Here is a 115,343-nt window from a genome sequence, read left to right on the forward strand (position 1 = left end):
TAGCTACCCGGTGTGCCGCCCTGGAAGTAGACGTTGAAGACGTAGCCGGTGATGAACCCGACGAAGCAGACGAACCCGCAGAGCAGGAAGCTGACCACCATGGTCGCGAGCAGTCGCGGTGAGATGAGCCGTTCGATCGGGTTGACACCCATGACGCGCATGGCGTCGATCTCGTCGCGGATCGTGCGCGAGCCCAGGTCGGCGGCGATGGCCGAGCCGACCGCGCCGGCCAGGAGCAACGACGTGACCAGCGGGGCGCCCTGCCGGATCACGCCCAGGCCCGTCGCGGCGCCGGAGAACGAGGTCGCACCGACCTGACCGGCGATGTTGGACACCTGGATCGACACGATGACGCCGATCGGGATCGCGACCAGGAGCGTCGGGAAGACCGAGGTGCTGGCCATGAAGGCGCACTGTCGGACGAACTCGCCGAACGGGAACCGCCGCTTGAAGAGGTCGACGAGAGGGTCCGGAACACCTCGACGAACATGCCGAGCTGACGTCCGAAGGTGTCGAACGAGGCGACGATGTGGCCGTCGTACCACGACCGAACCGCCCCCGGCCTCTTGCGGCCCACCTCCTAGTCGTCCGAGGTGACTGCGTTAGTGCTCAATCCCTACCCTTGCGTCTCGGCTTACCCGTTCACCGGCCGTCAGGTCGCGATGGCGCGTGTCGTCGCCGACGCGCGTCCTCGTTTCCGCAGAACCCCTCCGCGTGCCCCCCGAGGGCAGAAGCGGCGCGGGTAACATACCCCATTCCCCTCGTCCGAATGTGTCCGGCCTCACACTAGCGCCCGACTGCACCTGTCCGGGGTCCGACATACCTTGCATGATGTGACGAATCCCCCGACCGCTGCCGCTGCTGCCCAGAGCACGATAACTTGGTCGGACGACCAGCGGGAACAAAACCTACCACTTCGTTCCAATGTGGAGCCCTTCCGATCACCGCGATCACTGGGCGAACTCCGGGTCTGGGCGCCGAACGCGCAGGTCGTCGACCTCGTGACGACGAGCGCGACCGGTTCGGCGCAGGTGCGAACGCCCATGTCGACCGCGGCGGACGGTTGGTGGCAGGTCAATGCCATGCCGGCCGGCGGCACCGATGGCGATCTCCGCTACGGCTTCTCGATCGACGGCGGACCACCGCGTCCGGACCCGCGCGCCGTCCGTCTGCCGGGCGGGGTGCACGAACTGTCGGCGTTGTTCACCGTCGACGACGCCGGCTGGACCGACGCCGACTGGACCGGTCGCGACATCCGGGGAGCGGTGGTCTATGAGCTCCACCTCGGCACCTTCACCCCGGAGGGCACGCTCGACTCCGCCATCGGCCGGCTCGACCATCTCGTCGACCTGGGGGTCGACTTCGTCGAGCTGATGCCGGTCAACGCGTTCAACGGGGTTCACAACTGGGGCTACGACGGCGTCGGCTGGTTTGCGGTGCAGGAGACCTACGGCGGACCGGCAGCGCTGGCCCGGTTCGTCGACGCCTGTCACGCCCGGGGACTCGGTGTCGTCCTCGACGTCGTGTACAACCACCTCGGCCCCTCCGGCAATTACCTACCCGACTTCGGGCCCTACCTCAGCGCGGGGACCACATCGTGGGGGTCGTCGGTCAATCTGTCCGATCCGGACTCCGACGAGGTGCGGGCGTTCATCCTCGGCACCGCGCTGCGGTGGTTCAGCGAGTTCCACGTGGACGCACTGCGCCTCGACGCCGTGCACGCGCTGACCGATCACCGCGCCGTTCACCTCCTGGAGGAGCTCGCCGCCGCCACCGACGACCTCGCCGCCCGACTCGGGCGCCCACTGTCGCTGATCGCCGAGAGCGATCTCAACGATCCCCGGATGATCCTGCCGCGCACGGTCAACGGACTCGGGCTCGCGGCACAGTGGGACGACGACATCCACCACGCGATCCACACGCTGGTGTCCGGCGAACGGCAGGGTTACTACGGCGACTTCGGCAGCTACGAGTGCCTGGCGAAGGTCCTCACCGGCGGCTTCTTCCACGACGGCACCTATTCGTCGTTCCGCAGGCGGCACCACGGACGGCCGATCCCGACCGATACCGTGCCCGCGTCGGCGCTGCTCGGCTACACCTGCAACCACGACCAGATCGGCAACCGGGCGATCGGCGACCGTCCGAGCGCCTATCTCGACGGCGGTCAACTCGCGATCAAGGCGGCGTTGGTCCTGCTGTCCCCTTTCACCCCGATGCTGTTCATGGGTGAGGAATGGGCTGCCGCGACGCCCTTCCAGTTCTTCACCTCCCACCCGGAACCGGAACTGGGCCGAGCCACCGCCGAGGGGCGTAAGGCGGAGTTCGCCGAACACGGCTGGGACAGCGACGATGTGCCGGACCCGCAGGATCCGGCGACGTTCGAGCGGTCGAAGCTGGACTGGACCGAACTCGGCGATCCCGCACACGCGCGTGTGCTCGACTTCTACCGAACGCTGATCGCGTTACGGAAAGCCGAAGCGGCGCTGCACGATCCGACCTTCGCGTCGGTGTCCGTCGACTTCGACGAGGCGTCCGGATGGTTCGCGATGCACCGCGGGGACTGGTCCGTGGTGTGCGTGCCCGGGGACGAACCGGCCACCGTGCCCCTCGTACTCGACGTCGAGATGGCTTGGGAGCCGGCCCGTTCCGACGGCGCCGGATTCACCTCGCCGGGCCACAACGTGGTCATCGGCCGCCGCGGCAACGTCTCCTAGCCCGAAGCCGCGTGTACCGCGGCTTCGGGCCATGGATCGGGGGGTGGGGTCAGACGGCGTCACCGCCGTCGATGCTGCCGAAGTCGCCGACCTCGACGTTGCCCTCGTCGTCGACGGCGGTGTCGAAGGTGCCGTCACCGTCGGTGTCGGCCACCGCGATGTCGGTGTAGCCGTCGGCGTCGGTGTCGGCCTCGATGACGTCGATCTCGCCGTCGGCATCGGTGTCGTAGGCGATGGAGTCGGCCTGGCCGTCGCCGTCGGTGTCGAGGATGGCGTCGGTGGTGCCGTCACCGTCGACATCGGTGAGTGCGGCGTCGACGGCCCCGTCGCCATCGGTGTCGATCAGAACGGCGTCGGCGGGGATCTCGGTGCTCATGGGGTTGTCCTTCCAAGTGACGAGGCGCTGTGGTGGTGCACTGCCTCTGGGCGGTTCATGTACTTGGAGGCGGCACCGGATGCGAATGTTCCCGTGGTCTGGTGAGTCATCCGAATGGTCGACGCCGGAGTTTCGCGGCCCCGATTCTCAGGTCAGGTAGGCGTACGCCGGACTACCCGGCTCGAGCCGCTCACAGTGCAGCCGGGAATGGGCCATCCGGTCCATCAGGTCGCCGAGCCCGTCGCGGTGTCCCAGCTCGACGCCGACGAGGGCGGCGCCGGTCTCCCGATTGTTGCGTTTCACGTACTCGAACAGCGTGATGTCGTCGTCGGGTCCGAGAACCTCGTCGAGGAAACGCCGCAGCGCACCCGGCTCCTGTGGGAAGTCGACCAGGAAGTAGTGCTTGAGTCCCCGGTGCACCAGCGAGCGCTCGATGATCTCGCCGTACCGGGACACGTCGTTGTTGCCGCCGGAGACCAGGCACACCACGGTGGAGTCCGCGGGCAGCTGCAGTTTGTCGAGGATCGCGACGGCGAGCGCCCCCGCGGGTTCGGCGATGATGCCCTCGTTCTGGTAGAGCCCGAGCATCGCGGAGCAGATGGCGCCTTCATCGACGTGGGTGATGTGCGCGGTTCCCGGCACGGGGGCGTGGCGTTCGTCGGGTACCACGCGTGCGGAGGGGGCGTCGGTGATGCTCGCCAGCACCGGGTGATCGGTCACGGTCGCGCCCATCTCCGACAGCACCCGGTGCCCGATGGTCCCGATGCGCTTCACCGCTGCCCCGTCGACGAACGGGTCGATCTCGGCGAGGGTCACCGGTCCCCCGTTGACGAGGGCGGCGCTCAGCGACACCGCGCCGGTCGGTTCGACACCGACGATCGTGACGTCCTCGGACAGGCCGCGAAAATAGGTGGCCATCCCGGCCAGGCATCCCCCGCCGCCGACCGGTGCGACCACGACGTCGGGAACACGACCGAGCTGTTCGACGATCTCGTGCGCGATGGTCCCCTGACCGGCCGCGGTCCGCGGGTCGTCGAATGCGTGAATCCACGCGGACCCGGTACGCATCACGTCGTCCTGAGCAGCGGCCGCGGCGGCGTCGTAGGTGTCGCCGACGGCCCTGAGCTCGACGAAGTCACCACCGTGCCAACGGATTCGATCTCGTTTCTGCTTGGGCGTGGTGGTCGGGACATAGATGCGTCCGGGCACCTGCATGCTCCGGCATGCGAACGCGACCCCCTGGGCGTGATTGCCGGCGCTGGCCGCGACGACGCCACGCGACAGCTCCTCGGCGGACAGCTGCGCCATCACGTTGTAGGCACCGCGCAGTTTGTAGGAACGGACGGCCTGGAGGTCCTCGCGCTTGAGGAAGATCTCGGCCCCGGTGTCGGCGGACAGCCGCGGGCAGATCTCGAGCGGGGTACGCGCCACCGCGTCGGCGATACGGATCGATGCGGCTTCGATCGCGTCTACCGACAACGCCTGTTGATGGACCGGGACGTGGTGCGTACTCACGACAGCCATGTTCTCACTGTCTGCCGGTGATCCGATGTCGCGGGTTCCGACGCCCGTCCGCGACCGCGTCGTGGGTCGTGGCATGGCGGCGCCGGACGAATCAGCGTCGCGGCACATTCGCGCACCCGATGGCGTAACACTGGACGGGTGCGTTTGACAGCGGGCCGGACGGGAATCTTCCCGACGACCGTCTCGCCCAGCCATCGCCGACGGCGACCAGCCTCACCGACCAGGGAGCAGCCATGACAACTCGTCGAACCTTCCCACCCCGCACGCGACGCCTGTCGCGACTGGCCGCGCTCGGCGCGGCCGCCGCCCTGGCGGTCGGGCTCGCAGCCGCCGTCGACCCCGCCCCGGCCTCGGCCGCCCCCGTGTGTGCGGGTGCCGGACAGCCGGCGCGACTCGTCGGGTCGGTGCCCGGCGCGGCGCTCGAGGGCCTGACCGTCGACGCCGCCGGACGCCTCTACACCACCGACCTGATCACCGGTCGCGTGTATCGCCTGGCCGGACCGGGCGCACCTGCGGTTCCGATCGCACGCGTGCCGGGCGGGAGCGGAGCGGGCGCGCTGGCGTGGACCCCCGGCGGCACCCTGCTGGTCGGATACGGCGCCGACCCGCGTGTCTTCGTGGGCGACGCGCTGCGACACGCATCCATCGCCCGGCTCGACATCAACACCCGCGCACTGCGGCCCTGGGTGACGGGACTCTCGGCGGCCAACGGGATGGACGTGTCGGCGCGCGGAAATGTGTACGCCACCAACGACTTCGGCAATCTCATCGGTCGGGTGAGCCCCACCGGCGCCGTGCAGGCTGCCTGGGGAGCGCTGCCGAGCGCGAACGGAGCAGTTCTCGGACGCGGCGACGGGTGGCTGTACGTGTCGAGGACCTTCGTGAACCCGGGCGTCAGCCGGATCTCCACCGCGAATCCGCGCGTCGTGCAGAACCTGCTCAACGTCGGTGCGCCGTCGACGCCGGACGGACTGACCCTCGATTCACGCGACCGACCGGTGGTGCCGTTCAACGCGACGGGTGAGATCGTGCGCGTGACGGCGCCCGGAAGCTACTGCGTGCTCGCGACGGGCCTACCGACCTCGAGCGTCGTGTCCTACGGGCGAGGCGACCGCGGGTTCTCGGCCGGACGTCTCTTCCGCGCCGGATTCGACGGACGGATCTACGAGATCCCCGGCGGGTTCGATGCCGGCGCGACGGCCGCCGTCCCAGGCAGGTAGCGCTCGCCCCACCACACCGCGAGCAGCGTCAATCCGCTCGCCCAGGCGGTGACCGCGAGTGAGCCGAGGAGAACGAGGCTGACCAGTGCCACCACGACCGCGGCGGCGACGGCGTGCGCCTTGTGGACCGGACACTGCGCACCCAGGACATCGACGGTGCGGGGCTGTCGCGATGCCGGACGACCGGGGTCGACGTCGATCAGAGTCGCCATGTCGGATCACTCCCTCACTGGCCGGGTGCGCTGGACGTGCCGTCGAGTGTAGCGCAGAACGAACGAAAATGTTCGGCGACCCGAATCCTGGGTCACGGCCGGGTGAAGTCGGTCGAGCAGGCGACCCTCACTTCAGCCGCGTCAACTCAGACAGCTTGGTCCCAGGAGGGCTTTGAGGTCGCCCATCAGCGCCGAACTCGGGGCCACACGTAACGACTCGGTCAGTTTCAGCTGGGTCTGCCGCTTGTCGCTGACGAGCGTCACGTGCACGTCGGCCATGCCGGGATGCCGGGTCAGCACCTGCTTGAGCGCCGCCACGCGGTCGGGGGTGCAGAGTCGCGCCGACAGTGTCAGGGCCACCGGTTTGGTCGCCCCCGCGGTTTCCAGATCCGGCACCGCGAGATCGTTCGCGCTGATCATCATGCTGTCGTCGCGCAGGTTGACGCGCGCCTTGATCAGGACGATGTTGTCGGCGACGATGTCCATCCCGTACGCGACGTAGGCCCGCGGGAAGAAGTACACCTCGACTCCACCGACCATGTCCTCGAGGGTCATTGCGGCCCACGGCTCGCCCTTCTTGTTCACCCGCCGGGTCACCGAGGAGATGATGCCGCCGATGGTGATCTGGGCGCCGTCGGCGACGTTGCCCTCGAGGAGCGTCGAGATCGAGGTGTCGGTGTGCGCGGCGATCGCATGCTCGACGCCGCTGAGCGGATGGCCGGACACGTACAGCCCCAGCATCTCCCGCTCGATGGCGAGCTTGTGCTTGGTGTCCCATTCTTCTTCGGGCACCTTGACCGCGAACACCTCGGCCATCGAGTCGTCGGCACCGCCGGCGTCGCCGAAGAGGTCGAACTGTCCGATCGCCTCGGCCTTCTTGGTTCCGATGACCGATTCGACGGCCTCCCCGTGTACGAGGAACAGACCCTTGCGCGGGTGTCCGAGTGAGTCGAAGGCGCCGGCCTTGATCAGCGACTCGGTCACCTTCTTGCTGCAGGCGGTGACGTCGATCTTGCCGAGGTAGTCGGAGAAGTTGGTGAATTTTCCCTTCTCCTCGCGCGCGGCGATGATCGAACCGACGACGCCGGAGCCGACGTTGCGGATCGCGGCGAGACCGAATCGGATGTCCTTGCCAACCGCGGCGAAGTTCCGCTGCGACTCGTTGACGTCGGGCGGCAGCACGGTGATCCCGAGCTTGCGACAGTCGGCCAGGTAGATCGCGGCCTTGTCCTTGTCGTCGCCGACCGAGGTCAGGAGGCCGGCCATGTACTCGGCGGGATAGTTCGCCTTGAGGTACGCGGTCCAGAAGGACACCAGCCCGTAGCCGGCGGCGTGCGACTTGTTGAACGCGTAGCCGGCGAACGGCAGGACGGTGTCCCACAGCGCGGTGATCGCGGCCTGGGAGAAACCGTTGTTGCGCATGCCCTCCGCGAAACCGTCGTAGGCCTCGTCGAGGATCTCCTTCTTCTTCTTGCCCATCGCGCGACGCAGCAGGTCGGCCTGTCCGAGCGAGTACCCGGCGACCTTCTGCGCGATCTGCATGATCTGCTCTTGGTAGACGATGAGACCGTAGGTCTCCGACAGGATCTCCTTGAGCGGCTCCTCCAGCTCGGGATGGATCGGCCGGATCTCCTGCAGACCGTTCTTGCGCTTGGCGTAGTCGGTGTGGGCGTTCACACCCATCGGGCCGGGACGGTACAGCGCGAGCACGGCGACGATGTCCTCGAACCCGGTGGGCTGCATCATCTTCAGGAGTTCGCGCATGGCGGCGCCGTCGAGCTGGAACACCCCGAGGGTGTCACCACGGGCGAGCAGTTCGTAGGTCTTCTCGTCTTCGAGCGGCAGCGAGTCGAGGTCGAGATCGATTCCCCGGTTGAGCTTGATGTTCTCCAGGGCGTCACCGATGACGGTGAGGTTGCGCAGACCCAGGAAGTCCATCTTCAGCAGGCCGATCGCCTCACACGACGGGTAGTCCCAGCCGGTGATGATGGCGCCGTCCTGCGCGCGCTTCCACACCGGGATCGCGTCGGTCAGCGGCTCCGAGGACATGATCACCGCACACGCGTGCACACCGGCGTTGCGGATCAGACCCTCCAGTCCGATCGCGGTGTCGTAGATCTTCTTGACGTCCGGATCGGTCTCGATGAGCGTGCGGACCTCGGCGGCCTCGTTGTAGCGCTCGTGTTCGGGGTTGGTGATACCCCAGACCGGGATGTCCTTGGCCATGATGGGCGGCGGCAGCGCCTTGGTGATGCGGTCGGCGATCGCGAATCCCGGCTGACCGAACTGGACGCGCGCCGAGTCCTTGATCGCGGCCTTCGTCTTGATGGTGCCGAACGTGATGACCTGGGCCACCTTGTCGCTGCCCCACCGGTCGGTCGCGTACCGCACCATCTCGCCTCGACGACGGTCGTCGAAGTCGATGTCGATGTCGGGCATCGACACCCGCTCGGGGTTGAGGAACCGCTCGAAGAGCAGGCCGTGCGGGATCGGGTCGATGTTGGTGATGCCCAGCGCCCAGGCCACGAGCGAACCGGCCGCCGAGCCGCGGCCCGGGCCGACCCGGATGCCGACCTCGAGAGCGTGGCGGATGAGGTCGCCGACGACGAGGAAGTAGGCCGGGAACCCCATCTGGATGATGACGTCGAGTTCGTAGTTGGCGCGCTGCAGGTATTCCTCGGGCACCTCGGTGCCGGCGAAACGACGCTCCGCGAGTCCCTTCGCGACCTCTTTGCGCAGGAACGTCTGCTGCGTCTCGCCGTCGGGGACCGGGAAGACCGGCATCCGGTCGCGGTGGGTGAAGACCTCTTTGTAGGACTCGACGCGCTCGCCGATCTCCAGGGTGTTGTCACACGCCCCGGGGACGATCGAGTCCCACTGCTCGCGCATCTCGGCCGCGGACTTCAGGTAGTAACCGTCGCCGTCGAACTTGAACCGGGTCGGATCGGAGAGGGTCTTGCCGGTCTGCACGCACAGCAGCGCCTCGTGCGCCGCGGCGTGCTCCTTGGTCACGTAGTGGCAGTCGTTCGTGACGATCGGCTTGATGCCCAGCTTGCGACCGATCTCGAGCAGACCGTCGCGCACGCGCCGCTCGATCTCGAGCCCGTGCTCCATGAGTTCGAGGTAGAAGTTGTCCTTACCGAAGATCTCCTGCCACTTCGCCGCGGCCTCGAGCGCCTCGCGGTCGTGGCCGAGCCGGAGTCGGGTCTGCACCTCACCGGACGGGCACCCCGTCGTCGCGATGATCCCCTCGGCATGCTCGGCGATCAGGTCCACGTCCATCCGCGACCACTTGCCGAGCTGCCCCTCGATCGACGCAAGGGACGACAGCTTGAACAGGTTGCGCAGCCCGGTCGCGTTCTCGGCGACCATCGTCATGTGGGTGTACGCACCCGAGCCGGAGACGTCGTCGCTCTTCTGATCGCGGGTGCCCCACTGGATTCGTTTGGTGTCGAATCGCGAGCCGGGGGCGATGTAGGCCTCGATGCCGATGATCGGCTTGATGTCGTTCTTGACCGCCGTGTTGTAGAACTCGCTGGCGCCGAACATGTTTCCGTGGTCGGTCATGCCGATCGCGGTCATCCCCAGACGTTTTGCCTCGGCGAACAACGGGGACACCTTCGCCGCACCGTCGAGCATGGAGTACTCGGTGTGGTTGTGCAGGTGTACAAACGAGTCCGTCACGGCGCCTCTTCTGTCGAGATCAGTCGGTAGATGTCGGGTCAGTCGTCAGATGTCGGTTCGGTCGGCGGTCATCGGCACCCGGAGAGTGCGCCCGAAGGCGGTCGGGCGGGTCCGAGTCCGGGTCCACTCTAGGCGCGTGCACCGACACCGCCGGGCTCCCACTCCGCGTCGTGACGGATGGGACAGCTGTGGTAGCGGAGCCGGTTCGCTCACCGCGCTCACAGGGCCATGAACACGATGACGATCGCGACCAGCAACACCACGGCGACGATCGCCAGCACGATGGGCAACCGGTTCGACGACGACGGCGTCGATGAAGTCGGACCCGCCGGCCCGGCCCAGCCCCGGGCACCCTGACCGGGCAGCCCGCCGGGTCCCGCGGCATCCAGGCCGCGCGGCGGGGTGCCGGCCGGTGTCGGGCCGACGCCGCCCGGGCGGCTCCGGTCGGGCCGTAGGTGGTCGTTGCTCTGCCGGAACGGATTCGACGGCGGGTGCTGCCACACCGCCGGATCGGTACCGGTCGTCGGCCTCGATCTCGGGCCGCGCCCGGGCACCCGCGAGCCCGGCGCGGGGCCGGAGGGCGGCGTGGCCGCACCCGGTGGGGCGTTCGGAGGACCGCCGCGCGCCGGGGCCGCGCGCTGCGTCGCTTCATGTGCCGGGTCCACGTTCGCCGCGGGACGGCCGGGCCCGGGTCGGCGGGGCTCGGCCGGCCCCGGCCGTGATCGACGTTCCGCGGGTGGTCGGTCGGGGGTCGCGGCGCGACCGGCGGGCGGCGGTGTCGGCCGGTCGAACCGTCCGGGCATGTCCGGCGTGCGCGGACCCGGGACGGCGCCGCCGGCCATCCGACCGGGGAGGCCGCGGACCGTCTCCGCGTCGAGGTCGGCGGCCGACCTCGGCCGCACGTTCCGCAGACCCGTCGCCAGCGCATCGGCGAACTCCCGGCAGCTGGCGAAGCGCTCGTCCGGGGACTTCGCCATCGCACGCGCGATGACCGCGTCGGCGTCGGGCGAGAGTCCGGGCACGAGCTCGGAAACCCGCGGTACGGGTTCTTTCAGATGTGCTCCGATGACGGCGCCGTTGTCGCGGTCGTCGAAGGGCACGCGTCCGGTGAGCAGGTGGAAAGTGGTGGCCGCCAGCGAATACTGGTCGGTCCGGCCACCGAGTCGACGACCCGTCAGCTGCTCCGGCGACGCGTACGACAGCGTGGCGAGGACCGTGCCGACCGAGGTGAGCGCCTCGGTCTCGTCGGACAGTTTGGCGACCCCGAAGTCGGTCAGCAGGACCCGCTGCTCGTCGAACGACGAATCCTCGTCGACCTCGGCGAGCAAGATGTTGGCGGGTTTCACATCGCGGTGCAGCAGTCCGCGCCGGTTGGCGTGGTCGATCCCCCGCGCCACCTCCGACACGATGTGCACCACGCGACGCGGGGCGAGGCGGCCGCGTCCGGCGAGTTCGCGCGCACAGTCGGTTCCCGGGACGTACTGCATGGCGATCCAGAGCAGATCGGCCTCCGCCGACTTGTCCGGCCTCGACGCCACCGGCACACTCGCACGTCCGCGGTTGAACACGGTGACGATGTTCGGGTGGTCGAGCGTGGCCGCGACCTCCGCCTCACGCAGGAACCGCCGGCGAAAGTTGCTGTCCGTGAGCCCGGCCGAGGCCTTCAGCACCTTCAGGGCGTCGTACCGGGGCAGCTCCGGATGCCGGGCGAGGAAGACCGCACCCATGCCGCCGCTGCCGAGTACCCGTTCGACGCGGTACCCGGCGACGAGGGTTCCCGGCTCGAGCACTCCCCCAATCTAGCGGTGTGTCTCGGAAATAGTCGATCGAACGGCCTGGTCGCGGGAGGCCTCAGGCCCGCTCGCTCCGCTCCCGGCGCCTCGTGAGGTCAGGTCGCGCGCAGGACCTCGAGCGCGTGCTGCAGGTCCTCGGGGTATGACGAGGTGAACTCCACCTGTCGGCCGTCGGCCGGATGGGCGAACCCGAGCGACCGCGCGTGCAGCCATTGGCGTTCCAGACCCAGCTTCTTGCCCAGCACCGGATCGGCGCCGTACGTGGGATCACCGCAGCACGGATGGTGGAGGGCCGAGAAGTGAACCCGGATCTGGTGTGTGCGACCGGTTTCGAGGTGAACGTCCAGCAGCGACGCCGACGCGAACATCTCCAGGGTGTCGTAGTGGGTGACACTCGGTTTGCCGTTCGCGGTCACCGCGAACTTCCAGTCGTTGCCGCGGTGGCGGCCGATCGGCGCATCGATGGTCCCCGACGGCGGATCGAGGTGCCCCTGGACGAGCGCGTGGTAACCCTTGTGTACGGTCCGCTGTTTGAACGCCCGCTTGAGCAACGTGTACGCCCGTTCGGACACCGCGACCACCATGACCCCCGACGTGCCGACATCGAGACGGTGGACGATCCCTTGACGTTCGTGCGCTCCCGAGGTCGAGATCCGGAAACCCGCAGCCGCGAGGGCCCCGATGACCGTCGGGCCGCTCCAGCCCAGCGAGGGATGCGCGGCGACACCCACCGGCTTGTCGACGACGACGATGTCGGAGTCGTGGTAGATGACCTCGAGGTCCTCGACCGGGGTCGGCTCGACGCGCAGCGGCTCCTCCGGTTCGGGCAGCGTGACGTGCAGCATCGTGCCCGCGGCGAGTTTGTGCGACTTCCCCACCGCCACGCCGTCGACGACGACGTCGCCCTCCTCGGCCAGGGTGGCGACGACGGTGCGCGACAGCCCGAGCATCCGGGAGACACCGGCGTCCACGCGCATCCCGTCGAGGCCGTCGGGCACCGGCAGGAACCGCGATTCACGCATGCGCGCCGCCCTCGGTGCCGGCCGGGTCGCGCTGCTCGCGGCGGGCCGCCCAGCCCGTGCGGGTGCCGTCGTAGTCGAAACCGAGCGCGGAGAGGACGACCAGGAGGATCGCGCCGCACACCACGGCGGAGTCGGCGACGTTGAACACCGGCCACCACCCCACCGACACGAAGTCGACGACATGGCCCTGAAGTGGTTGCGGGGCACGGAAGATGCGGTCCGTCAGGTTGCCGATGGCGCCGCCGAGCACGAGGGCCAGACCCGCCACCCACCACCAGGAGCGCAGCCGGCTGCTGTAGCGGATGATCACGAGCACGACCACCAGGGCGATGATCGACAGCACCCAGGTGTATCCGGTGGCCATGGAGAAGGCCGCGCCGCTGTTGCGGACCAGACGCAGCGTGACGAAGTCGCCGATGATCTCCACCGGGCGCATCGGGTCGATCGCGGCGACCGCGATCGATTTCGTCAGCTGGTCGAGTCCCAGGACCACGAGCGCGACGCCGAGCACCACGATCGTCGCCGTCGGCACCCGACGGCCGGGACGTGCGGCGGCGTCGGTGTCATCGGGTCCGCGGTCGGCCCCGGGTTCGACACGGTCGGGCGGGTCCACGTGCTCTCGATCCGTCAGGGGTTGGTCATCCACAGCATCATTGTCCACGACACGTCGAATACGCTGGCTACCCGTGTCCCCGCATCCCCGTCGCCTCCGGTCCGTCGTCTCGTCGATCGGGGCGGTGACCGCGCTGTCCGTACTGGTCGCGGGATGCGCATCGGGTCCCGACGAGACGCCCGGCGCTCCTACGGCGAGCACATCGGCGGGCTGCAGCACCGACTCGCCGTCCCGCGCCGCCGGTGCGGCGCCGGTCCCGATCGCACCGGCAACGGTGACGATCGTCGACGCGGGAACCGGGGAGCGCCGCGTGCCGACGGCCGCGCCGGACGTCGCGACCGCCCAGTCGGTGACCCTGGTGACGACCTCGGAGGTTGCGTCGCCGGGCACCTCGGACGCGCAGACCGTCGAGATGCCGCTGACCGCGCGGTTCGAGTGCGCCGACCCCGCCGACCTCGAACTCGACCTCGGCACGGTCACGTCCCCCGACACGACGCTGAACGACGAACTGTCGGCGATGGCCGGCGCGAAAGCCGGTCTCACGCTCGGTCCGGGCCTGGCGCCGGTGTCGCTGCGGATCGCGCCGCCGGAGCCGGCCGGCGGCGAGGCGCGACTGGCGGTCGAGCAGGCGCTGGTGTCGGCGTTCAACGCCGCGGTCGTGCTCCCGACCGAACCGGTCGCGGTGGGTGCGACGTGGCGGAGCGAGCGGGTGATCGCGGCCGCGGCGACCGTCACCCAGACCATCGAGGCACGGCTCACCGCCTGGGACGGCAACCGATTGACCATCGAGTACACCGCCGACGAGACCCCGGTGAACTCGGTGTTCGCGATCCCCGGCGGCAGTGACAGCCTCACCATCAGCCGCTACAGCTACTCCGGTCAGGGGTCGGTGACCGTCGACCTGACCCGGGGGCTGCCCATCGCCGGCGAGGCCACCTATCGGGGCGCCCGCGAGTTGGTCGGCGCGGACCCGAACCGGCCGCTGGTGCAGCGGACCGGACTGGCCGTGGCCTGGCGCTGAACGCCGACGGCCCCGGGTCACCGACTTCGGTCGGCGACGCGGGGCCGCGGATCATGCTGTGCGGCGAGTGGTCAGCTCGCGGGAGCGCACATGGCGCTCTCGACCTGGTAGAGGCCGAGGAGGTTGCACACGGTCTCGTTCGAGAGCTTCCAGCGTCCGTCGTCGAAGACGATGGTCGACTCGGCGTTGGTCGGCGGGTTGCCCGCGGTCTCGATCCGGACCTTGACGCGGGCCTTGTTCGGGCCGGCGCTGATCACGGGGTTGACGAGGACCCAGTCGACGTCGGAGTTCTCGGCACGCGCCTTGACCAGCTCGTCGAAGATCGCCGGGTCCTTCTCCGAACCCTCGACCAGTTCGACCTTCTCGGCCCGCGGGATGTCGGGGTCGACGGCCTGATCCACCATCTCGTTGAGGGCGGCAATCGACGGCGGGTTACTGCCGTCGGTGATCTCGGAGCCATCGCCGCTCGCGGCGGCGGTGGTGCTGGTGAGTGTCGGTGCGGGCGGGGCGTCGCTGTCGTCACTCCCGCAGGCCGCGACGGTGGTCATCAACGCGGCCGCGATCATGGTCGCGCCCAGAAACTTCCGATACTTCAACGATCTCCCTCACTGTGTTCTCGGGCATGGGGTGCGCCGGCGGGCGCTCTCGTACCGCGATGCCGGACGTGTCTGCCGGGTTCGACCCGACCGGACGTGTCTGCCGGGGTGTACCCCCAGCCGGACGTGTGTGCCGGGTTCCCCCCGGCGACGGCCCACACCACTATGCCAAACGGCAGGCACCAGGGGTCCCCGGTGCCCGGCGACACGCGTCGACGATCCGTCCGGCCGGCGGCGCCGAGCAGGCAACGCTTGACGGGCCGACCTGGTTCCGGTGACCCTTGGGCACCATGACAGGCACCCCGCCCGCGGCCGCCGGAGTCACCGTGCTGATCAGCACCGGAGGCACGATCGCCGCCCAGACCACCGACGACGGCGCGGTCCCGGCGCTCGGCTCGGCCGCTCTCCTCTCCGCCGCCGGGAAAGTCACCATCGGGACCGACATCGGGGCCGGGGACGACGGGACGTCGCGCACTCCGTCGGCCACCCGCACCGTCGACCTCATGTCGGTGGACAGTTCCGCGATGACCGTCGCCGACCAGTTCGCGGTGGTCCGCGCAATCGCCGACGCCCTGACCGACCCCGCCGTCCGCGGCGTGGTGGTCACGCACGGGACCGACACGATGGAGGAGACGGCCTACCTCGCCGACCTGTACGCCGCCGACGAGCGGCCGGTCGTGTTCACCGGGGCCATGCTGCCGTCTGATTCTCCTCGCGCCGACGGGCCGTCGAATCTCGCCGCCGCGTTGGCCGCGATCGACGACCCGGCCGCTCGCGGTCGAGGAGTCCTCGTGGCCATGGGGGGCCGGCTCCTGCCGGCACGCGGGTTGTTCAAGGTCTCCACCACCGACCCGGCGGCCTTCGACACCGTGCAGGGCACCCGTCGGGCCGACGACCCGCCGGTGCCGCGACGAGTGCTCGCCGGACCGATACCGGTGGGCCGGCCGGCACGCGTCGATGCCTTCACCCTCTACCCGGGCGTGTCACCGGGACTGATCGCCGCGTCCGTCGCGCAGAACGCCGCCGGCGTGGTCCTCGCGGCGACCGGCTCCGGGAACACCCACCCGGACATCACCGCCGAGGTGGCACTCGCCGTCCAGCGCGGGGTGACCGTCGTCGTCACCAGCCGCGTCCCGTACGGCGAGGTGACCGCGACCTACGGCGGGGGCGGCGGCGCAGTCGATCTGCGGCGGGCCGGGGCGATCGTGTCACCCTGGCTGCGCGCACCGCAGGCGCGCATGGCGCTCATCGCACTGCTGACCTCGGGTCACGATCTCGAATTGATCACCGATTTCTTTGTCGCACAACAGGACTGATTGCTGCCACCGGCACCCGCCGGGTGGCGGTCACGGCCGGTCGATACCGTGCCCGATCGGTCAACCGTCGCCCGGAAGATCCCACTCGAGGCTGTCGAGCGGATCCGCCGGACGGAGGTTCGGATCGTCGACCGGAAACGTGCGCGTGCGCCCCGGCCCGCTCGTGCGGGTCTCGAATCGCACGGTCACGACCCCGTGTCCACTCCCCTGAACCCAGCCGTGCCCGTGGTCGGGGTGGGTCACGTCGGCGCCGGGGCCGAAGCGGCCGACCGGCATCGAACTTCCCCCCGGCGCGAACCGCGGGGATTCGGGCGCCGAGTCCGCCACCTGGACGATCGGCGCCTCGGCCCCGGCCGGGTCCGGTGACGTCGCCACCTCGGCGCGACCCCCCGCTTCCGCACCGTGGCCTGCGGCGGTGTCGTGGTGGGTGGTCTCGACATCGGCCGGCCCCTCGCTGCCCAGCTCGTCGAAGAGGGCGTACTGCTGCACCGCGGTCAACCCCGAGAAGCTGACGCCGACAAGGCGAATCGCCCCGATGGAACGCGGATCGAGCGCGAGCCGCTGCGCCGTCCGCTCGAGGTCGTCGAAGTCGGTGGTGGCCGCCGCGGTCGTCGCCGAGCGCGTCAGGATCGACATGTCGGATCTCTTCAGTTTCAGTACGACGGTGCGCGCTCCCCGGCCGTCGGTGAGCAGTCGGCGGTGAGCTCCGGCGGCGGCCTTGCGGATGGCGGGACGCAGCGCGTCGAGTTCGACGATGTCCTCGGCGAAGGTGGACTCGGCGCTGATCTGCTTCGAGGAGGCACGTTCGGCGACCGGCCGGTCGTCGATGCCGTGGGCAAGGCGATGCAACGCGGGACCGACGGTGGCGCCCAGCACGGAGGCCACCTCGACCGGCGACATCGCCGCGAGGTCACCGATGGTCGCGATCCCCAGCCGCGCCAGCCGATCGCCGGACACGGGCCCGATGCCCCACAGCTTGCGGACCGGGAGCGAATGCAGGAACTCCAGCTGGCCGGACGGTGGGATCACCATCACCCCATCGGGTTTGGCCATCCCCGAGGCGATCTTCGCGAGTTGTTTGCCGCTTCCGAGCCCGACCGACGCGGCGAGTCCGACCTCGCTCCGGATCCGGGATCGGAGCTCCTCGGCGAACTCGCCGGCCGCGTCGACGGTCGCCCCCGCGAGTTCTTCCGGCTCGCCGAACGCCTCGTCGAACGACAGCGTCTCGATGACCGGAACCGCTTCGCGCACAATGGCGAAGACACGTTTGCTGACCGTGCTGTACACCGATCCGCGCGGCGGGATGACCACGCCGCTCGGCCCGATGAGCCGACGCGCCTGGTGCATCGGCATCGCCGAGCCGGCACCGAACACGCGCGCCTCGTAGCTGGCGCCGGCGACCACCCCGCGCCCACCGGACCCGCCGACCAATACCGGGCGGCCACGCAGCGTCGGGCGGGTGAGCTGTTCAACGGAGGCGAAGAACGCGTCCATGTCGAGGTGCATCACCCAGCGCGGGCTGCGTTCGAACCCCCGCCCCGACACCGCACCGACCGGGCGCGACGGTTCGGGTTCGAGGCGTGACACCTCACCGAGTCTAGTGAGCAGCGGTGACGGCGAAGACGGGGATCAGCCCGGCGTGGGCGGCGAGATCTTCGTCCGACGACGCGAGCTCGAGGCCCGCGGGCAGGAACCGCCCGACCTCCCACCCCCAGCGGCGCAGGTACTCCCGGATGACCGGCGGCCGAAGGGCGGGGTCGATTTCGGTGAGGGTGACGACGGCTCGACGTCGGCCACGGCGAAGTTCCACCGTGCCGGCCACGCGCGCGTTGCGCACCCACTGCGTGTCGCCCCGGACGGCCACCAGGTACTCCGCCCCGTCGAGCCGCAGGACGTTGACCGGGACTCGCTGCGGCGTGCCGGTCTTCCGGCCGACGACGGTGAGCGTCTGCGCCCCGGCCAGGTTGACCCCGCGGTCGGCGAGCCAGCGCACCGCGCGGTTGAAGGCGGCGTCGAATCCGCTCGGGGCCTTGTAATGGGTGGTCGCGGTCATGACGGGCCTTTCGTCGAGGTGACACTTTCGAGAGCGGTGCTCTCGCAGTTGAGTATGCAGCCACGCCGCCAGAAAATCAAGAGCACCGCTCTCGGTTTGTGGCAGGATCGTCGCATGGCCACCGGACGAACGCGCGCGGAGAACCGCGCGATGATGACCGACGAGATCCGTCGACTGGGACGCGAACACCTGACCACCTACGGCGCCGCCGGGCTCTCGTTGCGCGCCATCGCCCGCGACTTGGGCGTCGTCTCCTCGGCGGTGTACCGGTACGTCCCGAGCCGCGACGAGTTGCTGACCATGTTGCTGGTGGAGGCCTACACCGATGTCGCGGACGCCGTCGATGCCGCGGCCGATTCCATCGCCACCTCCCGACGGCGCGATCGACTCGCGGCCGCGGCCGCGGCCGCGCGGACCTGGGCTCTCGCCGAGCCGTCCCGATGGGCGCTGATCTACGGAAGCCCGGTGCCCGGTTACTCCGCCCCCGGCGAGCGGACCATCGGGCCCGGCACACGCATTCCCGTGCGGCTGCTCCGCGAGTGCTCGGCCGCCCACGCCGAAGGCCTGCTACGCGCCGACCTCCCCTCTCCCACACCGGATGTCGCCGCGGACATGGACGCGATCCGCGATGAGTTCGACCTCGACACCCCCGCCGCGGTCCTGGCCGCGGCCACCACGTTGTGGGCCGTACTCGTCGGCGCGATCAGCCTGGAGACCTTCGGCCAGTACGGGACCGACACCTTCGCGCATCCCGAGCAGCTCTTCCGGCTCCAGATCGAGCAGACACTGTCGGGCCTGTTCGCCTGAGATCGGACAGAGTGCGGTATTCGTACCGGTTTCCGGTACAGATCCCGCACTCCGCGCGGTGGGTGGATCAGCGGGTGACCGGCCGACGGAGCTCGACCCCGACGAGCTTGTCGGGGTTGCGCATCACGTAGATGTCGACGATCAGGCCATCGACGACGCGGAGGGTGATCGCGGTCTGCAGCCGGCCGTCGAAGTAGAGGATCATCCCGGGCTGACCGTTGAAGACCACGAACTCGGCGCGGTAATCCTCGAGCACGGCACCGATCCGGGCGAACCCCGAGAGCACCCGCATCACCGCGGGCGCCCCGCGCATGGGCTGCCGTACCGCGGTGGTCTTGCCGTTGCTGTCCGAGGTCAGCACCACCTCCGGTGCCATGAGGGCGATGAGGGCGTCCGCGTCGCCCGACTCGGCCGCGTCGAGGAACGTCTCGACGACCTCCGCGGCGCGGGCACGGTCCATCGGATCGAACCGGGGGCGCCGACGCTCGACGAACGACCGGCCCCGTTCCGCGAGCATCCCCACCTCGTCGAGCGACCAGGACAGCATCGTGGCGATCGTGTCGTCGGCGAATCCGAAGACCTCACTCAGGACGTACACCGTCCGCTCAGCGGGCTCGAGTTCTTCCAGAACGAGCAGCATCGCGGTCGACGCGAACTCCGCGAGACCCGCGTCGGCGAGGACGTCGCCGTCGAACCGGATGGGATCGGGCAGCCAGGGTCCGACGTAGTCCCCGGCAACACGTCGACGCGCAGTGAGCGTCTCGAGCGCGCGCCGGGCGACCTGCGCGATGAGGTGCGCTCGGGCCGACCCGGGGCCGAACGCGTCCACCGGCGCGCTCGCCGGATGATCCCAGAGACAGTGTCGGACAACATGATCGGCGTCCACAGCCGAGCCCAGGATCTCGTAGGCCACCGTGAACAGCAGCGGTTCGAACGCGGCGGATCGCGCCGGGATCGGGTCCACGTCCATGCGGGTCATCGGGGTCTGCCCCCTCGTATATGGTTCGGCGGCGAACGACGCGCTCGGGTGTGTGCTCACCCCGCGGGGCCGGGTCGCGGCAGTCTCCACACCGTACGTGGCGCAGCACCACCAGGGTGCGACTGTTGCGAGTGGTGTCCCAGATCGTCTCGTCCGACCTCCCCGCGCGGCCGACGACGACACCGCGCGAACACCCGGCCGGGATGTCCGCGCGGTGCCCGGGTCAGCGGATCAGTTCGCCTTCGTCACGTCGGCGGTCACACCGTCGCCCAGTTCGATGCTGCCCGCGTCACCATCGCCGGTCACGTCGAACCGCACCGCGAGCACCTCGCCGGCGATCAGGTCGGCGTGCGTCCTCGCCCAGTCCAGACGTTCGGCCGGTACGACGAGTCGCACCGTGATCCGGTCGGAGACGTCCAGTCCCAGGGTGCGGCGCGCATCCTGTAGCTCGCGAACCCGGTCCTTCGCCCACCCCTCGGCCTCGAGTTCGGGCGTGACCTCCGTGTCGAGGACGACCAGGCCGTTCCCGCCCGGCAGCTCCGCGGTCGAGTCCGGTTCGACGGCCACCAGCCGTCGGGTGAACTCCCCGTCGTGGAGTTCGATGCCGTCGGCGACGACGATCTCGGACCCGTCGGCGCCCTCGCCCGCAGTCCAGTTGCCCGACTTCACCGCCTTGATCGCACGCTGCACGTCCTTACCCAGGCGGGGGCCGGCGGCACGCGCGTTGACCGCGATCTCGTAACGCCCGTACTCGCTGGCATCGGCCGCCAGAGTCACGTCCTTGACGTTCATCTCGTCCTTGATCAGGTCGACGAACGGCTCGAGCGCGGCCGCGGTCGGCGAGGCCACCGTCAGACCCGACAGGGGCAGCCGGACCCGCAGCTTGTTGGCCTTGCGGACGCTCGACGCTGTCGAGCACACCGCCTGGACCTGGTCCATCGCCATGACCAGGTCGGCATCGGCCGGCAGCTCATCGCTCGTCGGCCAGTCCGTCAGGTGCACCGACCGCTCCCCGGTGAGACCCCGCCAGATGGCCTCGGTCGCCAGCGGGAGCAGCGGCGAGGCCAGCCGGCAGGCGACCTCGAGCACGGTGTAGAGGGTGTCGAAGGCGTCGGTGTCCTCGTCCTGGCCGGCCCAGAAGCGTGCCCGGGAACGACGCACGTACCAGTTGGTGAGCGACTCGACGAACTCACGGAAGGCGTCGCACGCCCCCGCGATGTCGTAGGTGTCGAGCGCCGCGGTCATCGTGTCGCGGGTCGTCGCCAGCTTGGCCAGGATGTAGCGGTCGAGCACATGCTGCGAGTCGGTCCGCCAGGTCGCCGGGCGCTCGGCGTAGAGCTGCAGGAAGCTGTAGGCGTTCCACAGCGGCAGAAGCGCCTGACGCACCCCTTCCCGGATACCTCGCTCCGTCACGACGAGGTTGCCGCCGCGCAGGATCGGCGAGGCCATCAGGAACCACCGCATCGCGTCCGATCCGTCGCGATCGAAGACCTCGTTGACGTCGGGGTAGTTGCGCTTCGACTTCGACATCTTCTGCCCGTCGTCACCCAGCACGATCCCGTGCGCAGCAACGGTTTTGAAGGCCGGCCGGTCGAACAGCGCGGTGGCCAGCACGTGCAGCGTGTAGAACCAGCCACGGGTCTGCCCGTTGTACTCGACGATGAAGTCGCCCGGGTTGTGGGCCGGGGCGTGCGCGGAGTCACCACCGTCGAACCAGTCGCGGTTCTCGAACGGATAGTGCACCTGGGCGAACGGCATCGAACCCGACTCGAACCAGCAGTCGAGGACCTCGGGCACCCGACGCATGGTCGACTTCCCGCTCGGGTCATCGGGATTGGGCCGGGTGAGTTCGTCGATGAACGGCCGGTGCAGGTTGTCCGGACGCACCCCGAAGTCGGCCTCGAGGTCGTCGAGCGAACCGTAGACGTCGACGCGCGGGAACTCCGGGTCGTCGGACACCCAGACCGGCAGGGGCGCACCCCAGTACCTATTCCGGCTGATGTTCCAATCCCGGGCGCCTTCGAGCCACTTGCCGAACTGTCCGTCCCGGATGTGTTCGGGCACCCACGTGATCTGCTTGTTCAGTTCGACCATGCGGTCGCGGAACTGCGTCACCGCGACGAACCACGACGGCACCGCCATGTAGATCAGTGGCTGGCCCGACCGCCACGAGTGCGGGTAGGAGTGCTCGATGGTCTCGTGCCGCAGGATGCGCCCGATTTCCTTCAGGTCCTTGATGATCACCGGGTTTGCGTCGAAGACCATCAGGCCCTCGTACGGCGGGACCTGCGCGGTGAAGCGTCCGCCCGGGTCGAGCGGTTGCACCACCTCGATGCCGTTGGCGGTCGCGAGGTCCATGTCCTCCTCGCCGAAAGCCGGTGCGAGGTGCACGATCCCGGTGCCGCTGTCGGTGGTCACGTAGTCGCCCAGCAGCACCCGGTGCGAGTTCGGGTGACCGGCGAAGAAGTCGAAGGGAGGCGCGTACGACAGATCCGCCAGATCCGCTCCGCGGTGCGTGCCGAGCACCTCCGGATCGGCGACCTCCTTGGCGTACGCAGCGAGCAGCGCCTCGGCCAGCAGGTACTCCCGGCCGTCGGCGGCCTTCACGTGGGCGTAGGTGACTTCGGGGTTCACCGCGATCGCGAGGTTCGACGGCAGGGTCCACGGGGTCGTCGTCCAGATGAGCGCGTTGACACCGTCGAGGGAGGACAGCGGACCGTCGGGCACCGAGAGCGGCATCGTGACGGTGACCGCCGGGTCCTGGCGCATCCGATAGGCGTCGTCGAGTTTCGACTCCTGGTTGGACAACGGCGTCTGCTCGTACCAGCTGTAGGGCAGCACTCGATATCCCTGGTAGATGAGCCCCTTGTCGTAGAGCGCCTTGAACGCCCACATCACCGACTCCATGAAGTCGAGATCGAGTGTCTTGTAGTCGTTGTCGAAGTCGACCCAGCGGGCCTGGCGGGTCACGTAGTCACGCCACTCCCCCGTGTACCGCAGCACCGAGTCGCGGCAGTACTCGTTGAACTTCGCCATGCCCATCTTCTCGATCTCCGACTTGTCGGTGATCCCGAGCTGGCGTTCGGCCTCCAGCTCGGCAGGCAGACCGTGTGTGTCCCAGCCGAATCGGCGGTCCACCTTCTTGCCACGCATGGTCTGGTACCGGGGTACCAGATCCTTGACGTAACCGGTCAGCAGGTGACCGTAGTGCGGCAGGCCGTTCGCGAACGGCGGACCGTCGTAGAAGACGAACTCCTCGGCGTCGGCCCGGTTCTCGATCGACGCGGCGAAGGTCGAATCGGAGTCCCAGTACTGCAGGACCCGCTGTTCCACGGACGGGAAGTCGGGGGCGCTGCGCCCGGTGCCCCCGGTCATGTCGACCTTGGGATACACCCGCCCGGACTGAGTGGGGGCGGACTGGGTGGGGTCGGTCGCGTCGCTCACGGCTCGTCTCCTCGTGCCTGGTGATGTCTCATCGGCACGGGGACGCACACCGGAGGTCTGCGCGGTACCACCCCGCTTGCGTCGGAGATCCGACGCCACTCGACGAATCGCGACGGTCGGTGACCGTACGATCCTGTGGCTGTCACGGGCCACGCCCGCCCGGTTCTACTGGGAGTCACGCATTCGCACCGTCCACTGGACGCCGCACTCGATGACACCGTTCTTCCGGGTGCTCCCCGGTGATGGCCGGATCAACGCGTGAACCAGTGTAGCGACGACCGACCCGGTCGGGCCAATGGGTTCTCGACCGGTGCGCGGCCGTGCGGGTGCGCTCAGTCCGGCGGCGGATGCCAGTTCGGATCAAGCGGATCGAAATCCGCACGCCGACGACGCGGCGCGGACTCATCGGGACTTGTTGTCCAGTCGTCCGGGCCGGCGGCGTCGCCGCCCGGCACGTCGTCGGGGGCCCACCCCGAGGACTGCGGGTCGAACGGACGCGGAGCCGACGGCGGGCCGACCGGAGGCCGTTGGCCCGTCGGAGGCGGGCCGGCTTGCGGGGAACCGAATTGCCCCTGCTGCGGCCGGGCCTGCTGTTGTGTCCACGATAGTTGACCGACCCCGGGTTGTCGGCTCTGCGGTCCTACACCGGGCGGTCGGGAACCCGGCGGCGGGCCGGGGCGACCCTGGGCACCACCGGCGACATCGACACCGGTGGGCGGGGCCCCGCGGGGCGGCCCGTCACCACTCGGACTGTCGCCGCCGACCGAACGCAGATAGTCCTCGAGGTTGCCCTCACGACGCTCGGGAGCAGGACGATTCGGCGGGACCGCACCAGCGGGCGCGGCCATTCCGGGGTCGAAGGCCCCGGGCCGATAGCCGGCGGGCTCGGAATCGCCGACACCGGGGGCGTCGGCGTCGGGGTACCGACGCGTCGGTGTATCGTCGCCGCGATCGCCAGCCGGGTCGTGCCGGGTGACAGCGTCGTCATCGGCGTCGTGCGACGGATCGGTGTCGCGACCGGCGCCCGGGACCATGTCTTCCAGTGACCGGGCCGCTTCGCCCTTGCGACCGGCGAACACGTCCACCAGGAGGAAGCCGAGGCCCACCAAACAGACCACGATGCAGGCCACGGCCAGCCACACGGTCCCGGTGATGAGACCGAGGATGAGCAGCACGAACCCCAGAAGGGTCGCGGCCAGCGCCAAGGTCAGCACATCACCAGCCTAGTGCGCACCGATCCGCCCAGGTCAGCTGGGTGAGTAGCTGCTGAATCCACCGTTACCCGGATCGTTCGAGAACGACTGATCGGGTCGGCCGCCCTCGACAGGCGCCGCGCTGCCACGCTGCTGGAGTTCCTCGAGCTGGGATTCGAGGTAGGTCTTCAGACGCGTACGGTATTCACGCTCGAAGGTCTTGAGCTGCTCGATCCGGCCTTCCAGCACACCGCGCTGCTGGTTGATCGTGCCCATGATCTCGCTGTGCTTGCGCTCGGCGTCGCTCTGCAGGGCATCGGCACGTTCCTGTGCCTGCCGCAACTGCGCCTCCGACCGCGTCTGCGCGTCGGCGAGGATCGCCTCCGAGCGCTGCCGGGCATCGGCGAGCATGGCATCGGACTTGGTCTGCGCCTCGGAGACCAGCGTGTCGGCGCGCGTCTGGGCGTCGGACAGCATCGCGTCGGCGTCGGCGCGTGCGCTGCCGGTGAGCCGGTCCGCGGTGTCCTGGGCGAGCGCGAGAACGCGTGCGGCACGCACGTTGGCGTCGTCGTTGGTCGCCTGCGGGGCCGGCGTCGGCGCCGGGGCGGGCGGCTCGGGTGCCGCGGCGGGCTTGGCGAACATCTGGGTCCGGTCGTCCGCCTGGGCGCCACCACCGGAACGGGCATCGGCGAGCTCGCTCTCGAGCTCCTCGACGCGCTGCTTGAGGTCGGTGTTCTCTTCGATCAGCCGTGCGAGTTCGGCTTCGACGAAGTCGAGGAACTGATCGACCTCGTCCTCGTTGTAACCGCGCTTACCGATGGGCGGTTTGCTGAACGCGACGTTGTGCACATCAGCTGGAGTCAGCCGCATGTCGGTTCCCCTCATGTCTGGTGGTGAACTTGTGTTCAGTTGGCGGGCCGTCCAACCCGGATCGCGCGACGGTGAGTCGTTCGACCGATACAGGTTGTCACTAACTATTCATACCAGTCAAAAATTGTAACTGGCGTCCAATCCTGTCACACGCGAACCGTTGGTCGCATCTCTGCGATGCGCTGTTGAAATGAAACAGTCATCCGAAGATGACTTATAACGGTAGACCATCTGCCTAACGCGGGGTACCCGCCGCCCGATAGGGTGCGCCCGCAGGGGACGGGCCCTTCGTGACGCGCCCTCCGCAAGCTCGGGCGCTCCTCAGGGAGCAGGGGGATCAGGGGCGGACGAGGTGGCCGGCGATCGCGAGCGACTCGGCCAGGGCGTCGGCGCGCAGGCCGTTGACGATGTTCATGCCGATGATCACGACGAGCATCACGATCATGAGCGACAGGTCGAGCCGGATGGGACCGAGTGGGATCGGGGGGAGAACGCGACGCAGCGCCTTGATCGGGGGGTCGGTCACGGTGAAGACCATCTCGATGACGACCACCGCGATCCCGGTGGGGCGCCACTCACGGGCGAAGGTGCGGACCAGTTCGACCACCAGCCGGCCCAGGAGGAGCAACCAGAAGATCAGCAGGATGTAGTACAAGACGCTCAACAAAATCGCAGCCACGCGTCAAGAGTGCCTGAACATCTCGGACGACGGCGAACCGAGGTACCCGACGCCGGTCAGGAGTGGTTGTAGAAGCCCGTCTCGGCGATCTTGCGGCGGTCCTCGGGCGACACGTCGACGTCGGCGGGCGACAGCAGGAACACCTTCGTGGCCACCTTGTCGAACGAGCCGCGCAGCGCGAACGCAAGACCCGCGGCGAAGTCGACGAGGCGCTTGGCGTCGTCGTTGCTCATGTCGACGAGGTCCATGATGACCGGGTTGCCGTCGCGGAAACGCTCCCCGATGGTACGGGCTTCGCTGTAGTCCGACGGGCGCAGCGTGGTGATCTTCTGCAGCGGGCTGTCGGCGAAGACGCGCTCGAGTTCGCGGGGGTCGGCACCCATCGACCGCGGCGCGGTGGCGGCGCGCAGGGCCGCACTCGACGAACGCTGCAGCGGTTCGAGGCGGGCGGGTGCCCGCATCGGCCCCTCGCCCACCGCGCGACTGCCGGCGTAGGCGAACTCCGCCGCGTACTCCGGGGCCAGGTCGAAGCCGGTGTCGTAGTGACGGTCGGACAGCTCGTCGCGGTACGCGATCTCGTCGCGGTAGCCGGCGTCCCGGAACGACGGCTCGTATCCGGGATCGTAGGAGGAGTCGCCGTAGTAGTCGTCACGGTAGGCGCGCTCACGAGACCGCTCCCGCAGCGGCGGGGCCGACTCCTCGAGGTAGTCGTCCTCGTACTCGCTGGGCGGCACCATGCCGAAGTAAGCCTTGAACTTCTGCATCGTGGTCATTGACGGCCTCTCTGGTAGTGCGACGCCGGTTGCTGCCGTGCCGGATGGTGCATCTGTGGTCAGTGAGCTAACTGCGCTTCGTGTGTCACTTGGTTCTGGTGTTACCAATGTGATTACTGAGAGATTAGCGGCCGATCGCCCATGATCGCGGTTCCGACACGCACGCATGTCGAGCCCGCGGCGACCGCCTCCTCCATGTCCCCGGACATGCCCGCGGACAGTTCGACGGCGGCGTCGAATCGCCCGCGGAACGCCTCATGGATGCGTGCGGCCTCGGCCATCCAGTGTCCGGGTTCGCCGTCCAGCGGGGCGATGACCATGAGCCCGCGCAACCGCAGTGAATCGGCCTCGACGACCCGGTCGGCCAGAGCCGGGAGATCCTCTTCGACGACGCCGCCGCGTTGCGGATCGCCGTCGAGGCTGACCTGGAGCAGGATGCCGAGCGGATCGGCGCGCTCCCCCTCGTCGAGTGCCGCGACCGCGGCACGGTCCAGGGCGTCGACGACCTTCGGGCGGTCGACGGAGTGCACCGCGCGCGCCCACCGCGCCACCGACCGGGCCTTCTTGGACTGCACCGAACCGATCATGTCGAACACGGGGACGTCGCCGGGCTCCGGGGACTCCCAGTCCCTGAGCACCTCCGCCACCTTCCGGCCGGCCTCGGGTTCGCGCGACTCGCCGAACGCGCGCTCCCCCAGCTGCAGCAACCGACGGACGTCATCCGCGGGAAAGAACTTCGTGACCACGAGGAGCTGACAGGAGCCCGCCGGCCGATGGGCGGCCTCGACCGCGGCGTCGAGGCGCCGACGCACCGCCGCCAACCGTTTCCCCAGCTCGGCGGTGCGCGCATCAGATGACCCGGTCATGTCCCCATCCTTCTCGCCACCGGGTCACTCCCCGAGCGGGCGCCGCTCACCGGGTGCATCGTCGCCGTGTGCATCGCCATCGGGGTCCATCCAGATGACCGAGGCCAGGCGGCCCGTGGGTGCGCCCCGGCGATGGCTGAACAGGCTCGGGTCGGCGATGGTGTCCCGCGGGTCGACCGCGACTCCGGCGACGCCGGCCTCGAGCAACTGCCGCCGCAAGCCGGCACGCAGGTCGAGACCGGCCGTGCCCTTCTTGGTACGCACGGCGCTGCCCGGCAGATGCTTCTCTACGTCGGCCTGCATGTCGGCGGGCACCTCATAGTGGTCTCCGCTCGCGGCAGGACCGAGGAAGGCGCCGATGGACCCGATCCGGGCGCCGAGTTCGACCATTGCGCGCAGGGTGGCGGACACGATGCCGATCCGGGCGCCGACGCGGCCCGCATGGACCCCCGCGATCACACCGGCGTCGTCGTCGCTGAGGAGTACCGGGACGCAGTCGGCGGACAGCACGGCGAGGGCGAGACCGGGCGTGGTCGTGACCAGCGCGTCGGTGGCGGGCACCGGCTCGGGAACCGGTCCGTCGACCACGGTGACGTTGCGACTGTGGATCTGTTCCATCCAGACCACCGACCCGGCCGCCACCCCGATCTGCTCGGCCAGCCGAATCCTGTTCGCCGCCACGGCTTCCGGATCGTCTCCGACGTGATCACCGAGATTGAACGAATCGTACGGTGACACCGAGACCCCGCCGGCACGGGTGGTGATGACACGACGCACCCGCATGCGCGGGCTCAGCGCTTCATGAACGACGGCACGTCGACATCGTCGTCGTCGAGCCGAACGGTGTTGCGGCGGGGCGGCTCCGGCTCCTGCTCGAACGGATCGCCCGCACCCTTCGGCATGTCCCCGAAGAGCGGATCGTTCTTCGGCGGCGACGCCACGGCGCCGGCCTGGCCCTGACCGACCGCGGAACGCCCCGCGGCGGCCGGGACGTCGGTCCGCTTCTTGGGTGAGCCACCGTCGAAGCCGGCGGCGATGACCGTGACCCGGACCTCGTCACCGAGGTTGTCGTCGATCACCGTGCCGAAGATGATGTTGGCGTCCTCGTGCGCGGCCTCCTGCACCTGGGTCGCGGCGTTGTGGATCTCGAACAGACCCAGGTCGCTGCCACCGGCGATCGAGATCAGCACACCGCGGGCGCCTTCCATCGAGGCCTCGAGCAGCGGCGAGTTGATCGCGGACTCGGCGGCCTTGCGCGCACGCTCCTCGCCGCGGGCCGAACCGATGCCCATCAGCGCGCTGCCGGCATCGCTCATGACGCCCTTGACGTCGGCGAAGTCGACGTTGATCAGGCCCGGCGTCGTGATGAGGTCGGTGATGCCCTGCACGCCGTTGAGGAGCACCTCGTCGGCACTGCGGAACGCGTCCATCAGGCTGACCTGTGCGTCGCCGAGCTGCAGCAGACGGTCGTTCGGGATCACGATCAGCGTGTCGCAGGACTCGCGCAGAGCGGTGATGCCCGCCTCGGCCTGTCCGCCGCGCCGCTTGCCCTCGAAGGCGAACGGCCGGGTGACCACGCCGACGGTGAGCGCACCGAGCTTACGCGCGATCGACGCGACCACGGGTGCACCACCCGTTCCGGTCCCGCCGCCCTCGCCCGCGGTCACGAAGACCATGTCGGCGCCCTTGAGCAGTTCCTCGATCTCGTCGCGCGCGTCCTCGGCGGCGCGGCGACCGACCTCGGGATCGGCACCGGCGCCGAGACCCCGTGTCGAGTCGCGCCCGACATCGAGCTTGACGTCGGCGTCGCTCATCAACAACGCCTGGGCGTCGGTGTTGATCGCGATGAACTCGACTCCCTTGAGTCCCTGTTCGATCATGCGGTTGACGGCATTCACGCCGCCACCGCCGATGCCGACGACCTTGATGACGGCCAGGTAGTTGTGCGGTGGCGTCATGCGCTCGCCTTCCTTGTGTGGTCGATCTCGTTGTTCGAGTTCTGGTCTCGATATGTCCTGTGTGAACCGGCCGGTCCACGTCCCGCTCGCGACAAACCCTAAACCTGAACCATAGATTTAGAGTTATGTCAAGTAACTCGTTGTGGTGATGACGCTAGGCATCGCAGGCCCCGGTATCCAGATCCGCGCTCGGCGTGTCGGGAAGTCGTGGCGAAATCCGCCGGAACCCTCAGCTTTTCACCGCCCCACGGGGGTCGTCCGGTTCCGTCTCGCGGGTCCGCCTCACCCCGACCGGTGATTTCGGGGTCGGCCGGATCCGGCGTGCGTCACCGATAGGCCGGGAACTCGGGACTCGACACGTTGTACATCCGCGCCTCGCGGGTGAGCAGATGCGTCAGTGTGCGGGCCTTCTCGGCGCCGCGGTCGCTGTCCCCCCACACCACGGTGCGCTTCTCCGACAGCGTGAACTCGATGTCGACCGGCGAGGTCGCGGTCACCCGGATGACCTGCCGCGCCAACGATTCGGGCAAGCCCGCCACCGCCGCGATGGTCTCCCTGGTGGTCGGGTCCGCCGGCCCCGGGTTCGGGGTGTCGAGAACCGGGAGCTTGAGCACCTCGGGCGGGACGCCCTGCGTGCGGTCGTAGTCGAGGAACGCCACCCCGGACTTGTCGAGCACGTGGACGTCGTCGCCGTTGTTCACGATCACGACCGGGACCCGCTCGACGACGGTGATGGTCAGCGACGAGGGGTAACTCCGCTGCACGCGCGCCGATTCGACGGACGGGATGGTGGCGACACGCTGCGCGACCGCCCGGGTGTCGACCTGCAGCAGCGGGGTGCCCGACGGCACTGCCGCGACCCGCAGGATCTCGTCGGCCGGAATCGACCCGTTGTCGCGGACGTCGGTGCCGCGCACCGACATCAGCGGCGTGAGGTAGGCGATGAGCACCAACCCGACGCCGGCCGCGACCACCATGAGCGTGCCGAGGACCACGCGCGACCGGCGGCGCTGCGGCCAGCGGATCACGACACCCGCCCCGTCCGGCCGTCGGAGTCCGCCGGGCCGTCGGTCGGAGTCGCGCCCGAACCCGTCACGGTGGCGGTGTCGGCGGTCGTCGAGGTCGAGGCCAGGGCGTCGAGGATCTCCGGACCCTGCATGGTGATGTCGCCCGCCCCCAGGGTCAGCACGACATCCCCGGACCGCGCCAGTCGCGCGACCTGCGCGGCCAGCCGCGACAGGTCCGGGGCGAAAATCCCCGGCACGGTCAGCTTGTCGGAGATCGTGCGCCCGCTGACTCCCGGGATCGGGGCCTCACGGGCCCCGTACACATCGGCGACGACCACTGCGTCGGCGAGGTCGAGAGCAGCGGCGAACTCATCGGCGAACTCGACGGTGCGTGAGTAGAGGTGCGGCTGGAACACCGCGATCACGCGCCCGCGCAAACCGCTCGGCCCGCCGCGGGCGGACACCATGTCCTGCGCCGCCGAGAGCACGGCCCGCACCTCGGTCGGATGATGGGCGTAGTCGTCGATGACCTCGACGCCGCCGCGCCGGCCGCGGAACTCGAAGCGGCGGTGGACACCGCCGAACGCGCCGATCCCGGCCACGATGGCGTCGAGCCGTCCGGCCCCGGTCGATGGGTCGGATGTCGCGACGCCGGGCTGCGCACCCACCCGGGCGGCACCGATCACCGCGGCGATCGCGTTGAGCGCCATGTGCTCGCCCGGGAGCGGGAGGACGATCGGTCGATCCTCGACATCCGGGCAGAGCGGGGAGGTGAACCGGACCGTGGCGGCTCCGCCGCCTCCGCGCGGCTCCCAGGACGTCATGGTCGCGACGTTGCGGACGGTCGGCGCCAGCGCGGCGTGGGTCCCCCGTCCGTATCCAAGGACCTCCACCCCGCGCGCGGTGAGCGACTCGGCGACGCGGCCGGCCAGGGCGGCCGAGCCCGGGTCGTCGAGGCACACGACGAGCGACCCGCCGCCCGCGATGCGCGCGACGAACCGGTCGAACACCTCGACATAGGCCTCGATGGAACCGAAGAAGTCGAGGTGGTCGGCGTCGATGTTGGTGACGACGACGACGTCGGGTGTGTACTCCAGCAGCGAGCCGTCGCTCTCGTCGGCCTCGGCGACGAAGATCGGGTCGCCACCGTGGTGGGCGTTGGTCCCCGACTCGTTCAGCTCGCCGCCGATCGCGAACGACGGGTCGGTCCCGGCATGCTGCAGCGCGACGACCGCCATCGAGGTCGTGGAGGTCTTGCCGTGGGTGCCCGCGATCAGCAGGCTGCGCTGACCCGCCATCAGCTGGGCCAGGACGCGGGGCCGTAGGAGGATCGGGATGCCGCGCGACCGTGCCGCCACGAGTTCGGGATTGGTCTTGGGGATCGCGGCGTGAGTGGTCACCACGACAGACGGGCCACCGGGGATCTGGTCGAGCGCCGACGGATCGTGCCCGACCTGCACCCGGGCGCCGCGGGTCCGGAGTTCGAGGATGCCGCGACTGTTCTTGGCATCCGACCCCGACACCTGTCCCCCGCGGGCCAGCAGGATCCGGGCCAGTCCCGACATCCCGGCGCCGCCGATGCCGACCATGTGGACGCGGCTCAGCTCATCGGGCAGCGACCCCGGAGCCGATGCCGTCTCGTCCGTCTCCGTCGCTTCGCTCACGGCCTCATCGTTCACAGGCCGACCTCCCACTGCGACGACGTCCAGCCCGGAAATCCTGCGCGAGTTCGATGGCGGCGGTGGCCACCGCTGCCGCGGCGTCCCGATGCCCGGTGCCCGCAGCAGCGATCGACATCTCGTGCAGCCGAGTTGTATCCGTCAGCAGCGCAGGCACTTCGCGGGCAACCCAGTCGGCGTCCACCGTCGCATCGTCGACGAGCAGTCCCCCGCCCGCCTCCACGACCGGGAGCGCATTCAGTCGTTGTTCGCCGTTCCCGTGCGGCAGCGGGACATAGATCGCGGGCAACCCGGTCGCCGACACCTCGGCGACGGTCATCGCGCCGGACCGGCACATCACGAGATCCGCGGCGGCGTACGCGAGATCCATCCGTTTGAGATACCCGACGGCGCGGTAGGGCGGCGCGTCGTCGACGACGGCGGGGTCGATCGAGTTCTTGGGACCGTAGGCGTGCAGCACGCCGATGCCGGCCTCACCCAATGTCTTCGCCGCGCCCGACACGGCGTCGTTGAGTCGTTGCGCGCCCTGCGAGCCGCCGAAGACGAGCAGCGTCGGCGCATCGTCGTCGAGTCCGAAGTAGTGGCGCGCCTTCGCCCGCAGGGCGGGCCGGTCCAGTTCGGCGAGGACACCGCGCACCGGGATTCCGACGACCGTCGCATCGAGCCCGGAACCGTCGACCGCCGCCAGAACCCGATCGGCGAACCGGGCACCGACCTTGTTGGCGATGCCGGCCGAGGCATTGGCCTCATGGATGACGATCGGGATCCGATTGCGTCGGCGCAGGTGCATCTGCGCCGCGAGGTACGCCGGCACGGAGACGTAGCCACCGAAACCGATGACCACGTCGGCGTCCACCTCGTCGAGAACCTTGCGGGTGGCGGCCACCGAACCCAGCAGACGGCCGGGGGTGCGCGCCAGGTCGAGGCCGGGTTTGCGCGGCAACGGCACCGGCGGGATCAGCTGCAGGTCGTATCCGCGTTCCGGGACGAGATCGACTTCGAGGCCCCGACTGGTACCCAGCGCCGTGATACGGGCCGTCGGATCGATGCGACTGACCGCGTCGGCGACGGCGAGGGCGGGTTCGATGTGACCGGCCGTGCCGCCGCCTGCGACCACCACCGACAACGGCCGGCCGTTCGGCCGTCCGGTCGTATCAGCTTGTACCGCACCCGAACTCACCGGCGTCGTCACTCCATTTCAGCTTTCGATCACAATCGTCGCGGGCTTCTGGCCGGGAGATCTCCCGTCGCGGGCCCGCACCTCAGCCGCCCCGGCCGCCGGTCACCGACGGCCGGCGCCGCGTACATACGGCCCGCTCGCTCCGCTCCCGGCGCCGCGTACATACGGCCCGCTCGCTCCGCTCCCGGCGCCGCGTACATACGACCCGCTCCCCCGATACCCGACACCGTAGTCGACGCCGCTCCGCGAAGAAGTCCCCGGCCGGGCCCGCCCGCGCGGGACACCCGCCCGGCCGGAGGCCGCCGACCGGGCTCCTCGGGTGTCGCCGGCACCGGATCGCGTCGACGACCGACCCTGCCGCCGCTCGTCCCGCGCGGACTGCGACGGGGCGGCACGCCGCTGCGACGTCTCGGCGGCACGCCGCCAGGGCAACGGGAAGCGTCGACGGCCACGTCCGGCATCGGCCGACGGCGCGGGCCCGCTCGGCGGACGGCGACGCGACTGCGGTCCCCGGCCGCCGCGACCGGCACCGGCCGTCGGACGCGGACCGGCCGTGCGACGCTGGTCCAGTCGATCGCGCAGCGACTCCGCCCGTGTCTGCCGGTAGGCCACCGGCGTCGGCAGGCGCAGCCACCGTGCCACGCGGCTCGGCGACCCGCCGGTGAGCGTCGCGACCGCCTCGGGTTCGTGCCTCGCGGCGTTGGCGAGCAGACCGAGCATCGCAAGGACGGTCAGCGTCGACGTGCCACCGGCCGAGATCAGCGGCAGCTGGATTCCGGTGACCGGCAGCAATCCGATGACGTAGCCGATGTTGATGAACGCCTGCGCGGTGATCAGCACCGTGATGGTCGCCGACATCAGGCGCAGGAAGGGATCGGTCGACCGGGATGCGATCCGGAAGCCGATGTAGGCGAGGACGACGAACAGGAACACCACCATGAGCCCGCCGAGGAGCCCGAGCTCCTCGCCGATGATCGCGAAGATGAAGTCGTTGTGCGCGTTCGGAAGATAGTTCCACTTGGCACTCGACTGGCCGAGGCCCACGCCGAAGACCCCGCCGTTCGCGAGCGCGTAGGTCGCCTGGCGCGCCTGATAGCCGGCCCCCTGCGGGTCGTCGACGTTGCCGAGGAAGCTCATCACGCGCTGCGAGCGGTAGCCCTCGGCCAGGGCGAGGATCACGGCGAGCGCGATGCCGGACACCGCGAACGAGACGAAGACCTTGACCGGCAGTCCCGCGAACCACAACAGCGCACCGACGATGATCGCGATGGTGATCGTCGTCGACAGGTTCGGCTCGAGGATGATGAGCAGGCACACGAGCATGGCCACCGGGACGAGCGGGACCAGCAGCTCGCGCAGCGAGGCGTTGTCCCGTCGGCGCGAGGCCAGCAGGTGCGCACCCCAGATACACAACGCGACCTTCACCAGCTCCGACGGCTGCACCGACAAACCGTAGATGACGAACCAGCGGCGTGCGCCCTGACTCAGCGTGCCCACGCCGGGGATGAGGACCAGCGCCAGCAGCACCACCGCGACGAACATCGCGGGAGCGGCGAACCGTCGGAGCAGCCGCACCGGAATCCGCAGCATGAAGTAGAAGACCACCAGGCCGAGCAGGGCGAAGATCACCTGCGTGGCGAACAGCCCGTACGCCGAACCCTCTTTGGAATACCCCTCGACCGACGACGCCGAGAGCACCATCACCAGGCCGAATGTGGTGAGCAGGAACGACATCGTGAGAATCAGCTGATACGACGCCAGCGGACGTGCCAACAGGTTGCGGATGGCGTCGAGCACGATCGCCGGGATCGACGCGGCGGTCGCTGCTGCCGCACCCGCGGAGCGGCCCGAGGCGTCGTCCGGTGCCGACGTGCCACCGGTCCCGCGCTTCACGCTCTGCCGTTCGTTTTTCGTGCGCGTCCGGCCACCGGCGTCCCCGCCGGTCTCGACGTCAGCGCTCCCGTTGTCGGCAGGGACACCATCGTCTCCCACGCCGTCGAGACCGCTGCGGTCATCGGCATCGTCGACGGGGTCGTTGTCCGCGGCCGGGTTGCGGCTGCTCATCCGACTCAGCGTCCGGTGTCGGGCGAGCCGGCGATCCGACGCGCGGCGGCGGCGAACGCGTCACCGCGCGCGCCGTATCCGGCGAACATGTCCAGCGAGGCCGCCGCGGGTGCGAGCAGCACGGCGTCGGGCGCGGACGGGCTCGCCTCCGCGAGCACCCACGCCTCCTCGACGGCCCGGTCCATGACCGCCACCGATGTCGAGGAGCCCGTCCCCGGGAGATCAACTGCTGAGGCTTGGGGACCGGCCTGTCCCGGACGATGCACGTTCACCGTGCCATCGTCCCCTGTGAATACTGTGACTGTTGGGACTTCTGGGGCGTGTCGCGCGATCGCCTCGATCACCAGGTCTCGGTCACGGCCGATCGCGACCACCCCGGCCAGCCGATCGCCCACCGCGGTGAGCATCTCGTCCATCGACGCACCCTTGAGCAGACCGCCCGCGATCAGCACGACTCGGTCGAAGGCGGCGACCGCCGCCTGGGCGGCGTGGGGGTTGGTGGCCTTGGAGTCGTCGACGAAGTCGATCCCGTTCCGCGAGGCGACGACCTCGCCGCGATGACCGGCCGGCCGGAAGGACGCCAGCCCCGCCCGTATCGCCTCCGGCCCGATGCCGGCCGCGAGCGCGAGAGCCGACGCGGCCAGCGCATCGGCGACACCCGACGGTCCGGCCGGGCGCACCTCGTCGGCGTCGTACAACCGGCCCGCGTCGAAGGCGCGGTCGATCAGCACACCGTTCGCGACGCCGAGCTGTCCGGGCTGCGGATCGCGCAGCGTGAAACCGATGCGGCGGCCCGCGGCGGGCAGGCCGGACGCGACCGGGTCGTCCAGTCCGACGACACTCACCGCACCGCGCAGCGCTCCCGCCTTGGCAAGTGCGTACGCCTCGAACGTCCCATGCCAGTCGAGGTGATCCTCGGCCACGTTCAGCACGACTCCCGCTTGCGGACGGACCGACGGCGCCCAATACAGCTGGAATGACGACAGTTCCGCACACAGCACGTCCACCCGGGGCTCGGCCTGCATCGCGTCGAGCACCGGGAGCCCGATGTTGCCGCAGGCCGCACCCGTGCGGCCCGATGCCTCGACGATCACGGCGAGCATCGACGTGGTCGTCGTCTTGCCGTTGGTGCCGGTCACGACAAGCCAGGTGCGTGGTTCGCCCAGCAGTCCCGCGACGTCCACGCGCCAGGCCAGTTCGACCTCGCCCCAGACCGGTACGCCGGCGGTGGCCGCGGCCGCCACCAGGTGGTGGGTGGGCGCGAAGCCGGGTGACACGATCACGACCGTGGCCGTCGCCAGTCGCCCGGGACCGGTGAGCAGATCCGCGACGGCGACCGGTTCGACGCCGTGCGACATCAGCTCGGCGACCCCGGCGACCGCCGCGGCCGCGGCGTTCCGGTCGACGGGCGGCGCGTCAGCACCGGCGAACCGGTCGTCGGCGAGCAGGACATGCGCGCCGAGCGTCACCAGGAACCGGGTGGCGGACAACCCCGCGGTCCCGGCCCCGCCGACCACCACGGTCCGGCCGGCCAGTTCGCGCGGGTCGGGCCCCCCGGGGGTCGGGACCGCCGCCGGGCGATCAGCCATTGGTGGTCAGGAACTCGCCGTAGAACAGCGACAGGCCGAGCGCACAGGCGATGGCGGTGAGCAACCAGAATCTGATGATCACCGTGGTCTCCGCCCAGCCACCGAGTTCGAAGTGGTGATGGAACGGCGCCATCCGGAACACGCGACGACCGGTGGTCCGGAAGAAGGCGATCTGGATCACCACCGACATGATCTCGGCGACGAACAGCGCGCCGATGACGACCGCGAGCAACTCCGTTCGCGTGGTGATCGACAGACCGGCGAGCATGCCGCCGAGGGCGAGCGAGCCGGTGTCGCCCATGAAGATCTTGGCGGGCGCCGCATTCCACCAGAGGAAGCCGAGGCAGGCGCCGCCGCCGGCCACGGCGATGAGCGCGAGGTCGAGGGGGTCACGGACCTGGTAGCAGCCGGTGGGGATCTCGCTCGGTGGTTTCGCGCCGCCCGCACAGGCGTTGACGAACTGGAAGAAGGTGACCAGGACGTAGGAGCCCAGGACCATCGCCATCGAGCCGGCGGCCAGGCCGTCGAGTCCGTCGGTGAAGTTCACCGCATTCGACCAGGCCGCGACCACCAGCCAGCAGAACACCACGAACACGACCGACCCGAGCGTGATCGCATCGATGTCGCGGACGTAGGACAGGTTCGTGCTCGCCGGCGTGTAGCCGTAGTCGTTGCGGAACTGCAGCACCAGGATGCCGAAGAGGATGGCGGCGATGAACTGCCCGATGGACTTCGCGGTCTTGTTCAGACCGAGATTGCGATGCTTGCGGATCTTGATGATGTCGTCGAGGAACCCGACGACGCCCAACGCGGTCGCCAGCCCCAGAACGAGCAGTCCGGAGGCGGTCGGCCCGTTCCCGGCATCGGTGAAGACCCCGACGAGGTGGGCGCCGAAATAGCCGGCCCAGAGGGCGGCCAGGATCGCGACGCCGCCCATCGACGGGGTCCCGCGCTTGGTCTGGTGGCTCTGTGGGCCCTCGACCCGGATCTCCTGCCCGAAGCCCTGCCGGGAGAACACCTTGATGAGGACCGGCGTCAGCAGGATCGACACCGCGATCGCGATCGCCCCCGCGAGGAGTATCTGTGTCACCGCGTTGCCCCCGCATCCTCTCCGTACGCGACCGGTCTGTTCCCGACCGCGATCTTCCCGAACCTGCCTGACACCCCGCGGCGGAGCGGCATCGTCGGCCCACTCACGCCCGCGCGAGCGCTCACGGTGCCGCCTCGTCGCCGGCAGGGGCGTCGACGACCCGCCATCCGCCCCGCTCGGACCACGCGGTGATCACGGAGTCGAGATCGGCGCCGGCCGCGGCCAGCAGGATGACGTCGCCGGCGGTGGGCTGCCAGTCCGGTTCGGTGTCGGCGAGTCGGGCGGCGGCGTCGACGGACTCGACGATAAGCGCCTCGTCACCCCACGAACCCTCCATGACCGCGCCCTGGTGCAGCGCGTGCACCGATCGTGAATCCCCCACGCAGAGAGTCTTGTCGACGGCCAGTCGGACCGCCAGGCGACCCAGCAGATCGTGTTCGACGACGCGCTGGTTCTCGGTCAGGCCGGCCGGCGAGGCCAGCTCGGCGATGACCGCCCAGGTGCGGCCGGCGCCGGCGGACTCGGCGAGGCGCCGGATCAGCCGGCGGGCGTCGTCGACCGACACCGGCGCATCGCCGCGGATGACCGTCACCGCTCCGGTGGTCATCGTTCGCTCTCCGCGACCGCACCCGGAGCCTCGGCTGCGCGGGACTCGAGCGCACGGGCGACGACCTCCCGATCGTCGAACGGATGCTTCACGCCGTCGATCTCCTGTCCTGCCTCGTGTCCCTTGCCGGCGACCAGCACGACGTCGCCGGGCCGTGCCCAGGCGACGGCCGCCTCGATCGCGGCGGCGCGATCGCCGATCTCCCGGATCGGTTCCGCGCCGCGGGGGCGTTCGGTTCCGGGCACGGCCTGTGCACCGGCGAGCACCTCGGCCCGGATCGCACCCGGGTCCTCGGTACGCGGGTTGTCGTCGGTCACGACCACGAGTTCGGCACCGCGCGCGGCCGCTTCCCCCATCAGCGGCCGTTTGCCGGTGTCGCGATCGCCGCCGGCACCGACGACGATGGCCACCCGTCCGGTCGTCTGCCCGCGCAGTGTCGCCAGCACCGCCTCGATCGCGCCCGGCTTGTGCGCGTAGTCGACGAGGGCCAGGAACGGCTGTCCACGATCGATGCGCTGTAGGCGTCCCGGGACGCTCACCGACGCGACCGCCTCGAGTGCGGTGGGCACCGGCACCCCGGCGGCGTGTGCCACGGCGACGGCCAGGAGCCCGTTGGCCACGTTGTACCGGCCGGGCAATGGGATGAGGAGCTCGTGCTCACCTTCCGGCTCGGTGAACGGGGTGCGTGACGAGCCGTCGTCGGCGAGCGACGACTCACCCGCATGCCAGTGGGCCGACGTCGGCCCGGTGGACACCAGGACCGGTTGCAGATGGGCAGCTTCGCCCGGCCGCCGGGCGAGCTCGGCCATTCGCCGACCCCACTCGTCGTCGACGCACACGACCGCCCGGACCGCGTGCGTCGGGGCGGACGGGACGAACAACTGGGCCTTTGCGTCGAAGTAGGCGCGCATCGTGAGGTGGAAGTCGAGGTGGTCCTGCGAGAGGTTGGTGAACGCGCCGATCGCGAAATGCGCACCGTCGACGCGACCGAGCGCCAGCGCATGACTCGACACCTCCATGACGACGATGTCGACGCCGTCCTCGAGCATCGCTGCGAGCAGGGCCTGCAGGGTCGGCGCCTCCGGCGTGGTCAGCGAACTCGGTTGGGCGACGCCGTTCACGCGGGTCTCGACGGTGCCGATGAGCCCTACCGAGTGCCCGGCGGCCAGCAGGGCGGCCTCGACCAGATAGGACGTGGTGGTCTTGCCCGACGTGCCGGTGATGCCGATCAGCTTGAGTCGTTGGGACGGATTGCCGTACACGCGGGCGCTGACATTTCCGAGAACCGTGCGGGGAGCGGGATGGATGAGGACCGCGACGGCCGTCTCCGGCGGCAGGACGCGAGCCAGTTCGGCCCGGCCCGCGGGGTCGGTGAGGATGGCCGTCGCACCGGCCGCCACGGCCTGATCGGCGAACTTCGCGCCGTGCGTGCTGGCCCCGGGCAGTGCGGCGAACAGGTCACCGGGCCGGACGTCCTGCGCCCGCAGGACGACCCCGGTCACCTGGGTCTCGGCGTCGGCGCCGCCGACCAGGTCGAGTCGGGCCCCGGTGGCGGTGGACAACACGGACACCGGTGTCGGCGTGACATGACGCGGACGGATGGGTCCGCCACTCCGGTCGGGTGATGGTCGACGAGACGCCATCGGTGCTCCTCGCCTCCTCGGTTCTTCTCTCGGCGTTTCCCACGGGCGAGCGGACATGCTCGCTCCTCGGGACTGTGCTGGTCGTGCGGGACTGCTCGGTACGGGTGTCGATGTCAGGACGTCGGACCGGGCTGTGCCGCGAGGTGCGTCGGTGCCTCGTCGGGAGGCGCAGAATCGCACTCACGATACCGACCCGCCCCGACGCCACGGCACACGGTGCGCCCATGGCCGCACCTGTCCGGGTGCCCGGCTGATCGGCGACGGACGCCGCGGGCGCTACCGCGCGGTCAGGGTCAGCCGCGGCGTCGGCGCGGACAGCGGCACCTGGGCGCGCTGGAGCATCCACGACGTGATGGTGGAGAACAGCGGAGCCGCCGACTGACCGCCCGACCCGTCGGAACTGCGCCGTGGGTTGTCGAGCATGATCCCGACGACGTAGCGCGGGTTGTCGGCCGGGGCGATGCCCGCGAACGTGATGTTGTACCGCGAGTTCGAGTAGCACCCACAGGATGGATCGACCTGCTGCGCGGTGCCGGTCTTGCCGCTCACCTGGTAGCCGTCGACGGCCGCCTTGGTCCCGGTGCCCTGTTGCTCACCGGTCGGGTCGTCTTGCACCACCGACCGGAACATGTCCCGGACGGTCCGGGCGGTGGACTCGCTCACAACCCGGACGGGTTGGGGCCGCGCCCGGTCGTCGGGCGCCGACCCGTCCCGCTGCTCCGACGCCAGGATGCGCGGCGGAATGCGCAGGCCGTCGTTGGCGATCGCCTGGTACATCGCGGTCATCTGCAGCAGCGACATCGAAAGGCCCTGTCCGATGGGCAGGTTGGCGAACGAACCACCGGACCACTGACTCAGGGCGGGAACCTCTCCCGCGCTCTCCGCGGGCAGGCCGACCCCGGTTCGCTGACCGAGACCGAATTTCTTGACCATGTCGGCGAAGCGCTCTTCGCCGATCCGCTGCGCGAGCATCAGGGTGCCGACGTTCGACGACTTACCGAAGATGCCGGTGGTCGTGTACGGCTCGACCCCGTGCTCCCAGGCGTCGCGCACCGTCACCCCTGCCATCCGGATGCTGCCCGGAACACGGTGCACCGTCTCGGGCCGGGTGATGCCGTACTCGACGGCGGCCGCGGCGGCGATGAGCTTGTTGACCGAACCCGGCTCGAACGGCGAGGTGACGGCGGGGTTGCCCAGCTCGGCATCGGGCTGATCGGACAACGGGATGGATGCGTTGAACGTCCCGTCGTTCGCCATCGCCAGCACCTCACCGGTCTTGGCATCGAGCACCACGGCCGACGCGCCCTGCGCACCCGATGCCTGCTTGGCCTTCATGACCTGGCTCTGGACGAACCACTGGATGTCGGAGTCGAGGGTGAGGCGTACCGTCGCCCCGTTGAGAGCCGGGTGCACGTTGCGCATGCTGCCGGGGATGACGGCCCCGTCCGATCCCCGGTCGTAGGTCCGCGAGCCGTCCGTCCCTGACAGGATCGAGTCCAGCGATGCCTCGAGCCCGATGAGTCCATTGCCGTCGTAGTTCACGTCGCCGACCACGTTCGCCGCCAGCGACCCACCCGGGTACAGGCGGATGCTCTGCGGGTCGGCACCGACCTCCGGGAAGTCCTCGGTGATCCGGGACGCGACGTCGGGGCTCACGGACCGCGCGAGGTACACGAAAGTGTCCTCGCCGGTGACCTTCTCGAGGAGATCCTCCTCGCTGATCGAACCACCGAGGGCCACCGACACCCCCTTCGCGATCTCCTCGAGCCTGGTCTCGACGTCGGGAAGCGCGGGGTTCTTGCGGTGCTCTTCCTCGATCGTCTTGCGAACGGCCTTGGGCAGGAACGTCAACGACCGCGCTTCGTCGGTGTAGGCCAGCGGGCGCCCGTTGCGGTCGAGGATCGCACCGCGCTTGGCGGTGAGGACCTGCGTGTACTCGCGCTGCTGTGCGGCCTCGGCAGAGATCGAACTCGCCTGCACCGTGTGGACGACGATCATCTTGACCGCGACGGCGAGAACGACCAGCAGGACAACCACGCCGGCCGCGCGCGCACGGAAGACGAAACCCTGCGGCCCACGGCCGTTCCGCCCGCCGGCCCCCTTCCGATCCGATCCTCCCGACCCCGCTCCGGGTCCACGCCCGGGTCGGCGTCCCGGACGCGACGGGCCGGCGCCGAGCCGCTCGAAGGTCGCACGTGTCATGGTCGTCAATTGTTCACCGCTTCAACGTGGTTACCCCGGATTTGACCCCGGCGGGTTGGAGATGGCGCCGGAGATCCAGCGCACTTCGAAAGCGCGGATCGGGGCGAACTCACGGGGTGGGCACCACATTCGGCGCCGGAGTCGGGGTCGACGGCGCGGCCGGGGGCACGGCACCGGCCCCGGAGGGAGCCGGACTCGCACCGGACGGGAGCGGATTCGCGCCCGGCGGTGCGGTCTGCGACGGAGACGGTCCGCCGGCCGCCGGTTCGCCGGATGCCGGTTCGCCGGATGCCGGTTGCGACGATGTGGGTTGCGACGGTGCGGGTTGCGGTGTGGACGTCCCGCCCGCCTCGGGTCCCGCGGAACCCGATCCGCCGCCCAGCCCGATCGAGTCGTCGACCTCGCTCGGGTCGATCGATTCCGCGGGATCCGGTGCGGTATCGGGATTCAGGCTCCCCATCGGACGCCCGGACGCGGGCTCCGGCTTGCCCACCACGCGCGGACGTCGCGGGTCGTCGACGATCATCCGAGCGGGGTTGTCGGCGGGGATCATGCCGAGACGTGCTGCCTTGTCCGATAATTCAGGCGCCGAGTTGCCCGATTCGTACGTGCGCTTGAGCGCGTCGCGCTGATCGATGAGGGACTGGTTCTGCGTCCGCTCGATTCCCAGCTTGTAGGAGTCCTGCGCCGCCTTGGTCGACAACCACAGGCTGAGACCGAGTCCGAGGACGAGCAACGCGATCACCGGCACGACAAACGGGGTGTGCTGCAGTCGCTCTCGCAGGGACACCCCGGTCATGGACAGTCCGCCGCCGGTACGACGCGCAGGCGTGGCACGACCCGCCGCGGAGCGTCGGTGTCGACGGTCGAGTGCCCGCTGGGCGGCCCTCGATCGCGTCGCACGTTCGGACTCGATGCGGGTTCGGCGTGACCGTCGCGAATCGCGCTCGTCCCCGGCGGACCGCGACGGGGCCTCGTGCAGGATGGTCATGCTCAGCCCTTCTTCTCGACTCGTTCGATCGCGCGGACACGCACCGGCGCCGAGCGCGGGTTGGTGGCCAGTTCGTTCTCGTCCGGACGTTCGGCGCCCCGTGTGACGAGACGGAACTCCGGTGCCGTGCCGGGCAACTCGACCGGGAGGCCGGGAGGCGAGGTGGACGATGTGCGCGTCGCGAACTCGCGCTTGACGATCCGATCCTCGAGAGACTGGTAACTCATCACGGCGATCCGTCCGCCCACGGCGAGCGCGTCCAGCGCGGCCGGCAGAGCCTTACGCAGGACATCCAATTCGTGGTTGACCTCGATGCGCAGCGCCTGGAACGTCCGCTTCGCCGGGTGCCCGCCGGTCCGCCTGGTGGCGGCCGGGATGGCGTCGTAGAGCAGTTCGACGAGACGCGCGCTGGTCGAGAAGGGCTCCTTGTCCCGCTCCCGCAGGACCGCCGAGGCGATCCGGCCGGCGAAGCGCTCCTCCCCGTAATCGGAGAGCACGCGGGCCAATTCGCCGTGCGAGTACGTGTTGAGCACGTCGGCGGCGGTGAGCAGGTCGTCGGAGTTCATGCGCATGTCGAGCGGCGCATCCACCGCATAGGCGAAACCGCGTCCGGCCTGGTCCAGCTGCATCGACGACACCCCGAGATCGAACAGTGCGGCATCGATCACCGACTCCCCCGCTGCGTCCATCACGTCACGGATCTCGTGAAAGGTGGCCTGGTGCAGCGAGATCCGGTCGGAGTACGACGCCAGGCGCTCGCGGGCGATCTCGAGTGCCGAGGCGTCCCGATCGATGCCGACCACGCGGACGTTCGGGAACGACTCGAGAACCAGTTGACTGTGCCCGCCCGCGCCGAGCGTGGCGTCGAGGAAGACGCGCGGATCGTCGGAATCCAGTGCGGGGGTCAGCAGTTCGACGATGCGCGCACCCATGACGGGGATGTGACCGAACTCGCCGGACCGACGCGGTTCGTCCTCGGCATCGACCATGATGAAGACCCCCCATCGGCATGTATGCGGTATCGGCGGTGGGCGGATGCCTCGGGTCGGCGAGAGCAGGCGGTCGGATGGAGCGGGGTCCCGACCCGATCACGCACCTGGCGTTGGGGAAGTACGCCAGGGTCGCCACCGGGCCGGGGCCTCGTGCCACCCGAAGCCGCTGGGCACCGAACTCGCCCATCGGTTGCTGTCTCTTCGGTCGGTTTCTGGTCGGTTGCTGTCGTTGGTGTTGCTGTCTCGGCGGTGTGGCGGGCCGGTCCTCCGGCTACAGCACCGCGTTCAGCGCGGCGGAGTTGGCGGCCGAGAAGTTCTCCTCGTGCCGCGTCTGGTACTCGTTCCATGCGGCCGAGTCCCAGATCTCGAGGTGATCGAAGCTGCCGAACACCACGCACTCCTTGGACAACCCCGCGTACACGCGATGGTCGCCGGACAGACTGATCCTGCCCTGACCGTCCGGTCGCTGCTCTTCCGAACCGGCGAAGAACGTCCGCTGGAACGCGCGCAGATCAGGGTCGTTCCGAGACGCCTCGACGATCCGAGCGGCTATCGCGTCGAACTCTTCGGTCCGGTACACCGACAAGCTGTGATCTTGGCCTTTGGTGACCACTACCCCTCCTGCCAGTGCATCGCGGAACTTGGCGGGCAACGTGAGCCGCCCTTTGTCGTCCAATTTGGGCGTGTAGGTACCGACGAATCGCACGGACACGTCGACACCTCCTGCCCACCGGGTTCCGCGTCGTATCTCGCCTCACCCAGTGCTGCCACAGTACCCCACTTTCCACCACTTTCCACCCCCACCGCCCCCCGCATTCACTCACTGACAGCAAATTCCCAGTTCAGGGAGCTCAAGATGACGATGAACGCGCGTGTCGCCGGCGCGTCATGGGCGCAAAGAAGGGCAACAAGCGTGTGATCAGAGATACCGATGAGGTTCGAGAGGCGGGAAATCCAGGCATAGATCCTCTAGTGGGGCAAAGTGGGGCGTCCCGGTGGGGAGAAGTGGGGATCGCCGGTGGGGAGAAGTGGGGATGCCGGCAAAGAAGAGCGAGGACCGTCGACTGGGCGTCCGATCCCGTCGATCGTGCGCCCGAATCCGTCGGCCGTGCGCCCGAACCCGTTCAGCGTGCTCTGGAGAGCGATCGAGGACATGAAAGAGCCGCGTGCCCGAAGGCACGCGGCTCAGTCGTATGCGAAGTTGCGGGAGTCGGTCAGCCGATCGACGAACGCGGAGTCGGGATCAGCGGATCACTCCTGCTCGAACCGGCGATTGAATCGCTCCTCCATGCGCTCCGACAGCTTGCGCTTGGCGCCGGACGACCCCGGTTGCTTCTTGCCGGACCTGGTCGACGACGAGCCCGCCTCGGCGGTGTTGTTGTCTCCCCAGAGAGCGAAGAGGCCGGCCCCGAACATCACCAGGAAGCCCAGGAGGCTCACGATCGGGAATCCGCCGATGTTGATGTTGACGATGAGTCCGCCGACCAGCATCACCAGGCCGACGACGAAGACCGCTGCCGCCTGCAGGCGACGACGACCGCTCGACTTCCCAAGGCGCCGACGCTTGACACTGGACGCAAACTTGGGGTCTTCCGCGTACAGCGCGCTCTCGATCTGTTCGAGCATGCGTTGCTCGTGCTCCGAAAGTGGCACCGACCCTCCTTCTCACTGATCCGTGACGCCGACGAAGGTCACCCGCGACCGGAAAGGCGTCTGCGCCTATATCGTCCCATGATACGAGGTGAAATCGACCGCGACCACCATTACTCGCTGTTGCCGACGACCGGGCGGTGCCAGAAACCGCAAAGTGTGGCCGGATTCACGCCGTCGCGCCGATCTGCGGCGCTTCGGCACCGAGTTTTCCTTGCTCGTAGGCGATGACCATCGTCTCGACCCGACGCAGGAAGTCGAGGACGAGCAGCCGCATGCCGGCGACGCTGTCGGGGTCGATCGTGCGGATGATCCCGGACTCGATCTTCATCCGAACCGGCGACAGCGCGGCGAACCGGGCGGCGATCGGCGCCAGCTCGGGGGCGACCACACCGATGCGGGTCCAGGCGTTCGACGTCCTGCGCCGCACGGTCCCGACCGGTTCGTGCACGGCAAGGGCCGCGCCCGAGGCGCGGAGTGCGACGAGGTACAGCTGGCGGAACCGCTCGACGTCGTCGTCGACGCCGTCGGCATTGTCGAAGAGCACGTGTGCGCGCTCGAGGAGATCGCGCGCTCGACCGACCATCACCGGGTCGACGGGCGCCGCGTGGGTGAGAGCCGTGGCGCTGCGGTGTCTGGCCATGTCGTCCTCCTCGTGCGTATGGGCTGTGTCCGGCGGCAGACGCTTCCCTCGTCCGCCGCCGGACCGTGTCGTCGGATGAACGCGAACAGCTTGCGGAGGCACATTCATCGAACATCCGTTCGACACGTTCAATATAGCTATCCCGGCGTCGGCGTTCAAGACATCTGTGACCCGAAACCCCCGCCGGGGAGTACAACGCCACCACCTGCGGGCCGATTCCTGCCGAGTGTGCATCATCGATAGGACAATTCCCGGAAGTGGCCTGCGACGCGATGCCCCCGGCAGAGGGCGGCCCGCCCCAGCGGCAGCCGACCTCGTCCGCAGGTCGACGACGCAGGACGAACGATGCAGAGAACGGAAATCCGTTGACCATCCGCCTGGTGAGCCTGAGTGGCCAGGACGCCCGGGCCTGGCTCGAGCCGGCCCTGGAGATCTACGTGACCGCGATGAATTATCCGCGCGGTACGGAGATCCATCGGGCCGGGCTCTGGCGCGAACACATCGCGCGGCCCGGATGGCGTGCGGTGGGCGCGGTCGAGACGGTGACCCCATACGAGGCGCGGACCATGCCGGCCGCGCGGCGCCGGGTCGGTCCACCGGTCGGCTTCGGACCCGACGACCTGCTCGTCGGCATCGCCTACGGCTACACCGGCGCGACCGGTCAGTGGTGGAACCAGCAGCTGCGGCTCGGACTCCGCCAGACGGGCCGACCGCCCGAGACGGTCGAGGCGATCGCGCGCGATTACTTCGAGCTCACCGAGCTGCACGTCCACCCGACCGCCCAGGGCCGTGGGATCGGACAGGCGCTCCTCGCCCGGCTGCTGGCCGATCGGCCCGAACGCCATGTGCTGCTGTCGACCCCGGAGATCCCCGCCGAGGACAACCGCGCGTGGTCGTTGTACCGGCGGATGGGTTTCACCGACGTCCTGCGCCACTTCACCTTCACCGGCGATCCGCGTCCGTTCGCGTTCCTCGGCCGTCCGCTCCCCCTGAAACTGCAACCCCCGGCCGCCGCCCGCCGCGCCGGTACCGGGAGCTGACGATGCACGGCACCCGGCGTGACGCCGTCGTCATCGGCGCGGGCCACAACGGCCTGATCGCCGCGGCCTACCTGGCACAGGCCGGACGGGATGTGGAGGTACTCGAGCGGGACGACATCCCCGGCGGCGCGGTCTCCACCGTCGAACGGTTCCCCGGCCATCGGGTCGACCGGGGGTCGTCGTCGCATCTGATGATCCGTCACTCCCCCGTCCTCGACGACCTCGACCTCGCCGCGCACGGCCTGCGCTACGTCGACTGCGATCCGTGGGCGTTCGTCCCGGCCACCGCGACCGCCCCGCCGATCGTCTTCCGCACCGACCTCGACGCGACGTGTGCTTCCATCGAGAACGCCTGCGGTGCGGCCGATGCCGCCGCATATCGACGGTTCGTGGAGACGTGGACGCCGCGGGCGCGGGCGGTCATGGATGCGTTCTACCAACCCGCGACGATGGGGAAGTTCGGCCGGGCCTTCGGCGGGCTCGGCGGCACCGCCACCACGGCACGCACGGGGTTGTTCGGCCGGCGCGGCGGCCGGGTGCTGAACCTGACCGCCGAATTGATGGCCTCCGGCGATTCCCTCCTCGACGAGTATTTCGAGTCCGAACAGCTCAAGGCCGGACTCGCGTGGTTCGGCGCCCAGTCCGGACCGCCCATGAGCGCACCGGGCACGGCGCCGATGATCGGATTCGCCGCACTCATGCACCGAATCCCGCCCGGACGCGCGATCGGGGGCAGCGGCGCCCTCACCGAGGCCCTCGTGCACCGAATCCACCAGGACGGCGGCCGTGTCTCCTGCGGCGACCCCGCGGTCTCCGTCGCCCGCTGCGGCGACCACTGGCGGGTGCTCACCGGCACGGGTCAATCCCGTTGTGCCGCAACAGTCATCCACGCCTGCCACGTGCTCACCACGCTCGACCTCCTCGCCGCCGGCGGTTTCGACGCGGGCGTCATCGACCGCTGGCGACGCGCCATCGTCGTGGGCAGCGGGATCGGGATGGCGGTTCGCCTGGGGACGACCGGCCTGCCCGACTACCAGGGGCTGCCCGGCGACCTGCCCGAGCACGGCGTCCATTCGGCTCTCGGACTGCTGGTCACCGACCGCGCCCACCTCACCCGAGCCCATGCCGCGGCGTCGGTGGGCGAGCTCCCGCCGCGCCCGGCTGTGGTCGCGATGAGCTATTCGGCGATCGATCCGACGCTCGCGCCCCCGGGCCGCTCCGTCATCAATCTCTGGGCACAGTGGCATCCGTACCGGCTGGCCGACGGCGACTGGCCGGCCGCGGCGGACCGCGCCGCGAAGGCCGTCGTCGACGAGGTGGACCGCCACGCGCCCGGTTTCGCCGAGTCGGTCGCGCATCGGTACGTCCAGACGCCGCGAGATCTGGCCGATGAGCTGGGCCTGATCGGCGGCAACATCATGCATGTCGAGATGTCCATCGACCAGATGTTCATGTGGCGTCCCACCCCCGACCTCGCCGGACACCGCGTCCCCGGTGCCGACGGCCTGCTCCTCGCCGGAGCGTCGACTCACCCCGGCGGAGGTGTCACCGGCGCGAGCGGTTACATCGCCGCCCACCTGGCGCTGCGACGCGGGCGTCGGGGTCTCGGCCGTCGGCCCTGACACCGCCGACACCCGACGCGGCGCGGTGTGACCGGTGCCCCGCGGTCCGGCCGGGGTCTGGCACGATGAGCACCGTGCGTTCGTCGAATCCCGTACCGGGTGCGCCCGGGTCCCGCCGAGCCCGGCGCCTGTTGCCGTCCGCGGTCGCCGTCGCTCTCGTCGCCCTCTCCCCGCTGATGGCCGGTTGTCTCGAACGGTCGACGACGGTGGGAGATCGCTACTCGGGGAGCGTCGTCGTGGCGACCACCCCGGACAATCCGCGCGGGACACCGCAGTTCGACCTCCCCGAGTCGATGGTGGGGCAGGTCTCGGTGACCGACTACAAACAGGTGCCCGATCGTCCCGAGGCGCCGTCGTCTCCGGGCGCCGGACCCGAGAACACGGCGGATTCCCCCTCCCCCTCCGAGCCCGCCGGAAACGACGAGGCCGGCGCGGACGAGAACCCCGCCGAGGACGATCCCGCCACGCGCGTCGGAACGCGGGCGTCGTTCAGCGATCTCACCGCGGGACAGTTCGCCCAGCTGGGCGACATCGTGGCCGACGCCTACGGAGACACCTCGCTGACGATGGACCTCACCGCCAAGCGCAGCGGGGAGGTGGTGCGGTTCCGCGGCGACGCCGATCTGACCGAGCTGGTCCCGGACCGCGACTACGTGCAACTGACCGTCACCTTCGGCGGTCCGGTGACCGCGACGAACGGCGAGCAGGTCGGCGAGTCCACCGTGACCTGGACCCCCGCTCCGGGTGAACCGTCGGACTTCAGCGCCGATGCCACCTATCCGGACCCGGCGACCGCCGCGGTCAGCAGTTGGTCGTGGTTCGTCGCGTTGCTGTGCGTCGTGGTCGTCCTGGTGATCGTCCGGATCGCCTACTCCAAGCGGTATCGCGGACCGCGGCCCGGACGTCCGGTGGCGGCTAAGACAAACCCTTCGTCGATCTCGGGTGAAGGACTCGCGGCTGCCGCCGATCCCGTGTCGGGTCCGTCATCGGCAACGCCGCCCGCGGATCGAAAGCCACCCGCAGGCACATGATGCCGCGCCGGACCGGCGTCGACACCGGTCCGGCGGAACAGCTTCGGCCGTTCAGGCCGGGACGTGCAGCGCGGCGTCGACGTCCACGCCGAGTCGGCCCAGGACCTCCGTCGTGGCCTTGGCGAAATTCAGACTGCAGAAATGCAGGCACGGCGCACCCTCGGCGACGAGTCGCTGTGCCATCTCGGTGGCGAAGTCGATGCCGACGGCACGGACCGACGCGCGGTCCTCCTCGGCGCCGTTGCCCGCCGCTTTGGCGAACCGCTCCTCGACGTCGGGCGGGATCACCGATCCCGACAGCTCGACCATGCGACGGACGGTGGCCAGCGACGTCACCGGCATGATTCCCGGGATGATCGGCTTGAGTCCCTGCTCGGGGTCGGCGGCCGCGACCCGGTCGCGCAGCCGCAGGTAGTGCTCGACGTCGAAGAACATCTGGGTGATGGAGTACTCGGCCCCGGCCCGCAACTTGCTGACGAGTGTGCGGGTGTCGTGTTCGATGTCGGGCGACCGATGATGCGTCTCCGGGAACGACGCCACCCCCACGTGGAAGTCGCCGAGGGTATCGATGAGCCGGACCAGTTGCTCGGCGTACTCGACGCCGTCGGGATGGGCGACCCACTCGCCGAGCGGATCGCCGGGCGGATCGCCGCGGAGCGCGAGGATGTTGGTGATGCCCTGGTCGGCGTAGGCACCGACGAGCGCGCGCAGTTCCGCGACGCTGTGATTGACGGCGGTCAGGTGGGCCACCGGCAGCAGCGTGGTCTGTGCGGCGAGCTCACCGGTGATGCGCACCGTGCGATCCCGCGTCGAACCACCGGCACCGTAGGTCATCGAGACGAACGCCGGGGACAACCGCTCGAAGATGCGCACCGCCCGCCACAGCCGGGACTCGGCCTCGGCGTCACGCGGCGGGAAGAACTCGACCGAGAACGGGACCGGGCCGCGGTGCGGAGCGGACAGGCGTTCGACGATCGAGGGTGCGGGAGCGGTTGGGGTCACCCGCACAGTGTACGGAGCAGGTCGCATAGCCTGGCAGGGTGACCTCCACGATCCCCACGCCCACCTCGCTCGATGCGGTTCCGGGCGCCGTCGAGGCCGAATTACGCGCCTTCTTCGACGACGCGGTCCCGGCCGCCGCCGCGATCGCACCGGTGGTCGGTGAGGCGGCCGAACTGATCCGGGAGTTCGTGCTGCGAGGAGGCAAACGCATCCGACCGGTCTTCGCCTTCGCCGGGTGGCGCTGCGGGACGTCGTCGTCGGACCGTGCCGTCGCCGGGGCCGCAGCCGAGGACGACGCCCCCGGCCCGCGGGACGCGCTGCGCGTCTGCGCCGCACTCGAACTCGTGCAGGCCTGCGCCCTGATCCACGACGACATCATCGACCGGTCGGACACCCGGCGCGGGTACCCGACCGTGCACCGGGAGTTCGAGTCACGGCACGCGAGCGCGGAGTGGGCCGGGGACTCCGGCGCCCACGGGGTGGCGGCCGCGATCCTCGCCGGCGACTTCGCGCTCGCCTGGGCGGACGACCTGGTCCACGGTCACCGGCCGGGGGTTTCGACAGGCTCAACCGGCGGGGACCGCTCAACCGGCGGGGACCGCTCAACCGGCAGGGACCGCTCCACCGGCAGGGACCGCTCAACCGGCAGGGACGGCGACCACCCGCTGCCCGCGGAGGTGGGCGCGACGTGGGCGGCGATGCGGACCGAGGTGCTCGGCGGCCAGTTCCTGGACATCGTGAACGAGGCCGGCGGCGACGACTCGACCGAGGCCGCCTACCGGGTGATGGAGTTCAAGACCGCCGCCTACACCGTCGCGCGATCGCTCGAGCTGGGTGCGCGACTCGCCGGTGCGTCCGAGCAGCTGGTGTCGACGCTGCGTGCGATCGGGCACGACCTCGGCATCGCCTTCCAGCTCCGCGACGATCTGCTCGGCGTCTTCGGCGATCCCGAACGCACGGGTAAACCGTCCGGGGACGATCTGGTCTCGGACAAGCACACGGCCCTGCGCGCGATCGCGCTGCAACGCGCCGATGCGGCCGACCCGGCCCTCGGCGCGCGGTTGCGCTCCTACTTCGGCCGCCGGCTCGACAGCGACGAATTGGGTTCCGCGCGAGACCTGTTCGTCGAGCTCGGCGCGGTGGCCGAGGTGGAGAACTCGATCGACGAGCTGTTGGGGTCGGCGTTGACCGCACTCGACGCCGCCGACATCGGCGACGACATCCGTGCCGAGCTGATCGCGGTCGCCCATCGCGTCGCGCACCGTCAGGCGTGAGCACTTCCGTGACAGGTGCCGCCACGGCCGGTCGGGGCGATCTGATCCTCGGCGCGATCGGGTCCGTGCTGGTCTGTCTCGGCAGCTTCGGGGTCGGCGACCCGCCGCGCAACTCCGCTCTTCTCTCCGATCTGGGTCTGAGCTGGATCACGTACGGGCACGGCAAGAACGTCTTCGGGACGCTGTTCTGGCTGGGCGTGTTCCTCATGGTGTTCGGGTGGGTCCGGCTGGGGCGTCGGATCATCTCCTCCACCACCGACACCGCGCCGACGACGCGGACGCTGAGCCGATGGGTGCTCGTGTGGACCGCTCCCCTGCTCGTCGCGGTGCCGGTGTACTCGCGCGACGTCTACGCCTATCTCGCCCAGGGCGCGGTGTTCGGCGCCGGTTTCGACCCGTATGCCGACGGTCCCGCCCACCTGCCCGGTCCGCTCGTCGACAGCATGGCGCAGGTCTGGGCGACCACGACGGCACCGTACGGCCCCTTCTTCATGGGCATGCTGCGCGTCGTCACCGAGATCACCGGCGACCAGGTCGTCCTCGGCGTGCTGGCCATCCGGCTGGTGCTGCTGCCCGGACTCTTCCTGTCCCTCTGGGCGATCCCCCGATTGGCGGAGCGGTTCGGGGCCTCCCCGCAAGCCGGACTCTGGCTGGTGCTCTTCAACCCGCTGGTCCTGATCCATCTCGTGGCGGGACCGCACGTGGAGCTGCTGATGATGGGCGTCCTCGTCACCGGGATCGTCCTGGTGGTCGACGGCCGGCACGTGGTGGGCACAGCCGTCCTGGCGCTCGCGGTGTCGATCAAGATCACCGCCGGCATCGCACTGCCGTTCGTCTTGTGGATCTGGCTGTCGCACATCCGTTCCCGGCGACCGGTGACCGCCCGCGACGTGGTGACGGTGTTCGCATCCATCGTCGGGATCGCGGTCGCGGTGTTCGGCCTGTGGACCCTGGTGATCGGCTTGGGACTCGGCTGGCTCACCGGCCTGGGGTGGGCCGACGTCATCATCAACTGGTTCACCATTCCCACCCTCGCCGCCCATGTCGTGACCCTCGTCGCGGCGCCGTTCGTCGCCCTCAATCTGCAACCGGTGCTGGAGGTCACGCGGGCAATCGGTTCGGTGGTCCTCGCGGTCACGCTGGTCGCGCTCTGGTGGCGCCACCGCCACGACGTGCGGGACGCGGTCGCCGGGATGGCGTGGGCGATGCTGGCTGTACTCCTGCTCGAGCCGTCGACGCTGCCCTGGTACTACACGTGGGTGCTGGTGATCGCGGTGGCCTTCGACCTGCCGATGTGGGTGCGGGCCACGGTCGTCGGTGCCTCGACGTTCCTGCTGATCGTGTTCCAGCCCGACGACGCGATCGTCTTCTACAAACCTGTCGAGGTGACGCTGGCGGCCGCACTGGCCGGCGTCGCGGCCTGGTCGCTGACCCGTCGGGACCCGTTGCGGCTGAGCCGGTTCGGCAGGTGGGCGTGGGGCGCGACCCCGGCCGGCGAGGGCACTCTCGCGTCGGATGTCCTCGCGGAGACGGGCGTCGAGGAGTCGGGGCGCGCCGAGGCCGAGCACCGGGAGTCCGGACCCCGGGGGTTCGGGGCCGGGGCGTCGCTCAGAAAGCCTGGGCCTGCGCCCGGCGGATGACCTCGCGGGCGAGATCCGTGTGCAGCGCTGCCGCCGGGTGGAGTCCGAGATCCTCCTGCTCGGTGAACAGCCACTCCATCACCTCGTCGCGCGTGTAACCGCCGTCGATCAGGACCGCCACGAGCCCGTAGAAGTGTTTCGCGACGCCGCCCTCGTCCACGAAGAGCGCCGGAATCGCCGGGTATCCGTTGTGGGAGACCGCGAGCAGGTGATGGTCACGGATGAGTGTCCGCACCCGGTTGGTCGACACCCCGAGGCGGTCGGCGACATCGTCGATCGACAGGAACTCGGTGTCGGAAGGCAGAGTGTCAGGCGACAACGGTAGGGAACCCACGTCGAAAGGGTAGCCGGTAGTCGGGAGCGGGAGAAACCGTCGGGTCGCGACGACATGACGAACGAGACCCGCGAACGCCCCGGCGGCGACACCCTCGGTCGGCATCGTGCCGATGCTCTCGACCGGCCCGGGCTGCAGGTAGATTCGGCAGCGTGAACTCCCCCGTCGACACGATGCTCGGGACCGTCCTCGAGGACCGGTACCGGATCGACGCGCCCATCGCGCGAGGCGGCATGTCGGCGGTCTACCTCGCCGTCGACCTGCGGCTGGGACGCGACGTGGCGGTGAAGGTGATGGACTCCCGGTACTCGGGAGACCCACAGTTCTTGCGCCGCTTCGAGTTCGAGGCACGCGCGGTCGCCGGCCTGAAACATCCCGGGCTCGTCTCGGTGTACGACCAGGGCATCGACGACGGCATCGCGTTCCTAGTGATGGAACTGGTCGACGGGGGCAGCCTGCGCGAACTGTTGCGCGAGCGCGGCCCGATGCCACCCCATGCCGTCGTCGCGGTGGCCGCGCCGGTACTCGGCGGGCTCGGCACCGCACATGCCGCGGGTCTGGTGCACCGGGACGTGAAACCCGAGAACGTGCTCATCTCCGACGAGGGCGAGGTCAAGGTCGCGGACTTCGGACTGGTGCGAGCCGTGGCCGAGGCCGGGGTGACCTCGGCCAGCGTGATCCTCGGGACCGCTGCCTACCTCTCCCCCGAACAGGTCGAGTCCACCCACGCCGACGCTCGCAGCGATGTCTACTCCATGGGTGTGATGATGTTCGAACTCCTCACGGGCAGAACACCTTTCTCGGGCGACTCACCCCTGGCCCTCGCCTACCAGCGACTCAGCTTCGACGTGCCGGCGCCGGGCGACGTGATCCCGGGGGTGCCGGAGGAGTTCGACGAGATCGTGCTGCGCGCGACCGAACGCGACCCCGCCGATCGATATGCCGACGGCTTCGACATGCAACGGGCCCTGCTCGCCGTCGCCGACGAACTCGACCTCCCGCCGTTCACGGTGCCCGCGCCGCGCCGGTCGGCCGAGCGTCAGACGGTGTCGCGCTACCGGGGCCCCGATCCCGGCGGCCATGGCACCCGGGTCCAGTCGGTGCCCGGCCCGGCGCGGCCCGCGGACACAGCCACACCCGTGGAGCAACCTGCGGCCGAGCGCGACGACGTCGGCTCCGCGCCGCGTCCGGTGACCCGTCGTACCTCACGGCCGATGGCCGTCGAGCCCGAACTCATCGGCGGCAGCCGGCTCGGCGCGCTGGTCTGGATAGTCGTCGTGCTGGTGCTGGTCGGCGGCCTCGGCGCCCTCGGTTTCTGGGTCGGCAGCACGTTCCTGGCGATCGGCTGACGCCCCGCTCCCTCAGCCGCGCAGCATCTCCGCGACGAGGAACGCCAGCTCGAGCGACTGCTGCGTGTTCAACCGCGGGTCGCAGGCGGTCTCGTAGCGTCCCCCGAGGTCGAGATCCGAGATCTCCTGTGCGCCACCGAGACATTCGGTGACGTCCTCGCCGGTCAACTCGACGTGGACGCCACCGGGATGGCTGCCCAACGCGCGATGCACCTCGAAGAACCCCTGCACCTCGTCGACGATGCGGTCGAAGTGCCGGGTCTTGAAGCCGGTCGACGCCTCATGGGTGTTGCCGTGCATCGGATCGCACTGCCAGATGACCTTGTGGCCGGTCGCCTCGACGGCGCCGACGATGGCCGGCAGCACGTCGCGGACCTTGCCGTTGCCCATCCGCGCGACGAGCGTGAGTCGCCCGGGCACGTTGTGCGGATCGAGACGCTCGACGTATTCGACGGCCTGCTCGGGCGTCGTCGTGGGCCCGATCTTGACGCCGATCGGATTGCTGATGAGCTCCGCGAACGCGATGTGGGCGCCGTCGAGCTGGCGGGTCCTCTCCCCGATCCACAGGAAGTGGGCGGAGAGGTCGTAGAGGACCTTGCCGGCACCCTCGGGGTCGTCGGCCAGCCGCAGCATGGCGCGTTCGTAGTCGAGGACGAGCGCTTCGTGCGAGGCGAAGATGGAGGCGGAGTTCAGATTCGAATCGGTGACGCCGCAGGCGTCCATGAACCGCAGGCCGCGATCGATCTCGGACGCCAGGGCCTCGTAGCGTGCGCCGGCCGGTGACGTACGCACGAACTCGCGGTTCCAGTCGTGCACCCGGCTCAGATCCGCCTCGGCCTGGGTGAGGGCGCGGACCAGGTTCATCGCGGCCGCGGCATTCGCGTAGGCGCGCACCAGCCGGGACGGGTCGTGTGCCCGCACCGCCGCGTCGGCCACGAATCCGTTGACCATGTCGCCGCGGTAGGAGGGCAGCCCCAGGGCGTCGGTGTCGGATGATCGCGGCTTGGCGTACTGGCCTGCGATCCGGGCGACCTTGACCACCGGCATGCTGGCGCCGTAGGTGAGCACGACCGCCATCTGCAACAACGTGCGGATATTGCCCTTGATGTGCGGTTCGGTGTTGTCGGCGAACGTCTCCGCACAGTCACCGCCCTGCAGGAGGAATGCACGCCCCTCGGCGACGTCGGCCAGCTGCGCGGCGAGCGTCTGGACCTCGGCGGGCATACAGATCGGCGGGACCGACTCGAGGACGGTCCGCATCTTGCGCGCCTCGTCGGCCGGCCAGCTCGGCTGCTGTACCGCCGGGCGGCTCATCGCGTCGTCGAAACGCGTCTGGAGATCCCCCGGAAGCGGCGGGAGCTCGGGAAGGTCGTCGATCGGAACGTCTACGGTCCAGTTCACCACCCGTCCAGGGTAGAGGAGACGTGGGGAGTGGATTCGTCCGCGGGTCAGACGCGGGCCTTCTCGATCGCCTCCCACCGGCGCAGGTTGTGCCGGGCGTCGCTCAGCGCGTCGTGCGCGTCCGACGGCGTGGGCGGCAGCGCCGGTCGGCCCGCGGCCTCCCAGTGCTGCCGCAGCTCACGGGTGAACCGCGGGATCTCACGCGGCAGCGCGGTCATGGGACCCCACAACTGGCACAGCACGACATGGTCGTAGGCGCCCACCCAGGCCCACAGCTCGATGTCGGAGCCGTCGGCGGTGAGGAACTCGAGGAGATCTTCCCGGATGCGTCGACGGTCCCGCCACGCGGACGACGACGGCGAGGGCAGTTTCGGCAGCACGTTGGCCCGCACCCAGTCCCCCGCCCGGCCGGGGTCGAAATCGGTCGACACCGCGTAGAACTCGCGGCCGTCCTCACCGACGACCCCGATCGAGACCAGCTCGATGGTGGTGCCGTCCTCGATGAACTCCGAGTCGTAGAAGAAACGCATGGGTCAAGTATTCACACACACTCGTGCCGACCCGCTCACCGCGCACCGTTTCGCCATACCGCCCTCCGGCTGTCTACCCTGGTATTTCGTGCGCTCCAGGTCCGTGCTGGCGACCGCTCTCCTGGCGGCGTCGATCATCGCGCGGCTCGTCTGGGACACGCTGACCGTGAACGGCAGGAACTTCGTGGACCTGCACGTTTACCGCGACGGTTCGGCGGGTCTCGCCGACGGGTCGCTCTATCTCTTCACCTACGCCGGTGAGACCGACTTCGCCCTGCCCTTCACGTATCCGCCGTTCGCGGCCGTCGTGTTGTACCCGTTGTCGCTCGTGCCATGGGACCTGGTGGCCATCGGCTGGCAGCTCGCGACGTTCGGAGCTCTGTACACCTGCGTCGTCCTCGCCTTACGCCTGTGCGGGTCGACGACCGACGTCTACGCCGTGGCCGCACTCTGGACCGCCCCCGCGATCTGGTGCGAACCGGTCCGGGTCACGCTGGACTACGGCCAGATCAACGTCTTCCTGATGCTGGGCACCCTGCTGGCGGTCACCTGGGCGCGCAGCGACCGCGGGGTGCTCGCCGGCGGCGCACTCATCGGTCTGATGGCCGGGGTCAAGCTCACCCCGGCGATCTCCGGGCTCTGGTATCTCGCCGCCCGCAAACCCCTGGGCGCCCCGGCCGCCGCGGTCGCCTTCGTCTTCACCGTTCTCGGTTGCCTGCTGCTCTTCCCCGACGTCACCCGCACCTACTACGGGACCCTGCTCGGCGACGCCGAGCGCATCGGTCCCGTCGAGGCAGTGATCAATCAGAGCCTGCGTGGCACCCTGTCCCGCTTCGTGGGCTTCGACGTGGGGTCGGGCTGGATCTGGATGGTCGGCGTCCTGGTCGCGGTCGTGGTGGCGGTGTTCGCCGGCCGTGCGGTGTCCGACGCCCTCGGCATCCTGCTGGTGGTCCAGCTCTTCGGACTCCTGGTGTCGCCGATCTCGTGGGTGCATCACTGGGTGTGGATCATCCCGCTGGGAATCTGGCTCGTGCACGGCACCGGTTCGCGGCGCCGGGGCGCGCGGGCGGTCCTCGGGATGTGGATCGTGGTCGCGGGCCTCGGGATTCCGTGGTTGCTCCGGGTCACGATCGAGTACGGTCCCCATCCCCCGGCGGCACTCGAGGCGATCTTCGGGGCCGCGTGGCCCGCGGCCACGTTCGTCACCTTCGCCTGGATGATCGCGACGCGCGCCGCGCGCGACGAACCCCGCGACACCCGACCGCGCGACGTCGTCGCCGCGGCGATCGTCGCCGACGGCCGCGTGCTGCTGGCGCAGCGGTCCCGTCCGGCCGAACTCGCCGGTCTGTGGGAACTGCCCGGCGGTCGTGTCGAGTCGGGGGAAACCCATGCGGCGGCGCTGGTTCGGGAGATCCGCGAGGAGCTCGGAGCCGAGGTCGAAGCCGGCGAGGGCGTCGGCTCCCCGGTCGCGCTGCCCGGTGGCCTGACCCTGCACGCCTACGTGGCGCGGTTGCGCTCGGGGACTCCGACCGCGCTCGAGCACCTCGACGTGCGCTGGTTCTCCGCCGACGAGCTACGACACCTCGACGCCGCCGAGATCGTCCCGGCAGATCGCGACTGGATACCGGAGCTGTGCGCCGTCCTGGACGGCACCCGGGTCGGCGACGCCGGCTGACCGACCACGGCGAGCGTTGCCGAGAAGCGAGCTTGCGCGCATCACCACGCTCCTGAAGAGCGCTTGCGAACATCACCCCGCTCCCTTAGGAGGCCGCAGCTTGCGGAGGGGCGCAACCAACCACCGCTCCCTGAGGAGCGCCCGGAGCTTGCGGAGGGCGCGTCACGAAGGGTTTGCCCCGCATCTCACCAGGACCCTTCGTGACGCTCGCAAGCTCGCTCCTCAGGGAGCAGAGGGAGGGCATCGCTCGCACCTCATCTCAGGGCGCAGAGGGAGGTCAGAGACTTCCTCAAGCGGCGGCGTCGGCCGCCGGGGGCTCGACCGGCGGGGCCTGGTTCTTCAGGCTCGCGGCGTAGACGTCGACGTACTGCTGACCCGAGAGCTGCATCAGCTCGTACATGATCTCGTCGGTGACCGCGCGTTCGATGTAGCGGTTGCCCTCCATGCCCTCGTAGCGCGAGAAGTCCAAGGGCTTGCCGATGCGCACCGACACCCGAGTGGGTCGCGGCAGGATACTGCCCGGCGGGTTGAACTTGTGGGTGTCGATCATCGCGACGGGGATGACCGGCACCCCGGTGTCCATGGCCAGCCGGGCGAGACCGGTCTTTCCCTTGTAGAGGCGTCCGTCGGGCGATCGGGTGCCCTCGGGGTACATCCCCATCAGCTTGCCCTTGTCGAGCTGGCGGCGTGCCGCGGTGAGCGCACCCTCGGCGGCCTCGGCCCCCGACCGATCGATGGGGATCTGACCGACCGCGGTGAAGAACCAGCGCTGGAAGCCACCCTTGAGCCCCGTACCGGTGAAGTACTCGCTCTTGGCGAGGAAGTAGATGCGGCGATCCACCATCAGCGGCAGGAAGAAGCTGTCCATCACCGCGAGGTGATTGCTCGCCAGGATCGCCGGGCCGTCGGTCGGGATGTTCTCGTGTCCTTCGATCGTCGGCCGGCCGAGGACCCGCAGGATCGGACCGAGAAAGATGTACTTGAACGCCCAGTACCACATGAGAATCTCCTCGCCGCGCACACCGACCCGATGACCACCGCCGGACAACCGCGCCGCGGAGACCGCGGAACCGAGGAGTGTCCCGACGCCAAGACCTTACCCGCGTCGCACTCTACCGTCCGGCCGGGACCGCTCGGGGTCTCGCCGGGAGCACTCAGAGCCCGGAGACCGGCCGTGTCTCGGGGTGCGGGTCGGCCAGAGGGCGTGCGGCCGTCCGGATCGCCTGTCGCGCAACCTCGGCCGCGCCCACGACGCCGGCGGTCTCGCCGAGCTGGGTACCGCGGATACGCGCGAGCTGACGGTGTCCGGCACCGGTGACCTGGCGGGCGTAGTGCTCCCGGGCCTCGTCGAGGAACAGCCCCGACGCCGCGCCGACGCCGCCGGCCAGGACGATGAGGTCGGGGTCGAAGATGTCGGCGATCATCGCGAGCCCCTGGCCGAGCGACGTCGCGAACCGCGCGAACGCGGCCAGCGCGACGGCGTCCCCGTCGGCGGCCGCGCGGGCGACCCGACGGCCGGTCAGCGACCCGGGGTCCGCGGCGACATCGGCGGCGAGTTGGCTGCGCCCCCAGTCGCCGTCGGCGAGCAACTCGACCACGGTGTCCACGAGTGCTGTGCCGCTGCAGTACCGCTCCCAGCAGCCGCGTTTGCCACAGGCACAGGCGCGCCCGTCGGGGACGATCGTCAGATGTCCGAGTTCCGGTGCGACGCCGTAACTTCCGCGATAGATCTCCCCGTCGATCACGAACCCGGCGCCGATCCCGGTCCCGATCGCGAGGACGACGGTGTTGTGTCCACGGGCGGCCGCGCCGAACCGCCATTCGGCCACCGCGGCGGCGTTGGCGTCGTGTTCGGCGAAGACCGGGATCCCAACGCGGCGGGTCATCTCCTCGGCGACCGGCGCCTCGCGCCAGGGCAGATGCGGCGCGAACCGGACGATGCTGCGGTCGGTGGTCAGGAAGCCGGCGATCGCGAGCCCGACGGCCTTCGCGTCCCAGCGCGAGGTCAGTTCGCCGACCAACCGGTCCAGACAGTGTTCGAGCGCGGCCGCGGTCGGCGGGGTCTGCGCGCGGAGGGTGTCGAGCATCGTCCCCCGGTCGTCGACCACCGAGGCGCGCACGCTGGTGCCGCCGATGTCGATGCCGATCGTCAGGTCGCCCATCAGTTCTCCTGCCCGGGGCCGGGTCCGGGGGGCGGCGTGGCCCGCCGTGAGGCATCACCGCGTCGCGGTGTGCCGGCCTCGCGCCCGGCGGCCGGTCCGTTGAGTCGCACTGCAATCGGTTCGTACTGGCGTGGTGTCGCCGATGAGGTCGGCGACGAACGCAGCGCCTCGGCGATGGCCTCGAGTACGGCGATGACCGCCGCGATCAGCCGGGCGACCAGATCGCCGATCTCGGCGAGCAACGAGGTGATCTCCCCCGACGCCCCGGAGAGCGCATGCCCGAGCGGACCACCGTCGGCGAAAGCAGCGAAACCGGGGCGCGTCCCCGTTGCATCCGCACCACCGGCGGTGGCCGACTGCGGAGCCGGCGCGAAGAGCGCGGCCAGGTGGTCGATCTGGGCGGCCAGTCCGAGCAGCAGGTCGCGCACCGGATCGGCGGGTCCGTCGCGACGCCCGTCCGCGGACCCGTCACCGGCCTGCCGGAACGTCTCGTCGTCCGTGCCCATCGCCAACTTTCCCCTTTCCCGGCCCCGCGCGAACACCCACCCGCGTGTCTGTCGTCGGGGTCATCGGCACCGTACCCTGCCGTCTCGAACAGTGCGGTCTGGCGAACGTACCCCGCCCGGGCGGGATCATTCCACCACCGCCGTCCCACCTGGCCGTCGGGAACTGGGCGGCGTCGACGTACCGGGCCGAGGAACCGGCTCAGTTCTGCGGCCGGGGCCACACCGCCGGATCGGGGACGAAGCCGATGCCCAGGGTCGTGCCGTCCCAGTCGGCGTCGACGACCGTGCAACGTCGTAGCACCGACGGCAGCCGCACTGGATGGCGGAACCCCGCAATCGTCACCAGGAGGTCGTCTCCGCTGCGCCCGAGAGCCAGCGAATCCGGATCCGGTAGGCGCTGCGGCCACGACAACCGGTACACCGGACCAGTCGGCTTTCCGCTCACGCGCCCCTGGCCCGCCTCGACCTCGGCCGCCGCCGAACCCCGGGGGACGCCGTGCGGTGCCGGCAACGAGACCGAGAGCTTGCGGAGCCGCGCCATGCGATCGATCGCACCAGGCGATTTCTCGACCACCTCGACGACGACGGAACGCGAACCGTCGGAACCGGCGAGTTCGGCCCGCACCATGTCCGCGACCTCGGCCGCCGGTTCGGCGCCGACGCCCGCGTTGACCTGGACCGAGGCCAGCGGCAGGCCCATGAGGTCGGCAGCGGCGAGATGGTGGCCGGTGAGTCGTCGGCTCCGGTCGTCGGCGGCGAGAACGAGGTGCACCGCCACCGCATGCGGATCGGCGAACAGTTCGGCGATGTCGAGGCAGTCCCGGTCGATGGCGTCGACCGCGGCCGTCAGTTGCGCGACCATCGGACGCTCGGAAGCCATCGCGAGGCGTCGGTGACGCGGCCAGAACCGGTTGAGGGCCTGGCTGAGAACTGCTCCGCCACGGAGGAACTGGAGTGGGTCACCACACCCGGAACAGTCGACGACGATCCGCTGCCACCGGCCGCTGATCGCCTCGTCCCGGATACGGCGCAGGAGCAGGAAATCGTCGATCCCGGGCAACGAGGTGAGCTCGGCGGCGTCGATCCCGGCCAGGGTGCCGACGCCGGGCAGGGCCGTCTTGCTGCGGCTCACGGTGTGCTCGAGCACCTCGACGAACGCCGACCATGTGCGTTCGGTGAGGTCCAGTCGGTCCAGGGTCAACAGGTGCAGGTATTTGGACACCGCGACGGGCTCGCCGGGCCGGCGGTACACCCGTGCCCAGTCGGGAACCGGCGACCAGCGGTCGACGGTGATGAGGAGCGTGTCGGATTCGGCTGCCGACAGGCCCGACCGGGGCACGGCCTTGGCCGCCCGGGAGGTGCCGGGACGCTGGGTCGCGCCGGCGGCCGCGACCGCGGAGACACCGGAACCCCCCGGCCCGAGCACGATGTGGATGGGTGTGAGATCGATCAGCCTTCGACCCTCTTCTTGAGGTCGTTCAGCGCGGCATCGGTGATCGCCTTCTCGGCTCGCCGCTTCAGCTGCCCGATCATGGGCACCTGCAGGTCGACCATGAGTTCGTAGGTCACCTTCGTCGATCCCGGGACCTGTTGGGTCAGCACGTATCGTCCGCGCTGATCCTTCTGCAGATCGCTCGACACCAGGCGCCACGACACCGCGGGGGCGTTCCGATCCCATTCGTAGGCAAGCACATACGTGTCTTGGAGGACGCCGGCGTCGAGCACGAACCGGACCTCGAGGGCGCGGCCGGCTTCATCGGTGCGCAGCACCTCGACCTCGCGGGCGGCGGTCACCCACTCCGGGTAGTGCTCGAAGTCGGCGATGACGGCGAGGATGGCGTCGGCGTCGGCGCCGATGACGATGTCGCGTTCGGTGTGGTCGGCCATCACCGCATCCCGGCCGACTCGAGACCGGCGGCGGGACCACCGACGACACGGCCCTTCTCCAGCAGTCGTTTGACCTCGAACGAGACCTCTTTGCCCGTCACGCGGCGCAGCTTGTTCTCCTCGGCCAGCACGTCGGCGCGGGTGCGGGGGTCGTCGGGCAGCGGACCGGTGGGTTCGGCGTGGAGGAAGTAGTGGAGCACGAAGCCGTCGAGGACCGCCTCGTTCCAGATCTCCATCGTCCCCGACACCGGACCCGCGACCTGCCAGCGCACGCCCTGCTCGCCCCGGTCCTCGGTGACCGCCAGACGCAGGTCCGGCCACCACCGGCGCCAGTTGGCGGGGTCGCCGATCACGGCGGTCGCCGACGGCGGCGCCGCGGCGACGAAGACCTCGTCGGCCACCTGGATGCTCGTCACGCCCACTAGCTTCACATACTCGTGTCGGCGCAGGGTAGTGCACCCGAAACCGACGTCGCGATGAGTCCGATTCCGTGTCGGGGATACGATTCGGTGACTGATGTCTACTGGAGGGTAACCACGATGGGCGAGTACAGCGTGCCCGCGAAGTTCTCGATCGGCGACGACGAGAACTGCACGAACATCATCTTCGGCCTGGCGCACCGATCACCGCAGCACATCGTGTTCCGCCACAAGCAGGGCGACCGGTGGGAGCCGGTCACCGCCGCCGAGGCCGCCTCCCGCATCTCCGCCATCGCCAAGGGCCTGATCGCCTCCGGGGTCAACCCCGGGGACCGGGTGGCGCTGCTGTCGCGCACCCGCCTCGAGTGGAATCTCTTCGACTTCGCGATCTGGTCCGCGGGCGCGATCACCGTGCCCATCTACGATTCCTCCTCCGCCGGCCAGATCGAATGGATCATGCAGGATTCCGGTGCGGTCGCGATCGTCCTGGAGGACGACGGACATCGCGCCGAGTTCGAGTCCATCGACTCCCTGACCACGCCGGTGACCGTCTTCCAGATCGACCGCACCGACGGGCCGGGTGCCGTCGGCGAGCTCGTCGCCGCCGGTGCCGACGTCCACGACGACGAGGTCGCGGCCCGCCGGGCCACCGTCAAGGCCGCCGACCCGGCGACGCTGATCTACACCTCGGGGACCACCGGACGCCCCAAGGGCTGCGAACTCACCCACGCCAACATGCTGTCGGAGGTGCGGGCGGTCCTCGCCGGCGACATCCTCGATCAGGTCATCGCCCGCGACGAGAAGCGTCTGCTCATGTTCCTGCCCCTCGCCCACGTCCTCGCGCGCGCCATCACGCTCGTCGCGATCGAGGCCGGCGCCGAAGTCGGGCACACGAGCGACATCCCGAACCTCGTCGACGAATTCGCCGTCTTCAAACCGTCGCTCATCCTGTCCGTGCCGCGCGTGTTCGAGAAGGTCTACAACACCGCCCGCCAGAAGGCCCACGACGGCGGCAAGGGCAAGATCTTCGACGCCGCGTCCGAGACCGCGATCGCGTACTCACAGGCGAAGGAGAAGGGGCAGGTCGGACTCGCACTGAAGGTCAAGCACGGCGTCTTCGACGCGCTCGTCTACAAGAAGCTCCGGGCCGCCCTCGGCGGCGAGTGCCAGATGGCGATCTCCGGTGGCGCGCCGCTCGGCGCCCGACTGGGCCACTTCTTCTCCGGCGTCGGCGTGCCGGTGTACGAGGGCTACGGCCTGACCGAGACCACGGCCGCGTTCAGCGTGAACACGCCGTCGGCGTCGAAGATCGGCAGTGTCGGAAAACCGTTGTCGGGCAATGCCGTTCGGATCGGTGACGATGGTGAGGTGCTGTTGCGCGGCGGGGTCGTCTTCACCGAGTACTGGCAGAACCCCGAGGCGACCGCATCCGCGGTCGTCGACGGCTGGTTCCATACCGGCGACCTCGGCACCGTCGACGCCGACGGCTTCATCACCATCACCGGCCGCAAGAAGGAACTGATCGTGACCGCGGGCGGCAAGAACGTCTCCCCCGCCGGACTCGAGGACGTCATCCGCGCCAACGCCCTGATCTCGCAGGCCACCGTCGTCGGTGACGCGAAACCGTTTGTGGCAGCCCTGATCACGATCGATCCGGAAGCGTTCCCGGCGTGGAAGGAGCGCACCGGCAAGCCCGCGTCCGCGACGGTCGCCGACCTCGCCGACGACGCCGACCTGCGCGCCGAGGTCCAGTCGGCCGTCGACCTCGCCAACAAGACGGTGTCGCATTCAGAGGCCATCAAGAAGTTCCGCATCCTGCCGACCGACTTCACCGAGGAGACCGGCGAGATGACGCCGACCCTCAAGGTCAAGCGCAACGTCGTCGTGGAGAAGTTCGCCGGCGACATCGAGGCGATCTACCAGCGGTGAGCTCCCCGCCTGCGCCGGTTGCTCCTCAGAGCAACTGGCGCAGGCGGGCCGCCATCTGGCTCCACTGCCAGTTCTCGACGACGTAACGCCGTCCGGCCCGGCCCATCTCGGCCGCGGCCGCGCGATCACCGAGGATCGCCAGGATCGCCAGGGCGACCGCGTCGACATCGGTCCCGTCGACGGCCGTGCCGGTGACCCCTTCCTCGATGGTCTCCGGCGCCCCACCGGACAACCCGGCGACCACGGGCACGCCCGACGCCGATGCCTCCAGGTAGACGATCCCCAGGCCTTCGACGTCCAGCCCGCGTCCCCTCGTCCGGGACGGCATCGCGAAGACGTCCGCGATGTTGTGGTACGCCGCGAGGTCGTCGGCGGGCACCGAGCCGGTGAAGATCACATGGTCGGCCACCCCGGTGTCTGCCGCGAGGTCGCGCAGGGTCTTCCCGTAGGGACCACCGCCGACGATGACCAGCGTCGCGTCGGGGATGGTGCGTCGGATCAGCGGCAGGGCGCGGATCAACACATCCTGGCCCTTGCGGGGCACCAGCCGCGACAGGCAGAGGATCGTCGGACGTTCCCCGAGGTCGAGACGTTCGCGAAACCGCTGTCGCAGCACCGGATCCGGGGCGAACCGCTCGGTGTCGACGCCGGGGGGCAGGTGTTCCAGGGCCGCGCGGGCGCCGAAGGCCGACGCGAACCGGCCGCGGGTGTATCGGCTGACGAAGGTGATCACATCGGTGTGGCGGCCGATGTGCCCGAGCACCTGCCGCGCGCCCGGCAGCATCGACCACCCGACCTCGTGACCGTGCGTGCTGGCGATGATCCGCTGGGCGCCCGCGCGACGCATCGCCGGCGCCAGCACGGCCAGCGGCGCGGCCGCGCCGAACCACACCGTCGAGATCTGTTCGCGGCGCACGATCTCCGCGGCACGCCGCGCCACGAACGGGGTGGGGAGCATGAGCGTCGTCGGGTGCCGGTACACCCGATACGGGGCGGCCGCGTCGAACTTCTCGTGCGAGTCACCACGCCAGCGCGGCGCGTAGACGACCACGTCCTCCGGCGGCAGCAGGTCCACCAGATTCTGCAGGTAGGACTGGATCCCGCCCGGACGGGGCGGAAAGTCGTTGGTGAGCAACAACGTTCGAGACATCAACGGGCCTGCACTTCGAGCCACCGCTGCCATCCCGCGACCAGTTCCGCACGCGTCAGCCCGACACTCGAGGCGATCGCCGCGTCCTGCGCCGCGGGCAGGGCGGACGCCGCGACCCCCATGTACATCTTCTTCAGCCGCGCCTCGTCGAATCGATCGGCGACGTAGGCGGCCAGCGACCACGCACTCTGATAAGCCACCTGTGAAGTCTGACCGTCCATCGCGAAGTCGGTGTCGGCGGGTGGCCCGGTCGGAACTCGACCGGCACGCACGGACGCGATCAGGTCGGGTGCGGCATCCGCGATCCTCGTGTGAGTCCCTCTGCGCCCGACGTATTCGGCCACGCCCTCGGTGATCCAGAGCGGCGCGTCGAGCGCGGTGTGAACGCGGGCCGCGACATGGGTCAACTCGTGCCGGAGAACCACCGCGAGCGTCGGTGCGGCGAGTTCCCGGGCCGCCGGGGTCAGGATGATGCGCTGTCCGGTCGCGGTGCGCTGGACCAGGTCGAGGCTGCTGAACACGGTCGCGGCCGCCGCGGTCCCGGTCGCCGCTCGACCCTCGGGTACGAGGGCGGCGAACTCGTCGTCGGTCGCCGTGGCGACCACGACGGCGCGGCGATCCCAGTCGTCGCCCCAGAAGTCACTGACGGCATCCACCGCCCCGGGCAGCTCCCGCTGCAGCGTCGCCACCGTCGAAGACGTTCGGGGATACGAGGCGACCACCGACGTGCCGCCTGCGGTCGCGGTGTCGGCCACCTGGAGTCCGGGCAGCTCCCAGATCTGAGTGGGTGCGGGGTCTCCTCCCAGGGCCGTGGCGTCTCCGACGAGGCGCCAGGCCTCGCCGTAGCGGGCGACCACGAACTGGGTGCCGACGACCACCTCGGCCTCGTCGACTCCCGGGACCCCCTCACCGCCGAGCGCATAGCGCAACTCCACCGGAGCGACCCACGAGTCCGAACTCCCCCCGGCATCGAGGAGCTCCTGCAACTCACCGGGTACGAGCACCTCCGCCTCTTCGGTGGGCGCAAGCTGATAACCGAACCGTGCGAACCGCAGGGTGCCGCTGCGACCGTTCCGCGGCGTGAACCGGCTGGGCGCGAAACCCGCGGCGGCCGTGACGAATCTGTCCTTGAACGCCGGAGTGGCAGCGGTGTCGACGAGGGTGCCGATCGCCCGCACATCCCCGGAACGCACCGCTTCGGTGAGCGCGTCGAGCAACCGCGTCACGCCCGCCGCACGATCACGCGCGTAGACGTTGACCGCGGGGCTCGACGACACGGGCGCTGCGGACGAGCCGGGCCCGTCGGGCACGTCGACCGTGCCGCACGCGGTGGCAACTGCGATGACCAGAACGACCACGGCCGAGACGAGGCCGGCGCGCCCGCGCGGTGAGGTCACCGGTGGGACTAGAACCGGCGGGCAGAGTTGTACGGTCCGGCCTCGTCGAGCGGCTCGACCTTGACCGGAACGCCGAAGGTCGAGGCGTGGATGACATAGCCGTCACCGACGTACATACCGACGTGATGGGCATCGGGATAGTAGATGACCAGGTCACCGGGCTTGAGATCGTTCTTCTCGACCGGCTGACCACCGGCCATCTGCGCCTGACTCGATCGCGGGATGGTCTTGCCGGCCTGCCGGAACGCCCACACCATGAGTCCCGAGCAGTCGAACGAATTCGGTCCGGTGGCGCCCCACACGTAGGGGTCACCGATCCGGGTGAGCGCGGCGTGGGTGGCGATCAGCCCGGCGGCGGTGCCCTTGGGCACCAGTCGCGGATCGAAGTCGAAGGTCGGACCGCGCAGAGCCGCCAACTGCTTGCCGGTCATCGACTTGTAGATCGACCGGATCTGGATCGCCTGGAGCTGCAGGTCGGCTTGCTTCGTCTGAAGGTCACCACGGACCCGTTCGGCGCGGGAGACCGCCTCGGAGGCGGCCACCGCCGTGCGCTCGGCATCCTTCTTCGCGATGGCGGTCCTGGCCCGTACCTTCTTGATCGCGGTCAGGTCCACCGACGCCTGACGCGAGATCATGTCGAGACCCGACATCTGGTCCAGGAGCGCCTGCGGGGAGTCGCTGACCATCACGGCGTACAGCCCGCTGACCCGCGCGCCCTGATAGCTGGCGCGGACGATCGCGTCGACTCGGTTCTGGTGCACGGCGAGCTGGGCGCGGCTGGTGTCCAGCGTCTGCTGCGCCTCGTCCGCGGCTTTCTTGGCCGCCGCCACGATGCCGCGCTGCTTGTCGTACTCGATCTTGGCGTTGTGCATCGCCTCGGTGGTCTTCTCCGCGTCGATGCCCAGTTGCTTGTAGCGGTCGAGCAGCTGATCGGCCGAGCGCGCGGGCACCGCACGGGCGTCCCCGACGCCGCCGGCGACGGTCGGTGCCAGAACGGCGAACGCCGACAGGACACAGAGCGCCACCATCAGCGGACCCGAACGCATCCTCGGCCGCGTCGCGCGACCACGCCCCTCCCCGATCAGCACGGTCTACTCACTCCCTCGTGTGTGCTCGTCGATCCCTGAGCATCCCGGGCCCCTGCACCCGTACCCCGCGTCCCGTCGACCACCCTAGGCGGCCGACCGGCCCCCGGGACTGGTTCGGGCGGATCGCAATCCACGCGATCCGCCCGTCCAGAGACCTTCGTGCTCAGTCTGTTCGTGTTCAGTTGTCGTCAGTACCGACGGATGCCCGTCAGGGTCCACTCCTTGACGGCGTCGCGCTTGACCGGCGTGCCGTAGTTGGACGAGTGGACGAACTGACCGTTGCCGACGTAGATGCCGGCGTGGCCGCCACCGTTGAAGATCATGACGTCGCCGGGCTTGGCCTCGGAGTACGACACCGCGCGTCCGCCGCCGAGCTGGCCGTAGCTGTCGCGCGGGATGTTCTTGCCGGCCTGCTTGTAGGACCAGTAGACGAGGCCCGAGCAGTCGAATGCGTTGGGGCCGGCGGAGCCGTAGGAGTACGGCGCACCGATCTTGCTCTCGGCGGCCTTCACGGCCTTCTGACCGGCGGTCAGCTGCGGCTGGCCCAGGGGCGCGCCGCCACCCTGCGGGCGGAACTGCTGCGGGATCTGCTCCGGCGCGATACCCGGCACGGTGAACTGCCCCAGGTTGGGGATCTCGACCGTGGCGGCGGGCGACTTCTTCACCGGCGTGGCCTCAGGCGCGGGCTTGGCCTCCGGGGCCTTCGCGCCGGGCAGGGCCGGGATCTCGAAAGTGCCCAGCGGGGTGTGGACCGGGGCCGCGAGAGCAGGGCCGGCGGCTGCGGCGAGCGAACCGAGTGTGATCGATCCAGCGATCACCGCCTTCTTGGCGACCGTGCTGCCACGATTGGGCTGTTCCAAACGATGTTTGGCCACGAAGCGAGTTCTCCTTCAGATCTTCCTCTACCGCCGACCGAGTTAGCTGTCGGGTTCGGGCCGGAAGAGTGGCCCTACACGTTTTTCGCGCATGAGGTATCCACTGGACACTCATGCGTGGCAACGCGATTCACCCCGATTCGGATCGGTTTCGACCGAGTCGCATCAGTGGTGATGCGCTCCGACGAGCCCGTCCGAAGGTTGTGGTTCCCCGGTTCGCCCGCGAGGGCGATTGAGCGGTGACTACTGCGGACCACTTCTGTTGAAGCGGGACGCTCCGCAAAGGTCTCAGAAAGGTTACGAAATCGGATGCGCTCTGTCCACCAGGCGACGGACAGCCAAACCTCGGCCGCTTCTCAGCCTGCCCTGAGGACGGTCACAGAGGCGCGTCGATCCGGCACCTGAACTGCGGTTTTGGCGGATCTTGCAGATCGTGCAGCGGCGCTGGTCACCATTGCAGCAGCCTGCAGAACATCGATGGCGAGGTCCAGTTCGGCATCCGCGTCCGAGGTGGCCGCCGTTACCGAACCTCCACCTTCGTGCGGCATATCGTCCCAGCTCGGACCACCAAACAGCACTGTCATCATGCACCCGTCGCAAGCGACGGGACGAGCCGGGCAGCGCGCACAATCGACGTACATAATGTGATCTCCATCTCATCTGGCGAGGGCGGGCCGCGTCGGCCCCGTTACGGGTCGTTGTGACCGTGAGAAGACCGCATTTCTCACGTCCAGGTGGAGACTAGGGGCGCCCACCGACAAGTCCGTCGAACAGCGATCGACACAGCAGTCACACGGGTCACACGACACGATGTCGGAGCGTCGCGGTCGCGATGTCGGTGGATCGAACTAGTGTTCGCCGGGTGACGCAGACCAGCGTGGACGGCTCGCCCGCGGGGCAGCTCACCTTCGCCGACCTGGAGGCCGCCGACCAGGGGGCCACGGGCGAGACGTCGAACGAGTTCAGCGACCGGTCGCTCTTCGAGACGACCCTCGTCGTCGTCGACCTCGAGACCACCGGGTCCGACCCGGTCCGCGACCGGATCACCGAGATCGGCGCGGTCAAGATCCGCGGCGGCGAGGTGGTCGGCGAGTTCGCCACGCTGGTCGACCCCGGCCGGCCGATCCCCCCGCAGATCGTGACCCTCACCGGCATCACCACCGCGATGCTGACCGACGCCCCCCGGATCGAATCGGTGCTGCCGTCGTTCTTCGAGTTCGCCCGCGGCTCGATCCTGGTGGCCCACAACGCTCGTTTCGACATGGGTTTCCTTCGGCAGAACGCGATCCGGCTCCACCTGCCGTGGACGTTCAGCCTCAGCCTGTGCACGGTGACCATGGCCCGGCGCATCCTCAGCCGTGACGAGGCGCCGACGGTCAAGCTGAGCGCGCTCGCCGACCTGTTCGACGTCTCCGTGCGGCCCACCCACCGGGCGCTCGACGATGCGCGCGCCACGGTGGAGGTCTTCCACCGGCTCCTCGAGCGCGTCGGCAATCAGGGCATCGCGACCGTCGGCGACCTGACGTCGTATCTCCCGAAGACCGACCCGCGCCTGCGCGCCAAACGCGCACTCGCCGACCATGTCCCGGCCCGTCCCGGGGTGTACCTGTTCCGCGGCCCGTCGAACGAGGTCCTCTACGTGGGCACCGCGGTGGACCTCCGCCGCCGGGTCCGGTCGTACTTCAGTGGCAACGACCCGCGCCGCCGCATCGCGGAGATGGTGCTCCTCGCCCAACGGGTCGACGTCGTGGAGTGTTCCCACGCCCTGGAGGCCGCCGTCCGCGAACTCCGGCTCCTCGGCGCGCACGCACCGGCGTACAACCGACGATCGACCCAGCCGCACAAGGGTTGGTGGGTGACCCTGACCGAGGAACGCTTCCCCCGGCTCAAGGTCAGCCGAACACCCACCGACGAGTCGATCGGCCCGGTGGGCAACCGCAACAACGCGGCGACCGTCGCCGACGTGATCTCGGCGGCCGCCGGTCTGCGCACGTGCACGACACGGCTCGGCGCGACGGGCTACCACTGGTGTCCCGAGGCCGATGGGAGGCGGCGGCCGGGGTCCTGCCGTGCGGCCACGGCGCAGCCGCAGACGGTGCCGGACTACTCTCCCCGGGTCACCGCGGCCCGCCGGCTCATGCGAGGTGAGGCCGACGAACTCCTCGACGGCCTCACCGCGCACCTCACCGACCTTGCCCAGGCCCACATGTTCGAGACCGCGGCGCGGCATCGGGACCGTCTCGCGCTCACGATCGACGCCCTCGCCCGCTGCCAGCGACTGGCCGCGCTGTGCGCGATCGCCGAGATCGTGGTCGCCCGGCCCGACGGTGAACGCGGCTGGCAGTTCGCGGTCATCCGGTACGGACGTCTCGCCGCCGCCGGACGCGCCCGACGCGGCGTCTCGCCCATGCCCGTCGTCGACGCGCTCGTCGCAGCCGCGGAGACCGTGTTACCGGCCCCCGGTCCGCTGCGGGGCGCGCCGGCCGAGGAGGTCGGCCTCGTGTACCGCTGGATGACCGAACCGGGCGCGCGCATCGTGTCGACGAGTGAGCCGGTCGCCCTGCCCGCCGGTTCCGCCGAACGCCGGCTCGGGTGGTCGCAGTCGGCGCACGACGCACGTGCGGCCAGACCCGTCGCCGACTCTCGCACACGGCAGGCGAGCTGAGGGCCACGCACCACTAGGCTGGCGGCATGATCACCGCCATCGTCCTCATCCAGGCCGACATCCACCGGATCCCGGAGACCGCCCAGGCCGTCGCCGACATCCCCGGGGTCGAAGAGGTGTACTCCTGTGCGGGCGACGTCGATCTGATCGCGAAGATCCGGGTCCGTGACCACGAACAGATCGCGACGGTCGTCACCGGCCAGATCAACCGGCTACCGGGGGTTCTCAAGAGCGCGACACACATCGCGTTCCGCAGTTACTCCAGCTCCGACGTCGAGGGTGGTTTCTCCATCGGCGAGAACTGACCCGCCGAACACTGAGCCCCACAAGGATTTCGGGGCAGCGTGACCGTCAGGCGGGCGCGGCGAGCCGGCCGCTGAGCTCAGCCCACCGCTGCAGCAGGTCGGCGGCGGCACCGTCGTCGATCGCATCGGCCGCACGCTCCTTCGCGGCGCCGAGGGCATCGGTCAGTTCCGCCGAGCTCATCGGGGCCTCCTGCTCGAACGCGACGATGGCGCCGGCCGAGTTCAGCAGCACCGCGTCCCGGACCGGGCCCGTGGTCCCGGCCAGCAACTCGCGGGCGATCGCGGCGTTGACCGTCGCGTCTCCCCCCTGCAGGGCGGAGAGTTCCACGCGCGCGATCCCCAGATCCGTCGGGTCGACGGTGAGTTCGTTCACCTGCCCGGCGACGACCTGCCAGACCGTCGACGTGGTGGTGGTCGTCAGTTCGTCGAGACCGTCGTCGCCGCGGACCACCAGCGCGGAGCCGCCGCGCTCGGCGAAAGCCCGCGCCAGAACCGGCGCCAGGTCGGCAAAGGCGCAGCCGATCAGCCCCCGGCTGGGTGTCGCCGGATTGGTCAGCGGCCCCAGCACGTTGAAGACCGTCGGGATGCCGATCTCCTTGCGCGGCGGACCGGTGAAGCGGAACGCCGGATGGAACACCGGCGCGAAGCAGAAGCCGATCCCGAGTTCTGCCACGCACTGCGCGACCGCGGCGGCATCGAGGGAGATGTCGACGCCGAGCGCCTCCAGCACATCGGCACCGCCGCTCTTCGACGACGCCGCACGGTTGCCGTGCTTGACCACCGCGACGCCCGACGCAGCGATCACGATCGACGTCATCGTGGAGATGTTCACCGTGTGCGACCGGTCGCCGCCGGTCCCCACGACGTCGACGGCCGGGCGACCGACGTCCACGAGCGTCGCGTGGTCGAGCATCGCGCGCGACAAGCCGAGGAGCTCCGCCGGTGCGGCGCCCTTCATCTTCACCCCGACGCCGAACGCGGCGATCTGGGCTCCGGTCGCACTGTCGGTCATGATCTCGTTCATCGCCCACGCGGCCTCGTCGGCGTCGAGGTCGAGGCGATCGGTGACCTTGCCGAGGATCTGCGGCCAGCTGAAGTCAGACTGTGCGGTGCTCACGGGGAGTCAGCATATTCGTGTTCAGAGCGGCGGACGCTGGAGGACGGCCCACTCGCGTGCGAATCCGCCGTGCCGCGAACCGAGGCTCGCCATCCGGGACCGTTCCTGCGACAGATGCATCGCGTCGAGCAGCTGGACCCGCGCCAGGACCAGGACCACGAGCCGATCGTCGCGCGGCGCCGGCCTCGGCCCCCAGCGTTCGTCGTCGACGGACTCGTAACCGTCGAGCGCGGCCACCGCGGCCGCGGCGGCCCGCCGGTCGGGTGGCACCTCGACGACATGCCGGAGGATCACCTCGTCCGCGGCTCGCCACGACGACGCGTCGAGCGCCACCGAACTCGCGATGGCGTCATCGTCGGACCGCGCCACCACCTCCACCCGCTCGTCCAGCGTCAGGGGACCGGCGCCGGCACGCGGGCGCAGCCGTGAGCGGAGCCGCGCCAGGCGACCCTGCTCGACGACTCGGCCGTTGAGATCACGGGGGCCGGGCGGCGCCGAACTGGACATGAACACACGGTAGCGAGCCGGGCGTCCGCCACACCCTTCCCGGACACGCCGAGGGTCACCCGATTCGGGCGCGGACCTGCGACGAGAGAAATAGTCGGGGGCAATTTCCGACCCGGGTGGCCACGGCTTACTACGAACCGTCATACTTCACTTGTGACAAGCGCTGTAGGTACCTCAGGAACAGCCATCACCTCGCGCGTGCACTCGCTGAACCGGCCCAACATGGTCAGCGTCGGCACGATCGTGTGGCTGTCCAGTGAGCTCATGTTCTTCGCTGGCCTCTTCGCGATGTATTTCGTCGCCCGTGCCAACTCCGCCGTCGGCTGGCCGCCGCCACCGACCGAGCTGAATCTCGCCCTCGCCATCCCGGTGACGACGATTCTCATCCTGTCGTCGGTGACGTGCCAGATGGGTGTCTTCGCCGCCGAGCGCGGTGACGTCTTCGGCCTCCGCCGCTGGTACGTCATCACCCTCATCATGGGAACGATCTTCGTGATCGGGCAGGCGTACGAGTACACCGTGCTGGTCGGCCACGGCACGACCCTCGCGTCGGATGCGTACGGCTCGGTCTTCTACATGACGACCGGGTTCCACGGCCTCCACGTGATCGGCGGTCTGATCGCGTTCGTGTATCTGCTCATCCGGACCAAGCTGTCGAAGTTCACGCCGGCGCAGGCAACCGCGGCCATCGTCGTCTCCTACTACTGGCATTTCGTCGACATCGTGTGGATCGGGCTGTTCGTCACGATCTACTTCATCCGATGACGCCGGCCCGTTCCACCACGACCGAGCGCAGCTCGATCTAACAACAGTCCGTCCCGCTTAGTAGAGAGTCACAGATGAGTTCATCTCCACCGCGTCCGTCGGATAGCGGCACCGAGGTCGGACCCGATGCCTCGGCCCGACGCTCCTCTGCACGCGACGCCGGCCGCCGCGCCAAGGCCCGACGCAAGCTCCGTCGGCGCGCAGGCGGCACCATCGTGCTGCTGGCCGGCCTCGTCATGGCGGGTGTGCTCGCCTCGGTGCTGACCCCCGAGCCGCAGGTCGCGGTCGCCGACGAGAGCAACGCCGCGATGATCGACGACGGTCGCAAGCTCTACGAGACCTCGTGCATCACCTGCCACGGCGCGAACCTCCAGGGCGTGCCCGAGCGCGGTCCCGCACTTCTCGGTGTCGGCGACGCCGCCGTGTACTTCCAGGTGTCGACCGGACGTATGCCGGCGGCGCGTGGTGAGGCGCAGGCCCAGCGCAAGCCGGCCAAGTTCACCACCGAGCAGATCGACCAGCTCGGCGCCTACATCCAGGCCGAGGGTGGCGGACCGCAGGTGCCGCGCAATGCCGACGGCACCGTCGCGATGGAGTCACTGCGCGGCGACAGCATCGGACGCGGCAGTGAGCTGTTCCGATTGAACTGCGCGTCGTGCCACAACTTCACCGGTCGCGGTGGCGCACTGTCCTCGGGCAAGTTCGCGCCGAACCTCGACGGGGTGAACGAGGCGCAGATCTACACCGCGATGCTGACCGGTCCGCAGAACATGCCCAAGTTCTCGAACCGTCAGCTCGATCCGGAAGAGAAGCGGGACGTGATCGCCTACGTCAAGTACGTGAGCGAGGCCAAGCCCAGTGGTGGTCTGGGCCTCGGTGGTTTCGGCCCGGTCAGTGAAGGCATGGTCATGTGGTTCGTCGGCGTCATCGCCATCGTCGCCGGCGCCATGTGGATGGGATCTCGAGCATGAGCGCGAACGACAAAGCCGTCCCGTCGCGGGACGAACTCGAACAGATGAGCACCGATGAGCTCGTCAAACTCGGCACCAATCTCGACGGCGTCGAGATCATCCACCGGTCCGAGCGTTACTCGGTGCCGGGCACCAAGGTCGAGAAGCGGGCCGAGCGTCAGGTGGCCATCTGGTTCACCGTGGCCGGCGTGTCCGCCCTCGCGTGCCTCGGGATCTTCCTGTTCAACCACTGGGAATTCGCCCTCCCGGACGATCCGAACTACTGGTGGTACACGTTCAACACGCCACTCCTCGGCGTGACGTTCGGTCTGTCGGTGTTCGCCATCGGCGTTGCGCTGATCCTCATCACCAAGAAGTTCATCCCGGCCGAGATCTCGGTTCAGGATCGTCACGACGGCGGATCGGCCGAGGTCGACAAGAAGACGATCGTCGGTCTGCTCCAGGACACCGGCGCCACGTCCACGCTGGGTCGTCGCAAGATGATCATCGGCTCTGCCGGTTTCGGTCTCGGCGCCTTCGCGGTCACCGGACTCGTGGCCTTCCTCGGCGGCTTCATCAAGAACCCGTGGGCCGAGGGCCCCGACTCGCCGCTGTGGCACTCGGGCTGGTCGCCGATCTACAACCCGCCGGAAGCGCCCAACGAGACCATCTACCTGCGGCGTGACACCGGCAACCCGTTCCAGGTCGCCCTGGTCCGGCCGGAAGATCTCGACGCCGGCGGTATGGAAACCGTGTTCCCGTGGCGTCGTTCGGACGGGTTCGGCGAGTCCGAGCACTCCCGCCATCTGCTGGAGGAGGGCCTGCACCAGGTCCGCAACCCCGTCATGCTCATCCGTCTGCGTCCCGAGGATGCGGCCCGTGCGGTCAAGCGCAAGGGTCAGGAGAGCTTCAACTACGGTGACTACTTCGCCTACACCAAGGTCTGCAGCCACCTCGGCTGCCCCGCCTCGCTCTACGAGCAGCGGAGCAACCGCATCCTGTGTCCCTGCCATCAGTCGCAGTTCGACGCCCTCGAGTACGCCAAGCCCATCTTCGGACCGGCCGCCCGTGCGCTGGCACAGCTGCCGATCACGGTGAACAACGAGGGCTACCTCGTTGCCGCAGGCGACTTCATCGAGCCCGTCGGTCCGGCATTCTGGGAGCGTAAGTCATGAGCATCGCCGAACGCCTCGGCACTCAAGCCGAAGAAGTGGACTCGCGGTATCACCTCGCCGCGGGCATGCGTCGCCAGATCAACAAGGTCTTCCCCACCCACTGGTCCTTCATGCTGGGTGAGATCGCGCTGTACAGCTTCATCATCCTGCTGGTGTCAGGCGTCTACCTGTCGCTGTTCTTCGATCCGTCGATGACGCGCGTGGTGTACGACGGCGCCTACCAGCCGCTGAACGGCGTGATGATGACCAAGGCGTACGAGACGACGCTGAACATCTCGTTCGAGGTGCGCGGCGGTCTCTTCGTCCGTCAGATCCACCACTGGGCGGCTCTGCTGTTCGCCGCGTCGATCATCATCCACATGATGCGCATCTTCTTCACCGGTGCGTTCCGACGTCCGCGTGAGGCCAACTGGATCATCGGTTGTCTCCTGCTGATCCTGGCGATGTTCGAGGGCTTCTTCGGTTACTCGCTCCCCGACGACCTCCTGTCGGGCACCGGCGTCCGCGCCGCCATGAGTGGCATCGTCCTCGGTATCCCGGTCGTCGGCACCTGGATCCACTGGGCACTGTTCGGCGGCGACTTCCCCGGCGTCATCATCATCCCGCGCCTCTACGTGCTGCACATCCTGCTCTTCCCGGGCATCATCCTGGCTCTGATCGGCGCACACCTCGCGCTGGTCTGGTACCAGAAGCACACGCAGTTCCCCGGCCCCGGCCGCACCGAGAAGAACGTCGTCGGCGTCCGCATCATGCCGGTCTTCGCTGCCAAGGCCGGCGCGATGTTCGCCTTCGTCACCGGCGTGCTGGCGATCATGTCAGGCGTCTTCCAGATCAACCCGGTCTGGAACATCGGTCCGTACAACCCGGCACAGGTGTCGGCCGGATCTCAGCCAGACATCTACATGATGTGGACCGACGGTCTGATACGTCTGTTCCCCGCGTGGGAGCTCTACCTGGGCAACTACACGGTGCCGATGTCGAACTGGGTCGTGCTGATCATGACCATCATCTTCGGCCTGATGTTCGCCTACCCGTGGATCGAGAAGAAGCTCACCGGCGACGATGCGCACCACAACCTGCTGCAGCGTCCCCGCGACACCCCGGTGCGGACGGCGATCGGCTCCATGGCGGTCTCGTTCTACATCCTGCTGACAATCGCATGTATGAACGACATCATCGCGTTCAAGTTCCACATCTCGCTGAACGCGACCACCTGGATCGGGCGTATCGGTCTGATCGTCCTGCCGCCGCTGGTCTACTTCATCGCCTACCGCTGGGCGCTCTCGTTGCAGCGCAGTGACCGCGAGGTCTTGGCACACGGTATCGAGACCGGCATCATCAAGCGGCTGCCGCAGGGTGAGTACATCGAGGTCCACCAGCCGCTCGGCCCGGTCGACAGCCATGGTCACCCGATCCCGCTCCCCTACGAGGGTGCGGCACTGCCCAAGCGGATGAACAAGCTCGGCTCCGCCGGTGCCCCGGGTACCGGTTCGATCCTCACGGCGGATCCGCCGGAGGAGCAGCTGCGGAACGTCGAACTCGAGCACGAGATCGAGGCCGGCGAGCGGAAGGCCCTCCGCGAGCTGCAGGCCAAGGGCGGCAACCCCTTCGGCGAGTAGTCGCAGGAAATCGCACGACCCACCGCGGGCCGTCGAGCACCATCTGGTGCGCGACGGTCCGCGGTTCGTTGTGCATAGTGGCCCACGTCGCCGACCGACACCGCTCCCCTCCCCCAGGGTGGCTGCCGGCGTGGGTCCGATGTGGCACGGTGTACCCCATGCACCGGTCACCTCCCCGAAGTTCCGGTCTGTCCCAGATCACCCGCGGGATGGGCACTCTCGATGCCGAGATCTACGATTCGATCGCGCGATCCCCGAGCCCGCTCCTCGACGTGACGATGCCGATGCTCACCCGGGCCGCCGACCATTCGAAGCTGTGGATGACGATCGCCGCCGGGCTCGCCGTGTCCGGCCGTCCCTCGCTGCAGCGCGGCGCCGCACGCGGACTGGTCTCGCTCGCCGTGACGAGTCTGGTCACCAACCAGGGGGCGAAGCGGATCCGCAACCGCTCGCGGCCCTCCCACGGACCGATCCCGTTGTCCCGGCGGGGTCGTCGACGCCCGACCTCCAACTCGCTGCCGTCCGGACACTCCGCCAGTGCTGCCGCCTTCGCGGTCGGTGTGGCCGTCGAAAATCCGCCCGCGGGTCTGTTGTTGTCGGCACTGGCCGGGCTCGTCGGGCTGTCCCGGGTGGCGACCGGGGCACACTACCCCGGCGACGTGGTCGCGGGGCTCGGCATCGGCGCCGTCATCGCCACGATCGGTGCCCGTGTCGTGCCGCCCATCACCGAACCGTCGCTGTCCCTGGCCGCCCCGTCGGTCGTCGATGTGGGACCCAACCCCGACGGGACCGGACTGGTCGTCGTCGTGAACCCGGGCTCCGCGGACGGACGGGGTCGCCGTGTGGTGGATGCGATCCGCACCGGGCTGCCGGCCGCCGAGATCATCGAGCTCGACGACACCGACGACATGGCAACCGTTTTCGCCGACGTGGCGGCCCGAGCGGAGATCCTGGGGGTGGCCGGCGGCGACGGCACCGTGGCGTGTGCCGCCGCTCCTGCGCTGGCCGCCGACATCCCCGTCGCGGTCTTCCCGGCCGGCACGTTCAACCACTTCGCGCGTGACATCGGTTGCGGCACGGTGGACACCACGATCGACGCGATTCGTTCGGGTTCGGCGTCCCGTGTCGACGCGATGTGGCTCAACAACTCCCGCCTGATCCTCAACACCGCGAGCATCGGCGCGCACCCCGACTTCGTCCGGGTCCGCCGGCGCCTCCAGCGGCGGATCAGCCGGCCGCTCGCGACCGCGGCGGCCGTATTGCACGTCCTCCGCAAAGACCCGCACGTCCGAATCGAGGTGGAGGGCCGTGTACTCGATGCGTCCCTGTTCCTCGTCGGCAACTCGATCTACCAGCCCACCGGATTCCTGCCGTCGCGACGCATCCGGCTCGACGACGGCCTTCTCGACGTACGGATCCTCGAGACAAGCCACCGCTGGGCGACCCTGCGACTCCTGGGTTCACTCGCGCTCGGTCGTCTTGAACGCTCTCACCTGTACCACGAGATGCAGGTCCCCGAGTTCCGCTTCACCGCGGTCGACGGCCCCGTCGCGGTCTCACACGACGGCGAGGTCGAGGAGTCGTTCTCGCAGGCCGACTTCCGCGTGGACTACCGCGTCCTGAAGGTCTTCCGGCCGGTCGGCCGGGAGCGTCCCTGACCGCTCACCGAGGGTCGCTCGGCGAAGACACGAGAGCGCCCCACCGGAGATCCGGTGGGGCGCTCTCGTGGTGCGTGCGCGGCGCCGTGCGGCGTCGGCGTCAGTGCCTGTCGCTCAGTGCTTCTCGGGGCCGACGTGGTACTCGAAGACCAGTCCCGCCGCGGTGCCCATGATGACGACGGCCGCGAAGATCGCCAGCCAGAAGTTGCCGGTCGCGAAACCGACCGCGAACGTCGAGGCGCCGAGCGCGATCAGGATGGGCCACCAGGAGTGCGGGCTGAAGAAGCCCAGCTCCCCGGCGCCGTCCTCGACCTCGGCGTCCTCGTAGTCCTCGGGACGGATCTCGACGCGTCGGGCGACGAACCGGAAGAACGTGCCCGCGATGAGCGTCAGGCCGGCCGCGAAGAACAGGCCGACGACGCCGACCCACTCGATGCCCTTGCTGGTGAACGCGGTGAAGAGGGTGTATGCGACGCCCGTCAGAAAGAAGAAGGCGGTCAGCATCTCGAAGAGGCGTGCCTCGATCTTCATCGTCAGCTCACTTCCTTGGTGCAGTTGGCGAGGGTCGGGTTGTCGGGATCACCGGTGGCACCGACGGAGCCGTCGGTCGCGCGGCGGGTGTCGAACGGCACCGTGGTCACCGCTTCGGGTGCCTGGCAGATCGACGCGAGCGCTTCCGCATTGGTGGCGCTGGGGTTCGCCTCGCGGAACCGGATGTAGCTGTCGAAGTCCTCCGGCGAGACGGCGCGGACCTCGAAGTTCATCATCGAGTGGTACGTACCGCACATCTCGGCACAGCGGCCGACGAAGGCGCCGGTCCGGTCGATCGACTTGATCTGGAAGATCGGGTCGGTCGCGTTCTGCTCGGGGAACGGGAAGACGTCGCGCTTGTAGAGGAACTCCGGCACCCAGAACGAGTGGATGACGTCGGCCGAGGCGATGTTGAACTCGATGCGCTTGCCGGTCGGCAGCACCAGGACCGGGATCTCCGACGACGAGCCGACCGTCTCGATCCGGTCGAACTTCAGGTAGTCGCGGATGTCGTCGTCACGACCGCCGGCCGGACCGGGCAGCTCACCGTGCTCGCCGCCCTCGTCGCTGCCGGCGTGCTCGGTCTCGGCGCCGCTGCCGGTCTGGGCCTGGACCTCGAACGGGTTTCCGTTCTGCTCGAAGCCGTTGTAGGTGGTGCCGTCGGAGAACTCGACCTGGTTGTAGCCGAACTTCCAGTTCCACTGGAACGCGGTGACGTCGACGACGACCTTGGAGTCGTTGTTCTTGCCCTCGACGTTGTTCTGCACAATGACCGTGAAGTAGAAGAGCACGGCGATGATGACGAACGGGATCGCCGTGTAGGTGAGCTCCAGCGGCACGTTGTATGCCGTCTGGCGCGGGAACACGCCCTTCTTGGCGTCGTTCGCGCGGTGGAACGTGATCGTCCAGAAGATCAGCGCCCAGACCAGGACACCCATGACCAGCGCCGCGATGACCGACCAGGTCCACAGATCGACCATCTCTTTGCCGTCGGGCGTGACGCCCTCGGGCCAACCGAAACGCATCGCCTCACTGGCGCTGCAACCCGACATCAGCAGTGCGCCGAGGCCGAGAGCGGCGACGAATCCGAGTCGCTTCATCGTCCGCGACGCTGATGAGACACGCCTCGCTCGGGGCCGTCCACCGTGTGCCAATTTCACGCCTTCCTGCTCGCTCACCGGCGCCCTCGCGCCGAGGTGAGTGCATGCCACATGACCTGCACGGGGCAAGGTCTTGCCGTGGACACACAGCAATTCTTGCACCTAGTACTACGCAGCGTAGACCAACCCGCGGAAGCTGTCGGAATCGGGGCGCGATCGGCGTCGTGTCCCCCTCCCTCGGTCCCGCACCGGCGCCCACGGGTCGCGCGCGACAGTCGCGTTCGCTCGCACGGCCCACCGCGCCACATAGGAACTCAGCCCGCCGCTTCAGGCATACTCGGACGCGATCCGGCCCGGCGTCGGAATCGTGCGTGGACTGGCAACTGAACGGAGAGAACGAGACGTGTGTGGTCTGCTCGGCCTGCTGACATCCGACGGAACGGCCGCCGATGTCGTCGAACCGGTGGCGGTGGCCTCGCACTGCATGCGGCATCGCGGACCCGACGAGCCCGGTACATGGCACGACGACGACATCGTGTTCGGGTTCAACCGCCTCTCGATCATCGACATCGAGCATTCGCATCAGCCGCTGCGCTGGGGCCCGCCCGAGAATCCCGACCGTTACGCGCTGGTGTTCAACGGCGAGATCTACAACTACCTCGAGATCCGCGCCGAGCTGGCGACGGACGAGGGGGTGCTGTTCCGGACCGAGGGTGACAGCGAGGCGATCGTCGCAGCGTTCCACCACTGGGGCCCCGACGCGGTCAAACGGCTTCGCGGCATGTTCGCCTTCGCGATCTGGGACACCGAGAACCGCTCGCTCTTCCTCGCCCGCGACCCGTTCGGCATCAAGCCGCTGTTCGTCGCGTCGGGCCCCGGCGGGCTGATCTTCGGCAGCGAGAAGAAGAGCCTGCTCGAGCTGATCGAACGCGTCGGGCTGTCGACCGAGCTCGATCCCCGCGCGATCGAGCACTACACCGTGCTGCAGTACGTCCCGGAGCCCGAGACGATCCACGCGTCGATCCGGCGGCTCGAGTCGGGCTGCCACGCGACCGCCACGCCGGGCAGTCCCCTGTCGATCCGGCGTTACTTCACCCCGCAGTTCGGTGTCCGCCCGGTCACCGAGGCCACCCGGCAGAAGCGGTACGACGAGATCGCCGACGTCCTCGCCGATTCGGTCGCCAAGCACATGCGCGCCGACGTCACGGTCGGGTCGTTCCTGTCCGGCGGCATCGACTCGACGGCCATCGCGGCGCTCGCGATCCGGCACAACCCCGACCTCATCACCTTCACCACCGGCTTCGAGCGCGAGGGCTACTCGGAGGTCGACGTCGCCGCCGAGTCCGCGGAGGCGATGGGCGCTCGGCATGTCGTGAAGGTCGTCGGGCCGTCGGAGTTCATCGAGTCGATCCCGTCGATCGTCTGGTACCTCGACGATCCGGTCGCCGACCCTGCACTCGTCCCGCTGTACTTCGTGGCCGCCGAGGCGCGCAAGCACGTCAAGGTGGTCCTGTCCGGCGAGGGCGCCGACGAGTTGTTCGGCGGCTACACGATCTACAAGGAACCGCTGTCCCTCGCCGCGTTCGACCGTCTGCCCCGTGCGCTGCGTCTTGCGGCGGGCAAGGTGTCCGAGCGGATTCCGGAGGGGACCCGCGGCAAGAGCCTGCTGCACCGCGGGTCGCTCACGCTCGAGGAGCGCTATTACGGCAACGCCCGCAGCTTCGACGACGCGCGGCTCCGCGCGGTGCTGCGCGACTACCGTCCCGAATGGACCCACACCGACGTCACCGCACCGATCTACGCGATGAGCCAGGGCTGGGACCCGGTGGCCCGCATGCAACATCTGGACCTCTTCACCTGGCTGCGCGGTGACATCCTGGTCAAGGCCGACAAGATCACCATGGCCAACTCCCTCGAGCTGCGGGTGCCGTTCCTCGACCCGGAGGTCTTCGCGATCGCCGAAGGTCTCCCGCACGACGAGAAGATCGCGCACGGCACAACGAAATACGCGTTGCGCAAGGCGCTGGAGCAGATCGTCCCGGCGCACGTCCTGCATCGCAAGAAGCTCGGCTTCCCGGTCCCCATCCGCCACTGGCTGGCCGGCACCGAGATGTTCGACTGGGCGCACGACACGATCATGCATTCGCAGACCGATCACATCTTCGCCAAGGACGCGGTTGTCGCGATGCTCAACGAGCACCGAGAAGGCGTGGTGGACAACAGCCGTCGTCTCTGGACGGTCCTGATGTTCATGGTCTGGCACGGCATCTTCGTCGAGGGCACGATCGTTCCGGAGATCATCGACCACACCTATCCCGTGCGGGTCTGATTCCCCGACAACCGAAGCCGCCCACGAATCCGGGGCGGCTTCGGTGGCGACGGGATCAGTGCGCGAGCTTGAGACCGATGACCCCGCCGACGATCATCACCAGGAACAGCGCCTTGAGCAGCGAAACCGGTTCCTCACCGGTGGCCATCGCATAGACGACGGTCAGCACCGCGCCGATACCGACCCACACCGCATAGGCGGTCCCGACCGGCAGATCGCGCATCGCATACGCCAGTCCGACCATGCTGGCGACCAGCGCGACCCCGAACACGGCCGTCGGACCCAGCTTGCTGAAACCCTCCGACTTGCCCAGCGCGGTTGCCCACACGGCTTCCAGGACACCGGACACGATCAGAACGATCCACGACATGACGCTCCCTCCGGGCCGTCTTGTCGCGCACCGGGTACAGCACCCCTCGTCCGGGAGCCCTCGATCGAGACTCCGTTCCAACGTCTCACGCCGGGGCGGGGGTGGCAACGTCAGACGCGTCACCACCCCGGAGAACCGGACTCAGCCGGCGAACGCCGCCTTGATCTCCGCGGCGGCCTCGGCGCCGTAGGCGCCTTCGATCCGAGCCAGGGCCGAGTCCGGGTCCCAGGCCCAGTCCTGTGTCGAGACGGTCTCCAGCACCAGCACCGCGACCATCGAGCCGACCTGCCCGGCCCGCTCGAAGTCGAGTCCGCGCGCCAGCGCGGACAAGAACCCGGCGCGGAACCCGTCGCCGACACCGGTGGGGTCGACCTTCTCCGTCTCCGGCACGACGGGGACGTGGATGCGCGTGCCGTCGCGGTCGACGATCTCGACGCCGTCCTTGCCGAGCGTCGTGACGCGCACGCCGACCATCTCCGCGACCTGCGCCTCGGACAATCCGGCCTTCTGACGCAGGAGCCCCCACTCGTACTCGTTGGTGAACAGGTAGGCGGCGCCGTCGATGAGCGTGCGGGTCTGCTCCCCGTCGAGGCGGGCCAGCTGCTGCGACGGGTCCGCCGCGAACGGGATACCGGCGGCCCGGCACTCTTCGGTGTGGCGGATCATCCCGGCCGGATCATCGGCCCCGATGAGGACGAGGTCGGGCGCCCCGACCTCCGCGATGACCTCGGACAGCACGATCTCGCGGCTCTCGCTCATCGCGCCGGCGTAGAACGTGGCGAGCTGGGCCATCGTCTCGTCGGTGGTGCACATGAACCGGGCGGTGTGGTGGGTCTCCGAGACCCGCACGCCCCGGCAGTCGACCCCGTTGGATTCGAGCCACTGGCGGTAGTCGTGGAAGTCGGACCCGACCGCGCCGACCAGAACGGGCGCACCGCCGAGCTGACCCATCGCGTAGCAGATGTTGCCGCCGACACCGCCGCGCCGAACGACGAGTTCCTCCACGAGGAAGCTGAGGGAGATGTGTTCGAGGTGGTCTCCGAGCAGCTGCTCGGAGAACTTGCCCGGGAACTTCATCAGATGGTCGGTTGCGATGGACCCACACACAACGATTGCCACTGGAGATCTCGACCCTTCGATTGGTTGCCCGACGGATGTACCCAGCAGGTGGTCACCTCACCCGGACAGGTGATGACGCAGACAGGTGTCCACGCTACTCACTCATCGGCAAACGACACCGGCCGCACCCCGAGCGGGATGCGGCCGGTACCGGAAGTTCGCTGACGTGTACGGCGTCAGTTGAACGAATCGCCGCAGGCGCAACTGCCGGTGGCATTCGGGTTGTCGATGGTGAAGCCCTGCTTCTCGATGGTGTCGACGAAGTCGATGGTGGCACCCTGCACGTAGGGGGCGCTCATGCGGTCGACGGCGAGGGTGACGCCACCGAAATCGGTGGTGATGTCGCCATCGAGAGTGCGGTCGTCGAAGAAGAGCTGGTATCGCAGGCCCGCGCAACCACCCGGCTGTACGGCGATACGCAGCGCGAGATCGTCGCGGCCCTCCTGGTCGAGCAGCGCTTTGGCCTTCGACGCGGCTGCGTCGCTGAGGATGACGCCGGTGCTCGTGGCTGTGCCCGTTTCGTTCTGCACGGTCATGGATGCTCCTGTAAGTGGTGTGGTCCCGGTGCATCGTGGCCCGATGCCGTGGTTGGGGTGTGCCCTCACGGTCGTTCGGGATTCACCCGCTCGCCGGGAGGTCGACCGGTGTGCCCGTGCGTACAACCGTACTCCTCCCCGTGGTATTCCCGTCCAGTCGGACGGGCGTTTCCGGGAGGTCGGCACCCAATTCGGCGGCACGGCGCGACGTCGAGGTCAGCCCGGACCGTCCGCCTCCCGGAAGTCGGATGCGACCGATGTCGCGAGCACGACGAGCTGGTTCTCCGCATCGTTCATCGCGACCTCGACCGAGCCGGCGATGTCGACGATCGCGTACGCGGCCGCGACACCGGCCGCTCGGATCTCGTCGGGGCCCAAGGCGACCTGACCCGCGAGGACGATCGTCGGCGCACCCGCGCCCCGGGCGCCGATCGTCGAGGCCGCGTCGTGCAGTGCGGCGACCACCTTGCCCCGGAGCGTCTGGGCGTCGAACTTCCCCTCTCCGGTGACCACGACATCGGCCGCGGCCACCTCGGCCGCCAGCCCGGTCGCCTCCGCGACGACGGTGGCACCGGACACCCGGGTACCGCCGAGCGCGAGCAGCGCCGCACCCAGACCACCCGCGGCGCCGGCGCCGGGCTCATCGGCGACATCCCGGTCGGCGAGCGCACTCAACACCTGTGCCCAGTGGGCGAGGCGCGTCTCGAGCAGTTCGACCGTCTCCGGGTCGGCGCCCTTCTGCGGACCGAAGACGGCGGCGGCTCCCGACGGCCCGAGCAGCGGGTTCTCCACATCGGACGCCACCACCAGATCCACACCCCGGAGTCGCTCCCGGGCGCGGTCGCCGCCGCCGAGGGCTTCCACGAGGCCGGCGCCGCCATCGGTGGTCGCACTGCCGCCGAGCCCGACCACGATCCGCTCGGCCCCGCGCGCCAGCGCCGCCGCGACGAGCTCGCCGACTCCGCGGGTATCGGCTGCCGTCGCCGTACGCGGCGTCGGCGTCCCGCCCAGCTGGTGCAGACCGCACGCCTGGGCGCACTCGATGTATGCGGTCGACGCGTCGTCGAGAAGCCATCGCGCGATGACCCCCGCCCCGAGCGGACCGGACACCGGTTCGGCGATCACGGTCCCGAACCGCGAGGCGAGCACGTCGACGAAGCCGGGTCCGCCATCCGACTGCGGAGCCACGACGAGCTCGTCCCCATGCCGTGCCGCACGCCACCCCCGGGCGATCGCCCGAGCCGCGACCACTGCGGACATGGTGTCACCGAACGAATCCGGCGCGATCAGGATCCGCACCGGGATCCCGCCGTCGGCCCCGTGGGTGCTCCACCGCGCTGCGCGCCGTTCCCGGTCATGAGCACGGAGTGTAAGTGGCCGAACCCGACCCGGCAGCGCGACATCGACGCAGGGCGGATCGGCGAGCCAGCGCGCGACGCCGCGGATGCCGAGTACGCCGGGTGACCACCCGAAAGCGACGACCACGCGTTTGTCTCGCAACATCGATCACCTAGGCTCTACAGCGTGAAGCTGCCATGGAAGAAGGACGACACCCAGGCGGATTCCGGCGACAGCTCGGTCTCCACCTACACCGCCGACGTCGAGTCCGGCACCGACGTCGCGCCCTCCACCAAGGGCAGCAAGTACACCCCGGGCAAGGGTCGTCCGACGCCGTCTCGCCGACAGGCCGAGAACAAGCGACGCGGTCCCGTCGCACCGCCCCCGACGAACCGCGCCGAGGCGCGCGCCCGCAAGAAAGAACTGAAGTCCACGCTCTCCAAAGAGGAGAAGCGCGCACTCTCCGCCGAACGCCGCGAGAAGCGGCTCCAGCAGCGCGAACGGATGATGGCCGGCGACGAGGCCTACCTGATGCCGCGCGACAAGGGCGCCTCGCGGCGCTACACCCGCGACATCGTCGACGCCCGACGCAACTTCGCCGGGCTGTTCATGCCGTTCGCGATCCTGCTGATCGTGCTGATGTTCCTGGTCCCGCAGGCGGCGGCGCTGACCAACCTGATCCTCGTCGCCTTCGTCGTGCTGATGGCGGCCGACGGTGTGATCCTGGGCCGCATGGTCAACCGGCGGGTCGCCGAACGTTTCCCCGAGTCCAGCGACGGCGGTTTCAAGCTGGGCTGGTACGCGTTCACGCGCGCGATGCAGCTGCGCAAGATGCGCGCCCCCAAGCCGATGGTCTCGCCGGGCGACGAAGTCTGATCGATGACCGATCGCGCAGTGCGCACCCTCGTCCTCGGCGGCGTGCGCTCGGGTAAGTCCGCGCACGGAGAGTCGTTGCTCGACGGCCACCGTCAGATCCGCTACCTGGCCACGGGCCCGCTGACGTCCTCCGACGGGGAGTGGATGGACCGGGTCCGGCGCCATCGCGAACGCCGCGACGACCGGTACACGACGATCGAGACGACCGATCTCGGCCAGGCCCTGCGCGCCGCGCCCGACATCCCGGCCCTCGTCGACGACCTGGGCAACTGGCTCACCGCGCAGATCGACGCCGTCCACGGATGGACCTCGGGTTCGGAGATCGACCTGGACGGCCGGATCGACGACCTCTGCGATGCCCTGCGCGCGATGTCGGCCGACGTGGTGATCATCAGCCCGGAAGCCGGCCTCTCGCTCGTACCGCCCACCCCCGCCGGCCGGGTGTTCCAGGACCTGCTCGGGACCCTCAACGTCCGGGTCGCCGAGGTGTGCGAGCGTGTCGATCTCGTCGTCGCCGGCCGGGTCCTCAACCTCCCCGCCGGAGCACCCGCCGACGAGTCCGTGAGCCCGCACGTAACCGACGCGGACCCGACCGGGAACGCGGGCCAGGCGTCGGCCACCCCGGTTTCGGACACCCCGTCATCGGACACCCCGACGACGACTCCGCCCGCCTCCGACGACCCCACTCCGACACCGCCGAGCACAGCGGCGGCCGCGGTGGCAACCACTTTCGGCACAGCACCCGAACCTGTTGCGGGCGTGGGTGTCTCGGAACGGCCCCGGCCCGACCCCACGGATGCCGAGGTGTTCGCACCGATCGCGCCGCCGGACGAGGCGGTCGCGCAGGACGCGCGGAAACGGCAGGCGGTACTCACCAAGCCGCCGGGGTCGCTGGGCCGCGTCGAGGAGATCGGCGTCTGGATCGCCGCATGCCAGGGGCAGTGTCCGCCCGCGCCACTCATCTCCCCGACCGTCGTCGTCTTCGCCGGCGATCACGGTGTCGCACGCGGCGGGGTGTCGGCGTTCCCACCCGAGGTGACCGCGCAGATGGTCGCCAACATCGCCGCGGGGGGTGCCGCGGTGAACGTGATAACAGGCCGTGTCGGCGCCGCGGTGAAGGTCGTCGACATGTCCGTCGACGCCGACACCCCGCCGGAACTGTCGCGGTACAAGGTCCGTCGCAGCAGCGAAGACCTCCGCACCACCGACACCATCAGCCTCGCCGAGGCACGCGAGGCGCTGGCCGCCGGCCGCGCCATCGCCGACGACCTCGTCGACTCGGGCACCGACCTGCTCATCGCCGGCGAGATGGGCATCGGCAACACCACCCCGGCGACCGTCCTCATCGGCGCGCTGACTCGGCGCGAGCCGGTCGAGATCGTCGGCCGCGGCACCGGCGTCGACGACGCCGGATGGATGCGGAAGACGGCCGCGATCCGAGACGGAATGCGTCGCGCGCGCAAGGTCATCCACGACCCCCTCGCGCTGCTCGCCGCCGTCGGCGGCGCCGATCTCGCCGCCACCGTCGGCTTCCTCGCCCAAGCGGCGCTGCGTCGGACGCCGGTCATTCTCGACGGCGTGGTGATCACCGCCGCGGCGATGGTCGCCAACGAACTCGCACCGGGCGCGATGCGCTGGTGGATCGCCGGACACCGATCGGTCGAACCCGCCCATCAGATCGCGCTCGACCACCTCGATCTCGTTCCGGTGCTGGACCTCTCGATGCGCCTGGGCGAAGGCAGCGGTGCCGTCCTGGCACTGCCGATCGTGCAATCCGCCGCCGACCTGCTCGGCTCGATGGCCACCTTCGACGAGGCGGGGGTGTCCGACCGGGAGGCCGAGCACGCCACCGTCGAGACGACCTGACGCCGAACCGATCCGAGATGATCTCGCCGATCCGGGCGCTGCGAACCGCGTTCAGCTGGCTCACGGTGGTACCCGTCGGTGGTCACGCAGGCGCTTCCGCACCCGACCGGGAGCTGGGAGCGGCGGTCATGGCGTCGGTCCCGGTGATCGGCGCTGCCCTGGGCGCGGCGTCGGCAGGACTGGCTTTCGGGCTCGCGCAGACCGACCTCCCGGCGGTCACGGCGGGCGTGCTGATCGTCGTGCTGCTCGGCGTCGTCACCCGGGGCATGCACCTCGACGGGCTCGCCGACACCGCGGACGGACTCGGGTGCTACGGGCCGCCCGATCGTGTCACCGAGGTCATGCGCAGCGGCACCGTCGGACCGTTCGGCGTCGCGACGCTGGTCCTCACGCTGGCCGTGCAGTCGACCGGGTTCGCCGCGCTCGCGAACGGGTCTCGTTGGTACGACCTCGCTTTCGCGATCGCCCTCGGGCGGCTCGGCGCAGTCGTCGGCACCCGGCGGTCCCTGGAACCGGCCCACCACAACGGTTTCGGCGCCCTGGTCGCGGGGACCCAGCGCACCTCGGTCGCCGCGTGGTTCGTCGTGGCCCTGCTCGCAACCGTGCCGCTCGGACTGTCCGCCAACGGAATCGACGGCGGCCACGTCGAGGTGGCCGCCGTCGTCCAGGGGTGTGCGATCGTGCTGGCCGTGACCGCCTTCGCGTGGTGGTTCACGAGGCACTGCGCCCGCCGGATGGGCGGGATGACCGGCGACGTGCTGGGCGCGACCATCGAACTCGGGGTCGCGATCGGCGTCGTCGGTCTCCTGCTCTGAGGCGTCGTGGCGCCGCTCAGCGGCGGTAGAGCTCCGTCATCCACCCGTGGGTGTCGGCGAACGTCCCGCGCTGGATGCCGGTCAGGGTGTCACGCAACGCCTGCGTCACCTCACCGGTCTCACCGTTGTTGATGGTGTAGTCCTCGCCCTCACCCTTGACCCGACCGACCGGGGTGATGACCGCGGCGGTGCCACAGGCGAACACCTCGGTGATGTCGCCCGACGCCACGCCCTTGCGCAGCTCCTCGGTGGTGATCTTGCGTTCCTCGACCTCGAAGCCGGCATCGGTGGCCAGCGTCAGCAACGACGAACGGGTGATGCCGGGCAGCAGTGAGCCCGACAACTCGGGGGTCACCAGCCGGGCGTCGGCGCCTGAGCCGAACACGAAAAACAGATTCATGCCGCCCATCTCCTCGATGAAGCGGCGTTCGATCGCGTCGAGCCACACGACCTGGTCGCACCCCTGCTCGGTGGCCTGCCGCTGGGCGAGGAACGCGGCGGCATAGTTGCCACCGCACTTGGCGAATCCGGTGCCGCCCGGTGCCGCGCGCACATACTCGGTGGACAGCCAGACACTCACCGGCTTGATCCCACCGGCGAAGTAGGCACCCGCCGGCGAGGCGATGACCGAGTAGATGTAGCTGGAGGACGGGGCGTTGACGCCGAGGCTGGCCTGCGACGCGAACATGAACGGACGGAGGTAGAGCGCCTCTTCGCCGCCGGCGGCGGGCACCCACTCGTTGTCGGCCTCGAGCAGGGCCTTGAGCGAGGCGATGAAATCCTCGACCGGCAGCGCGGGCATCGCGAGCCGCTCCGCGCTGCGCTGGAGACGCGCGGCGTTCGCCTCGGGGCGGAACGCGGCGATCGAACCGTCCGGCTGCCGATAGGCCTTGAGCCCCTCGAACACCTCTTGGCCGTAGTGCAGAACCGTGGCCGCGGGGTCGAGGGCGATCGGACCGTACGGCTTCACCGTGGCGTTGTGCCAACCCACCCCTGCGTCGTAATCGATCATCACCATGTTGTCGGTGAAGTGGCGCCCGAATCCGGGGGCGGACAGGATCTCCGCGCGCCGGCCCTCAGACACCGGGTGCGGATGCTCGGTACGGTTGAAATCCAAGGTCATCACGCCATCGTACCGCCGGGCACAAAAGCATTTCCCCGCCCGGTCGGCTGCCCCCGGGGCTGCGTGGGACGTCGCGCGAGGGCCCGCAGGTCACACGTGCGACGGCACGAACGGCGGGATCACGACCTCGCACGCCAGGTCCCGCCCGCGGACGTCGACTACGACCTCGTCGCCTTTGCGCACCCCGGACGCCGTATCGAGCAGGGCCAGTGCGATGCCCTGTTTGAGGGTGGGCGAGAACGTCCCCGACGTACAGGTGCCGATCTGCTGGTCCGTCCCCGCCAGGCGGACCACGCACCCCGCACGCGGTACTCCGCGGCCGGTCGCCCGCAACCCGTACAGACGACGCGTCGGTCCGGCCTCCTTCTCGGCGAGTAGGGCGTCGCGTCCGAAGAACGACGGCTTGTCCCAGCCGACCGCCCAACTCGACCGCGCCTGCACCGGCGAGATGTCGGGCCCCAGCTCGTGGCCGTGCAGGGCGTACCCCATCTCGGTACGCAGGGTGTCTCGTGCGCCCAGGCCGGCGGGCAACCCGCCGGCCGCCGTGATCGCCTCCAGCAGGACGTCGAACACGGCGCCCGCATCGTCCCACCGCGGCACGATCTCGTACCCGCGTTCACCGGTGTATCCGGTGCGGCACACGCGGACCGCTGCCACACCACTGGCGGTCGTCAGGTCGGCGTCGGCGAACGCCATGTACTCCATGTCGGCGGGCAGTCCGAGCCCGGCCAGGATCTCGGGCGACTTCGGCCCCTGCACCGCCAGGACGGCGAGGTCGCGGTGCTGGTCGGTGATCGAGATCCCCTCTGGCGCAACCGCTTGCAGCTGGGCGACCACGGACGCGGTGTTCGCCGCGTTGGGCACCAGGAACACCTCGTGCTCGCCGACGAGGTAGGCGATCAGGTCGTCGACGACGCCGCCGGAGTCGTTGCAGCACAACGTGTATTGGGCTTTGCCGGGGACGATCTTGCCGAGGTCGTTGGTGAGCGTCGAGTTGACGAAGGCCGCCGCACCCGCGCCGGACACCAGTGCCTTGCCGAGGTGGCTGACGTCGAAGATGCCCACGCTCTCCCGCACCGCGGCGTGCTCGGCGACCGTGCCGGAGTAGGACACCGGCATGTTCCAGCCGCCGAACTCGGCGAAGGTGGCCCCCAGTGCGGCATGACGGTCGGCGATCGGCCCGGCGAGGAGTTCACTCATGCCGTCCACGCTATCGGGCGACCCCGCCCGCCGGGCACGGACGCGGCGTTCGTCTGCACGTCCTCCCGCTGGGACTCGGCGCCGCCGGAGCTGTGGCAGAGTTGACCGGGTGAGCAAGAACGACACCGTCGACCGCACGCGCGGCCCCGAACTCGAACTGTCCACCTCGATCGGCAAGGACGACTCCGCCCTGGTCATCGGCCTGATCAGCGCCTCGTCCCCCGACGACGCCGAGAAGGCCGACCCCACAGCCGAACCGACCCTTGCCATCGGCGACGGCATCCTCGACGACGCCCAGGCCGCCGCCATCACCGCCGCTCTCACCGCCCTCGGCGCGACCGGGTCCCACGGCGAGGTCACCCGGACCGCGGCCCCGGAGTCGCTGCCCGTCGACATCGTCGTCGCCGTCGGCCTGGGCGATGCCGACAACCTCGACGACGCCGACCAGGTCCGGCAGGCCGCCGGCGTCGTCGCCCGTGAACTCGACGGTCACGAGTCGGTCGCCACCACGCTCTCGGCCGTCGACCTGGCTGCCGTCGCCGAGGGACTGTTCCTCGGCGCCTACCGGTTCGACGAGTTCCGTTCGGACAAGTCGAAACCCAAGAAGACTCCACCGCAACGCATCACGCTGCTGGTCGAATCGAAGTCCAAGGAGGCCAAGGCCGCTGTGGAGCGCGCGGTCGCGGTGGCCGACTCGGTGGCGATCGCCCGCGACTTCGTCAACACCCCGCCGAGCCACCTGTATCCCGAGGAGTTCGCCGCCCGCGCCCGCACCCTCGGCAGCAAGGCCGGGCTCAAGGTCGAGATCCTCGACGACAAGCAGCTGGAGGCGCAGGGTTACGGCGGGATCATCGGCGTCGGCAAGGGCTCGTCCCGGCTGCCGCGCCTCGTCCGGCTGACCCACACCGCGAAGAAGTCGCCGAAGAAGGTCGCGCTCGTCGGCAAGGGCATCACCTTCGACACCGGCGGTATCTCGATCAAACCCGCCGCCAACATGGACGCGATGACCTCGGACATGGGCGGCGCGGCCGCGGTCATCGCGGCGACGATCCTGGCCGCCCGGCTCGATGTCGACGTGACGGTGATCGCCACCGTCCCCATGGCCGAGAACATGCCGTCGTCGACTGCGCAGCGCCCCGGCGACGTGCTCACCCAGTACGGCGGTCGCACGGTCGAGGTCCTCAACACCGACGCCGAGGGACGGCTGATCCTCGCCGATGCCATCGTGCGGGCCTGCGAGGACGATCCCGACTATCTCATCGACACCGCGACCCTGACCGGCGCCCAGATGGTGGCACTCGGCACCCGGACACCGGGCGTCATGGGCACCGACGGGTTCCGCGACCGGGTCGCGGCCCGGTCGGCCGATGTGGGTGAGAACGCCTGGGCGATGCCGCTCCCCGCCGAGCTGCGCGCAGACCTGAAGTCCCGCGTCGCGGACCTGGCGAACGTGACCCCCCACCGCTGGGGCGGGATGCTCGCCGCGGGCATCTTCCTGAAGGAGTTCGTGCCCGAGGACGTGCAGTGGGCCCACATCGACATCGCCGGGCCCGCCTTCAACACCGGCGGCCCGTGGGGTTACACGACGAAGGGCGGTACGGGCGTCCCCGTCCGGACCATCGCGGCCGTACTCGAGGACATCGCCGCGAACGGCTGAGAACACCTTCGGCGAGCCGCGGCCGAGACCGGTGCCGCGGCCGCCGGAGAATCGTTACCGACGAGTACGAGCCGAACCGAGTCGGCGGCTCACCGTACGGGTAGGGTTGGCCGCGGGGATGAGCGGCTGATCCGCCACTCATCTGCGCGGTCTTCAACCGCCTCCCGACCCCCGTGCCCACGGCGCACACACCACTGGGCATCACCTACAGACCACCACGTCGAGTTCAGGAGTTCACAACGATGGCCTTCTCCGTCCAGATGCCCGCCCTTGGTGAAAGTGTCACCGAGGGGACAGTCACCCGGTGGCTGAAGGAGGAGGGCGACACAGTCGAGGCCGACGAGCCGTTGCTCGAGGTGTCGACCGACAAGGTGGACACCGAGATCCCCGCCCCCACTTCGGGTGTGCTGACCAAGATCATCGCGCAGGAGGACGACGTCGTCGAGGTCGGCGGCGATCTCGCCCTGATCGGTGACGCCGACGAGGCCGGTTCCGACGACTCCGGTTCGGCCGATTCCGATTCCGACGCCGCCGGCGGCGACGAGCCGACCGAGGCCGCGCCCGAACCCGAGCCCGAGCAGGCCGCCGAGGAGCCCTCCGTCGACGAGGACGCGCCCGCCGAGAAGCCCACCGCCGACACCGGCTCGGGCTCGGCCGAGGGCACCGACGTGCTCATGCCCGAACTCGGCGAGTCGGTCACCGAGGGGACGGTCACCAACTGGCTGAAGGCCGTCGGCGACGAGGTCGCCGCCGACGAACCCCTGCTCGAGGTCTCCACCGACAAGGTCGACACCGAGATCCCCTCGCCGGTCGCCGGCACCCTGCTCGAGATCCTCGCGCAGGAGGACGATGTGATCGAGGTCGGCGGCAAGCTCGCCGTCATCGGTGATGCCTCGGCGGCTCCGTCGAAGAAGAAGCCCGAGCCGGAACCCGAACCGGAACCCGAGCCCGAGCAGGAGTCCGCGCCGGAGCCGGAGCCCGAGCAGGCGCCGGCCCCCGAGGAAGAGCAGAAGCCGCAGCCGAAGGCCCAGGAGTCCAAGGCCCCCGAGCCCAAGGCACAGGCCGCGGAGAAGTCCGACCCGCCGACCGTCGAGTCGACCCCGTACGTGACGCCGCTGGTGCGCAAGCTCGCCGCGGAGAACAACATCGACCTGAACGCCATCAAGGGCACCGGTGTCGGTGGCCGCATCCGCAAGCAGGACGTGCTCGCCGCGGCCGAGGAGGCCAAGGCCCCGGCGCAGGAGTCCGCCCCGGCCGCCAAGCCCGCGGCATCGTCGGCGCCGGCCGCGTCGTCGGGCTCGCCGGAGATCCGGCCCGAGCTCGCCGAGCTGCGCGGGACGACGCAGAAGATCAACCGCATCCGTCAGATCACCGCGAAGAAGACCCGCGAGTCGCTGCAGCAGAGCGCACAGCTCACCCAGGTCTTCGAGGTCGACATGACCCGCATCGCCGGGCTCCGCAAGGCGGCGAAGGAGAGCTTCAAGGCGTCCGAGGGCGTCAACCTGACGTACCTGCCGTTCATCGCGAAGGCCGTCGTGGAGGCGCTGAAGGCGCATCCCAACGTCAACGCGTCGATCGACGAGGACAAGAAGGAGATCACCTACTACGACAAGGTGCATCTCGGCATCGCGGTCGACACCCCGCAGGGGCTGCTGTCGCCGGTCATCCACAACGCCGACGACCTGTCGATCGCCGGTCTGGCCCGCGCCATCGCCGACATCGCGTCCCGGGCGCGCTCCAACGGCCTCAAGCCCGACGAGCTCGCCGGCGGCACGTTCACCATCACCAACATCGGAAGTCAGGGCGCGCTGTTCGACACCCCGATCCTGGTGCCGCCGCAGGCGGCGATGCTGGGCACCGGCGCGATCGTCAAGCGCCCGGTCGTCATCACCGGTGAGGACGGTTCGGAATCGATCGCGGTGCGGTCGATGTCCTACCTGCCGCTGACCTACGATCACCGTCTGATCGACGGCGCCGACGCGGGCCGCTTCCTCACCACGGTGAAGAAGCGTCTCGAAGAGGCCGCCTTCGCCGCGGACCTGGGCCTCTAGCCCAGATCTCCTTCAGACGGCACACCGAGGACACAGAATGCGCATCGCCGTCGCCGGATCATCGGGACTCATCGGCAACGCCCTGGTCAACTCGCTGCGCGCGGCGGGCCACACGGTCACACGTCTGGTCCGCCGCGAGGCACGCGCCGATGACGAGTTCAGCTGGGATCCCGAGACGATCGGCGTCCCGCCGGAGAGTCTCGACGGCGTCGAGGCGGTGGTCTCGCTGGGCGGTGTGGGAGTCGGCAACGGTCGGTGGACCGGCCGATTCAAACAGGAGCTCCGGGACTCGCGGATCACCCCCACCGAACTGCTCGCCGAGGCCGTCCGCGATCTCGGCATCCCGACGTTCGTGAGTGCCAGCGCCACGGGCTACTACGGGAACACCGGTGGCCACGCCGCGGTAGAGACCGACGGCCCCGGCGAGGGGTTCCTCGCCGACCTGGTCGTCGACTGGGAGCGCGCCGCCACCGCCGGCGTCGGCGCGGACACGCGTCTGGTCCTGCTCCGCACGGCGCCGGTCCTCAGCACGCACGGCGGCCTGCTGGGCAAACTCCGGCCGTTGTTCAAGCTCGGGCTCGGCGGACCGATAGGTGACGGCAAGCAGTACTTCTCGTGGATCAGCCTGATCGACGAGATCCGCGCCATCGAGTTCCTCCTCGACTCCGACGTGTCCGGGCCGGTGAACCTGAGTTCGCCGGGCGCCGTCCCGTTCAGTGAGTTCACCTCGGCTCTGGGCCGGGCCGTGCACCGCCCGACGATCCTGCAGGTACCCGCCTTCGCGGCGCGTCGGGTCGGCGGCGAGATGGCCGAGGAAATGATTCTGTTCAGTCAGCGCGTTACACCCAAGGTGCTGACCGATCACGGATTCACCTTCACCCATCCCGGTGTCGACGAGGCCCTCGCCTACGCCACCGGTTCCACCAGTCATGACTGAGCGTCCGATCCGCGGGAGTGCCGAACCGGTCGAGGTCCGCCATCTCGGCGTCGTCGACTACCAGACGGCCTATGACCTGCAGCACGGGCTGGCGACCGACCGCGCCGACGGCGTCCTGGACCACGACGTGCTGCTCCTGCTGGAGCATCCGTCCACCTACACCGCGGGCAAGCGCACGGAGGACGCCGACCGGCCCACCAACGGGGCGCCGGTCATCGACGTCGACCGCGGCGGCCGGATCACCTGGCACGGACCGGGACAACTCGTCGGCTATCCGATCGTGAAGCTCGCCGAGCCGCTCGACGTCGTCGAGTACGTCCGTCGCCTCGAGGCGGCCCTCATCTCGGTCTGCGCCGGTCTCGGCGTGACCACCGGCCGCGTCGAAGGACGTTCGGGCGTGTGGATCACCGACGACGCCGGTGAACGCAAACTCGGACAGATCGGTATCCGCGTGGCACGCGGGGTGGCCCTGCACGGCTTCGCGCTCAACATCGACCCCGACATGTCGGCGTTCGAGGCGATCGTCCCCTGCGGGATCGCCGACGCCGGGGTCACGTCCCTGGCGCGCGAACTCGGCCGGCCGTTGTCGGTGGCCTCTCTGCTCGACGTCACCGCCGATGCCGTACTCGCCGCCCTCGACGCCACCGCGAACCCGGTCGCGTCGGCACAGTCCTCTCCATCCTCTACTGCGAGCGTAGGATCGATCCAGTGACCGCGTCCCCCATCACCCCCGGACCCGGTGCCCCCGAAGCCACACCCTCGGCCTCGGCATCCGCACCACAGACCCCGACCCCGGCCCCCGAGGGCCGCAAGCTGCTCCGCCTCGAGGTGCGCAACGCGCAGACCCCCATCGAGCGCAAGCCGGAGTGGATCCGCACCCGCGCGACGATGGGCCCGGAGTTCACCGAACTCAAGGGCCTGGTCAAGCGCGAGGGTCTGCACACCGTCTGCGAAGAGGCCGGCTGTCCCAACATCTACGAGTGCTGGGAAGACCGCGAGGCGACGTTCCTCATCGGCGGCGAGCAGTGCACCCGACGCTGCGACTTCTGCCAGATCGACACCGGCAAGCCCGCCGAACTCGACCGCGACGAACCCCGCCGCGTCGCCGAGAGCGTCCAGGCGATGGGCCTGCGCTACTCGACCATCACCGGCGTCGCCCGCGACGACCTACCCGACGAGGGTGCCTGGCTCTACGCCGAGACCGTCCGCGCGATCCACCGCCTCAACCCCGGTACCGGTGTGGAGAACCTCATTCCGGACTTCCACGCCAAGCCCGACCTGCTGGCCGAGGTCTTCGACGCCCGGCCCGAGGTACTGGCGCACAACCTCGAGACCGTGCCGCGCATCTTCAAGCGCATCCGCCCGGCCTTCCGCTACGAGCGGTCCCTCGAAGTCCTTACCGCCGCACGCGATTTCGGCCTGGTGACGAAGTCGAACCTCATCCTCGGGATGGGCGAGACCCCGCAGGAGGTGCAGTCGGCGATCGTGGATCTGCACGAGGCGGGCTGCGACATCCTGACCATCACGCAGTACCTGCGTCCCTCGCCGCGGCATCATCCGGTTGAGCGGTGGGTCAAGCCCGAGGAGTTCGTCGATCACTCCGAGTTCGCCGAGGAGGTCGGATTCGCCGGCGTCATGGCGGGTCCGCTGGTGCGGTCGTCGTACCGGGCGGGCCGCCTGTACGCGCAGGCGATGGCCCATCACGGTCGCGAGATCTCACCGGCTCTCGCGCACCTGGCGGCCGAGGGATCGGCCAGCCAGGAGGCCTCCAGCCTGATGGCACGCCTCGCCCGCTGACGCCCCGCGCGTCCGGTGATCATCGGACGGTCACCCGATGCCCCGATCGCTCGATCCACGTACGTAAACTGGCCTCATGGCAAAGGCGCAGGTGAGCAAAGAGGTCAAGGCCGAGAAGAAGAAGGCCCGTAAGGCCGCATCGAAGGAACGGCGCCAGCAGCTCTGGCAGGCCTTCCAGATGCAGCGCAAGGAAGACAAACGACTCATCCCCTACATGGTGGGTGTCATCGTCCTGTCGATCGCGGTCTTCACCGCTCTCGGATTCGTTCTCGGTTCGCCGTGGCTGCTGATCCCGCTGGGCGTGGTGCTGGGCATCCTCGGCGCCTTCATCCTGTTCGGCCGTCGCGTCCAGAAGAACGTGTACACCAAGGCCGAGGGACAGCCCGGCGCCGCCGGATGGGCACTGGGCAACATGCGCGGGCAGTGGCGGGTCAAGCAGGCCGTGGCCGGCACCTCCCAGCTCGACGCCGTGCACCGCGTCATCGGCAAGCCCGGCATCATCCTGGTCGCCGAGGGCTCCCCGACTCGCATCAAGTCACTGCTCGGCCAGGAGAAGAAGAAGGTCGCGCGGGTCGTCGGCGACACCCCGATCTACGAGATCATGGTCGGCAACGACGACGGCCAGGTCCCGCTGTCGAAGCTCGAGCGGCACCTCAACAAGCTGCCCAGCAACATCGACCGTAAGCGGATGGAGACCCTGGAAGGCCGGCTGTCCGCCCTCGGCAGCAAGGCCCCCGGCCCCGGCATGCCGAAGGGTCCCCTGCCCGCGAATGCCAAGATGCGCAGCATGCAGCGCACGGCGCGCCGCCGCGGCTGACGCCTCCGCGTGGCCCGACTCAACCCATACGGTCATCGTGGGTGATGAGCGACCCGAGCGCGTCTCAAGGACGAAAAGGTACGGCCCCACGATCTGCACGTCGACGTCGTCCGCGTCTCGCGTCTCTTTCAACCGCCACGCCTGCTCACCGCTCTGCGGGTCATAGGCAACCAACGCCCGCGGGCCGGGTTCGTCTTGCTCTCCGTCTCCTTCGAAGATCAGGCGTGTGCCGTCAAAGGCCTTGTACCGCTGGTGAGTGCTCATCGGGATCGTTGCCCCGGCGACGCCGGAAGCGGCCTCGATGAAAGTCCACCGGTAGCCGACATCGGCCAGCGCCTGCACGCCGACGTAGCGGCCAGCCAGGAGGGAGACGTCGTCGACGATGTTGCCCTCGACGGACCAGAGCAGCTTCCCGTTCACGGTGGACACTGCGCCGGCGATCGGGCGGTCGGATTTGTTCTCGCCCTGGACGGGCAACAATGCGCCCTCGGTCGCGGTCGGGCGCCCGTTCGGGAGTTCGAGATCCGCCAACAGGCCGTGTTCGATACCCTGCCGATCGAAGAGCCTCAGGGATCGGCGCGGATAAACGGTGTGACTGACCGCAAAACCGGTTCCCGTCGCCGCGACCCTGATCCAGGTGTTCGCACTTCCCTGCGCGTCATCATCATCGGCCGCGCCTCCCGGTCCGCGAAGTTCGTCGTCGGCGGCGGAGTCGTAGAGGACGTCGCCGGTAGGCAGCGACAGGACTCGAACTCCTACTTCGCTGTCGCCGACGACAATCACGTCGCCGGCCTCGGACAACGCCGGGTCACCTATCTGCTCGGGAAGCACCTGGGTCCACCGCTGTCGCCCGTCGGATTCGAACGCCGTCAGGGTGGTCGTGGCCCGATAGCTCACAGAGTCGTACAACACCGACGTGACCAGAAAGCCGTCTGCTGCGCGGACGATCTGGCTCCGGCCAGACCGCACGGTCGCGGTCGCCGAGACCGCGCCCGTGGCAGCCTCGAGAAACGCCACTTCGGTCTGTCGGTCACTCACCGAGGCGACACAGGCGAGTCGTCGGTCCCGACTCAACGCGCATTCACTGGCCAGGAACGTTGACGGGTTGCGCCACAGCGCTCTTCCGTTCGTCTGGTCGAGCGCCACGACCCCGCCTGCCGACGTGAGGTCCGATGACGCACCAGCGATGACCATCCGGTCGTCGGCGGCGAGGGGAATCACGTACGTCGCGGGTTCCGGCGAGCCGAGAGCGAGTTCCTCCGACGTTTCCCACAGCGGTTCGGGTTGCGTGGGTAAGGCGCGGATGACCGGGTCCTCGCCGTGCTCCCCCGTCGGCGCACCGAGCACGGTACCCGATCCTTCGACCGTGCGTGGTACCGCCAGCGTCACGGTCAGCACAGTCGCGAGCGCGAGCGTCCCGAGTACGAGGATCGCCAGTCCGGTCGTCGTACCGGTTCCGCGACGGGCCCTCGGGGATCGCGAGGGCGGCATTCCGACCGAGTGATAGTCGCCTGGGTACGGCCGGGTCAAGGCTTCGCATCCAGCAGACGAAGCGAACCCGACTCGCCGGCCACACCGGTGATGACTTGAAAGAGGTACGGTCCGACGAAACGGTATTCGCGCTCGCCGTCCGGGTTTCCAAGCGTCCATACCTCACGTCCGCTCGACAGTTCGTAGGCGACCATCTGCGGAACACCGTAGTTCGAACCGAACCTGTCTGCGAAGACGGCCCGAACTCCGTCGAAAGCGAGGAGACGGTTGTTCCCGGCGGCCATGGTCGTCGCGCTCTGCGGTTTGTCGAGGTCGAGGACCACCCATTCCTCGGAGTTGCTGCCGGTCGTCTCAGAACCGGCCACATACTGCTCACCCAATAGTTCGGTACCGAGAAGGCTGCCGGCGAACGCCGTCAGAGCGACGACCTCGAGCGTCTCCAATGAGGCGGCACCGATGGCCTGACGGTTGTCCACATCGGTTCCGGTGACGGGGATGAGGTCCCCTTCTGAACCGGACGGCGCGAAGGGCAGGACGACGCCGTCGATCGCGCCGCGTAGGGTGCCGCTGTCGTCATAGACGGTGGTGGTACGGGCGCTCGTCAGGATGCTGACCGCGAAGCCGGGCCGGGCCACGGCGACCTGGATGATGGCCGACCCGCCCGGACCGCCGTGGGGCTCGAGGTCCTGGGCGGAGTCGTACAGCACAGTTCCACTGTCGAGGGCGTACACCCGCGCTCCGCGCTTGTAGTCAGAGACCGCCACCACGTTGCCGGACTCGGACAGTTCCGGATCGGACAGCCCCACGGGAGGACGCTGCACCCAGGAACGCGAACCGTCGGAACTGAACCAGTTCAAGGTCGCCGCATAAACGGCCTCGGTTTCGACGAACCGCCGGCTCGTGACGAGGAAGCCGTTACCTGCGGAGGCGAGGGTCGGGTCTTGTGGACCGTCTGCGATCTCGAACGATTTCGTCGCCGTCACCGCACCGGTGCCGACCGCGATGAACCCGAGATCGACGGTGCTCGGCGCACTCCCGCGACGGAGGCAGGCGAGCCTGCCATCGCGGCTGAGAGCGCAGGTCTCGGCTCGAAACGCCGACGTCTCGGGCCAGAGTTGCCTGCCGTCCGCAGCGTCGAAGGCCATCAGTTCGGTGACGGATGCGCTCGTGGGACCGCCGACGACGATCTGCCGATCAGCTGCGAGCACCGTCGGCACCCGGGTGGTGTCCGGGGTTCGCAGCCCGGCGATGTCAGACATGTCCGCCGACCACCGCGGGGTCGGGGTGGTTGCCAGGGGGTCGACATCGGGATACCTGTCGTCGGCCGCGCTGCGGTCCGCGGTCGTCGCGCTGTCTGCCACCACCGCGGCGTGCCCGTCAACAGACCGAGGCACCGCCAGAGTGACGATCACCCCCATCGCAACGATCACCGTGCCCATGAAAAGGGCCACGACGGCCCCCGACTTCCCCCGCATGCGACCACTAAATCACAGCGACGATGACCATCCCGCCCCTAGTTCCACAGCAAATCGATAGGCGTATGGAGAACGAACTGCCGCCCCGGGTCAGCGGGTCCGGACGAGCGCGGTGCCGGTTGCGCGGTCGTGCAGAGCGCGTCCGTTGTAGTCGTTGATCAGGGCCGGGACCAGGAAGATCATCAGCAGCTGGCGGAAGAAGGCCCGGACGATCCCGACCGCCGCCGGGCTCTGCTCGCCGGTCGCTTCGGCGGTGTTGCGCTCGACGCCGTAATCCACTCGGGCGACGCGCATCCCGATGACGAGCTGGCCCGGGGTGAACCCGAACAGCGTCACCGCGAAGATGCCCATGACGAACCACACGCCCATCTGCGCGGTGCCCAGATGCGGCGAGTTGAAGCCACCGAAGAACGCCATCGCGAGCCCGCCGGCGATCAGCCAGTCGACGAGCAGGCCGGCCACCCGCGGCCAGCCGGTGGCCAGCGACCCGGGACCGCTCTGCGGTAGGCCGAGATCCTGTCCCCGGTACTCGTTGTCCACGCCGTTCTCGGGACCGATCTGCGGTCCCGACAGCCAGGAACCCGTGACTCGTCCCATCGGTGATGACTCCTCTCACGCGACCGCGCAACCCCCTCGGTCCGCGTCGTCGCCGCACTGGGAACCATCGTAGTCGCTGGTTGTCGTGACCCGTCCCGCCCGTTGGCCCCTGCCGCTAGGGTTGGGATGCGCCGAGTGCGACGGCCCCCGATCACGCTGTGTAGCCAACACCACTGCGCGTGTAACACGGGGGAAACACGGACTTGACGCATGGGCAACTTCGCCTCCATACGGTTGCCGCTGAGATCCGCTGCTGTTTCTCAGTGGCGGATGTGGCGTGTCCCCATACACGGACCACCGATCACGAAGGAGTCACCGCACGGTGTACAGCAGTAAAGAAGAACTACTCGAGGGCATCAAGAAGGAAGGTGTCGAGTACGTCGACATCCGTTTCTGCGACCTGCCCGGTGTCATGCAGCACTTCTCGATCCCCGCGTCGGCCTTCGACGAGGACGTCTTCGAGGACGGGCTGGCGTTCGACGGATCGTCGGTGCGTGGCTTCCAGTCGATCAACGAGTCGGACATGATGCTGCTGCCCGACCCGGCCACCGCGCGGATCGATCCGTTCCGCAAGGCCAAGACGATGAACCTCAGCTTCTTCGTCCACGACCCGTTCACCCGCGAGGCCTACAGCCGCGACCCGCGCAACGTCGCCCGCAAGGCCGAGGACTACCTCGCCTCCACCGGCGTCGCCGACACCTGCTTCTTCGGTGCCGAGGCCGAGTTCTACATCTTCGACTCGGTGTCCTTCGGTTCCGAGATGAACGGCACCTTCTACGAGGTCGAGTCCGAGTCCGGCTGGTGGAACACCGCGTCGCCGACCGATCCCGACGGCAGCCCCAACCTCGGCTACAAGGTCCGCCCGAAGGGTGGGTACTTCCCCGTCGCACCGTACGACCACTACGTCGACCTGCGTGACGAGATGTCCACCAACCTGCAGAACTCGGGCTTCGAGCTCGAGCGCGGCCACCACGAGGTCGGCACCGCGGGCCAGGCGGAGATCAACTACAAGTTCAACACTCTGCTCCACGCAGCCGATGACGTGCAGCTGTTCAAGTACATCATCAAGAACACCGCATGGCAGAACGGCAAGTCGGTCACCTTCATGCCGAAGCCGCTCTTCGGCGACAACGGTTCGGGCATGCACGCCCACCAGTCGCTGTGGAAGGACGGCAAGCCGCTGTTCCACGACGAGGCCGGCTACGCGGGCCTGTCGGACCTGGCGCGCTACTACATCGGTGGCATCCTGCACCACGCACCGTCGCTGCTGGCGTTCACCAACCCGACCGTGAACTCCTACAAGCGTCTGGTGCCGGGCTACGAGGCCCCGATCAACCTGGTCTACAGCCAGCGCAACCGGTCGGCCTGTGTGCGTATCCCGATCACCGGCAACAACCCGAAGGCCAAGCGCCTCGAGTTCCGTTGCCCGGACAGCTCGGGCAACCCGTACCTGGCGTTCGCCGCGATGATGATGGCCGGCCTGGACGGCATCAAGAACAAGATCGAGCCGCACGAGCCCGTCGACAAGGACCTCTACGAGCTCCCGCCGGAAGAGGCCAAGAGCATCCCGCAGGCCCCGACCTCGCTGGCCGCGGTCATCGACCGTCTCGAAGAGGATCACGAATACCTCACCGCCGGTGGCGTGTTCACCGAGGACCTCATCGAGACCTGGATCGCGCTCAAGCGTGAGAACGAGATCGAGCCGGTGCAGATCCGTCCGCACCCGTACGAGTTCTCGCTGTACTACGACTGCTGAGCCCAGGCTCCGACGTCGACTCGGCCCGCTCCGCGATCGCTCTCCGATCGCCGAGCGGGCCGTTTCGTTGTCGGCCGGTTCGATCCATCAATCCGCGCGAGCAGCCGTGTCCGACCGTCCCGCCGTGCGACGATGAGCCGCATGGGCACACTGCTGACGTCCGACGAGTTCGAGATCCGCCTGCTGTTCGCGGAGTCGGTCCCGGAGGTGATGCAGTTCGTCCGCGACGTGGTCCGGCAGCGCGAACCGATCGCCCTCGAGCTCGAGGGGTCGGCGCACATCGTGAATCTCGCCAACGTACGGCACTTCTCGTTGGTCGACGAGACCGACGACGTCGTAGCGGATTCCGACGAGCGGACCACGGTCGTTCTCTCCTTCGCCGAGGCCAAGGAGTGACGACCCGAGCCAGCGCCGTCGGACCAGGCCGGACCGTCAGTCGCCGGCGGCGATGATCACCTTGAGCGCGTGCTCGTCGGCAGCGTTCGCGAACGTGTCGTACGCCTCGTCGAACTGATCGAACGTGAACCGGTGGGTGATGAACTTCTCCGGGGAGATGTCCCCGCGTTCGATGCTCTCCAGGAGTTCGGGTGCGGTCGTGGCGTTGACCAATCCGGTGGTGATCGTGAGGTTGTTGATCCAGTCCCGCTCGATCGGGAAGGTGACGCTCTCCCCGTGCACGCCGACGTTGGCGACATGACCGCCGGGACGGACGGAATCGAGCGCGACGCCGAACGTCGCGGGCACCCCGACCGCCTCGATCGCCACGTCCACCCCGAGCCCGCCCCGGCTGAGTTCCTTGAGTTGCGCGACCACGTCCCCGCCTGCGTTGACGTCGATCGTGTCGGTCGCACCGAAGTCGCGCGACTGCTCGAGCCGGAACTTGTTGCCGTCCACGGCGATCACCTTCGACGCGCCGGCCGCCGACGCCGTCATCACCGACGCCAGCCCGACCGGCCCGACCCCGACGACGGCGACGACGTCGCCCTCTGCGACGGCGCCGTAGAGCACCCCGATCTCGTAGCCGGTCGGCAGGATGTCGCTGAGCATCGTGCCCTGCTCGGGAGTCACCTTCTCGGGAAGCGCGATCAGACCGTTGTCCGCGAACGGAACCCGCACGTACTCCGCTTGCGTGCCGTCGATGAGGTGGCCGAAGATCCATCCGATGCCGCCCACCGTCTGGCAGTGCGACGTCAGGCCGGCCTTGCAGAACTCGCATGTTCCACACTTGCTCACGCACGACACGATCACGCGGTCCCCGACCTTGACCCGTTCGCAGCCGGGACCGACCTCGGTGACCACACCGACGCCCTCATGCCCGAGGATCCGACCCGGCGTGACCGCCGGTACGTCGCCCTTGAGGATGTGCAGATCGGTTCCGCAGATGGTGGTCACCTCCATCTTGACGATGGCGTCCGTCGGCTCCTGCAGAACGGGGTCCGGAACGTCTTCCCACGCCTTCTGCCCGGGACCGTGATACACGAGAGCTTTCATCGCCAACTCCTGATGTGTGCGGGTATCGCGCGCAGAATAAGCACGATCGCCGTCGCGATCCGTCTCACATTGAGACGGTCCTACCGGTCCCGGACCGCATCGGGGCGCCGATCATCTCGTCCCGCGTCGACGCCGGGCGTGGCTCACTTGATCGCGACGGGGTTGACAGGAGAACCGGTGGCCTCGTTGATCTTCAGCGGCGCGGCCACGTAGAAGAACGTGTAGACCCCGTCGTCGGCGCAATCGGCGGCGAGCTTCTCGAGGTCGCAGATCTCGGTGAACGCCACGCCGAGGTTGCGCATGAGCGCGTTGTGCAGCACCAGAGCGGCGCCGTTGTTCGGGTCCACGGTCACCTCGTTCGCGATGGTGTCGGTCACGAGATTCGGTATCTCCATCTCCTGGAACCAGGACACGAGTTCGCGGGAGTAGACGAGGCCGGATTCGCAGAAGTCGCTGTAGAACTCGACGGCGTTCTCGAAGAACAGTTGCAGGTGATTGGTTCGGATCACCACGATGTCGCGCGGCTGGATCTCCGTGCCCTGGTACTCGGCACACGCGATCAGATCCTCGTGGTCGAACGTCTCGTACGGCTCCAGGTAGGCCTTACCCCGGTGACGTGCGATGTCGAGGAGCACGGCGCGACCGACCACTCCACGCTCGGCGATCGGCGCGACGCTGGCCCTCGACAAGCCCCCGATCGTGGTCCTCGAGTCGTACCCGTTCCAGATCTGGCCGTCGTACCAGACGTGGCCGAGCGCGTCGTACTGCGTGGAACCCTGGAGCGATGCGGTGAGCTTGTCGTCGGCGCAGTGCATGCCGCCGGGGAAAGCAGGCCCTTTGCCGTCATCCCAGTGCGATTCGTCAAGGGTCATCTCGCGAGTGGCAGGGCTACGACCCGGCCACACGGGGTCACCGTGGGGATCACCGATCAGGCGCTGAAGCGTGAACACCGCGCCCCGCCTGATCTGCGCCGCGCCCGCCAAGACCTGTGCGGCCGTCAGATAGTTCAGGCTGCCCACCTCGTCATCGGGTCCCCATCTGCCCCAATTGGTGGGCGAGTCGGCGAGGATCTCGCTGAGATCGGGCACGGCGGCATCTGCCATCGATTCACCTTCCGCAGGGTGTCAGCGCGCGACGCGCGCTGGATGTGCAATCGGGTGCCGAACGGCAACGCTGACGTGCGTCGAAACAGCACCCGCAATACGGCATGTGATCCGTAACACTTTTGGGACTTGTTACCCTGCCGACTCACCGAATACGACCGTAGTTTGGACGAATGACCCGTGATGTATACGTCGAAGACCTCGTACCCGGTGACCGGATTCGCCTCGAAGGCACCCCGCGAGTGGTTCGCACCACCAGCCGTCTCGATGACAACCAGCTACGCATCGAGCTCGTGAAGGGCCACGACGACCTGAGCGAGGTCGTCCTGGACCGCACCGTCAAGCTGCAGGTCAACTGACGCCTGATTCGACGATCCCGACGTTCGGGCGGACCTATGGGTCAGGCCGCCCGGGCGCCGTCGAGATCGCCGAACACCGCCTGATTGTGGTCGAAGGCCGCGATGGCCTCGCCGACGAGTCGCTCGATCCCTGCGGCGTCGAGCGGTAGCGCGTCGAGCCGTGCCCGGTAGGCGTCCTTGTAGCGCTTGAGCTTGTCGATCTCGTCGAACGAGTAGAAGCTCAGCGCCGCGTCGTCGACCCCGTAGTGCTCTCGCATGCGGTGGGCCACCACCTGGCCACCGCTGAGGTCGCCGAGATAGCGCGTGTAGTGATGAGCCACGTAGCGCGGCGGGTCGGTGCGGGTTGATTCGATCGCGGCGACGTAGCGCGCCACCGCCGGCAGCGGCGACGCCGTCGACGGGTCGATGCCGAAGGAGGCGAGGTCGGCGCCGAGGCGTTGCAGGCGAAGCAGTTTCGGGTCGAGTACGGCGTCGGCCACCGGGTCCCCCGCCAGGTCGGCGCCGACACGCTCGAGCGCCTCGTAGACGAAGTACAACTGGACCGCCAGGCGCTGATACTCACCGGAGTCCAACCGGCCCGACATCAGATCGTCGATGAACGGCGCATGCTCGGCGCGTTCGTGCGCCACCGCGGTGGCCGAACGCAGGCGTTCGGAGATACTCGGGCGGTTTTGTGGTCCGACGTTCTCGGGATCGGGCGTCATGATGCCACCAGTGTTACCACCAGAGTCCGGTGATCGGAACCCGGCAGGTAGTGGGTGTCCATCGACGTCGCCACGAAACCGCGCAGGATGACCCGGTCGATGGCGACCAGCGGCCGGTTGCCGAGCTGCTTGTCGGTGGGATAGCTCGGCAGGAACCCGGCACCGGCCATGTCGGTGCCGTCGACGAGCCCGTTGGTCAGCAGGCTGCGGTACTTCGCGTGATTCCAGGTGGAGTTGTAGTCCCCGATCGCGATCACCCGGCCGGGTGGGAGCTCGGCGAAATGTGCGGCGAGCGTGTCCATGTCGTCGTGCCAGTCCCAGTTGCGACCCCACAGCGGTGCCGCCGGGTGGATGGCCAGGACCTGGGTCCCGGCGGCGCCCGGCAGGTCGGTGCGGGCCTGCAGGTTGTGCAGCACCGTCCCCGGGATGTTGTATCGCTCGTCCAGCGGGCGCTTGCTGAACATCGCGGTGCCGGCCGCGTAGGTGTACGGGATCGCGAACTCGTGCGGCAGGGTCCGGCCGATCTCGCTGCGCCGCAGACGTTCCAGCGCCTCGGGGGTGACCTCTTGGAGGGACACGAGGTCCGGATCGGCGTCGGCGACGATCTTCTCGAGCGCACCCAGGTCGCCTCCGCCGAAGAGGAGGTTGGCCGACACGACGGTGAACCGCTCGCCGGACGGCGCCGCGTTGGCGATGACCAGCGGCACCTGGGTGTAGGCCAGACCGCCGACGGCCACGAGCGCAATCGCCAGCATGAACCAGCGCCGCAGGACCGCGAAGACGACGATCGCGATCACTCCGGGGATCAACGCGAACTGCACGGCGCTGGTGAGGTACAGCGCGACGTCACCGCGGGACGGGTAGAAGTGCAGGAACACGCCCAGCACCACGCCGGCGAGCATCGCCCACCCCAGGACGTACGCGGCCGCCCACAGAAATCTCGTCATCGCTCCCCCATGTGATCCGGTGTTCCCCCGCCGGAGCCAGCTGCGCCCTTCCGCGCCCGTCCGTTTCTCTCCGCGCTCAGGCCCCGAAGACCTTGAGCACCACGGCCTTGGCCCGGCGCGTCACCCGGAGGTAATTCTCCAGGAACTCGTTGGCCTGATCCTCCGGCCACCCCGCGGCGAACGCGATCTGGCGCAGCTGTGCACCCGGCCCAGGTAGTTGATCGATCGGCTTGCCACGCACCAGGACCAGCGCGTTGCGCGCCTTCGTCGCGGTCGTCCAGGCGTCCTTCAACAGCGCGACGTCGTTCTCCGACAACAACTCCGCCGCGCCGATGGCATCCAGTGAGTCCAGCGTCGACGTGTTGTGCAGGCTCCGATAGCGGTGCGCATACTTCAGCTGCAGGAGCTGCACCGTCCACTCGATGTCGGCGAGGCCACCGCGGCCGAGCTTGGTGTGGGTGGCCGGGTCGGCGCCGCGCGGCAGACGTTCGGCGTCCACGCGGGCCTTGATCCGGCGGATCTCCCGAACGGCGTCGTTGCTGACACCGCCGGCCGGATACCGCACGTGGTCGATCATGTGCAGGAAGTCGATGCCGAGGGCCTCGTCGCCCGCGACCTGATGCGCCCGGAGCAGCGCCTGCACCTCCCACGGTTGCGCCCATTGTGCGTAGTAGGCGGCGTAGGACGCGAGAGTCCGCACGATCGGACCGTTCCGACCCTCGGGGCGCAGCCCCGTGTCGACCTCGAGCGGCGGATCCGCGCTCGGGCTCCCCAGCATCGACCGCACGTTCTCGGCGATCGTCTGCGCCCACTTGAGCGCCTCGGACTCCTCGGCGTCCCGATCGGGCTGACACACGAACATCACGTCGGCGTCGGATCCGTAACCCAGCTCGCCACCGCCGAGCCGACCCATTCCGATCACCGCGATGCGCGCCGGCGCCCGGCTCCCCCGTTCGCGCTCGGAGATGTTGATCGCGACGGTGAGCGCTGCGTTCAGGACCGCCGCCCACACACTGGACAGCGCCTTGCAGACGGCCGGTACGTCCAGCAGTCCCAGCACGTCGGCGGAGGCGATGCGGACCAGCTCGGCCCGACGATGCGAACGGGCCACGGCCACCGCGCGTTTCATGTCCTGCTGGCGGACGGTCGAGGCGACGAGGCCCTTGGCGACGTCCTCGGGGCGCACGTTGCACAGCTTGGGCCCGTCCGGCCCGTCGGAGTACTGGTGGATCACCTCGGGCGATCGCATCAGCATGTTCGCGATGTACTCCGACGTCCCGAGTACCTTCATCAGTCGCGCCGCCACCACGCCGTCGTCGCGCAGCAGTCGCAGGAACCAGTCGGTGTCCTCCATCACGTCGCACAGCCGGCGGTAGTTCAGCAGGCCGGCATCGGGATCCGGCGTGTCCCCGATGTGTTCGAGCAACTGCGGCAGGATGAGCAGCTGGATCTGACCGCGGCGTCCCGGCGCGTTCGACAGCGCGCGGATATGACTCAGTGCCCGATCGGGTTTCGCGTAACCCAGTGCGGCCAGCCGCCTCTCGGCGGAGGTGTCGGTCAGGGTCAGCTCGTCGGTCTTGAAGCGCGTGACCGCCTCGAGCAGCGGGCGGTAGAACAGCTTCTGGTGCAGCCGCCGGACCCGCAGGCTCTGATGGCGGATCTGTTCGCGCAGCACCCCCGTCGCGTCGAGCTCGCCCTCTCGCCGGATGTGTGCGGCGCGGGCGAGCCAGCGCAGCGCCTCGTGGTCGTCGGGCTGCGGCAACAGATGCGTCCGGGACATGCGCTGCAGCTGCAGCCGATGTTCGAGGAGACGCAAGAACTGGTACGACGCACTGAGATTCGCGGCGTCGTCGCGTCCGACGTAACCGCCTGCGGTGAGCGCGGCCAGCGCATCGACGGTCGGCATCACGCGCAGGTTCTCGTCCACCCGGCCGTGCACCATCTGCAGCAGCTGGACCGCGAACTCGACGTCGCGCAGACTGCCGCGCCCGAGTTTGAGGTTGCGCTCGCGCTCGTCCTCGGGGAGCAGGGATTCGACGCGGCGTCGCATCTTCTGCACCTCGGGCACGAAGTCGGGCCGCTCGGCCGCCTTCCACACCATCGGTTTGACCGCGGCGATGTAGTCGTCGGCGAGCTGCATGTCGCCGGTCATCGCCCGGGCTTTGAGCAGCGCCTGGAACTCCCAGGTCTTGGCCCACCGTTCGTAGTAGGCCACATGCGATTCCAGGGTTCGGGTCAGCGCGCCGGATTTCCCCTCGGGCCGTAGCGCGGCATCGACCTCGAAGAACGCGAGCGAACCGATGCGCATCATCTCGCCCGCGATCCGCGCCGCCGTACCGTCGGCCGGGTCACTGACGAAGATGACGTCGACGTCGCTGACGTAGTTCAATTCGCGCGCACCGCATTTGCCCATCGCGACGACGGCGAGCCGGACCGGGATGGGATCGTCCCCGCAGACCTCGGCGAAGGCGACGGCGAGGGCGGCGGTCAGGGCGGCGTCGGCGCAGTCGGACAGGTAGGCACCCACCTCGGGCAACCACATCACCGGTTCGTCCTCGACGGTCGAGGCGACGTCGTGGGCCGCGAGCTGCAGGATCAGGTTGCGGTAGGCCAGGCGGAGTGCGATGACGGCCTTCGGGCCGGTGAGCGCGGATCGGTACACCCGGTTGCCCTTCTCGACCTCGCCCGGAACGGGCTCGGCACCGACCGAGGCGAGCATCAGACGGTCGACCTCGGCACGGTCGGGCAACTCGTCGGCGAGCAGCAGCCGCCAGCTCGACGGTTCGGCCACCAGGTGATCGGCGAGTGCGTCCGACGAGCCGATGATCGCGAACAG

General features: G+C 69.2%; 98 protein-coding genes, 2 pseudogenes and 2 riboswitches (2 of these 102 only partly in view). Of the genes and pseudogenes, 33 read left to right on the top strand and 67 right to left on the bottom strand.

Annotated elements, in window-relative coordinates:
* Nucleotides 1-577: pseudogene (locus Q9R39_RS00535) on the bottom strand (MlaE family ABC transporter permease) (it extends 244 nt beyond the left edge of the window).
* A gap of 349 nt (nucleotides 578-926) precedes the next feature.
* On the opposite strand from Q9R39_RS00535, the gene treZ reads away from it, so the two are divergent.
* Nucleotides 927-2,714: a malto-oligosyltrehalose trehalohydrolase gene (gene treZ / locus Q9R39_RS00540; protein WP_269434031.1), complete on the top strand. Its 1,788-nt coding sequence runs from the start codon at nucleotides 927-929 to the stop codon at nucleotides 2,712-2,714.
* Nucleotides 2,715-2,763: 49 nt separating this feature from the next.
* Here treZ and Q9R39_RS00545 read toward each other — a convergent pair whose 3' ends face one another.
* On the bottom strand, nucleotides 2,764-3,090 hold the full coding sequence (locus Q9R39_RS00545; protein ID WP_058251736.1) for a hypothetical protein: 327 nt from the start codon (nucleotides 3,088-3,090) through the stop codon (nucleotides 2,764-2,766).
* Between the two features lie 147 nt (nucleotides 3,091-3,237).
* Complete coding sequence (ilvA, locus tag Q9R39_RS00550; protein ID WP_311276945.1) at nucleotides 3,238-4,614, bottom strand: threonine ammonia-lyase IlvA; 1,377 nt, start codon at nucleotides 4,612-4,614, stop codon at nucleotides 3,238-3,240.
* A gap of 233 nt (nucleotides 4,615-4,847) precedes the next feature.
* Here ilvA and Q9R39_RS00555 point away from each other — a divergent pair, with 233 nt between their 5' ends.
* Nucleotides 4,848-5,834, top strand: a complete 987-nt coding sequence (locus Q9R39_RS00555; protein WP_058251735.1) for an SMP-30/gluconolactonase/LRE family protein — start codon at nucleotides 4,848-4,850, stop codon at nucleotides 5,832-5,834.
* Here Q9R39_RS00555 and Q9R39_RS00560 read toward each other — a convergent pair.
* The 5 genes from Q9R39_RS00560 to lspA form a co-directional block, all read right to left on the bottom strand.
* Nucleotides 5,777-6,046, bottom strand: a complete 270-nt coding sequence (locus tag Q9R39_RS00560) for a hypothetical protein (protein WP_058251734.1) — start codon at nucleotides 6,044-6,046, stop codon at nucleotides 5,777-5,779. The two genes, Q9R39_RS00555 and Q9R39_RS00560, sit on opposite strands and share 58 nt — an antisense overlap.
* Nucleotides 6,047-6,187: 141 nt before the next feature.
* Entirely contained in the window at nucleotides 6,188-9,730 is a 3,543-nt protein-coding gene (dnaE, locus tag Q9R39_RS00565; RefSeq protein WP_311276946.1) for a DNA polymerase III subunit alpha, read from the bottom strand.
* Nucleotides 9,731-9,948: 218 nt separating this feature from the next.
* A complete protein-coding gene (locus Q9R39_RS00570) occupies nucleotides 9,949-11,520 on the bottom strand; it encodes a protein kinase domain-containing protein (protein ID WP_311276947.1) in 1,572 nt (523 codons plus the stop codon).
* A gap of 98 nt (nucleotides 11,521-11,618) precedes the next feature.
* Nucleotides 11,619-12,545, bottom strand: coding sequence for an RluA family pseudouridine synthase (locus Q9R39_RS00575; protein ID WP_078112878.1), 927 nt, complete (start codon nucleotides 12,543-12,545; stop codon nucleotides 11,619-11,621).
* Nucleotides 12,538-13,191 carry a signal peptidase II gene (lspA, locus tag Q9R39_RS00580; protein ID WP_307848064.1) on the bottom strand — a complete coding sequence of 218 codons (654 nt, stop codon included), beginning with the start codon at nucleotides 13,189-13,191 and terminating at the stop codon, nucleotides 12,538-12,540. Before lspA ends, Q9R39_RS00575 begins: the two co-directional genes overlap by 8 nt.
* 40 nt (nucleotides 13,192-13,231) lie before the next feature.
* Here lspA and Q9R39_RS00585 point away from each other — a divergent pair, with 40 nt between their 5' ends.
* Entirely contained in the window at nucleotides 13,232-14,179 is a 948-nt protein-coding gene (locus tag Q9R39_RS00585) for a hypothetical protein (protein ID WP_078112843.1), read from the top strand.
* Between the two features lie 71 nt (nucleotides 14,180-14,250).
* Here the strand turns inward: Q9R39_RS00585 and Q9R39_RS00590 are convergent, their stop codons facing one another.
* A complete protein-coding gene (locus Q9R39_RS00590; protein WP_171011519.1) occupies nucleotides 14,251-14,727 on the bottom strand; it encodes a hypothetical protein in 477 nt (158 codons plus the stop codon).
* A gap of 338 nt (nucleotides 14,728-15,065) precedes the next feature.
* Here Q9R39_RS00590 and Q9R39_RS00595 point away from each other — a divergent pair, with 338 nt between their 5' ends.
* Nucleotides 15,066-16,091 carry an asparaginase gene (locus tag Q9R39_RS00595; RefSeq protein WP_211539315.1) on the top strand — a complete coding sequence of 342 codons (1,026 nt, stop codon included), beginning with the start codon at nucleotides 15,066-15,068 and terminating at the stop codon, nucleotides 16,089-16,091.
* 60 nt (nucleotides 16,092-16,151) lie between these two features.
* Here the strand turns inward: Q9R39_RS00595 and Q9R39_RS00600 are convergent, their stop codons facing one another.
* Together Q9R39_RS00600 and Q9R39_RS00605 are read right to left on the bottom strand one after the other, a co-directional pair.
* On the bottom strand, nucleotides 16,152-17,597 hold the full coding sequence (locus Q9R39_RS00600) for a DNA polymerase IV (protein ID WP_211539360.1): 1,446 nt from the start codon (nucleotides 17,595-17,597) through the stop codon (nucleotides 16,152-16,154).
* A gap of 91 nt (nucleotides 17,598-17,688) precedes the next feature.
* The gene (locus Q9R39_RS00605) at nucleotides 17,689-18,144 is read right to left on the bottom strand and encodes a nitroreductase/quinone reductase family protein (RefSeq protein ID WP_211539316.1); all 456 of its coding nucleotides are present in this window, start codon (nucleotides 18,142-18,144) and stop codon (nucleotides 17,689-17,691) included.
* A gap of 114 nt (nucleotides 18,145-18,258) precedes the next feature.
* Here Q9R39_RS00605 and Q9R39_RS00610 point away from each other — a divergent pair, with 114 nt between their 5' ends.
* Nucleotides 18,259-18,951 carry a TetR/AcrR family transcriptional regulator gene (locus Q9R39_RS00610; protein ID WP_078112836.1) on the top strand — a complete coding sequence of 231 codons (693 nt, stop codon included), beginning with the start codon at nucleotides 18,259-18,261 and terminating at the stop codon, nucleotides 18,949-18,951.
* Between the two features lie 67 nt (nucleotides 18,952-19,018).
* Here Q9R39_RS00610 and Q9R39_RS00615 read toward each other — a convergent pair whose 3' ends face one another.
* From Q9R39_RS00615 to Q9R39_RS00725, 23 genes are all read right to left on the bottom strand, one after another.
* Nucleotides 19,019-19,930 carry an RNA polymerase subunit sigma-24 gene (locus tag Q9R39_RS00615; protein ID WP_211539317.1) on the bottom strand — a complete coding sequence of 304 codons (912 nt, stop codon included), beginning with the start codon at nucleotides 19,928-19,930 and terminating at the stop codon, nucleotides 19,019-19,021.
* Nucleotides 19,931-20,161: 231 nt separating this feature from the next.
* Nucleotides 20,162-23,374 carry an isoleucine--tRNA ligase gene (ileS, locus tag Q9R39_RS00620; protein WP_396275631.1) on the bottom strand — a complete coding sequence of 1,071 codons (3,213 nt, stop codon included), beginning with the start codon at nucleotides 23,372-23,374 and terminating at the stop codon, nucleotides 20,162-20,164.
* Between the two features lie 332 nt (nucleotides 23,375-23,706).
* On the bottom strand, nucleotides 23,707-24,588 hold the full coding sequence (locus Q9R39_RS00625; protein WP_311276948.1) for a hypothetical protein: 882 nt from the start codon (nucleotides 24,586-24,588) through the stop codon (nucleotides 23,707-23,709).
* Nucleotides 24,589-24,621: 33 nt separating this feature from the next.
* Nucleotides 24,622-25,437, bottom strand: coding sequence for a DivIVA domain-containing protein (locus Q9R39_RS00630; protein ID WP_058251721.1), 816 nt, complete (start codon nucleotides 25,435-25,437; stop codon nucleotides 24,622-24,624).
* A 337-nt stretch (nucleotides 25,438-25,774) separates the two neighbouring features.
* Nucleotides 25,775-26,116 (bottom strand): YggT family protein, encoded by a 342-nt coding sequence (locus tag Q9R39_RS00635; RefSeq protein WP_065632304.1) that lies wholly within the window; start codon nucleotides 26,114-26,116, stop codon nucleotides 25,775-25,777.
* Between the two features lie 56 nt (nucleotides 26,117-26,172).
* Nucleotides 26,173-26,889, bottom strand: coding sequence for a cell division protein SepF (locus tag Q9R39_RS00640; RefSeq protein ID WP_159371041.1), 717 nt, complete (start codon nucleotides 26,887-26,889; stop codon nucleotides 26,173-26,175).
* Nucleotides 26,890-27,002: 113 nt separating this feature from the next.
* A complete protein-coding gene (locus tag Q9R39_RS00645; RefSeq protein ID WP_311276949.1) occupies nucleotides 27,003-27,755 on the bottom strand; it encodes a YggS family pyridoxal phosphate-dependent enzyme in 753 nt (250 codons plus the stop codon).
* Between the two features lie 24 nt (nucleotides 27,756-27,779).
* Nucleotides 27,780-28,538 (bottom strand): peptidoglycan editing factor PgeF, encoded by a 759-nt coding sequence (pgeF, locus tag Q9R39_RS00650; protein ID WP_311276950.1) that lies wholly within the window; start codon nucleotides 28,536-28,538, stop codon nucleotides 27,780-27,782.
* Between the two features lie 8 nt (nucleotides 28,539-28,546).
* A complete protein-coding gene (ftsZ, locus tag Q9R39_RS00655) occupies nucleotides 28,547-29,713 on the bottom strand; it encodes a cell division protein FtsZ (RefSeq protein ID WP_058251716.1) in 1,167 nt (388 codons plus the stop codon).
* Between the two features lie 326 nt (nucleotides 29,714-30,039).
* On the bottom strand, nucleotides 30,040-30,741 hold the full coding sequence (locus Q9R39_RS00660) for a cell division protein FtsQ/DivIB (RefSeq protein WP_065632300.1): 702 nt from the start codon (nucleotides 30,739-30,741) through the stop codon (nucleotides 30,040-30,042).
* Nucleotides 30,738-32,309: a UDP-N-acetylmuramate--L-alanine ligase gene (gene murC / locus Q9R39_RS00665; protein WP_217700284.1), complete on the bottom strand. Its 1,572-nt coding sequence runs from the start codon at nucleotides 32,307-32,309 to the stop codon at nucleotides 30,738-30,740. Before murC ends, Q9R39_RS00660 begins: the two co-directional genes overlap by 4 nt.
* Before the next feature lie 79 nt (nucleotides 32,310-32,388).
* A complete protein-coding gene (murG, locus tag Q9R39_RS00670) occupies nucleotides 32,389-33,519 on the bottom strand; it encodes an undecaprenyldiphospho-muramoylpentapeptide beta-N-acetylglucosaminyltransferase (RefSeq protein WP_078112876.1) in 1,131 nt (376 codons plus the stop codon).
* 162 nt (nucleotides 33,520-33,681) lie between these two features.
* Nucleotides 33,682-35,643, bottom strand: a complete 1,962-nt coding sequence (gene ftsW, locus Q9R39_RS00675) for a putative lipid II flippase FtsW (RefSeq protein WP_139363016.1) — start codon at nucleotides 35,641-35,643, stop codon at nucleotides 33,682-33,684.
* A 5-nt stretch (nucleotides 35,644-35,648) separates the two neighbouring features.
* Nucleotides 35,649-37,232: a UDP-N-acetylmuramoyl-L-alanine--D-glutamate ligase gene (gene murD, locus Q9R39_RS00680; RefSeq protein ID WP_311276951.1), complete on the bottom strand. Its 1,584-nt coding sequence runs from the start codon at nucleotides 37,230-37,232 to the stop codon at nucleotides 35,649-35,651.
* Nucleotides 37,225-38,322, bottom strand: coding sequence for a phospho-N-acetylmuramoyl-pentapeptide-transferase (gene mraY, locus Q9R39_RS00685; protein ID WP_058251712.1), 1,098 nt, complete (start codon nucleotides 38,320-38,322; stop codon nucleotides 37,225-37,227). Before mraY ends, murD begins: the two co-directional genes overlap by 8 nt.
* A gap of 121 nt (nucleotides 38,323-38,443) precedes the next feature.
* Nucleotides 38,444-38,929: a hypothetical protein gene (locus tag Q9R39_RS00690; RefSeq protein ID WP_058251711.1), complete on the bottom strand. Its 486-nt coding sequence runs from the start codon at nucleotides 38,927-38,929 to the stop codon at nucleotides 38,444-38,446.
* Nucleotides 38,926-40,572 carry a UDP-N-acetylmuramoyl-L-alanyl-D-glutamate--2,6-diaminopimelate ligase gene (locus Q9R39_RS00695; protein ID WP_078112829.1) on the bottom strand — a complete coding sequence of 549 codons (1,647 nt, stop codon included), beginning with the start codon at nucleotides 40,570-40,572 and terminating at the stop codon, nucleotides 38,926-38,928. Before Q9R39_RS00695 ends, Q9R39_RS00690 begins: the two co-directional genes overlap by 4 nt.
* Nucleotides 40,573-40,848: 276 nt before the next feature.
* Nucleotides 40,849-42,774 (bottom strand): penicillin-binding protein 2, encoded by a 1,926-nt coding sequence (locus Q9R39_RS00700; RefSeq protein ID WP_078112828.1) that lies wholly within the window; start codon nucleotides 42,772-42,774, stop codon nucleotides 40,849-40,851.
* A 109-nt stretch (nucleotides 42,775-42,883) separates the two neighbouring features.
* Nucleotides 42,884-43,765, bottom strand: a complete 882-nt coding sequence (locus tag Q9R39_RS00705; protein ID WP_078112826.1) for a hypothetical protein — start codon at nucleotides 43,763-43,765, stop codon at nucleotides 42,884-42,886.
* 2 nt (nucleotides 43,766-43,767) lie between these two features.
* On the bottom strand, nucleotides 43,768-44,754 hold the full coding sequence (rsmH, locus tag Q9R39_RS00710; RefSeq protein WP_078112825.1) for a 16S rRNA (cytosine(1402)-N(4))-methyltransferase RsmH: 987 nt from the start codon (nucleotides 44,752-44,754) through the stop codon (nucleotides 43,768-43,770).
* A 274-nt stretch (nucleotides 44,755-45,028) separates the two neighbouring features.
* Entirely contained in the window at nucleotides 45,029-45,469 is a 441-nt protein-coding gene (gene mraZ / locus Q9R39_RS00715) for a division/cell wall cluster transcriptional repressor MraZ (protein ID WP_058251706.1), read from the bottom strand.
* Between the two features lie 539 nt (nucleotides 45,470-46,008).
* The gene (locus Q9R39_RS00720) at nucleotides 46,009-46,410 is read right to left on the bottom strand and encodes a DUF3040 domain-containing protein (protein WP_159371053.1); all 402 of its coding nucleotides are present in this window, start codon (nucleotides 46,408-46,410) and stop codon (nucleotides 46,009-46,011) included.
* A 166-nt stretch (nucleotides 46,411-46,576) separates the two neighbouring features.
* A complete protein-coding gene (locus Q9R39_RS00725; protein WP_058251704.1) occupies nucleotides 46,577-47,050 on the bottom strand; it encodes an SAV_6107 family HEPN domain-containing protein in 474 nt (157 codons plus the stop codon).
* A gap of 365 nt (nucleotides 47,051-47,415) precedes the next feature.
* Between Q9R39_RS00725 and Q9R39_RS00730 the strand changes: the two genes are divergently transcribed.
* From Q9R39_RS00730 to Q9R39_RS00740, 3 genes are all read left to right on the top strand, one after another.
* Complete coding sequence (locus Q9R39_RS00730) at nucleotides 47,416-48,090, top strand: N-acetyltransferase (RefSeq protein WP_078112824.1); 675 nt, start codon at nucleotides 47,416-47,418, stop codon at nucleotides 48,088-48,090.
* Between the two features lie 2 nt (nucleotides 48,091-48,092).
* Nucleotides 48,093-49,712, top strand: coding sequence for an NAD(P)/FAD-dependent oxidoreductase (locus tag Q9R39_RS00735; protein WP_311276952.1), 1,620 nt, complete (start codon nucleotides 48,093-48,095; stop codon nucleotides 49,710-49,712).
* A 65-nt stretch (nucleotides 49,713-49,777) separates the two neighbouring features.
* Nucleotides 49,778-50,743, top strand: coding sequence for an LppM family (lipo)protein (locus tag Q9R39_RS00740; RefSeq protein ID WP_058251701.1), 966 nt, complete (start codon nucleotides 49,778-49,780; stop codon nucleotides 50,741-50,743).
* 51 nt (nucleotides 50,744-50,794) lie between these two features.
* Here Q9R39_RS00740 and Q9R39_RS00745 read toward each other — a convergent pair whose 3' ends face one another.
* Nucleotides 50,795-51,772 carry a methylenetetrahydrofolate reductase gene (locus Q9R39_RS00745; protein ID WP_058251700.1) on the bottom strand — a complete coding sequence of 326 codons (978 nt, stop codon included), beginning with the start codon at nucleotides 51,770-51,772 and terminating at the stop codon, nucleotides 50,795-50,797.
* Nucleotides 51,773-51,783: 11 nt separating this feature from the next.
* Between Q9R39_RS00745 and Q9R39_RS00750 the strand changes: the two genes are divergently transcribed.
* Complete coding sequence (locus Q9R39_RS00750) at nucleotides 51,784-53,019, top strand: polyprenyl synthetase family protein (RefSeq protein WP_058251699.1); 1,236 nt, start codon at nucleotides 51,784-51,786, stop codon at nucleotides 53,017-53,019.
* Entirely contained in the window at nucleotides 53,016-54,659 is a 1,644-nt protein-coding gene (locus Q9R39_RS00755; protein ID WP_058251698.1) for an alpha-(1->6)-mannopyranosyltransferase A, read from the top strand. The genes Q9R39_RS00750 and Q9R39_RS00755 overlap by 4 nt, the downstream gene beginning before the upstream one ends.
* Here the strand turns inward: Q9R39_RS00755 and Q9R39_RS00760 are convergent.
* On the bottom strand, nucleotides 54,628-54,993 hold the full coding sequence (locus Q9R39_RS00760; RefSeq protein ID WP_058251861.1) for an Rv2175c family DNA-binding protein: 366 nt from the start codon (nucleotides 54,991-54,993) through the stop codon (nucleotides 54,628-54,630). The two genes, Q9R39_RS00755 and Q9R39_RS00760, sit on opposite strands and share 32 nt — an antisense overlap.
* A 152-nt stretch (nucleotides 54,994-55,145) precedes the next feature.
* On the opposite strand from Q9R39_RS00760, the gene Q9R39_RS00765 reads away from it, so the two are divergent.
* Nucleotides 55,146-56,342, top strand: coding sequence for a protein kinase domain-containing protein (locus Q9R39_RS00765; RefSeq protein WP_058251697.1), 1,197 nt, complete (start codon nucleotides 55,146-55,148; stop codon nucleotides 56,340-56,342).
* 12 nt (nucleotides 56,343-56,354) lie between these two features.
* Here the strand turns inward: Q9R39_RS00765 and Q9R39_RS00770 are convergent, their stop codons facing one another.
* Nucleotides 56,355-57,746 carry a class II 3-deoxy-7-phosphoheptulonate synthase gene (locus tag Q9R39_RS00770; protein ID WP_058251696.1) on the bottom strand — a complete coding sequence of 464 codons (1,392 nt, stop codon included), beginning with the start codon at nucleotides 57,744-57,746 and terminating at the stop codon, nucleotides 56,355-56,357.
* Nucleotides 57,747-57,790: 44 nt separating this feature from the next.
* Nucleotides 57,791-58,273: a polyadenylate-specific 3'-exoribonuclease AS gene (locus Q9R39_RS00775; RefSeq protein WP_058251695.1), complete on the bottom strand. Its 483-nt coding sequence runs from the start codon at nucleotides 58,271-58,273 to the stop codon at nucleotides 57,791-57,793.
* Nucleotides 58,274-58,376: 103 nt separating this feature from the next.
* Between Q9R39_RS00775 and Q9R39_RS00780 the strand changes: the two genes are divergently transcribed.
* The gene (locus Q9R39_RS00780) at nucleotides 58,377-59,948 is read left to right on the top strand and encodes a mannosyltransferase (protein ID WP_058251694.1); all 1,572 of its coding nucleotides are present in this window, start codon (nucleotides 58,377-58,379) and stop codon (nucleotides 59,946-59,948) included.
* Nucleotides 59,949-60,237: 289 nt separating this feature from the next.
* On the opposite strand, the gene Q9R39_RS00785 is transcribed toward Q9R39_RS00780, so the two are convergent.
* The 6 genes from Q9R39_RS00785 to Q9R39_RS00810 form a co-directional block, all read right to left on the bottom strand.
* Complete coding sequence (locus Q9R39_RS00785) at nucleotides 60,238-60,948, bottom strand: 1-acyl-sn-glycerol-3-phosphate acyltransferase (protein ID WP_058253139.1); 711 nt, start codon at nucleotides 60,946-60,948, stop codon at nucleotides 60,238-60,240.
* 154 nt (nucleotides 60,949-61,102) lie between these two features.
* Nucleotides 61,103-62,110 carry an ROK family protein gene (locus tag Q9R39_RS00790; RefSeq protein ID WP_058253064.1) on the bottom strand — a complete coding sequence of 336 codons (1,008 nt, stop codon included), beginning with the start codon at nucleotides 62,108-62,110 and terminating at the stop codon, nucleotides 61,103-61,105.
* A complete protein-coding gene (locus tag Q9R39_RS00795; protein WP_058253065.1) occupies nucleotides 62,110-62,616 on the bottom strand; it encodes a hypothetical protein in 507 nt (168 codons plus the stop codon). Before Q9R39_RS00795 ends, Q9R39_RS00790 begins: the two co-directional genes overlap by 1 nt.
* Before the next feature lie 199 nt (nucleotides 62,617-62,815).
* Complete coding sequence (locus Q9R39_RS00800; protein WP_078112874.1) at nucleotides 62,816-64,045, bottom strand: ArsA-related P-loop ATPase; 1,230 nt, start codon at nucleotides 64,043-64,045, stop codon at nucleotides 62,816-62,818.
* Between the two features lie 20 nt (nucleotides 64,046-64,065).
* Entirely contained in the window at nucleotides 64,066-64,503 is a 438-nt protein-coding gene (locus tag Q9R39_RS00805) for an SRPBCC family protein (protein WP_058253066.1), read from the bottom strand.
* On the bottom strand, nucleotides 64,503-64,934 hold the full coding sequence (locus Q9R39_RS00810) for a hypothetical protein (protein ID WP_058253067.1): 432 nt from the start codon (nucleotides 64,932-64,934) through the stop codon (nucleotides 64,503-64,505). The genes Q9R39_RS00805 and Q9R39_RS00810 overlap by 1 nt, the downstream gene beginning before the upstream one ends.
* Nucleotides 64,935-65,042: 108 nt before the next feature.
* Here Q9R39_RS00810 and Q9R39_RS00815 point away from each other — a divergent pair, with 108 nt between their 5' ends.
* Nucleotides 65,043-66,851: a long-chain fatty acid--CoA ligase gene (locus Q9R39_RS00815; RefSeq protein ID WP_078112813.1), complete on the top strand. Its 1,809-nt coding sequence runs from the start codon at nucleotides 65,043-65,045 to the stop codon at nucleotides 66,849-66,851.
* Between the two features lie 25 nt (nucleotides 66,852-66,876).
* Here Q9R39_RS00815 and Q9R39_RS00820 read toward each other — a convergent pair whose 3' ends face one another.
* The 5 genes from Q9R39_RS00820 to Q9R39_RS00840 form a co-directional block, all read right to left on the bottom strand.
* The gene (locus Q9R39_RS00820; RefSeq protein WP_058253069.1) at nucleotides 66,877-68,001 is read right to left on the bottom strand and encodes a glycosyltransferase family 4 protein; all 1,125 of its coding nucleotides are present in this window, start codon (nucleotides 67,999-68,001) and stop codon (nucleotides 66,877-66,879) included.
* Entirely contained in the window at nucleotides 68,001-69,398 is a 1,398-nt protein-coding gene (locus Q9R39_RS00825; protein ID WP_078112811.1) for a hypothetical protein, read from the bottom strand. The genes Q9R39_RS00820 and Q9R39_RS00825 overlap by 1 nt, the downstream gene beginning before the upstream one ends.
* 8 nt (nucleotides 69,399-69,406) lie before the next feature.
* Nucleotides 69,407-70,444, bottom strand: a complete 1,038-nt coding sequence (locus Q9R39_RS00830; RefSeq protein ID WP_311276953.1) for an NlpC/P60 family protein — start codon at nucleotides 70,442-70,444, stop codon at nucleotides 69,407-69,409.
* A 230-nt stretch (nucleotides 70,445-70,674) separates the two neighbouring features.
* Nucleotides 70,675-71,361 (bottom strand): C40 family peptidase, encoded by a 687-nt coding sequence (locus Q9R39_RS00835; RefSeq protein ID WP_068972088.1) that lies wholly within the window; start codon nucleotides 71,359-71,361, stop codon nucleotides 70,675-70,677.
* A 16-nt stretch (nucleotides 71,362-71,377) separates the two neighbouring features.
* Nucleotides 71,378-71,610: riboswitch (cyclic di-AMP (ydaO/yuaA leader) on the bottom strand.
* A gap of 107 nt (nucleotides 71,611-71,717) precedes the next feature.
* Nucleotides 71,718-71,948 carry a hypothetical protein gene (locus Q9R39_RS00840; RefSeq protein WP_254859646.1) on the bottom strand — a complete coding sequence of 77 codons (231 nt, stop codon included), beginning with the start codon at nucleotides 71,946-71,948 and terminating at the stop codon, nucleotides 71,718-71,720.
* 245 nt (nucleotides 71,949-72,193) lie between these two features.
* Between Q9R39_RS00840 and Q9R39_RS00845 the strand changes: the two genes are divergently transcribed.
* Both Q9R39_RS00845 and Q9R39_RS00850 read left to right on the top strand, forming a co-directional pair.
* On the top strand, nucleotides 72,194-74,026 hold the full coding sequence (locus Q9R39_RS00845) for a DEDD exonuclease domain-containing protein (RefSeq protein ID WP_396275632.1): 1,833 nt from the start codon (nucleotides 72,194-72,196) through the stop codon (nucleotides 74,024-74,026).
* A gap of 26 nt (nucleotides 74,027-74,052) precedes the next feature.
* Nucleotides 74,053-74,331: an Lrp/AsnC family transcriptional regulator gene (locus Q9R39_RS00850; RefSeq protein ID WP_058253073.1), complete on the top strand. Its 279-nt coding sequence runs from the start codon at nucleotides 74,053-74,055 to the stop codon at nucleotides 74,329-74,331.
* 46 nt (nucleotides 74,332-74,377) lie between these two features.
* Here Q9R39_RS00850 and trpD read toward each other — a convergent pair whose 3' ends face one another.
* Entirely contained in the window at nucleotides 74,378-75,448 is a 1,071-nt protein-coding gene (trpD, locus tag Q9R39_RS00855) for an anthranilate phosphoribosyltransferase (RefSeq protein ID WP_078112807.1), read from the bottom strand.
* Between the two features lie 21 nt (nucleotides 75,449-75,469).
* Complete coding sequence (locus Q9R39_RS00860) at nucleotides 75,470-75,955, bottom strand: hypothetical protein (RefSeq protein WP_078112873.1); 486 nt, start codon at nucleotides 75,953-75,955, stop codon at nucleotides 75,470-75,472.
* 153 nt (nucleotides 75,956-76,108) lie between these two features.
* Between Q9R39_RS00860 and Q9R39_RS00865 the strand changes: the two genes are divergently transcribed.
* The 5 genes from Q9R39_RS00865 (at nucleotide 76,109) to Q9R39_RS00885 (ending at nucleotide 82,122) form a co-directional block, all read left to right on the top strand.
* On the top strand, nucleotides 76,109-76,720 hold the full coding sequence (locus Q9R39_RS00865) for a heme-copper oxidase subunit III (protein WP_065630046.1): 612 nt from the start codon (nucleotides 76,109-76,111) through the stop codon (nucleotides 76,718-76,720).
* A 74-nt stretch (nucleotides 76,721-76,794) separates the two neighbouring features.
* Nucleotides 76,795-77,691, top strand: a complete 897-nt coding sequence (locus Q9R39_RS00870) for a c-type cytochrome (RefSeq protein WP_058253076.1) — start codon at nucleotides 76,795-76,797, stop codon at nucleotides 77,689-77,691.
* The gene (locus Q9R39_RS00875; protein ID WP_078112806.1) at nucleotides 77,688-78,845 is read left to right on the top strand and encodes a ubiquinol-cytochrome c reductase iron-sulfur subunit; all 1,158 of its coding nucleotides are present in this window, start codon (nucleotides 77,688-77,690) and stop codon (nucleotides 78,843-78,845) included. Before Q9R39_RS00870 ends, Q9R39_RS00875 begins: the two co-directional genes overlap by 4 nt.
* Complete coding sequence (locus Q9R39_RS00880; protein ID WP_058253078.1) at nucleotides 78,842-80,464, top strand: cytochrome bc complex cytochrome b subunit; 1,623 nt, start codon at nucleotides 78,842-78,844, stop codon at nucleotides 80,462-80,464. The genes Q9R39_RS00875 and Q9R39_RS00880 overlap by 4 nt, the downstream gene beginning before the upstream one ends.
* 209 nt (nucleotides 80,465-80,673) lie before the next feature.
* Complete coding sequence (locus Q9R39_RS00885) at nucleotides 80,674-82,122, top strand: bifunctional phosphatase PAP2/diacylglycerol kinase family protein (RefSeq protein ID WP_078112805.1); 1,449 nt, start codon at nucleotides 80,674-80,676, stop codon at nucleotides 82,120-82,122.
* A gap of 114 nt (nucleotides 82,123-82,236) precedes the next feature.
* Here the strand turns inward: Q9R39_RS00885 and Q9R39_RS00890 are convergent, their stop codons facing one another.
* Nucleotides 82,237-82,653: a cytochrome c oxidase subunit 4 gene (locus Q9R39_RS00890; protein WP_058253080.1), complete on the bottom strand. Its 417-nt coding sequence runs from the start codon at nucleotides 82,651-82,653 to the stop codon at nucleotides 82,237-82,239.
* 2 nt (nucleotides 82,654-82,655) lie between these two features.
* Complete coding sequence (locus Q9R39_RS00895; protein WP_078112804.1) at nucleotides 82,656-83,753, bottom strand: cytochrome c oxidase subunit II; 1,098 nt, start codon at nucleotides 83,751-83,753, stop codon at nucleotides 82,656-82,658.
* A 403-nt stretch (nucleotides 83,754-84,156) separates the two neighbouring features.
* On the opposite strand from Q9R39_RS00895, the gene asnB reads away from it, so the two are divergent.
* Nucleotides 84,157-86,082: an asparagine synthase (glutamine-hydrolyzing) gene (asnB, locus tag Q9R39_RS00900; RefSeq protein ID WP_311276955.1), complete on the top strand. Its 1,926-nt coding sequence runs from the start codon at nucleotides 84,157-84,159 to the stop codon at nucleotides 86,080-86,082.
* A 55-nt stretch (nucleotides 86,083-86,137) separates the two neighbouring features.
* Here the strand turns inward: asnB and Q9R39_RS00905 are convergent, their stop codons facing one another.
* The 4 genes from Q9R39_RS00905 to Q9R39_RS00920 form a co-directional block, all read right to left on the bottom strand.
* Nucleotides 86,138-86,452 carry a multidrug efflux SMR transporter gene (locus Q9R39_RS00905; protein WP_068972093.1) on the bottom strand — a complete coding sequence of 105 codons (315 nt, stop codon included), beginning with the start codon at nucleotides 86,450-86,452 and terminating at the stop codon, nucleotides 86,138-86,140.
* A gap of 9 nt (nucleotides 86,453-86,461) precedes the next feature.
* Nucleotides 86,462-86,528: riboswitch (guanidine-III (ykkC-III) riboswitch) on the bottom strand.
* Between the two features lie 65 nt (nucleotides 86,529-86,593).
* Nucleotides 86,594-87,571 (bottom strand): carbohydrate kinase family protein, encoded by a 978-nt coding sequence (locus Q9R39_RS00910; RefSeq protein WP_217700283.1) that lies wholly within the window; start codon nucleotides 87,569-87,571, stop codon nucleotides 86,594-86,596.
* A 176-nt stretch (nucleotides 87,572-87,747) separates the two neighbouring features.
* Nucleotides 87,748-88,107: an iron-sulfur cluster assembly accessory protein gene (locus tag Q9R39_RS00915; RefSeq protein ID WP_058253100.1), complete on the bottom strand. Its 360-nt coding sequence runs from the start codon at nucleotides 88,105-88,107 to the stop codon at nucleotides 87,748-87,750.
* A 216-nt stretch (nucleotides 88,108-88,323) separates the two neighbouring features.
* Nucleotides 88,324-89,406, bottom strand: a complete 1,083-nt coding sequence (locus Q9R39_RS00920) for a glycerate kinase (protein WP_078112871.1) — start codon at nucleotides 89,404-89,406, stop codon at nucleotides 88,324-88,326.
* Between the two features lie 225 nt (nucleotides 89,407-89,631).
* On the opposite strand from Q9R39_RS00920, the gene Q9R39_RS00925 reads away from it, so the two are divergent.
* The 3 genes from Q9R39_RS00925 to Q9R39_RS00935 are packed head-to-tail and all read left to right on the top strand — an operon-like array spanning nucleotide 89,632 to nucleotide 93,002.
* Entirely contained in the window at nucleotides 89,632-90,321 is a 690-nt protein-coding gene (locus Q9R39_RS00925) for a DUF3043 domain-containing protein (RefSeq protein ID WP_311276956.1), read from the top strand.
* Nucleotides 90,322-90,324: 3 nt separating this feature from the next.
* A complete protein-coding gene (gene cobT / locus Q9R39_RS00930) occupies nucleotides 90,325-92,187 on the top strand; it encodes a nicotinate-nucleotide--dimethylbenzimidazole phosphoribosyltransferase (protein WP_311276957.1) in 1,863 nt (620 codons plus the stop codon).
* Nucleotides 92,188-92,204: 17 nt separating this feature from the next.
* Entirely contained in the window at nucleotides 92,205-93,002 is a 798-nt protein-coding gene (locus Q9R39_RS00935; protein ID WP_311276958.1) for an adenosylcobinamide-GDP ribazoletransferase, read from the top strand.
* Between the two features lie 16 nt (nucleotides 93,003-93,018).
* Here the strand turns inward: Q9R39_RS00935 and Q9R39_RS00940 are convergent, their stop codons facing one another.
* A complete protein-coding gene (locus Q9R39_RS00940) occupies nucleotides 93,019-94,125 on the bottom strand; it encodes a branched-chain amino acid aminotransferase (RefSeq protein ID WP_311276959.1) in 1,107 nt (368 codons plus the stop codon).
* Between the two features lie 90 nt (nucleotides 94,126-94,215).
* Entirely contained in the window at nucleotides 94,216-95,325 is a 1,110-nt protein-coding gene (gcvT, locus tag Q9R39_RS00945) for a glycine cleavage system aminomethyltransferase GcvT (protein ID WP_159371065.1), read from the bottom strand.
* Nucleotides 95,326-95,434: 109 nt separating this feature from the next.
* Here gcvT and Q9R39_RS00950 point away from each other — a divergent pair, with 109 nt between their 5' ends.
* The 6 genes from Q9R39_RS00950 to Q9R39_RS00975 all read left to right on the top strand — a co-directional run bounded on the left by Q9R39_RS00950 (nucleotide 95,435) and on the right by Q9R39_RS00975 (nucleotide 102,584).
* Nucleotides 95,435-96,982, top strand: a complete 1,548-nt coding sequence (locus Q9R39_RS00950; protein ID WP_311276960.1) for a leucyl aminopeptidase — start codon at nucleotides 95,435-95,437, stop codon at nucleotides 96,980-96,982.
* A gap of 242 nt (nucleotides 96,983-97,224) precedes the next feature.
* Nucleotides 97,225-99,033 (top strand): 2-oxoglutarate dehydrogenase, E2 component, dihydrolipoamide succinyltransferase, encoded by a 1,809-nt coding sequence (gene sucB / locus Q9R39_RS00955; RefSeq protein WP_211539341.1) that lies wholly within the window; start codon nucleotides 97,225-97,227, stop codon nucleotides 99,031-99,033.
* A gap of 37 nt (nucleotides 99,034-99,070) precedes the next feature.
* Entirely contained in the window at nucleotides 99,071-99,970 is a 900-nt protein-coding gene (locus tag Q9R39_RS00960) for a TIGR01777 family oxidoreductase (RefSeq protein WP_311276961.1), read from the top strand.
* Nucleotides 99,963-100,682: a lipoyl(octanoyl) transferase LipB gene (gene lipB / locus Q9R39_RS00965; RefSeq protein ID WP_311276962.1), complete on the top strand. Its 720-nt coding sequence runs from the start codon at nucleotides 99,963-99,965 to the stop codon at nucleotides 100,680-100,682. Before Q9R39_RS00960 ends, lipB begins: the two co-directional genes overlap by 8 nt.
* Nucleotides 100,679-101,767, top strand: a complete 1,089-nt coding sequence (lipA, locus tag Q9R39_RS00970) for a lipoyl synthase (protein ID WP_068971687.1) — start codon at nucleotides 100,679-100,681, stop codon at nucleotides 101,765-101,767. Before lipB ends, lipA begins: the two co-directional genes overlap by 4 nt.
* A 76-nt stretch (nucleotides 101,768-101,843) precedes the next feature.
* A complete protein-coding gene (locus Q9R39_RS00975) occupies nucleotides 101,844-102,584 on the top strand; it encodes a DUF4191 domain-containing protein (RefSeq protein ID WP_058253111.1) in 741 nt (246 codons plus the stop codon).
* A gap of 729 nt (nucleotides 102,585-103,313) precedes the next feature.
* Here Q9R39_RS00975 and Q9R39_RS00980 read toward each other — a convergent pair.
* From Q9R39_RS00980 to Q9R39_RS00990, 3 genes and pseudogenes are all read right to left on the bottom strand, one after another.
* Nucleotides 103,314-104,075 (bottom strand): annotated as a pseudogene (locus tag Q9R39_RS00980) (PQQ-binding-like beta-propeller repeat protein); the annotation flags it as partial.
* Between the two features lie 35 nt (nucleotides 104,076-104,110).
* Nucleotides 104,111-105,550 carry a hypothetical protein gene (locus Q9R39_RS00985; protein WP_311276963.1) on the bottom strand — a complete coding sequence of 480 codons (1,440 nt, stop codon included), beginning with the start codon at nucleotides 105,548-105,550 and terminating at the stop codon, nucleotides 104,111-104,113.
* A 90-nt stretch (nucleotides 105,551-105,640) separates the two neighbouring features.
* The gene (locus Q9R39_RS00990) at nucleotides 105,641-106,147 is read right to left on the bottom strand and encodes an RDD family protein (protein ID WP_165629880.1); all 507 of its coding nucleotides are present in this window, start codon (nucleotides 106,145-106,147) and stop codon (nucleotides 105,641-105,643) included.
* Between the two features lie 322 nt (nucleotides 106,148-106,469).
* On the opposite strand from Q9R39_RS00990, the gene glnA reads away from it, so the two are divergent.
* Nucleotides 106,470-107,903 carry a type I glutamate--ammonia ligase gene (gene glnA / locus Q9R39_RS00995; RefSeq protein WP_010841141.1) on the top strand — a complete coding sequence of 478 codons (1,434 nt, stop codon included), beginning with the start codon at nucleotides 106,470-106,472 and terminating at the stop codon, nucleotides 107,901-107,903.
* A 141-nt stretch (nucleotides 107,904-108,044) separates the two neighbouring features.
* Nucleotides 108,045-108,299: a hypothetical protein gene (locus Q9R39_RS01000; RefSeq protein WP_058253113.1), complete on the top strand. Its 255-nt coding sequence runs from the start codon at nucleotides 108,045-108,047 to the stop codon at nucleotides 108,297-108,299.
* 36 nt (nucleotides 108,300-108,335) lie between these two features.
* Here the strand turns inward: Q9R39_RS01000 and Q9R39_RS01005 are convergent, their stop codons facing one another.
* Nucleotides 108,336-109,394: a zinc-binding dehydrogenase gene (locus tag Q9R39_RS01005; RefSeq protein ID WP_058253114.1), complete on the bottom strand. Its 1,059-nt coding sequence runs from the start codon at nucleotides 109,392-109,394 to the stop codon at nucleotides 108,336-108,338.
* 143 nt (nucleotides 109,395-109,537) lie between these two features.
* Nucleotides 109,538-110,497, bottom strand: a complete 960-nt coding sequence (locus tag Q9R39_RS01010; RefSeq protein WP_058253115.1) for a cyclase family protein — start codon at nucleotides 110,495-110,497, stop codon at nucleotides 109,538-109,540.
* A 173-nt stretch (nucleotides 110,498-110,670) separates the two neighbouring features.
* Here Q9R39_RS01010 and Q9R39_RS01015 point away from each other — a divergent pair, with 173 nt between their 5' ends.
* Nucleotides 110,671-110,856, top strand: a complete 186-nt coding sequence (locus Q9R39_RS01015) for a hypothetical protein (RefSeq protein ID WP_065630063.1) — start codon at nucleotides 110,671-110,673, stop codon at nucleotides 110,854-110,856.
* Between the two features lie 41 nt (nucleotides 110,857-110,897).
* Here the strand turns inward: Q9R39_RS01015 and Q9R39_RS01020 are convergent, their stop codons facing one another.
* The 3 genes from Q9R39_RS01020 to Q9R39_RS01030 all read right to left on the bottom strand — a co-directional run.
* Nucleotides 110,898-111,560 (bottom strand): biliverdin-producing heme oxygenase, encoded by a 663-nt coding sequence (locus Q9R39_RS01020; protein WP_311276964.1) that lies wholly within the window; start codon nucleotides 111,558-111,560, stop codon nucleotides 110,898-110,900.
* Nucleotides 111,557-112,507 carry an endonuclease/exonuclease/phosphatase family protein gene (locus tag Q9R39_RS01025; RefSeq protein WP_065630065.1) on the bottom strand — a complete coding sequence of 317 codons (951 nt, stop codon included), beginning with the start codon at nucleotides 112,505-112,507 and terminating at the stop codon, nucleotides 111,557-111,559. The genes Q9R39_RS01020 and Q9R39_RS01025 overlap by 4 nt, the downstream gene beginning before the upstream one ends.
* 76 nt (nucleotides 112,508-112,583) lie before the next feature.
* Nucleotides 112,584-115,343, bottom strand: the 3' portion of a protein-coding gene (locus tag Q9R39_RS01030; protein ID WP_311276965.1) for a bifunctional [glutamine synthetase] adenylyltransferase/[glutamine synthetase]-adenylyl-L-tyrosine phosphorylase. Its footprint extends 270 nt past the window's final position; only the last 2,760 of its 3,030 coding nucleotides appear in the window; its start codon lies beyond the right edge, outside the window; the stop codon is at nucleotides 112,584-112,586.

Source organism: Gordonia sp. AC31 (genome assembly GCF_031844505.1).
Classification (GTDB): Bacteria; Actinomycetota; Actinomycetes; order Mycobacteriales; family Mycobacteriaceae; genus Gordonia; species Gordonia hongkongensis.

Excerpts from the sequence above, each read along its gene's own strand:
- lipB (WP_311276962.1), top strand. The coding sequence starts at position 99,963 with ATGACTGAGCGTCCGATCCGCGGGAGTGCCGAACCGGTCGAGGTCCGC.
- Q9R39_RS00640 (WP_159371041.1), bottom strand. The coding sequence starts at position 26,889 with ATGACCACGATGCAGAAGTTCAAGGCTTACTTCGGCATGGTGCCGCCC.
- Q9R39_RS00915 (WP_058253100.1), bottom strand. The coding sequence starts at position 88,107 with ATGACCGTGCAGAACGAAACGGGCACAGCCACGAGCACCGGCGTCATC.
- Q9R39_RS00725 (WP_058251704.1), bottom strand. The coding sequence starts at position 47,050 with ATGGCCAGACACCGCAGCGCCACGGCTCTCACCCACGCGGCGCCCGTC.
- Q9R39_RS00880 (WP_058253078.1), top strand. The coding sequence starts at position 78,842 with ATGAGCATCGCCGAACGCCTCGGCACTCAAGCCGAAGAAGTGGACTCG.
- Q9R39_RS00775 (WP_058251695.1), bottom strand. The coding sequence starts at position 58,273 with ATGCGTTTCTTCTACGACTCGGAGTTCATCGAGGACGGCACCACCATC.
- Q9R39_RS00895 (WP_078112804.1), bottom strand. The coding sequence starts at position 83,753 with ATGAAGCGACTCGGATTCGTCGCCGCTCTCGGCCTCGGCGCACTGCTG.
- cobT (WP_311276957.1), top strand. The coding sequence starts at position 90,325 with ATGACCGATCGCGCAGTGCGCACCCTCGTCCTCGGCGGCGTGCGCTCG.
- Q9R39_RS00960 (WP_311276961.1), top strand. The coding sequence starts at position 99,071 with ATGCGCATCGCCGTCGCCGGATCATCGGGACTCATCGGCAACGCCCTG.
- Q9R39_RS01005 (WP_058253114.1), bottom strand. The coding sequence starts at position 109,394 with ATGAAAGCTCTCGTGTATCACGGTCCCGGGCAGAAGGCGTGGGAAGAC.
- sucB (WP_211539341.1), top strand. The coding sequence starts at position 97,225 with ATGGCCTTCTCCGTCCAGATGCCCGCCCTTGGTGAAAGTGTCACCGAG.
- Q9R39_RS00695 (WP_078112829.1), bottom strand. The coding sequence starts at position 40,572 with ATGGCGTCTCGTCGACCATCACCCGACCGGAGTGGCGGACCCATCCGT.
- Q9R39_RS00600 (WP_211539360.1), bottom strand. The coding sequence starts at position 17,597 with ATGCACCTCGACATGGACGCGTTCTTCGCCTCCGTTGAACAGCTCACC.
- Q9R39_RS00975 (WP_058253111.1), top strand. The coding sequence starts at position 101,844 with ATGGCAAAGGCGCAGGTGAGCAAAGAGGTCAAGGCCGAGAAGAAGAAG.
- Q9R39_RS00740 (WP_058251701.1), top strand. The coding sequence starts at position 49,778 with ATGAGCACCGTGCGTTCGTCGAATCCCGTACCGGGTGCGCCCGGGTCC.
- Q9R39_RS00560 (WP_058251734.1), bottom strand. The coding sequence starts at position 6,046 with ATGGCGACTCTGATCGACGTCGACCCCGGTCGTCCGGCATCGCGACAG.
- Q9R39_RS00745 (WP_058251700.1), bottom strand. The coding sequence starts at position 51,772 with ATGCGACCTGCTCCGTACACTGTGCGGGTGACCCCAACCGCTCCCGCA.
- Q9R39_RS00690 (WP_058251711.1), bottom strand. The coding sequence starts at position 38,929 with ATGACCACCGGAGCGGTGACGGTCATCCGCGGCGATGCGCCGGTGTCG.
- Q9R39_RS00860 (WP_078112873.1), bottom strand. The coding sequence starts at position 75,955 with ATGTCCAGTTCGGCGCCGCCCGGCCCCCGTGATCTCAACGGCCGAGTC.
- Q9R39_RS00820 (WP_058253069.1), bottom strand. The coding sequence starts at position 68,001 with ATGTCTCGAACGTTGTTGCTCACCAACGACTTTCCGCCCCGTCCGGGC.
- Q9R39_RS00840 (WP_254859646.1), bottom strand. The coding sequence starts at position 71,948 with ATGATGACAGTGCTGTTTGGTGGTCCGAGCTGGGACGATATGCCGCAC.
- Q9R39_RS00645 (WP_311276949.1), bottom strand. The coding sequence starts at position 27,755 with ATGACCGGGTCATCTGATGCGCGCACCGCCGAGCTGGGGAAACGGTTG.
- Q9R39_RS00555 (WP_058251735.1), top strand. The coding sequence starts at position 4,848 with ATGACAACTCGTCGAACCTTCCCACCCCGCACGCGACGCCTGTCGCGA.
- murD (WP_311276951.1), bottom strand. The coding sequence starts at position 37,232 with ATGGCTGATCGCCCGGCGGCGGTCCCGACCCCCGGGGGGCCCGACCCG.
- Q9R39_RS00940 (WP_311276959.1), bottom strand. The coding sequence starts at position 94,125 with ATGACCTTGGATTTCAACCGTACCGAGCATCCGCACCCGGTGTCTGAG.
- Q9R39_RS01000 (WP_058253113.1), top strand. The coding sequence starts at position 108,045 with ATGGGCACACTGCTGACGTCCGACGAGTTCGAGATCCGCCTGCTGTTC.
- Q9R39_RS00595 (WP_211539315.1), top strand. The coding sequence starts at position 15,066 with ATGACAGGCACCCCGCCCGCGGCCGCCGGAGTCACCGTGCTGATCAGC.
- Q9R39_RS00630 (WP_058251721.1), bottom strand. The coding sequence starts at position 25,437 with ATGCGGCTGACTCCAGCTGATGTGCACAACGTCGCGTTCAGCAAACCG.
- Q9R39_RS00875 (WP_078112806.1), top strand. The coding sequence starts at position 77,688 with ATGAGCGCGAACGACAAAGCCGTCCCGTCGCGGGACGAACTCGAACAG.
- ilvA (WP_311276945.1), bottom strand. The coding sequence starts at position 4,614 with ATGGCTGTCGTGAGTACGCACCACGTCCCGGTCCATCAACAGGCGTTG.
- rsmH (WP_078112825.1), bottom strand. The coding sequence starts at position 44,754 with ATGGTCGATGCCGAGGACGAACCGCGTCGGTCCGGCGAGTTCGGTCAC.
- Q9R39_RS00870 (WP_058253076.1), top strand. The coding sequence starts at position 76,795 with ATGAGTTCATCTCCACCGCGTCCGTCGGATAGCGGCACCGAGGTCGGA.
- Q9R39_RS00905 (WP_068972093.1), bottom strand. The coding sequence starts at position 86,452 with ATGTCGTGGATCGTTCTGATCGTGTCCGGTGTCCTGGAAGCCGTGTGG.
- Q9R39_RS00845 (WP_396275632.1), top strand. The coding sequence starts at position 72,194 with ATGTCGGTGGATCGAACTAGTGTTCGCCGGGTGACGCAGACCAGCGTG.
- Q9R39_RS00890 (WP_058253080.1), bottom strand. The coding sequence starts at position 82,653 with ATGAAGATCGAGGCACGCCTCTTCGAGATGCTGACCGCCTTCTTCTTT.
- Q9R39_RS00790 (WP_058253064.1), bottom strand. The coding sequence starts at position 62,110 with ATGGGCGACCTGACGATCGGCATCGACATCGGCGGCACCAGCGTGCGC.
- murC (WP_217700284.1), bottom strand. The coding sequence starts at position 32,309 with ATGGTCGGCATCGGCGGCGCCGGGATGTCGGGACTGGCCCGGATCCTG.
- Q9R39_RS00735 (WP_311276952.1), top strand. The coding sequence starts at position 48,093 with ATGCACGGCACCCGGCGTGACGCCGTCGTCATCGGCGCGGGCCACAAC.
- Q9R39_RS00700 (WP_078112828.1), bottom strand. The coding sequence starts at position 42,774 with ATGACACGTGCGACCTTCGAGCGGCTCGGCGCCGGCCCGTCGCGTCCG.
- Q9R39_RS00545 (WP_058251736.1), bottom strand. The coding sequence starts at position 3,090 with ATGAGCACCGAGATCCCCGCCGACGCCGTTCTGATCGACACCGATGGC.
- Q9R39_RS00575 (WP_078112878.1), bottom strand. The coding sequence starts at position 12,545 with ATGCGTGAATCGCGGTTCCTGCCGGTGCCCGACGGCCTCGACGGGATG.
- ftsW (WP_139363016.1), bottom strand. The coding sequence starts at position 35,643 with ATGAGCAGCCGCAACCCGGCCGCGGACAACGACCCCGTCGACGATGCC.
- Q9R39_RS00990 (WP_165629880.1), bottom strand. The coding sequence starts at position 106,147 with ATGGGACGAGTCACGGGTTCCTGGCTGTCGGGACCGCAGATCGGTCCC.
- Q9R39_RS01020 (WP_311276964.1), bottom strand. The coding sequence starts at position 111,560 with ATGACGCCCGATCCCGAGAACGTCGGACCACAAAACCGCCCGAGTATC.
- Q9R39_RS00610 (WP_078112836.1), top strand. The coding sequence starts at position 18,259 with ATGGCCACCGGACGAACGCGCGCGGAGAACCGCGCGATGATGACCGAC.
- Q9R39_RS00805 (WP_058253066.1), bottom strand. The coding sequence starts at position 64,503 with ATGGCCGACCACACCGAACGCGACATCGTCATCGGCGCCGACGCCGAC.
- Q9R39_RS01015 (WP_065630063.1), top strand. The coding sequence starts at position 110,671 with ATGACCCGTGATGTATACGTCGAAGACCTCGTACCCGGTGACCGGATT.
- Q9R39_RS00815 (WP_078112813.1), top strand. The coding sequence starts at position 65,043 with ATGGGCGAGTACAGCGTGCCCGCGAAGTTCTCGATCGGCGACGACGAG.
- pgeF (WP_311276950.1), bottom strand. The coding sequence starts at position 28,538 with ATGCGGGTGCGTCGTGTCATCACCACCCGTGCCGGCGGGGTCTCGGTG.
- ftsZ (WP_058251716.1), bottom strand. The coding sequence starts at position 29,713 with ATGACGCCACCGCACAACTACCTGGCCGTCATCAAGGTCGTCGGCATC.
- Q9R39_RS00935 (WP_311276958.1), top strand. The coding sequence starts at position 92,205 with ATGATCTCGCCGATCCGGGCGCTGCGAACCGCGTTCAGCTGGCTCACG.
- Q9R39_RS00850 (WP_058253073.1), top strand. The coding sequence starts at position 74,053 with ATGATCACCGCCATCGTCCTCATCCAGGCCGACATCCACCGGATCCCG.
- Q9R39_RS00795 (WP_058253065.1), bottom strand. The coding sequence starts at position 62,616 with ATGGGCACGGACGACGAGACGTTCCGGCAGGCCGGTGACGGGTCCGCG.
- Q9R39_RS01025 (WP_065630065.1), bottom strand. The coding sequence starts at position 112,507 with ATGACGAGATTTCTGTGGGCGGCCGCGTACGTCCTGGGGTGGGCGATG.
- Q9R39_RS01010 (WP_058253115.1), bottom strand. The coding sequence starts at position 110,497 with ATGGCAGATGCCGCCGTGCCCGATCTCAGCGAGATCCTCGCCGACTCG.
- Q9R39_RS00615 (WP_211539317.1), bottom strand. The coding sequence starts at position 19,930 with ATGACCCGCATGGACGTGGACCCGATCCCGGCGCGATCCGCCGCGTTC.
- Q9R39_RS00985 (WP_311276963.1), bottom strand. The coding sequence starts at position 105,550 with ATGCGGGGGAAGTCGGGGGCCGTCGTGGCCCTTTTCATGGGCACGGTG.
- Q9R39_RS00785 (WP_058253139.1), bottom strand. The coding sequence starts at position 60,948 with ATGTGGTACTGGGCGTTCAAGTACATCTTTCTCGGTCCGATCCTGCGG.
- Q9R39_RS00605 (WP_211539316.1), bottom strand. The coding sequence starts at position 18,144 with ATGACCGCGACCACCCATTACAAGGCCCCGAGCGGATTCGACGCCGCC.
- Q9R39_RS00830 (WP_311276953.1), bottom strand. The coding sequence starts at position 70,444 with ATGCGTTCGGGTCCGCTGATGGTGGCGCTCTGTGTCCTGTCGGCGTTC.
- Q9R39_RS00885 (WP_078112805.1), top strand. The coding sequence starts at position 80,674 with ATGGGCACTCTCGATGCCGAGATCTACGATTCGATCGCGCGATCCCCG.
- gcvT (WP_159371065.1), bottom strand. The coding sequence starts at position 95,325 with ATGAGTGAACTCCTCGCCGGGCCGATCGCCGACCGTCATGCCGCACTG.
- Q9R39_RS00705 (WP_078112826.1), bottom strand. The coding sequence starts at position 43,765 with ATGACCATCCTGCACGAGGCCCCGTCGCGGTCCGCCGGGGACGAGCGC.
- Q9R39_RS00590 (WP_171011519.1), bottom strand. The coding sequence starts at position 14,727 with ATGACCACCGTCGCGGCCTGCGGGAGTGACGACAGCGACGCCCCGCCC.